General features: G+C 41.4%; 80 protein-coding genes, 1 tRNA gene and 1 pseudogene (1 of these 82 only partly in view). 47 read left to right on the forward strand and 35 right to left on the reverse strand.

Features of this window, described 5'->3' with window-relative positions; translation table 11 throughout:
• Nucleotides 1-10 precede the first annotated feature (10 nt).
• Nucleotides 11-1,474: a sulfatase gene (locus DZC72_RS03155; RefSeq protein ID WP_125221437.1), complete on the forward strand. Its 1,464-nt coding sequence runs from the start codon at nt 11-13 to the stop codon at nt 1,472-1,474.
• Between the two features lie 25 nt (nt 1,475-1,499).
• Nucleotides 1,500-1,823: an EthD family reductase gene (locus DZC72_RS03160; RefSeq protein ID WP_207891702.1), complete on the forward strand. Its 324-nt coding sequence runs from the start codon at nt 1,500-1,502 to the stop codon at nt 1,821-1,823.
• Here the strand turns inward: DZC72_RS03160 and DZC72_RS03165 are convergent.
• The 7 genes and pseudogenes from DZC72_RS03165 to DZC72_RS03195 all read right to left on the reverse strand — a co-directional run bounded on the left by DZC72_RS03165 (nt 1,813) and on the right by DZC72_RS03195 (nt 18,579).
• A pseudogene (locus tag DZC72_RS03165) lies at nt 1,813-3,333 on the reverse strand (sulfatase family protein). The gene DZC72_RS03160 and the pseudogene DZC72_RS03165 sit on opposite strands and share 11 nt — an antisense overlap.
• Before the next feature lie 38 nt (nt 3,334-3,371).
• Nucleotides 3,372-6,200, reverse strand: coding sequence for an alpha-L-rhamnosidase (locus DZC72_RS03170; RefSeq protein ID WP_125221438.1), 2,829 nt, complete (start codon nt 6,198-6,200; stop codon nt 3,372-3,374).
• Nucleotides 6,133-8,925 carry an alpha-L-rhamnosidase gene (locus DZC72_RS03175; protein ID WP_125221439.1) on the reverse strand — a complete coding sequence of 931 codons (2,793 nt, stop codon included), beginning with the start codon at nt 8,923-8,925 and terminating at the stop codon, nt 6,133-6,135. Before DZC72_RS03175 ends, DZC72_RS03170 begins: the two co-directional genes overlap by 68 nt.
• A gap of 134 nt (nt 8,926-9,059) precedes the next feature.
• Entirely contained in the window at nt 9,060-10,559 is a 1,500-nt protein-coding gene (locus tag DZC72_RS03180) for a RagB/SusD family nutrient uptake outer membrane protein (RefSeq protein ID WP_125221440.1), read from the reverse strand.
• A 19-nt stretch (nt 10,560-10,578) separates the two neighbouring features.
• Nucleotides 10,579-13,650 (reverse strand): SusC/RagA family TonB-linked outer membrane protein, encoded by a 3,072-nt coding sequence (locus tag DZC72_RS03185; RefSeq protein WP_125221441.1) that lies wholly within the window; start codon nt 13,648-13,650, stop codon nt 10,579-10,581.
• 291 nt (nt 13,651-13,941) lie between these two features.
• Nucleotides 13,942-15,429, reverse strand: a complete 1,488-nt coding sequence (locus DZC72_RS03190) for a RagB/SusD family nutrient uptake outer membrane protein (RefSeq protein ID WP_165869257.1) — start codon at nt 15,427-15,429, stop codon at nt 13,942-13,944.
• Nucleotides 15,430-15,486: 57 nt separating this feature from the next.
• A complete protein-coding gene (locus tag DZC72_RS03195; protein WP_125221443.1) occupies nt 15,487-18,579 on the reverse strand; it encodes a SusC/RagA family TonB-linked outer membrane protein in 3,093 nt (1,030 codons plus the stop codon).
• A 150-nt stretch (nt 18,580-18,729) separates the two neighbouring features.
• On the opposite strand from DZC72_RS03195, the gene DZC72_RS17690 reads away from it, so the two are divergent.
• The gene (locus DZC72_RS17690) at nt 18,730-18,900 is read left to right on the forward strand and encodes a hypothetical protein (RefSeq protein ID WP_165869258.1); all 171 of its coding nucleotides are present in this window, start codon (nt 18,730-18,732) and stop codon (nt 18,898-18,900) included.
• A gap of 470 nt (nt 18,901-19,370) precedes the next feature.
• On the opposite strand, the gene DZC72_RS03205 is transcribed toward DZC72_RS17690, so the two are convergent.
• From DZC72_RS03205 to DZC72_RS03270, 14 genes are all read right to left on the reverse strand, one after another.
• Nucleotides 19,371-23,552: a G8 domain-containing protein gene (locus tag DZC72_RS03205; protein ID WP_125221444.1), complete on the reverse strand. Its 4,182-nt coding sequence runs from the start codon at nt 23,550-23,552 to the stop codon at nt 19,371-19,373.
• Nucleotides 23,553-23,705: 153 nt separating this feature from the next.
• On the reverse strand, nt 23,706-24,482 hold the full coding sequence (locus DZC72_RS03210) for a hypothetical protein (protein WP_165869259.1): 777 nt from the start codon (nt 24,480-24,482) through the stop codon (nt 23,706-23,708).
• A gap of 46 nt (nt 24,483-24,528) precedes the next feature.
• On the reverse strand, nt 24,529-25,245 hold the full coding sequence (gene budA / locus DZC72_RS03215; protein WP_165869260.1) for an acetolactate decarboxylase: 717 nt from the start codon (nt 25,243-25,245) through the stop codon (nt 24,529-24,531).
• Between the two features lie 95 nt (nt 25,246-25,340).
• A complete protein-coding gene (locus tag DZC72_RS03220; RefSeq protein WP_125221446.1) occupies nt 25,341-25,688 on the reverse strand; it encodes a family 16 glycoside hydrolase in 348 nt (115 codons plus the stop codon).
• 316 nt (nt 25,689-26,004) lie between these two features.
• Nucleotides 26,005-28,338 (reverse strand): glycoside hydrolase family 3 N-terminal domain-containing protein, encoded by a 2,334-nt coding sequence (locus tag DZC72_RS03225; RefSeq protein WP_165869261.1) that lies wholly within the window; start codon nt 28,336-28,338, stop codon nt 26,005-26,007.
• A 46-nt stretch (nt 28,339-28,384) separates the two neighbouring features.
• On the reverse strand, nt 28,385-30,553 hold the full coding sequence (locus DZC72_RS03230) for a carbohydrate-binding family 6 protein (protein ID WP_125221448.1): 2,169 nt from the start codon (nt 30,551-30,553) through the stop codon (nt 28,385-28,387).
• A 52-nt stretch (nt 30,554-30,605) separates the two neighbouring features.
• Nucleotides 30,606-32,090, reverse strand: coding sequence for a nucleoside hydrolase-like domain-containing protein (locus DZC72_RS03235; protein WP_125221449.1), 1,485 nt, complete (start codon nt 32,088-32,090; stop codon nt 30,606-30,608).
• A gap of 109 nt (nt 32,091-32,199) precedes the next feature.
• The gene (locus DZC72_RS03240) at nt 32,200-33,048 is read right to left on the reverse strand and encodes a hypothetical protein (RefSeq protein ID WP_125221450.1); all 849 of its coding nucleotides are present in this window, start codon (nt 33,046-33,048) and stop codon (nt 32,200-32,202) included.
• Between the two features lie 246 nt (nt 33,049-33,294).
• Nucleotides 33,295-34,212 carry a 3-keto-disaccharide hydrolase gene (locus DZC72_RS03245; protein WP_165869262.1) on the reverse strand — a complete coding sequence of 306 codons (918 nt, stop codon included), beginning with the start codon at nt 34,210-34,212 and terminating at the stop codon, nt 33,295-33,297.
• A gap of 98 nt (nt 34,213-34,310) precedes the next feature.
• Nucleotides 34,311-35,105, reverse strand: a complete 795-nt coding sequence (locus DZC72_RS03250; protein WP_262707260.1) for an FAD:protein FMN transferase — start codon at nt 35,103-35,105, stop codon at nt 34,311-34,313.
• 36 nt (nt 35,106-35,141) lie between these two features.
• On the reverse strand, nt 35,142-36,473 hold the full coding sequence (locus DZC72_RS03255) for a Gfo/Idh/MocA family oxidoreductase (protein WP_125221453.1): 1,332 nt from the start codon (nt 36,471-36,473) through the stop codon (nt 35,142-35,144).
• A gap of 138 nt (nt 36,474-36,611) precedes the next feature.
• Nucleotides 36,612-37,544, reverse strand: coding sequence for a 3-keto-disaccharide hydrolase (locus tag DZC72_RS03260; protein WP_125221454.1), 933 nt, complete (start codon nt 37,542-37,544; stop codon nt 36,612-36,614).
• A gap of 191 nt (nt 37,545-37,735) precedes the next feature.
• A complete protein-coding gene (locus DZC72_RS03265) occupies nt 37,736-40,576 on the reverse strand; it encodes an alpha-L-rhamnosidase (protein WP_165869264.1) in 2,841 nt (946 codons plus the stop codon).
• Between the two features lie 246 nt (nt 40,577-40,822).
• Nucleotides 40,823-43,468 (reverse strand): hypothetical protein, encoded by a 2,646-nt coding sequence (locus DZC72_RS03270; RefSeq protein WP_165869265.1) that lies wholly within the window; start codon nt 43,466-43,468, stop codon nt 40,823-40,825.
• A 513-nt stretch (nt 43,469-43,981) separates the two neighbouring features.
• Between DZC72_RS03270 and DZC72_RS03275 the strand changes: the two genes are divergently transcribed.
• The 12 genes from DZC72_RS03275 (at nt 43,982) to DZC72_RS03330 (ending at nt 65,058) form a co-directional block, all read left to right on the forward strand.
• Nucleotides 43,982-45,589 (forward strand): arylsulfatase, encoded by a 1,608-nt coding sequence (locus DZC72_RS03275; protein WP_125221457.1) that lies wholly within the window; start codon nt 43,982-43,984, stop codon nt 45,587-45,589.
• Nucleotides 45,590-45,640: 51 nt separating this feature from the next.
• A complete protein-coding gene (locus DZC72_RS03280) occupies nt 45,641-47,074 on the forward strand; it encodes a sulfatase family protein (RefSeq protein WP_125221458.1) in 1,434 nt (477 codons plus the stop codon).
• Nucleotides 47,061-50,348: a glycosyl hydrolase gene (locus tag DZC72_RS03285; protein ID WP_125221459.1), complete on the forward strand. Its 3,288-nt coding sequence runs from the start codon at nt 47,061-47,063 to the stop codon at nt 50,346-50,348. Before DZC72_RS03280 ends, DZC72_RS03285 begins: the two co-directional genes overlap by 14 nt.
• 89 nt (nt 50,349-50,437) lie before the next feature.
• The gene (locus DZC72_RS03290; RefSeq protein ID WP_125221460.1) at nt 50,438-52,195 is read left to right on the forward strand and encodes an alpha-L-rhamnosidase-related protein; all 1,758 of its coding nucleotides are present in this window, start codon (nt 50,438-50,440) and stop codon (nt 52,193-52,195) included.
• Nucleotides 52,196-52,282: 87 nt separating this feature from the next.
• Nucleotides 52,283-55,105 carry a hypothetical protein gene (locus DZC72_RS03295; protein ID WP_207891705.1) on the forward strand — a complete coding sequence of 941 codons (2,823 nt, stop codon included), beginning with the start codon at nt 52,283-52,285 and terminating at the stop codon, nt 55,103-55,105.
• A 32-nt stretch (nt 55,106-55,137) separates the two neighbouring features.
• Nucleotides 55,138-56,688 (forward strand): sulfatase, encoded by a 1,551-nt coding sequence (locus DZC72_RS03300; RefSeq protein ID WP_125221462.1) that lies wholly within the window; start codon nt 55,138-55,140, stop codon nt 56,686-56,688.
• Between the two features lie 31 nt (nt 56,689-56,719).
• Nucleotides 56,720-58,819 (forward strand): glycoside hydrolase family 88 protein, encoded by a 2,100-nt coding sequence (locus tag DZC72_RS03305; protein WP_125221463.1) that lies wholly within the window; start codon nt 56,720-56,722, stop codon nt 58,817-58,819.
• Nucleotides 58,820-58,836: 17 nt separating this feature from the next.
• On the forward strand, nt 58,837-59,916 hold the full coding sequence (locus tag DZC72_RS03310; RefSeq protein WP_243641634.1) for a PKD domain-containing protein: 1,080 nt from the start codon (nt 58,837-58,839) through the stop codon (nt 59,914-59,916).
• Nucleotides 59,917-59,973: 57 nt separating this feature from the next.
• Nucleotides 59,974-61,749, forward strand: a complete 1,776-nt coding sequence (locus tag DZC72_RS03315; RefSeq protein ID WP_125221464.1) for a glycoside hydrolase family 71/99 protein — start codon at nt 59,974-59,976, stop codon at nt 61,747-61,749.
• Nucleotides 61,750-61,759: 10 nt separating this feature from the next.
• Entirely contained in the window at nt 61,760-62,074 is a 315-nt protein-coding gene (gene rhaM / locus DZC72_RS03320) for an L-rhamnose mutarotase (protein WP_125221465.1), read from the forward strand.
• A gap of 3 nt (nt 62,075-62,077) precedes the next feature.
• Nucleotides 62,078-63,550 (forward strand): sulfatase family protein, encoded by a 1,473-nt coding sequence (locus tag DZC72_RS03325; RefSeq protein WP_125221466.1) that lies wholly within the window; start codon nt 62,078-62,080, stop codon nt 63,548-63,550.
• A 5-nt stretch (nt 63,551-63,555) separates the two neighbouring features.
• Complete coding sequence (locus tag DZC72_RS03330) at nt 63,556-65,058, forward strand: sulfatase family protein (RefSeq protein WP_125221467.1); 1,503 nt, start codon at nt 63,556-63,558, stop codon at nt 65,056-65,058.
• A 43-nt stretch (nt 65,059-65,101) separates the two neighbouring features.
• Here the strand turns inward: DZC72_RS03330 and DZC72_RS03335 are convergent, their stop codons facing one another.
• The 4 genes from DZC72_RS03335 to DZC72_RS03350 form a co-directional block, all read right to left on the reverse strand.
• Nucleotides 65,102-65,335: a hypothetical protein gene (locus DZC72_RS03335; protein ID WP_125221468.1), complete on the reverse strand. Its 234-nt coding sequence runs from the start codon at nt 65,333-65,335 to the stop codon at nt 65,102-65,104.
• Nucleotides 65,336-65,842, reverse strand: coding sequence for a ParB N-terminal domain-containing protein (locus DZC72_RS03340; RefSeq protein ID WP_125221469.1), 507 nt, complete (start codon nt 65,840-65,842; stop codon nt 65,336-65,338).
• A gap of 98 nt (nt 65,843-65,940) precedes the next feature.
• The gene (locus DZC72_RS03345; protein WP_125221470.1) at nt 65,941-66,276 is read right to left on the reverse strand and encodes a HipA domain-containing protein; all 336 of its coding nucleotides are present in this window, start codon (nt 66,274-66,276) and stop codon (nt 65,941-65,943) included.
• A 734-nt stretch (nt 66,277-67,010) separates the two neighbouring features.
• A tRNA-Leu gene (locus tag DZC72_RS03350) sits at nt 67,011-67,092 on the reverse strand.
• Between the two features lie 188 nt (nt 67,093-67,280).
• Between DZC72_RS03350 and DZC72_RS03355 the strand changes: the two genes are divergently transcribed.
• The 3 genes from DZC72_RS03355 to pth all read left to right on the forward strand — a co-directional run bounded on the left by DZC72_RS03355 (nt 67,281) and on the right by pth (nt 69,638).
• Complete coding sequence (locus DZC72_RS03355; protein ID WP_125221471.1) at nt 67,281-68,222, forward strand: ribose-phosphate pyrophosphokinase; 942 nt, start codon at nt 67,281-67,283, stop codon at nt 68,220-68,222.
• A 49-nt stretch (nt 68,223-68,271) separates the two neighbouring features.
• The gene (locus DZC72_RS03360; RefSeq protein ID WP_125221472.1) at nt 68,272-68,925 is read left to right on the forward strand and encodes a 50S ribosomal protein L25/general stress protein Ctc; all 654 of its coding nucleotides are present in this window, start codon (nt 68,272-68,274) and stop codon (nt 68,923-68,925) included.
• An 83-nt stretch (nt 68,926-69,008) separates the two neighbouring features.
• Nucleotides 69,009-69,638: an aminoacyl-tRNA hydrolase gene (gene pth / locus DZC72_RS03365; protein WP_125221473.1), complete on the forward strand. Its 630-nt coding sequence runs from the start codon at nt 69,009-69,011 to the stop codon at nt 69,636-69,638.
• Here pth and DZC72_RS03370 read toward each other — a convergent pair.
• Both DZC72_RS03370 and DZC72_RS03375 read right to left on the reverse strand, forming a co-directional pair.
• On the reverse strand, nt 69,635-70,318 hold the full coding sequence (locus DZC72_RS03370) for a hypothetical protein (protein ID WP_165869266.1): 684 nt from the start codon (nt 70,316-70,318) through the stop codon (nt 69,635-69,637). The two genes, pth and DZC72_RS03370, sit on opposite strands and share 4 nt — an antisense overlap.
• Nucleotides 70,315-74,100, reverse strand: coding sequence for a reprolysin-like metallopeptidase (locus tag DZC72_RS03375; RefSeq protein ID WP_125221474.1), 3,786 nt, complete (start codon nt 74,098-74,100; stop codon nt 70,315-70,317). The genes DZC72_RS03370 and DZC72_RS03375 overlap by 4 nt, the downstream gene beginning before the upstream one ends.
• 53 nt (nt 74,101-74,153) lie before the next feature.
• On the opposite strand from DZC72_RS03375, the gene DZC72_RS03380 reads away from it, so the two are divergent.
• Nucleotides 74,154-75,083 carry a bifunctional riboflavin kinase/FAD synthetase gene (locus DZC72_RS03380; protein ID WP_125221475.1) on the forward strand — a complete coding sequence of 310 codons (930 nt, stop codon included), beginning with the start codon at nt 74,154-74,156 and terminating at the stop codon, nt 75,081-75,083.
• Nucleotides 75,083-76,405, forward strand: coding sequence for an HTTM domain-containing protein (locus DZC72_RS03385; protein ID WP_317127091.1), 1,323 nt, complete (start codon nt 75,083-75,085; stop codon nt 76,403-76,405). Before DZC72_RS03380 ends, DZC72_RS03385 begins: the two co-directional genes overlap by 1 nt.
• Here the strand turns inward: DZC72_RS03385 and DZC72_RS03390 are convergent.
• Nucleotides 76,402-76,782, reverse strand: a complete 381-nt coding sequence (locus tag DZC72_RS03390; protein ID WP_125221476.1) for a VOC family protein — start codon at nt 76,780-76,782, stop codon at nt 76,402-76,404. The genes DZC72_RS03385 and DZC72_RS03390 overlap by 4 nt on opposite strands.
• An 80-nt stretch (nt 76,783-76,862) precedes the next feature.
• Here DZC72_RS03390 and serS point away from each other — a divergent pair, with 80 nt between their 5' ends.
• Nucleotides 76,863-78,134, forward strand: coding sequence for a serine--tRNA ligase (gene serS / locus DZC72_RS03395; RefSeq protein ID WP_125221477.1), 1,272 nt, complete (start codon nt 76,863-76,865; stop codon nt 78,132-78,134).
• A 3-nt stretch (nt 78,135-78,137) separates the two neighbouring features.
• Here the strand turns inward: serS and DZC72_RS03400 are convergent, their stop codons facing one another.
• The gene (locus DZC72_RS03400; RefSeq protein WP_125221478.1) at nt 78,138-79,445 is read right to left on the reverse strand and encodes a ComEC/Rec2 family competence protein; all 1,308 of its coding nucleotides are present in this window, start codon (nt 79,443-79,445) and stop codon (nt 78,138-78,140) included.
• Between the two features lie 204 nt (nt 79,446-79,649).
• Between DZC72_RS03400 and DZC72_RS03405 the strand changes: the two genes are divergently transcribed.
• The 13 genes from DZC72_RS03405 (at nt 79,650) to DZC72_RS03470 (ending at nt 89,058) form a co-directional block, all read left to right on the forward strand.
• Nucleotides 79,650-81,434, forward strand: a complete 1,785-nt coding sequence (locus tag DZC72_RS03405) for a tetratricopeptide repeat protein (protein ID WP_125221479.1) — start codon at nt 79,650-79,652, stop codon at nt 81,432-81,434.
• Between the two features lie 167 nt (nt 81,435-81,601).
• Entirely contained in the window at nt 81,602-82,231 is a 630-nt protein-coding gene (locus DZC72_RS18055; protein ID WP_207891706.1) for a DUF4286 family protein, read from the forward strand.
• Nucleotides 82,232-82,285: 54 nt separating this feature from the next.
• A complete protein-coding gene (rsmA, locus tag DZC72_RS03420) occupies nt 82,286-83,155 on the forward strand; it encodes a 16S rRNA (adenine(1518)-N(6)/adenine(1519)-N(6))-dimethyltransferase RsmA (RefSeq protein ID WP_125221480.1) in 870 nt (289 codons plus the stop codon).
• Nucleotides 83,142-84,497, forward strand: a complete 1,356-nt coding sequence (gene mgtE, locus DZC72_RS03425) for a magnesium transporter (RefSeq protein ID WP_125221481.1) — start codon at nt 83,142-83,144, stop codon at nt 84,495-84,497. The genes rsmA and mgtE overlap by 14 nt, the downstream gene beginning before the upstream one ends.
• 19 nt (nt 84,498-84,516) lie before the next feature.
• Nucleotides 84,517-84,882, forward strand: a complete 366-nt coding sequence (locus tag DZC72_RS03430; RefSeq protein WP_125221482.1) for a cupin domain-containing protein — start codon at nt 84,517-84,519, stop codon at nt 84,880-84,882.
• A 7-nt stretch (nt 84,883-84,889) separates the two neighbouring features.
• Nucleotides 84,890-85,834, forward strand: coding sequence for a 2-hydroxyacid dehydrogenase (locus tag DZC72_RS03435; protein WP_125221483.1), 945 nt, complete (start codon nt 84,890-84,892; stop codon nt 85,832-85,834).
• 27 nt (nt 85,835-85,861) lie between these two features.
• Nucleotides 85,862-86,233 (forward strand): VOC family protein, encoded by a 372-nt coding sequence (locus tag DZC72_RS03440; RefSeq protein WP_125221484.1) that lies wholly within the window; start codon nt 85,862-85,864, stop codon nt 86,231-86,233.
• Between the two features lies 1 nt (nt 86,234).
• The gene (locus DZC72_RS03445; RefSeq protein ID WP_125221485.1) at nt 86,235-86,693 is read left to right on the forward strand and encodes a DUF1801 domain-containing protein; all 459 of its coding nucleotides are present in this window, start codon (nt 86,235-86,237) and stop codon (nt 86,691-86,693) included.
• Nucleotides 86,694-86,733: 40 nt separating this feature from the next.
• Nucleotides 86,734-87,120: a VOC family protein gene (locus tag DZC72_RS03450; RefSeq protein ID WP_125221486.1), complete on the forward strand. Its 387-nt coding sequence runs from the start codon at nt 86,734-86,736 to the stop codon at nt 87,118-87,120.
• Between the two features lie 53 nt (nt 87,121-87,173).
• On the forward strand, nt 87,174-87,560 hold the full coding sequence (locus DZC72_RS03455) for a YtxH domain-containing protein (RefSeq protein WP_125221487.1): 387 nt from the start codon (nt 87,174-87,176) through the stop codon (nt 87,558-87,560).
• Between the two features lie 79 nt (nt 87,561-87,639).
• Nucleotides 87,640-87,963, forward strand: a complete 324-nt coding sequence (locus DZC72_RS03460) for an ArsR/SmtB family transcription factor (protein ID WP_125221488.1) — start codon at nt 87,640-87,642, stop codon at nt 87,961-87,963.
• Nucleotides 87,964-88,061: 98 nt separating this feature from the next.
• Nucleotides 88,062-88,547, forward strand: coding sequence for a DUF6428 family protein (locus tag DZC72_RS03465; protein WP_125221489.1), 486 nt, complete (start codon nt 88,062-88,064; stop codon nt 88,545-88,547).
• 16 nt (nt 88,548-88,563) lie between these two features.
• Nucleotides 88,564-89,058, forward strand: a complete 495-nt coding sequence (locus DZC72_RS03470) for a GNAT family N-acetyltransferase (RefSeq protein WP_125221490.1) — start codon at nt 88,564-88,566, stop codon at nt 89,056-89,058.
• A gap of 4 nt (nt 89,059-89,062) precedes the next feature.
• Here DZC72_RS03470 and DZC72_RS03475 read toward each other — a convergent pair whose 3' ends face one another.
• From DZC72_RS03475 to DZC72_RS03485, 3 genes are all read right to left on the reverse strand, one after another.
• Nucleotides 89,063-90,877: a GNAT family N-acyltransferase gene (locus tag DZC72_RS03475; RefSeq protein ID WP_125222587.1), complete on the reverse strand. Its 1,815-nt coding sequence runs from the start codon at nt 90,875-90,877 to the stop codon at nt 89,063-89,065.
• Between the two features lie 87 nt (nt 90,878-90,964).
• Nucleotides 90,965-92,212, reverse strand: a complete 1,248-nt coding sequence (locus DZC72_RS03480) for an aspartate kinase (RefSeq protein ID WP_125221491.1) — start codon at nt 92,210-92,212, stop codon at nt 90,965-90,967.
• Between the two features lie 23 nt (nt 92,213-92,235).
• Nucleotides 92,236-92,715, reverse strand: coding sequence for a GNAT family N-acetyltransferase (locus tag DZC72_RS03485; RefSeq protein WP_125221492.1), 480 nt, complete (start codon nt 92,713-92,715; stop codon nt 92,236-92,238).
• A 108-nt stretch (nt 92,716-92,823) separates the two neighbouring features.
• Between DZC72_RS03485 and fbp the strand changes: the two genes are divergently transcribed.
• A complete protein-coding gene (gene fbp / locus DZC72_RS03490) occupies nt 92,824-93,834 on the forward strand; it encodes a class 1 fructose-bisphosphatase (RefSeq protein WP_125221493.1) in 1,011 nt (336 codons plus the stop codon).
• Nucleotides 93,835-93,881: 47 nt separating this feature from the next.
• Here fbp and DZC72_RS03495 read toward each other — a convergent pair whose 3' ends face one another.
• Entirely contained in the window at nt 93,882-94,304 is a 423-nt protein-coding gene (locus DZC72_RS03495) for a tellurite resistance TerB family protein (protein ID WP_125221494.1), read from the reverse strand.
• Nucleotides 94,305-94,405: 101 nt separating this feature from the next.
• Between DZC72_RS03495 and DZC72_RS03500 the strand changes: the two genes are divergently transcribed.
• The 10 genes from DZC72_RS03500 to DZC72_RS03545 all read left to right on the forward strand — a co-directional run bounded on the left by DZC72_RS03500 (nt 94,406) and on the right by DZC72_RS03545 (nt 111,804).
• Nucleotides 94,406-95,425, forward strand: coding sequence for a ligase-associated DNA damage response exonuclease (locus DZC72_RS03500; protein WP_125221495.1), 1,020 nt, complete (start codon nt 94,406-94,408; stop codon nt 95,423-95,425).
• Nucleotides 95,425-97,119 (forward strand): ATP-dependent DNA ligase, encoded by a 1,695-nt coding sequence (locus DZC72_RS03505; protein WP_125222588.1) that lies wholly within the window; start codon nt 95,425-95,427, stop codon nt 97,117-97,119. Before DZC72_RS03500 ends, DZC72_RS03505 begins: the two co-directional genes overlap by 1 nt.
• 1 nt (nt 97,120) lies before the next feature.
• A complete protein-coding gene (locus DZC72_RS03510; protein WP_125221496.1) occupies nt 97,121-99,586 on the forward strand; it encodes a ligase-associated DNA damage response DEXH box helicase in 2,466 nt (821 codons plus the stop codon).
• 100 nt (nt 99,587-99,686) lie between these two features.
• Nucleotides 99,687-100,349 carry a ligase-associated DNA damage response endonuclease PdeM gene (gene pdeM / locus DZC72_RS03515; RefSeq protein ID WP_125221497.1) on the forward strand — a complete coding sequence of 221 codons (663 nt, stop codon included), beginning with the start codon at nt 99,687-99,689 and terminating at the stop codon, nt 100,347-100,349.
• A gap of 181 nt (nt 100,350-100,530) precedes the next feature.
• Nucleotides 100,531-104,535 carry a hybrid sensor histidine kinase/response regulator transcription factor gene (locus DZC72_RS03520; protein ID WP_125221498.1) on the forward strand — a complete coding sequence of 1,335 codons (4,005 nt, stop codon included), beginning with the start codon at nt 100,531-100,533 and terminating at the stop codon, nt 104,533-104,535.
• A 154-nt stretch (nt 104,536-104,689) separates the two neighbouring features.
• The gene (locus DZC72_RS03525; protein WP_125221499.1) at nt 104,690-104,887 is read left to right on the forward strand and encodes a hypothetical protein; all 198 of its coding nucleotides are present in this window, start codon (nt 104,690-104,692) and stop codon (nt 104,885-104,887) included.
• Between the two features lie 208 nt (nt 104,888-105,095).
• Nucleotides 105,096-108,503 (forward strand): transcription-repair coupling factor, encoded by a 3,408-nt coding sequence (gene mfd / locus DZC72_RS03530; protein ID WP_125221500.1) that lies wholly within the window; start codon nt 105,096-105,098, stop codon nt 108,501-108,503.
• 107 nt (nt 108,504-108,610) lie between these two features.
• A complete protein-coding gene (locus DZC72_RS03535; RefSeq protein WP_125221501.1) occupies nt 108,611-108,943 on the forward strand; it encodes a TerB family tellurite resistance protein in 333 nt (110 codons plus the stop codon).
• Between the two features lie 214 nt (nt 108,944-109,157).
• Nucleotides 109,158-110,465, forward strand: a complete 1,308-nt coding sequence (locus DZC72_RS03540; protein WP_125221502.1) for a serine hydrolase domain-containing protein — start codon at nt 109,158-109,160, stop codon at nt 110,463-110,465.
• A 16-nt stretch (nt 110,466-110,481) separates the two neighbouring features.
• Nucleotides 110,482-111,804 carry a TlpA family protein disulfide reductase gene (locus tag DZC72_RS03545; RefSeq protein ID WP_125221503.1) on the forward strand — a complete coding sequence of 441 codons (1,323 nt, stop codon included), beginning with the start codon at nt 110,482-110,484 and terminating at the stop codon, nt 111,802-111,804.
• 188 nt (nt 111,805-111,992) lie between these two features.
• Here the strand turns inward: DZC72_RS03545 and DZC72_RS03550 are convergent, their stop codons facing one another.
• A complete protein-coding gene (locus DZC72_RS03550) occupies nt 111,993-112,652 on the reverse strand; it encodes an aspartate kinase (RefSeq protein ID WP_125221504.1) in 660 nt (219 codons plus the stop codon).
• 188 nt (nt 112,653-112,840) lie between these two features.
• Nucleotides 112,841-113,200, reverse strand: a complete 360-nt coding sequence (locus DZC72_RS03555; protein WP_125221505.1) for a YraN family protein — start codon at nt 113,198-113,200, stop codon at nt 112,841-112,843.
• A 189-nt stretch (nt 113,201-113,389) separates the two neighbouring features.
• On the opposite strand from DZC72_RS03555, the gene DZC72_RS03560 reads away from it, so the two are divergent.
• A complete protein-coding gene (locus tag DZC72_RS03560; protein ID WP_125221506.1) occupies nt 113,390-114,883 on the forward strand; it encodes a DUF1800 domain-containing protein in 1,494 nt (497 codons plus the stop codon).
• Nucleotides 114,884-114,897: 14 nt separating this feature from the next.
• Nucleotides 114,898-115,343, forward strand: the start of a protein-coding gene (locus tag DZC72_RS03565) for a DUF1501 domain-containing protein (RefSeq protein WP_125221507.1). 1,255 nt of this gene lie beyond the right edge of the window; 446 of the gene's 1,701 nt are visible here — the first part of the coding sequence; the start codon lies at nt 114,898-114,900; its stop codon lies beyond the right edge, outside the window.

Below are 115,343 nucleotides of genomic sequence, written 5' to 3' on the forward strand. Positions count from 1 at the left end.
GTACTATGCAATGACCGTGAAATCAGAACTTACATTCCTGCTAGTGCTTCTAGGCATATTCGGTGGGTGCAACCCTCACAAAAAGACGAAAGAACAACACAACCCCAGCAAACCGAATGTGCTTTTTATTGCAGTGGACGACCTTAACGATTGGATAGGTGCACTTGGGGGGCATCCACAAGCCAAAACCCCTAATATAGACAAGCTTGCACGTCGTGGTGTGCTATTTACCAATGCCCAGTGTCAAGCTCCGGTCTGTAATCCATCAAGGGTCAGTATAATGACATCACTCTATCCCAGCACTACAGGAATTTATTTTCTAAATCCTGATATTTCGGAATCACCCATGGCCGACAAGACAGTAGTGATGCCGAGACGATTTCAACAGGAAGGGTATCATGTTTCCGGAGCGGGTAAGCTTTTCCATAATGCCGAAGGAATAAATGAGAGACACATTCCAAATTATGCAGGCCAATTTGGGGGATTTGGCCCAATGCCTAAAGAAAAAATAAGCACATTTCCCGGACATCCGCTCTGGGATTGGGGCGTTTATCCGGAAAGCGATGACCAAATGCCCGATTATAAAATTGCAGATTGGGCCGAGGAAGAACTGACTGGGAAACGCGAACAACCGTTCTGGATGGGCATTGGTTTTTACCGCCCACACGTGCCGCAATTTGTCCCACAAAAATGGTTTGATATGTACCCCTTGGAATCCCTTGAGCTTCCAAAAACCATATCTGGAGATTTGAAGGATATATCGTCTTATGGTTCAGATATTACGCGGTTAGAGCATGTATCCCCCACCCACGAATGGGTTTTAAAAAACGATGAATGGAAGCCCCTGGTTCAATCTTATCTGGCTTGCATAAGCTTTGTGGATGAACAGGTAGGGCGCGTTCTTACTGCATTGGATGAAAGGGCTTATGGAGAAAATACGTATGTGGTTCTGCTCAGCGACCATGGGTTCCATATCGGTGAAAAAGAACGTCACGCCAAACGTAGCCTTTGGGAAGACGGCACACGGGTTCCCTTGATCATCATGGGGCCAGGCATTCCCGAAGGGAAAGTATGCAAGAAACCCGTTCAGTTATTGGATATTTATCCCACATTACTGGAGTTGTGCAACCTTGAACCAGATTCAAGCCATGAAGGAAATTCACTGATTCCCTTACTACAAAATACTGAAATTGATTGGCCGTATTACTCAAGAACCAGTTTTGGTCCCGGTAATTACGCCATTGTATCGGAAAACTATCGCTTTATTCAATATAATGATGGTTCCGAAGAATTTTATGACCACACCAAAGATGCCGAAGAGTGGTATAATGAAATCAACAATCAAGTCTACAGCGAAATAATTGAAAAGCATAGGGCACAAATCCCAAAAGCCTATCATGAAATCCTGGGAAAGGAATCAACTGGCCACCTATCCTATATGGCATCCGAAAAGAACAAAAAGACTAGAAATTAGAACAACACCCATTAAAACTTGATTTATGAAAAAAGGAATGATCAAACTGAGCGCCCTATACCCAAAAAAAGAAGGTAGCTATTTTAATATGGAATACTATTGCAATACCCATACGCCCATGGTGGCCAGGTTATTGGGGGAAGCTATGAAACACTCTGCCGTGGAAAAAGGGGTAAGTGCTTTTGAAAGAGACTCAGAGAGTCCTTTTATGGCCATGGGACACCTATATTTTGACTCCGTGGATGAGATGCACAAGGCATTTGAACCTTATTTAGACGAAATTATGGGCGATATACAGAATTACACCAACGTACAACCTTATTTTCAAATAAGTGAAGTTATGATCTAAGAAAGTCACCTTCTTTGCGATTTTCCCGAAACAATTCAAACGGGCTTTTAACCCGGTTTTGAGCCCAACCTTCCTTGGGTTCTACCCTTTTGAAATCGCTTGCTGTGTAAAAGGTGTATTCATACTCCTTCATCCATTTCTGGGTCAGCAATTTTAAGCTGTCCTTGACCTGAACGTAATTTGTATCCCAGAAAGGATTGTTGCTTTGGTACGGATCATTCTTTCTATCAAAAAGCACGTTGGACAACGAAGACACATCAGGCTCATCCGTACCACCATATGCAAAAGAGAAATCTTTGGTGACCACGCCTCGCCAATCCTCATTTGTGTTAACCTCAATACTATATACCCACGTGGGTATGATCTTTTGAGTATGCTCGTCCCCATTTAGAATAGCGGTTGCAAGGTTTATACCGTCATAGTCCTGTTGGGTCTCAATATCCAATAAACCTAGAATGGTAAGCATAAAATCCAATGTACCTATCAGCAAACTGGTCGTAGCCCCTTTTTTAAGTTTATGGGGATATCTCATCATCAATGGTATGCGGGCAGAATAATCATGAGGGTATTGTTTTTGGGAAGGCGTGCTCTCCATAGATTCCAACATATTACCAGGGTCTGCGGAAAATATGGCCAGTGTATTCTCTGTCTCCCCAATTTTATCAAGCTTGTCCATAAGTTGGCCAAACGCCCAATCAACACCTGAAATCATTGCCATATGACCATGGTACATGCGCCTTCTATCTGGTGAGGATTTCAAATCTGGCCGTACTTGAATCGAATCCCTTTGATAGAGTTCCATAAGTTCTTCTAGAGTATCATACTGATAATGCAATTTCCCATCAGATCCTTTGAAGTTTCCCCAATCATGGGGTGGATGCCAAGATACGACAAGAGTAAAGGGCTTTTCCTTATCAAAGTTATCCAACAATTGCATTGCCTGATCCGTTTGTCCATAAACCTCCCATTTGTCAAAATACTCCTTGTTTCCCTTTTCGTTCCAGAAAAAGGCTTTTCCCGGCCTAAAATCCACATGACAATTGTTGGTAAGGACAGTATCAAAACCGTAACGCATATCATTGGGTATGGGCCTAACGCGATTTCCACCCAGCAAGTGCCATTTTCCAACATAGGCAGTCTGGTATCCATTGGCTTTCAAAACTTTGGCAAGTAGTTCAGTCTTATTGGACAGCAAAGGTTTGTCGTTGACAAAAGCACCATTCTACAAGGGGTGCATGCCACTGAGCAACATCCCTCTAAAGGGTGTACAAACGGGTTGGTTGGAAAACGCCATGTCAAAACGGATACCTTCCGTGGCAAAATTGTCCAGATTTGTCGTAATCACTTGATTGTTCCCATACGCCCCAAGCATATCATTGCTATGCTGATCGGAAAGTACAATCAAAAGATTGGGTTTGTTCTCTTGTTGGGATATTTTACTTGATTGGTTTTTACATGAGATTTGAGCAATAATAGTTGCCAAAACAGACAAAAATAATCCTTTTTTCATGTCTATGTTTCTATTGTAACAAACGAGATGAGTTATCCTTAAACCCTATTCTTTACGACAATGGTATACGTGCCAGAACCAAAATCTCCGATATATGAAAAACCATTTTCATTTTTAATGTGATCAACTGGCTTTCCATTGTTGGTAATGGAAACGGCTTTATCATAATTTGGCACATAAATGCTCCCATTACAATTATTTGGGATTGTAACGTTCCATATGAAGGCATCTTTTTGATGAGTCCACCTACTTTTTATGGTTCCAGACGCAGATTTATAAGAAATATCGGAATTTTCAATGTATTGGGTCAAATACGGTTTGAATACAATGCTTTTGAAACCTGGATCTTCAATTGTTGGATTGATACCTCCGATTCCTGAGAAAAACCAAGCATCAAAACCTCCTTGCATGGGGTGACTATGACTTTTTTTAGCCATTGTTTCAAAAATATCAGAGCCTGCTTCACCAATGGTCGTTGGAAGCACCTCCCAAAGGGTCGTTGCGTTGTAGTGATTCCACATGGCTTCAAAGCTATTGTTCCCCTTTTTCACCAGTAGGTCATACGCCTCCTTCTCAAAACCATTTTCAGAAAGTACCTTAAAAATTCTTGCAATCCCAAAAATACCCGTATTAATAAAGTCATTAAAATTTTCATGACTATCCAAAACAATGCTAGCGGCGACATCTTTTCGGTATGATTTTGGTACTATACCAATGTCCAGCGCTAAACAATTAGCCGTCTGGCTACCATAGGAAAGCGTGCCTTTGTCTAGAAAAGCATTATTAAAAGCTTCGGAAAGTTCATTTTTCATTTGGGTGTACTTTATTTCATCCGAAGAGAATCCCAGAGTTTTGGCCGTTTTACTTAAAATATCAACATCCAAAATGTGAAACGCCGTGGAGCTTATTGGAACTGGGCAATCAATATTGACATTGCCTCCTGGCGGACACCAGTCTCCAAGTCCGTGAACAATGACTCCGTCCTCCTTTTTGGAATGAACAAAATCCACCCAAGTTTTCATATCATTGTAAAACTCTTTTAAAACACTATCATCGCCATAGTGCACATACAAATACCATGGAATTTGAACTACGGCGGTGCCCCAGTCCGGGCTTGCTGTTCCACTGGTCCTTCTTCCAGGGGCTATCATGGTTGTAATACCTTTTGGTTTAGTAACCATGCTCCTGTCGTGAAAGTTGGTTCCAAAGTAAAGTTCCTTTTTTTCTTCACGGCCAGAAGAACGCATATCAAACAAATATTTGGTCAAGAACTTCTTGGCGTTGTAATTATACATCAAGGTTTTTGCCATGGCATGTGCGTCCCCTGTCCAACCACATTTTTCGCGATGGGGACAGTCCGTAGGGATACCCTGTAGATTGCCCCTTAGTGTGTGTACCGTTAATTCATGTAATTTATTGACATTTGATTCTGAGGTATTGAGTTTGCCCGTATTCTCCATAGCTGAATAAATTACCATTCCAGTCAACAAGTCTTTTGTTGGAGTTTTATCCAATCCTCCAACTTCAGCATATCTGAAACCATGATATGTAAAACGGGGTTCCCAAATTTCCAAGGAATCGCCACCCTTACATATGTATTTTTCCGTCTGAATTACCTTGGTTGCACTTACCCCAGTAGATCTAAAATCCATTCGTCCATCTTCACTCAATTCTTCTGCCATCCGAATGGTTATCTCCTGTCCCTGCTCTCCGTCGATTTTTAATCGGTTCCATCCGGTAAAATTTTGACCAAAATCAAAAATATAGGTACCATCAGGCTGCGAGATTATTGCTTTTGGATAGATGGAATCCATAACTTTTATGGGTTCCGCAAATTGTTCAATTAGCTTGGTAGGATGCTCTTTACCAATAAGGGCATTTTCCCATGATGTATTGGCAGTGTATGCAAACCAATCGCCAGCTTCTTTGCGGGCATCGTAAAATTCTCCAGCGTAGATATTTGAAAAAGTAATAGGTCCTGGTTTCCATTTCCACGAATTATCCGAAATGATAATTTTTTTTGAACCATCTTTAAAATAAACTTCAATCTCTGCTGAAAACACAGGTTGCCCATAAATCATAGAGTCGTTCCAGACTACATTCTGATTGTACCAACCATTGCCCAACATAATCCCCAAAACGTTTAGTTCTCCAAGTCGTTCCTTGGCAATATTCAGACCCGTATAAAAGGTGTAATCTTCATAGTTTGTCTGTGCTGGGTCCAATACATGATCCCCAATTTTTTCTCCATTTAAATAAGCCTCAAAAAAACCGGGGGCAGCCACATAAAGTCTTGCAAAATCTATTTCTTTTTCAATATCCAATTGAAACTCCTTTCGAAAAAGAGGCAGAGCCGAATCTTTTGCATAATTATAGGTAATCCATTTCGCCTTCCAATCCTTGGAGTGGTTGAGCGGTGCTATTATCTCCATTTCCTTGCTCCAATCTGAAACTAAATTGTTTTTGTCCCATATCCGGACCTTGGAGTAATACTTTAGACCCCCGTTCAAAGAATCTCCGGAATAGGGTATGTGAAGCTGCTGCGCACTCTCGACCTTCCCAGAATCAAAAATCGCTTTTGACATATTTTCCGGTTCAGAATACACAACAATTTGATATGCCTTTTGTTCATTTTTTGTAGGCGATTGTATATCCCAACTAAATGAAAATGGAACATCACAAAGACTGCAAAGGTCAACAGTGTGCAAAACCGATACATCCGTTTGTTTTTCGCAACTTGAAGCACATAATTGTATTACAAATACAACCAACAAAAGCCTACCGAACATAGATATCAGATTAGGGTGCATACTTAAAGCTAAAAGAATACGTTCCAGATCCAATTTCCAAAATAGCTTCTTTTTCATTTGTTGCTACAACTTTAATTGAAGGTACTTTGGCTAATTTTTTATTTCCCTCTCTTAAATCAGAAATATTCTCAATAGGGATATGGACTTTTGCTTTCGTATTCACTGGAATGTCTACGGTCATGAGAACCTTGTTACCTTGCCATTTCCAAGATGAGGCTATAGTGCCATTGATGCTCTTGTAGCTTCCATTTATAAAATCGACTTCCTTGCTTATGACGGGTTTTATCCGAATGTTTCGATAGCCGCCATCTTCCGTACCGATACCCACGGCATGCAGGAACATCCACTCAGCTACGGAGCCAAAAGCGTAATGGCTGAAAGAATTCATCTTCGCATTTAGATCGGAATTTTCTGCGTCATTTTTGGTGTAGCTATTCCAGCGTTCCCAAATGGAAGTGCTACCATTTTCCACTGAATACCCCCAACTGGGATACTCCGTTTGTTTGAACAGCTTGTAGGCCAAATCGTGATACCCATATTTGGACAGGGCCAACATCACATGTTTTGTACCTAGGAACCCACTCGAAAATTTGAAGCTATTTTTCTCGATTTTTTCTGCCAATCTTGCCGCTCCTTTCTCCGCCAAATTTTCCGGGAATAGGTCAAAATACAGGGCAAGGGCATAGGTGGTCTGCGTATCTTCGGTAGTTCTGCCATCTGGCAAAATGTATTTCTCAGAAAATGCCTTTTTAATATTCTCAAACAGAACGCGGTATTTTTGGGCATCTTGCGTACGACCCAACACTTCTGCAATCTCAGCCATCAACTTGGCATCATAGCCATAGAAGGATGCACCAATGTACCCTTTACTTGTCTCTTCATCCACCGCAAGCCAATCGCCCCAGTTATTTCCTCCACCAGGTCGTATAAAGTCCGTACTTGCATCGGCTTGAAACTCCATGAACTTTTCCATGCCCTTGTACATAAATTCCAAAATACGCTTATCATTATAGACCTTGTACATGTTATAGGGTATGATGATACCTGCATCCATCCATGCAGGGGAGTACTGATTGGGCCTTGAGTAGGGAAAAGGCGCAAAATTTGGATAGGCTCCATACCAGCGCTGTGCATCGTCAAGGTCAACTAAGAATTTGGTCATAAAACTAGCAACATCAGCATTGTAGGTCGCGGAACGCATATAGGTCTGTGCGTCGCCCGTCCAACCCAAGCGTTCATCACGTTGGGGACAATCTGTAGGAATGTCAAAAAAATTAGCCTCCTGTGTTGTCTTTATGTTCTCATATAGCGTATTGTTCATTTCATTGGAGGTCTTGAACGTACTGGCATCCGTTTTAATAGAACTCAAAACTATACCTGTGATAGCGTCCAAGCTGGGCTTTCCAGGATATCCGGTAACCTCCACATATTGAAAACCGTGATAGGTAAACTTTGGCTGCCAAACCTCGACCCCTTCCCCTTTTAGAATATAGGTATCGGTAGCTCTGGCTAGCCGAAGGTTCTCGGTCTGTATGTTCCCGTCTTGTTTTAAAATTTCACCAAAACGCAAACGAACTTCGGTCCCAGCTGGGCCTTCCACTTTTAATTCTGCGATACCGGCAAAATTCTTTCCTAAATCAAAAATATAAGTTCCAGGTTCTGGTTCGGTTATTTTAACCGGTCTTAATCGCTCAATATTCTTTATTAAACTACTTGGGTGCGCCTCAAGTTTTCCATCTGGATAGGTGTATACCTTTGGGGTTTTCCAACCTTGGTCATCATAACCGGGAGTATCCCAGCCGGAATGCTCCAATCTGGCATCGTACTTTTCCCCCATCAAAATATCCGCCTCGCGAACGGGCCCTTCATTGGATTTCCATGTTGAATCTGTTGCCAACACTTCTTCAGTACCATCTTCGTATTGAATATGCAATTGCCCCATAAAAGAGGGGTTCACCCCGTAAAATTCCCGCACCTTATCCAACCGTACCAATAAGGCATAGCCTATATAACCGGCATACCATCCATCAGCGATTACGGCACCAATGGCATTATCCCCTTGCTTTATGGAATTTGTTATATCATGGGTTTGGTAGTATAGGCGTTCGTTATAATCCGTCCAGCCGGGTGCAAAGTAATCATCGCCTACTTTCTCGCCATTGAGCCTTAGCTCATAAAGTCCAAGTGCAGTGGAATATACCGTCGCCCTTTTTACTTTCTTTGTTATCTGAAATGACTTTCTGAGATATCTTGCCGGGGGAAGATAAAGGCTATCGTATTTATCCGTAGTGTCATAACCCACATCATGACTGATGAACTGTCCTTGCCAATCAGAAAAATTCAGAAGGCCCATAGACCAGTGACCAGGTTCGCTCCATTCAGATTCTTGGTTGGATTCGTCCCAAATCTTCACCTTCCAGTAGTAATCCGTATTTGAAATAAGATTATCTCCCGCATAGACTATTTGGTTTGTATCATGCGAACTTACTTTTCCACTATCCCAAGTATCGCCTTGGTCTTCTTCCAAATTTTTCTTTGAAGATGAAACAAGAATTTGATATGCCGATTGGGATCTATTTCTCCCATTTCCCTCAAGAAGCCAACTGAACCTAGGGCTTAAAACTGTAATACCCATTGGATTTTCCAAATATTCTACGCGAAGTTCTTTTGGATTAAGTAAATCTTTTTGTGGTGCAGTGTTCGCAGTTATGCGGTTGAACCCGAAGCAAAGTATCGCTATCTTAATGATTAAACATATAAATGTATTCTGTGTCAATTTCATACCAACTGATTTAAGGTATATTGACCACCGTAATTTTAAATAGATTACCGCGACAATATGAATTAGTGTAATTTTATTAAAAAAATGGGCGAAGTCAAAAGCACTTCGCCCATCACTAAACTAAACAAACAATATTAATAACCTGGATTTTGCACTAAATTCTCATTTGCGTCCAATTGTGATTGTGGAATGGGCAACAATTCCAATTTTGGGTCATAGACCGTGCCAAAAAACTGGGCATCCTCGTTATTCTGAAGCGATTGTTCAATATCGCCCCATCTCTGTAAATCTGGATACTCTGTAAACTCTCCTGCCAATTCCCATTTTCTTTCCTGTTTAATGATTTCCCTTAACTCTGCTTGACTTGTTGTAACAACATCATCCAAACCTGCTCGGTCCCTTATTTGGTTTAAAAAGGGCAAAGCCTCAGATGAACTTCCACTTTCGTTTAGAGCTTCTGCAAGCATTAATAAAACATCACCATAGCGCATGAATATAAAATCATTACCATGCTGAAACGGATTGGTATATGCACCACTTGTATCCAATAATTTACCAAATCCAATGCCTTTGGGATCATTATAACCCCCAAAACGAGCATTATCCGGATTATTTGGGTCGTTGTACACAATCGTGTTACCATTAGTGTTAACGTATGAATACAATAGCGTAACGTCTCTCCTCAAATCGTTATCCAGAAAAGAATTATAAAAAGCTTCTGTAAAACCAAATTGATATTGTCCGCCATTGAATGCAAAAGGTGATAAAGGAACACCAGCAAAAAAGTTCAAAACGCTACCGGCACCATTTTGAGCAATATTTGGCCGTGCGAAAATGATTTCAGAATTAAATTCATTTTCGACTGAAAAAATATCTGCAAAATTCATCTGCAATGAATATGGTCCATTATCTACAATTTCTTGAAACTTTGAGGCCGCCATTGCATACATTGCATCTTGCTCTAGGGGTTTGCCTGCCATATTAAGGTAGACTTTACCTAAATAGGCCTTAGCTGCCCATGAAGTAGCCCGGCCAAGATTAGGATTGTCCCAACTTTCAGGAAGTCTGGTTTCTGCATATTCTAAATCTTCTATGATGACATTATATACTTCTTCGATTGAGCTTCTAGACTTTTTTACAGTTTCATCTGAAAAATCTTTGGTCGCTTCAAGTTGTAGTGGTACTCCTCCGAACCATTTGACCAGATTAAAATAGTACCAAGCCCTTAAAAATCTAGCTTCTGCTATTTTTTGCTCTTCAACACTTGGATCCAATCCTACGCCTGACACCTCCGCAATCACTGTATTGGCCCTATTGATGCCCCTGTAAAAATGGCTCCACCAAACACCATGTGCTGTTGTCGGTTGAAAAGCCAACGCGGAAAGTTGACCTTGGTTTCCATCGCCCTTGAGACGGACTACAACACTTTCACCCGCACCAGAGGTAGCCAAAAAATACCAAAGTTCATCTATACCTTCGTTCATTGTACTATATACACCAAAAAGTGCTGCATCTACATCTTTTTCGTTCTGGTAAAGGTTTTCTACCGATAAAAACGAAAAAGGAACTTCTTCAAGCGGTTCACATCCAAAAAGGAATAAGGTTGTCGCTATGGATATTATAATTTTTTTCATGATTATATCTTTTTAAATTTTAAAATGATAGATTAACACCAAAAGTGAATGTTTTAGGTCTCGGATAGGCAGCCAGATCCACTCCAGGTGCTAAACCACCATTACTAGCTCTTAAGGTATCTGCGTCCAAAGAATTCACCTCTGGATCAAATCCGCTATAGTCTGTTATGGTGATCAGATTAGTTCCCGTCGCAAAGACCTGAAGATTGGTTATTCCTATTTTATCAGGTAAGGGAACATTGTATCTCAATGATATGTTCCTCAACCTAATGTAACTTCCATCTTCAACCATATAGTTAGCCACTGCAGGAATAATTGAATTTATTGATGGGAACCTAATGTCATTGGTTGGGTTTTCTGGTGTCCACCGGTTTTCGTACCACTCAACAGTTTGATTTCTGTAAGATTCGTTGCCAAATAAACCAGAACTTAATGTCGTTCGTACCGGATTGTACAAATCATTGCCGATAGATCCTTGAACAAAAACGTTCAAGGTCAAGTTTCTATAAGTAAAGTCGTTGTTCCATCCAAATAAGAAATCTGGATTTGGATTCCCTATAACTTTTCTATCTTCATTGGTAATAACCCCATCACCATCAACATCTTCAAATTTCCAATGCCCCAGTTGGGTGTCGTTTCTAAAAACAGCAAAGGTAGGGTTCCCATCTCCGTCAAAGTCACTTTCCTGAATTAGGCCAATGGCATTCAAGCCAAAGAATCGGCCGAATTCCTCCCCCGGTCTGTAAATGTGCCCGCTACCATAGACATTTACACCCATGCCAGGACCAAAAATTTCCTGGGCGCCGCCCAACTCCAATACTTTGGTCTTATATGACGTGTAATTAAAAGAGCTGTTCCATTGAAAATTTTTAGAGTTGACCAACAATGCATCGAGATTTAGTTCAATACCCTTGTTCTCTATACTTCCAAAATTCACCAATGCACCTCCAAAACCTGACTGTGAGGGAATTTGAATGTTCTGTAGCAGGTCTTTGGTCGTTTTTACGAAATAATCAGCGGTGAAATTGATTCTGTTTCTAAATAGACCCAAATCAAGTCCAACATTGGTTTGCTCCGTGGTTTCCCATTTTAGGTTCGGGTTGGCAACACTTTGTGGTATGTACGCCAAACCGGCGGAGTTTCCAATAGAGTACACCGATGTGCCATATCTGGAAAGCGACTGATAGGGGGCTATGGCCTGACTACCTGTTTCCCCCCAAGAAGCTCGTAATTTTAAATTGGAAAGGGTTTCATTATCCTTCAAAAAATTTTCTTCTGATATCCTCCATCCCACAGCTGCCGAGGGGAAATAGCCCCACTTTTCATTTTCTGCAAAACGTGAGGAACCATCAGCACGCACCGTTGCCGTAAGCAGATATTTATTTTTAAAGGAATAATTGAACCTTGCAAAACCGGATTGCAGAATGCTTTGAGAACGATTGGAGCCTACAACTGGTATTCCAGTGGCAACTCCAAAGTTATCATACCCCAATAATTGTATATCGAAATCATTTACATTTAAGGAGGTACCATAATTGTTGAACTCACTGTACTCCGCCCCTAAGGTAGCAGAGAATTCATGGTCTTCACCAAATTGGTCGGTGTAGGTCAAATAGTTGCTTACAATATAATCGTATGCCCTACTATTACCTGAGGAACCTACGGCATTTGACAATAAACCACCTGCTACAGTTGATGGCGTAAAAATATCTCTAGTTCTTAGCCTAAAGTTTAGGCCTCCATTAAATGTATAGGATAATTTGTCGGTTATTTTCAGGGTAGCCTCAACATTACCCAATACGTTTGTCAAAAAATCCCTATCATCCTGTTCGGTCACTTCTAAATAAGGGTTAACAAATTGTATGCCTTCACCAGTAAAACCAGAAAAATCTAAAGTGGGTACTATCGGTTCGGCAAAAAGCGCATTAAAAATAGGTCCTGCCCCATAAGGAAAAGCTCTGCTATCAGTAACTGACCTAAAGTTCTGGGTTTGGGTACCGTTCAAACTGAATTTCAAATTTAGCTTATCGTCCCAAGCATCCAAATCTAGATTTGCCCTTACACTTCCCCTCTTGAATTGTGAATTTATAATCACACCTTCATCGTTCAACATATTTCCTGAAATAAAAAAACGTGCATTTTCTCCGCCCCCTGAAATATTTAACCCATATTCTTGGCGTATTCCAGTTCTTACTATTTCTTCAACCCAATCGAATCCTTGATTCTCAAACTGCTCGGGATTGGGAAAAGGCAGGTCACTGCCAAGAGCAGCATTGGCCTCGTTTCTGTACTCTGCATAATCACGGCCGCTTAAAACCTCGTAAGGTGTGTCAATGGTAGAATAACTAATATTGGTGTAGAAATCAAAAGAAGTTTCCCCAATTTTACCTCTCTTTGTTGTAATCAATATAACTCCGTTTGCTCCCCTGGAACCATAAATGGCTGTTGCGGAAGCATCTTTCAATACTTCTAGGTTTTCTATTTCCTGAGGATTGAAATTTGGCGACCCACTAATCGGAATACCGTCAACTACATATAAGGGGGAATTGTCTCCGGATATTGAGTTGTTTCCCCTAATTCTAATACTGGCTGGTGCTCCTGGTTCTCCTGAGGCAGATGTAACCAATACTCCGCTACTTCTTCCCTGAAGTAATTGGTCGACACTGTTAAAAACGGCTTTTTCCAATTCTTCACTTCCAACCGAAGCAACTGCTCCGGTTATATCCGATTTCTTTTGGTTACCATAACCTATTACCACAACTTCATCAAGGTTTTGAGCATCTTCTTGTAGTACAACATCGATTGAGTTTCTTGCGCCAACCACTTCCTCTTTGGCGCTAAACCCAACATAGGAAAAAACCAAAACATTAGTCCCACTAACCAATTGAATTTGATAATTTCCGTCAAAATCAGATTGTACTCCGTTGGTTGTCCCTTTTTGAACTACACTTGCCCCAGGCAATGGTTCTCCGTCAGCACCGGTGATTGTTCCAGTCACTGTTTTTCCACTTTGTGAGAAAGTCAAAAAACAGGTCAGCATAAAAATGGGAATAACCAATTTTTTTAATTTTTGTTTAAAAATGGTTCTCATAAATTTCAGTTGTTAATTAATACTTTGTGTAAATTCTGTTTCAATATTAAAAGACTATTTAATTAAGGGTATCCTGCACCATGCTGTTTTTATTGATTTTTTTACAATTCTTTGCGGATTTATAAATTTGACAAAAGTTATTTTTTGATATAAACAATTTTGCCAGTACGTATAGAATATTTTTAGCTCCCTAACTAAATTCTCGGAATGTATATTAATTTCAATTTTATCAAATAAAAAGGACGGTATAGTATACCGCCCTCTTTAATTAACCAAACTCAAATAAAATATTTAATATCCTGGATTTTGGGTTAAATTAACATTTGCGCTTAATGTATTGGCATGAAGCGGCATTCGTATTAAGCCATCGTGCCAAACAGTACCCGCAGCGTTTACTGCTGGGCTTGCATCAAATGCCTCCTTGACATCACCCCAACGCTGGAGGTCATAATATCCTTGGTATTCCATTGCAAGTTCCCATCGTCTTTCCTGTTTGATATCGTCTAAAGTAACACTACCAAGATTGGCTATCCCTGCACGACTTCGTATTTCGTTAACATTTTGTAGGGCAGGGCCATCTTTTCCCAACTTGACCTGGGCCTCTGCCAACATGAGCAAAACATCCGCATAGCGAATAAAGACATAATCATTTTCATGAATAAGCGGTCCATTTCCCCCATCAGGATCAATATATTTTATCAAGGACATACCCGTTTCATCATCGGTGTAAGAACTCACAAACCCTAAATCAATACCCTCGTTTGGAGTATTATACGTAATCAAATCACCGTTTCTATCGATGTATTCAAATGCCAACCAATCCCTTCTCGCATCATTTTCATCAAATGAATCGTAGTAAGTTTGTAAGTAGCCAAATTGTACAAAGGAATTTAAACCACCATTAAACGGGCTGTTAGGAGGTCCATATCCCCATGGGACTAAAGTAGCAGTAGCAATATTATCTCGAATTACTGAATAGCCGTGTATAATCTCTGAATTCCATTCGTTATTTACATCAAAAACATCTTGTATATTAGGTTGTAAGGCGTAGTTACCAGAGTTGACCACTTCAAGTAACTTGGCCTCTGCTAAAGCGTAACCATCATCACCTGTAGATAACAAGCCTTGCTCGTTCAAACCTGCCATTTGCAGATATACTTTACCTAACAAAGCTTTGGCAGCTCCTGCAGTTGGTCTGCTATTTTCCTGTGCAGGCCTTGTTGCAGGTAAACGGCTCTCAGCAAAAATTAAGTCCTCAACAATAGCAGCATACACTTCTTCCTCTGAGCTCCTCGGTAGACTTGTTCCATCTAAAGGGATATCTGTTGTAGTCTCAAGGTGTAAAGGAACCCCACCATAAGTTCTTACCAATAAAAAGTACATATCTGCCCTATGGAATCTTGCTTCCGCCAATAGTTCCTCTTCTTTATCGCTATCCAGTTTTCCAGGGATAAGGTCCAGTAAAGAGTTACTTACACCAATCATAGTATAGCTACTGTTCCATATACTTTCCAAAAAGCCACTTGTAGCCGGGTTCCATGCATACTGCGTCCATCCGGCTCCAGAATCACCTTGTAGCCTAGATTTAGTATAAGGCAATGGTCCATCGGCAAGCATGTAGCGAACAAACATTCCCGCACCATTAGATTGCCATACATCATATAGACCGTTCACTGCGGATTCAATGGTTTCTTCAGAATTTACGCTCTCAGGTGTCAATAAAGATGGAGGATCTTCCTGTAAAGATTCACAACTATTCAACAACACTATCGTACTCACTAATAATAGTAATCCGTTTATGTAATATTTTAGATTGTATTTCATGATTCTTGTTAATTAAAAATTAAAATTCACACCTATACTATATTGCTTTGCCAATGGGTAAGGCGATAGGTCTATACCTTGTCGTAAGCCACCACCAACAACATTTTGGCTCACATCAGGATCGATTCCAGAATAGTTGGTAATGGTCAATAGGTTGGTACCTGTGACAAAGGTCTCTAGAGAAATATTCTTTAAGGGTATACGATATCTCAGCGTAATGTTCTTTAACCTCACGTAACTACCATCTTCAATCCAAACATCGCTTATAACACCTCGTAGTGCGTCAAAGGGCACACCATTGGTTCCACTCCTAGGATACCTAGGGTCATTATGCTCATTGACTCCCGGAATGAACCTATTGTTGAAATAGTCAACGGTTTGGTTGTTAAGTGCATCCAAGTCATAAGAGGCATTACCAGAGTGCAATAACCCCCCCGTTTGGTTCATAATATCGTTACCAACAGACCCTTGTATAAACACATTGAGCGTTAAATTCCTGTAGCTAAAATCGTTATTCCACCCAAAAATAAAATCGGGGTTTGGATTTCCTATAATAGTTTCATCAGCATCAAAGTTTGTTTCAGGATCAGGATTGCCAATAGTGCCATCGCCATCCAAATCTTGATATTTAATATGACCAAGTGAATTATCAGGCCCAATAGTAGGAAAGGTAGGGTTCCCCTCAGTATCAAAGTCTGATTGTTGTATTAAACCGGCATTTTTTCTTCCAAAAAATACACCAAACTCCTCTCCTGGCTGATATAGATGTGTGCCGCCGGCTATAATCCTTGGATTAGTACCTAGGTCTATAACCTCTGACTTGTTAAAGGTTCCGTTAAAAGCCGAGGTCCAAGAAAAATTATCCGTAATAACTGGTCTTACTGTAAGACTAATTTCAAGCCCCCTATTTTCAATATCCCCTACATTTACCAAGGCATTGGTAAAACCTGTTTGGGATGGTATAGCGATTGTTTGGAGTAAATCGGTTGATGTTTTAACATAAAAGTCAGCACTTAAATCAACCCTATTATTAAAAAAACCTGCGTCCACACCAAAATTGAGGGTTTCAGTAGTTTCCCATTTTAGGTTCGGATTGGGCAGTCTCACAGGGCGAATACCGGAAGTACGTACATTTCCCACAGCCGATAAAACAGGGCCTCCGACGCTTGAACCAAACGAGCTAAGCGAATTGTAAGGCGATATGGCCTGCACACCTACCTGCCCCCATGAGGCACGAAGCCTTAAGTCTGAAAATGTGTTTTGTTCATCGAAAAACGACTCGTTGATAGCCTTCCAAGCAACACCAAAAGACGGAAAATACCCCCATTTATTGTTTTCAGCAAACACCGATGAACCATCTGCCCTAATGGTACCATTGATCAAATATTTTTCATCAAAACTATATTCGGCACGTACGAACCCAGATTGCAATATGGATTGTGTCCTTGTTGAGCCTATATTTTGAGTATTGGCAAAAGACACATTATCAACCCCTAAATCAGTTAAGGAAAGGTCGGTTCCATCGGATTCTTGCAGAAAAAAGTTAAACTTGCTGTACTCCACTCCCCCTAAAACATTTAGCTGGTGTTTTTCCGAAAAAGTGTTCTCATATCTTAAGTAATTCGTGACCACAAGATCTTCCCATCTAGCACTAGTAAGATCAAGACGGCCATTTTCTAGTCTTGCACGTGCAACTTCACTTGGCGCAAATCGGTTGTCATTGTTATAACGAAGATTGGTCGAAATACTATTGATCAAGGTAAGGCTGTCAAAAATTTTATAAGATGTCTGGATTGAGGCCAACACATTGGTATTGATTCGATTCCTGAAATCTTTGGTTGCATCAATTAAAGGGTTGGCAAATATTAGGCCTGTTGAATTTGACCCTGAAAAATCAAGGGATGGAACCAGTGGTTCTGCTTTGAGTGCATTAAAGTATGCACCACCCTCACCACCTCTAAATCTACCATTTCCAACTATACCACCATTATTCTCAGATCTGGTAATGTTCGTACTTACGTTTACCTGCAGTTTATCGTTAAAGCCTTTAAAATCTAAATTGCCCCTAAAAGAGATACGCTCAAAATCGGTATTGAGTAAAACACCATCTTCACCTAAATAGTTGCCAGTAACAAAATAACTAACATTCTCAGCTCCACCTGTGGCCGATAGGTTGTATTCTTGTCTTAGACCAGATCTAAAAATTTGGTCCACCCAATTGACATTCAACAAATTATCAGGATCCGCCCCATTGGGAAACGGTAAGGTGACCTGCCTTAATGTTGCTATCTCATTACGGTAGGTGGCGTAATCATTACCTGAAAGTACATCATAGCCACCACCAAGGGAAGTCATCGTTGTCAATGCCGAACCTTGTATCTGCATTTTAGTGCCTTCCCTACCTCTTTTTGTTTTTACCAAGATAACTCCTGCAGCGCCACGCGCGCCATAAATGGCCGTAGATGCTGCATCTTTGAGCACTTCAAAGCTCTCTATTTCCTGTGGACTGAAATTTGGAGCTGTGCTCAACGGAACACCATCTACTACCCAAAGAGGATTACTATTGGCATTGAGTGAGGTATTACCCCGAATTCTAATACGGGGAGCCGCACCAGGTTCACCAGAAGCCGCTGTAATTTGAACACCTGCTGCCCGACCTTGAAGCATTTGGTCAACAGTATTAAATACCGCATCTTCCAGTTCTTCTGCGCCTACAACCTCAACGGCGCCGGTTATCTTGGATTCCTTTTGTGAACCATAGCCGACTACCACAACCTCATCAAGGCTTTGGGCATCTTCATCCAGTACTACATCGATTAAGGACCTAGTACCAACGATTTCTTCCTTGGCTGCAAATCCTACATATGAAAACACCAAAACACTAGGCCCTGATACCAATTGGATTTGATAATTGCCATCAAAATCTGATTGAACCCCATTGCTTGTACCTTTTTGAATTACATTTGCCCCAGGCAAAGGTTGACCGTCGGCACTTAAAATTGTTCCTGTTATTGTTTTATCACTTTGCGAAAAAGTTAAAAAACAGCTCAACATGAAGATGGGAACAACCAATCTCTTCAGTTTTTCTTTAAAAAAGTTTCTCATAAGTTTTTGTTGTTAGTTAATATTTATACCTTACTCTTTTTCAATGATATAGCACTTATACACAAAGGTCATCCTGTGCTTACCTGCTTGATTATTCCAAGTTTATCCGCTGTTTTGGACTTAATGCATTTGACTGGACTGTTGTTAGATATGAGCGTACTAACTGTCAAAATTGAATTTGACAAGATGACAAATCCAAAAAGAGAGCGTACAACGGCACCCAAGAAAAAAGCCGTTGAACCTAGCTATGCCAAGAGTGACGCCACAGAGCTGTATAAAGGACTAGAACTGAAACTTCAGCATATAGGAGCATTAGTGTAAACAGGTGAAAAATTGTGGGAGAACAGCTTCTCCTAAAAAAGTTGGGTTAAGTTTATCAATTTCTAAAGACATAATGGCCTAGTGGAACAATCAATAAACAAAAAGTAAAATGCTGGGACAATTTAATGGCAGAACCTTTCAGCAAGAGCTTGAAGGTCCAATGGGAGTAATATCAAAATGTAACTTTAGAACCCAAATGTAAATATCCATGTTTTGTTCTGTAGAGGCCAGATAAAATAGGAGTAGGAAATATTTAGAATTGCATTCCAAACCTCAAAGCGATTTGAAAGCAAAATGTATAACCAAAATTTGCTACACGACCTTGTTATTATTGTTTAATCATTTGATGCAAGTTCTTACCAATTAATATAAAAAAAGCAACCTGCATAGAATTGAATCCATGCAGGTTGCTTTAATTGCACCTTTCATTTACAATAAGATACCAGATTATTACAAATACGTTGACGTTTCTAGTTTTTCAAAAATTTAGAAACATGGACCTCATTCTGGCCAGATGAATTTGTTATACGAAGAATATAAAGTCCTGGAACCAATGAACTAACATCAATTTTACTTTCATTTATTTCTAATTGCTTTCTCATTTGCAATACACCGGAAAGATTAAAAACTTCAACAACCATATCTGAAGAAGTACCAGAAATAGACATAAGAGTACTTACAGGGTTAGGATAAATAGCTATTTGATCATTACTTCTGATAACTACACTGTCTTCATTGAAAAGAGCCGAATTAATTTTAAGACTGGTTGAGCATGCATTTTCAATAAAATCGGCACCTCGAACATATTCAATCCAAGTATGAAAAGAACCTGATGGGTCTGTCGGAAGGTCGATTCTTAATTTAGTAATGGTCTGATTCTGCCATTCTGGATTACTGGCAAGGTTAAACATAAAATCCTGATAGTTGCCTGTTACAATACTTGAAGTAGCAGATTTATTTGCTGAAAAATTAGGACTGCTTACCGTTGCCCAGAATAACTGAAATGCTCCATTCGTCACCTGAGACTTTCCCCTAATTACAATGGAAGATACTTCATTGGCATTAAAGTTTAATCCATCCTTTATGATGTAGGGGTCGTTAAGGTTATCTACTCTTAAAAGATATTCTTCTTGTTGAGTGATTACTTGGGCACTTATATGATTGGCAGGCAAGAAACCCTGATTTGAACTGATAAAGTCATAGCTAAAGTCCCCAGCATCATTATCTGACATACAAACATTGGACTCTTCTGCTTGCGTAAGTCCATCTCCATCGTTATCGGCTGTAGGATTTGTAGCCACAGTAGTTTCCACCCTATCTATGTTAAAGAGATAACCACTTCCTCCTACAAACACTAACTTTAGAGTCTGTGGGCCTGCATCTAAGCTAATTTGGGTGCTGTATGCCTGATAATTGTGCCAAGCCCCGCTTACAGGAACAGTAACTGATCCTTTCAAGACATTATCCGTATAGATTTCCACTGTCCCTCCCGACCCGGCACTTGAGGCCAATATATCTACATCATAGGTTTCAGCAGCTGCATTCACAAGGTATTCTGTGTAATCTCCGTTCAGGATGAAGCCAAGATTTTGACTCCCTCCGCCACCAGGTGTATTTTCGGTGTTTACGCTACCGGTTTTAGTGGCAAAAGCTTCAGCTTCAAAATTTCCTGGCAGACTTATTCCACTACCTACAAGGATCTGTTTAATAACTTCTGAGGTTGCTCCATCATTATCCGTAGCTACAGCTTTTAACTGATAGTTACCTGCTGCCATGTTAAGTAAGGAAGCATCCTGACCGCCAGCTGTACCCCACGTATAAGGAGCTGCATTTTCTTGACGCACTAATACATCATTAAGATACAATTTAACATTGGTCACAGTTCCATCCGAATCTGATGCATTTACTACAACTCCTAAACTTGCACCCTCTTCAAACTGACTGTCACTAGGACTTTGAAAACTTACTGATGGAGAATCATTGCTCGTTGAAGTTCCCGGAGTAAAATCATTGACTGTACAGGGCAGAACAGGGGGTTGATAGCTTCCATTATTGTCCCATCTCAAGAAAAACTCCCTTCTCCCCATAGCACCAATATCCCTTAACTTCATATAAACATCGCCATTGCTCTCTACATAATAAGCTAAATCTGTGGCCGACTCAACTGCAGCTACCGAAGTAACTTCAGGAAATGTAAAACCTGCACCATCTATTCTAAAGTTTGTAAACTTTCCAAAATTTTTAAGCTTTACAAGTGCTAAATCCCCATCATCACCATAATCCCATATCATATGAATGTTGCTACTTGGGGTATTATTGAAATGAAATGTATAGGTAAAACCTTCATTAACAATAAGTGGAAACTTATATGTTCCAGCATCTTGTTCGTTTCCCTTATCAACAAAACATGCATCTGCTGTTCCCGGCTTGGTACGAGATACCGAAATATCGGTATCATCGTTTATTTGCCGAATCCATAGTCCAGAAAAAGAATAGTCAGAACGGGCAGCCTTGTACCATGAGGGGTGTCTATATTCATGACCATCGGTCAAAAAAGGAATATCTCTAACGATAGTGCTAGGTTTTCCTGTAAGGGATCCATCTAAGTCTTTAAAAAAATGGCCTATTTTTCTAGCACGGTCCTTCGCAGGATTTTCATCATTATATCTAAATGAAAAAGGTTCGGTAAAACCTTTGGTAATGCCTTGGTAAGTAGGGTTAAAGTTCTCTGTGGCCCCTCCATCTCCTATTGGTGAAATCATGCGTGCATTAGACTGATTAAAGGTTTCAAAATGACAATTGATGTGCCTACCGGGGCCATCATAAAACCTGTAAAATGAACGGGTGCCCGTAAATACCCCAAAGCCAGAATCAGCATTGAACAAACAGTTGTCCAATGTGATATCCGAGGCTAACATGGTTATAATGCTATTGTCTGAAAAACTGCAGTTCTGAAATACTACATATTTTTCCTTTGATATGGCACCGCCCCCAATACCTGTATAAATAGCTTGATCATTTCCATAAAAAAGCCCATCTCTGAAATATTGATTGGTATTGACGTCCCACCCTACATTAGGAACAATAGCGTGGCCTTGAGTTAAACCATCAAAAATATCCCAGCCATTCATGCAAGTGTGCGCTACAAACCCATCGAATGACCCGAGTGGTTCTGACCTTGGGTTTACGTTATCAAAGTGACTTAGATTGGCACTTAGCCCCATGGGGCTGGCAGGCATTGCCATCCAAAAGCCCGTTCCTTCCGTTCCTGCTGCTACATTATTTTCAAAGTAGTTGTTCGGATTGGTGATCCAATACGAGGCAGGCGACCTGTTTTGCGCCTGATTAAACTGATCGTCTGAATCTGTAATTGCATCTGCGCTATTCGGTTTTCGTGTAACAAAAACAACGTTGTTTTTGATGGTATTGAAACGTTCTGAACCATCTTCCAAAAAGATGCCATGTCCGATGTGGTCATAGGCAAAAATGCCATCCACTGTGACATATTCTGTACCATGGATGGTTACTACCCTGTTGAACGATTTATGTACGCTACTATTCTTGAAGTAACTTCCGACAGCCATATCTTGATTTAAATGCCAGTGGAACGGATACCTGCCCAATTCCCCTTTTTGCCCCATTTTGTAGAGTTCTACATGCTCCACGTGTCCCATGGAGCCGGGCATCAACATGATATGGCCACCAAACCCATCTGCTTCATTGATGCCACTCATATCTCCCTGTATTTTTATATAGTGAGAAAGTAGTCCTACTTCCCCTTCAATATCTACTTCCCAGGTTTTATTATCTGTAGCCCTGGTATAGGTCATGGATTCTCCCAAGTGCTTATACTGCAGTGGGCTCTGTAGCGTAAGGGTTTTGCCATCTCCACTAATGTTGGAGATTGCCACCTCATCCACCCGCTCCCATTGCTTGCCTCCTTGTATGGCCAGGTCAGTAGAGGTCAGTGCAATGACATCCCCTACTTCCCAGTTTACCGCTTCCTTTAGGGTAATCTGTGTTGCTCCTGCATTAGCTGTAGCACCCAGGTTTGTCCAGCTTTTTTTGACCTTTCCATGTAGTTCCAAGGTACCACCATTTTTTACCATAATTCCCTTATAGCTTGGAGCTGGACTTGACACTTTACTTCCAAGTAATGTAATTTGGCATCTTACCAATTCAGGGCCTCCTTCGTTTGCATAATAAGGTTGGGCTTCCGTACCAATCTCCATCAATCCACCATCTTCAATGGTTATACCTTGAGTTTTCAAGTCAATCCATGCCCCACCAGATTGCCAGTTGACAGCATTTAATGTCCCATCGACCCTAATTGTTTTTGCGCGACATATTCCAACTAGTGTTACTGTTCTGCCAGCGGGAATGATGACATCATCATTTTGAGAAGGCAATTGGTTTCCGGGCCAAATACCAGGGTTCGACCATAACCCATCAGCCACAGGTTGTATGACAGCCAGATTGGTTGGTTGTAAGTTGTCAATTTTTGATTTAATCCCTGAATGTGACATTTCTGTTTCATTGGCAATAATCTTCTTACCAAACAATGAAGTAAAAACAAATATGGTCACTACCACAAAATTGTAATCCCTAACAAGGTTTCTTGGCAAAAAATTCAGAGTAAAATTTTTTTTCATGTTCCTAAGAATAAAAAGTTGGTATTAGTTTTTTTAGTCGACTTTAAATCTAGGATCTTGTAGGAAAAAGACTATCCTGTACTGTACTGATTGACTTTAATCAAAAAAATGCTTCTGTAATTTGAAAATCAACGGTTTAACAGCTTAATAAAGCTAATTTTCACCCATACGGTATTTGACCAAATCTACCTTCACTTTTGGAAATGGTCTTGGAAGCTTTCCTTTTGAAACAACACTTTTAGGCCCTATCCCCTCTGGAATGAATTCTTTGTCCGTTGTTAGTATAAACTTATCCATTTCAAAACCATCCTCCCGCATGCTGAACGTCACCTCATGGACCCCTGGGTTTTTAATATCTAAGTATATCGCCATGGGGATTCCACAATGAACCTCTTTGGTACGTTGCTTACTACTCCATTTCCATGAATTTTTGCCCTCGCACCATTGCATTCTCTGACCAGTTTCTGGCCATTCGCCATCCAAACCAACATGAATGCCATTGTCTTCAGAACCTGTACTGTAGGCCCTAACCCAAACGTAGTACCGACCAACATTTTCGAAATTCACCTTGTAATGGAGTATCGCCATCTTGCCCGCCACATTAGAAAAATTTTCTTGGTCTATCAACTTATCTCCATGTGTGGCCCTAGTGTCAGGGAGCAATTCCAGATATGCATTACCACTGGCTCCCATACAATGTGGGGCATCATCATCCCTTCCAAAGTTGGGCCAAGCTCCCTTACTGAAAATTACCCATTGCCGTTTCTCATGCAAAGATTGTTTGTAGAAATGCTCTGCTTCAATAGCTACTATTCCATTTTTTTCTGCAAAGATGACCTTATCACTAATAATCGCGTTGGTTTGTGATGATACATAATTGCTACCTATAATTAAAGTAAACATGAAGTGCACTAATTTTACGTATTTCATGGTGTTAATGTTGTATTTCATTTTCAATTTTGATACTGATTATGACCTATTTCTTTTGATACTGAAATTCCTTTTCTAAGGACACATTCAAAAAATCTTTGGAGTCTGGCAGGGTAAAATGATACTCCAAAAGTGGGTCGTACTCGACATCGAGTTCGTTTGTATTGAATTCCATGACATGGCCTCCAAAAGTTTTGTCATCAGAAATAAAATGAAAATGATAGCCCGCCACATTAATGTTGCCGATAAACTCAGGACAATAAAAACCCACCATAGTTCCTTTAACATTCACTCTTTCGAAAACCGGACGTTGGGGAATAAGCTCATCCAAACCTTTTTCAAAAGGTTTTTCTTGTCTGTAAAGTCCTCCACACTTCATATAACTAAAGTTCCCTTTCACCTTAAAGGAATAAAATTGGTTAAGACTAGGTAGTTGGGAGTTTATTTTAACAATAAGCGAATCGAAATTGGTCGATTGTAGCTTAAAAGAATCTTCAGGTTCAAAAAAAGCGGCATCAACATAGACAATCAATTCATCATCCAAGGGTACATCCACAACTCCATCTTCCCTGATACGATAAGGTACCCCATCCAACATGACAAGCTCACCGTCAAGTTTGGAATAAGATCCCAGTCCTATATCCCCTTTGGTCTTAAGTTCTTTAACAGTGAGGTCCCCTTCGAACACCTTATTCACAAAACCCCACCAGATATTGTATTGATAGAATGTGTTCTCTTTCTTGGGGTCTGAACTACCAACCATTTTGTTTGGTCTAACACAACATATGAGAAGTGTTACCACTCCAAAACATACCATAAAATTCCAAACGCAATTTTTATTTTTTTTATCGCCCATAATTATTCGTATTTTTTTGTTTCTTCCTTAAGAAACCGCTCCATCGGAACCGGTTCTTCATATTCCTTGATTTCTATATTTCTCCATAAAATTTCTCCAGTTTCCGCTTCCAAAGCAATTAGTCCTTCTGCACTTCCCAAGTCTGTCGCCAAGTTGACAATTTGACCATTGAATTTATGTATAGCATATTTACTATCCATGACAACGATTTCGCTGCTATTCCATTCGCCATCCAGAAAATGGTACCGGGCATCGGCCAATTCCCTGTGCTCTCCCATTTTAAAAGGCTGTTTTGCACCACCTTCTGACGGAAGTTTAAAGGTTTTGCCGACTTCGTAGTGCCATAGCATTTAGACTCCTGCTGCACAAAACTCACCTAAATGTTTCTATCTTCTAGGTGGTTATACCTAACCTGATATTGTAACCCGATTGGAAAACTTATAGAAGGAAAAAACAGTAACAGTAAAAAAAGGATGTACCTTAATATGGTATATCTTTCATTTCCGTTGATTTTAAATATGATTTATTATTCTTCGTTACCTAATTAAACTAATAAGTTGAATAGAAGCAGTACTGTTTATTAGGATTACAATGTGAGTAAAGTATTAACTTACCACACACGCATACATTCTATTTTACGGACAATGTACCGACCTTATCCATTCTCTACTTCAACCAAAAATTACCCTCCAACTGTATATCATTGGATGCTCCACCTATCATTAGCTTGAACTCACCAGGCTCACAAGTTTTTTCCATGTCAATACCTGTAAAGGACAAGTCTTTAGTAGGCTTTATCGTAAAAAGAACGGTTTTTTCTTCTCCCGGTTCAAGCCAAAGCTTCTTAAATCGAACAAGCAGCTTGTTCGGACGGGTTACCGACGCCACCATATCCCTAAAGTACACTTGAACAACCTCAGCCCCAGCTATTTCGCCTGTATTCTTAACCCTTAATCGAAATGTCACCTCTTCGTTTATTTCAAAGCTTTCTTTAGCAATATTCAAGTCGCTATATGTGAAATTAGTGTATGACAAACCGTGACCAAAGGCAAATACGGGTTGAGTATCTAAATCAACATAATCTTTGTAGAAGCCATTCGCTTTCTGAGAATAATGAATAGGTATTTGTCCCACTGATGCCGGAAAGCTTATCGCCAACTTACCACTTGGATTATCCTCACCGAATAGTACTCGAGATATGGCTGAACCATTGGTTTGCCCTAAATAAAAAGTGCTCAGCATGGCATCGGTTTTTTGAACAATTTCAGGTATAGCATAGGGTTTGCCTCCCATTAAAACTATAATAATAGGCTTACCTGTAGCGGCTATGCGCATGACCAATTCTTTCTGATTACCCAGTAAATCCAGTGTAGCGCGATCGCCTTTGATACCAACAGCATAAGCAGCTTCTTTACTTTCCTGTACGGTTCCTCCAATACATACAATAGCTACATCTGAAGCTTTGGCTGCATTCACAGCCTTTTCAATTGACTCATTTTCCTCCAATAACGAATATTCTGTACAAATATCTTCTTGACCATTATTAGAAAATCGTGCTATTTTGCATCCTTCTTCATAAATTATATTAACCCTATTACCAACCCGCTCCTTTAAACCTTCCAATATGGAGACAGTATTATCGTTAGGCACAGCATATACACCTAGTTCGTGTGATTTGGCATTAGGGCCTATAACGGCAATCGTTTTAAGCTTTTTTTCATTGAGCGGTAACAGATTATTCTTGTTCTTAAGAAGAGTGATCGACTCGGTTGCAAGTTGTTCGGCCACTTTCACATGCTCTTCACAACCAGACAGTTCTGCGGCCATTTTAGCATCAACATGTGTATTCTCAAAAAGTCCCAACATAAATTTCAACCTTAATATTCGGCCTACACTTCGGTCTAAATTGCTTAGCAAGGAAGGGTTTTTTTCAATGACCTTTTCTAAACTGCGATAGGCTACACCTGATGGCAAATCAACATCCAATCCAGCATGCAACGCTAATGCTGCCGCATCTTCTACCGTTGCCACTACGTGGTGAAACTCTTCAAGTCGCTTAATGTCATTATAATCGGAGACAACTATACCTTTGAAACCCCACTCATTTCTCAACAAATCAGTTAATAACCATTTATTTCCATGAGCTGGAACACCGCCAACTTCACAATGTGAAGCCATGATTCCCAGTGCTCCACTTTCCTGAATGGCCTCTTTGAAAGGAGGTAGTATTTCATCAATAAATACTTTTTCGTCTATTTCAGTATGGGCAAAATTTCGACCACCAGTCACTTGACCATATCCTGCAAAGTGCTTAGGCGAGGCAATTATATGTGTCTTCCCAGGATTCCCATTAGTTCCTCCCTGCATTCCAGCAATGGCCGCTTTCGCCATTCGAGTTGTTAAGTAAGTATCTTCACCATAGGTTTCTTCAATTCGTCCCCAACGAGGATCACGTCCAATATCCAGTACAGGACTGTGAGCTTCATTGGCACCACGTACTCTGGCCTCTCTACCAATAATGTTGAATGCCTGCTCCACTAACTCCATGTTCCATGAGCAGGCCATCGCCAATGGTGTTGGAAAGACCGTGGAGTTTTTACCCGCATGTCCGTGAAGGGCTTCACTTCCAACAATAGCAGGAATTCCAAGCCGGGTTTTTTCTTTCAAATACTTTTGAATCCTATTGACAGCAGCTACGCTCTCTGCAGGCAAATTGTGATCTAACGTATTTTCAACCATTCCAATACCATTAGCTAACTGTTCGTGAATAGTTTGAGATTCTGTAGAAAACCCTTCTTCAAGTTGAGCCGATATGCGTAAGGATACAGAATTTAGCTGTGCTACTTTCTCCTTAACAGTCATTCTTGACAGTAAATCCTCAACCCTGTCCTCAACAGGTAAATTGGAATTCATGTAATCTTGAGCAGCAACATGCGTAGGTACAAAAACGAGGAAAATAAATGTAATAATTGGGTAAAACAATAACTCTATTTCCTTCATTTTAATTTTCAATTTAATTTCGTTGATTCTGAACATCATTCAATAATTAATAATCCTTCATGGCTATATCTATATCTTTTTTTACCTGCTCTGTGGTTTTTTCCCAATCGACATAGCCCACTCGGGTAGTCCATATCGGATTAATATTTTGGCTCATTGCGATATTTACATATGATTTCCAAGCACTTAAAGCCTTTTCCAGCTGTACCACAGCTTCCTCTTGATAAGTTTTGTTCTTTGTCTCTCTATAGAGGGCAACATTGGTAGCACCAGCTATTTTATAACCATAATACTTGCCCAAAAGAGCCATTGTTTTTATATCGACAAGCGTCTGGCAAAGCTCTAAGTCATTATCTTGACAACTAAGTTGCCCAATCAATCCAAGGGCCTTATCAGCATGGTTGTGAAGTTTTTGAGAAACCTGAAATGGGGTCGTTAAATCAGTAGATTCATCCTTAATTATGGTTTGCACAAAATCCGGTATGCTGATATTTCCAGAGTATTTATGTACAGGATATGCAATAAAAGTGTTTACATCATGAAACCCGGTTTCATTTAGAGATGTTTTTTGTGCCCGACTTCTACAACCTTCTATATACCATTTAAAATCCACATCGCCCCAATGAAACCCCGTTGTAACAGGGTAAACCAGGGAAGCCTCTTGCCATGCACTAAAAAGTGTATCGGCATTCACTTTAGGAAATTTATCCTGAATCAAAGCCGTAAAGTATTGATTTTTAATATCAGGATTATAACATAAGCGGCCCCAAAGTAACCAATGATACCAATGTTTTTCAACCTCGAGCTGTCGAGGTTCTTTGGCATCCCTAGTTGTGAACTCCTTGCCCCAAATCCATCCATCGGATCCATAGTACATCCCTTGACTTACATGTTCAGGAATGTTCATTATAAAACTTCTCACAAAATCAGGTGATCCCCATCGGAAGTAGTAATTACTATCATTCCTTAAAGTCCAAATGGTTTTTAAATCTCCGATGTTCTCAACAAACCCTTCATGATAAGGTTGCCTAACCGCACTCATTACGTGTGCTTTGGCGTACTTGAAACTGTATATGAAGTCAATGTTTGGTTTCTCGATCAACGCTTCAAATTTCTTTTCAATCATTCTTGTATCCGCTTGGTGTTGTCGATGGATAAACTTGAACGAACGTTCTGGCATTTCATCAGCCACCTCCAATAGACCTTCACCATATGTTTCATAAATCCAAGTTTCCCGATCATTTAAGGGAATGTTTGGCATATTTTCACCTGCAGTAATTCCTATGCCACCAAGGTCAGGGTATGTTTGGAACATTGCCTTTATACTTTGCTTAAAGTAATCCTTGGTTATTTTGTTTCTATAATCGTTTGATATTCCATACTTCCCATCGGTACCATTCACGAAAATATTCCAAGTAACTACATAAAAGGTAATGTTACGGTTCTTTGCATAAGTCATCACATTCTGCCAGAATTCAATCTTTTTCTCGATGGTAATTTTCTTTACAATTTCATAATTGTTAACAATTTTCGGGTCATCGAAATCTACTCCGACAAGGTGGTAGTTTTCTTTCCAGTCAGTTGTGGATCGGTGTATATCATCCAAGGCAACTTCTTCATACTTTGGCACCTTGACCATAGAAGGAAACGGATGTAAGCTCCAGAGTGAAATGAAATTGTACCGATTTCTTGCCATGTGGTCGATGTATTTCTTCCAGAAATCAAAATCCCACATCACATCAATATTATTTTGTGCGGCATCACCTGCGTCAGAATAACTAGGAGTTCGAACATCCAAGGGAATATTGAATTTTGTTCCCCTCATCTCCATGTATGGATTCTGATTTGTACCATCAATATCATCCAATCCGAATAATTTGATTTTTTCGGTCAGCTCAAGAGTCCCATACATTAGTCCAGGCTCATCTGCTCCTATCACCCAAACCCTTCCATCATTGTCCAAAGTAATAACGAATCCTTCCGAAACTAACTTGAAGTCGAACTGAGGATATTCAATGTCTCGGAAGTTATCCCTAGCCAAGTCTGGTTCTGTTATAAATATGAAGTCTGCTCTTGAATGTTCGGCTTGTCTAATATTGTAATTTCTTAGATGAAGCACTTCTCTCAAATCGTTCAAGGCAAACTTGATCATCGGTGAATCCCTTGTACTGAATATGGACACCGTTTGATTGGCTAAAAGGCCAATCGATAGCATGAAGAAAAATGCAGTTAAAACTGACTTTAAGACTTTACTATTGACCATAATTTTATTGAACGTTTAAAATGACCCTCCTATAATCCACCAAAGGCACAATTTCACTCTTATCCCAGACCTCTAGAATCAAATGAATTTCCTTATTCGAAGCATCTCCAGGAACTTTTAGTTTTATCGTATCCGAATTGTTTTTCTCAATTGGTATATCTTGTCCATAAGGGTTCTTTCCAGCCTCTCCATAAATCCACCAATAATAGCGTAGCTCATCCTGATCCGGGTCAGATGATAATGAGGCATCAAACTTTAAAGTCTCACCTGGTTTTACAGTTCGGTATATTATGGCATTGGATTCATCATTGTTTATGACCGCATGCGGATGATGGTTTGCATTTTCATAATTTTTTACACACCAATCCATACGGGCCTGAAAATCGTTCCACATGGCCTGCCTCCATGGCCAAACGGGCGTATGTATGTCGTTATATTCTATTCCGCTTACCGGATCTGTCCATTTTCCCTTGGCATCGGTATATACTGCCCATGGAAGAAATTGTTCTTCTAATTTCTGAATGGCACCCCACCGTGCACGCACATTTTTGATTTTGTCAATCGAATACCTTCCACTCCAACTCCCCCAAGATGTTTCAGAAGGATCTGTGTGTCCTGCCCGTGTTAGCATTAGCCAAGGAATGGTGCCCCCTCCTTCAATAAAACTAGGTGATTCAGCAGTATGTTCATTAAATGCGCGAATGGGATATAATTTACCGAGAGGCCCATGCCCTTCCCTAATATGTTCTTTAGCCCAATCATCCTGCCCTTTTGGTGTATATGGATATGGTTTCCAATTATGTGGCCCCAATTCGTTCACTAACGGCCCACCATAACACTTAGTTTGATGTATGCCTCTAATCCAATGAATTTCAGGGAATTCGTGATTAATCCAACCACCTGCGTTGTCTTGCGCTGCATTTTCATACACACGCAGCTTTTTCACAAATTTCATAGTTTCTTCAGGTGTGTGGGTTCTTCTATAGTCAAACAAAGCCTGGGCAAGGGTATTGGAGCCGGCATTGACCACCACAAAGACTGGTCGGGGGTCATTTTTAGTGACTTCACTAATAATAAACTTTGACCCTTCCGAGGCTTTACCTATCCCCACTCCATCCATTCCATATGCAGGTTGCCCCCTAAAAACAATCGACCTCAAATATTCTGGGGAAAGCCATCCCTCGGCATGAATTTTCAAATTCTCAAATACCTTCTCATAACCATCGATCAAATGATGAAACAATTCCGGTTGGGTAACTCGCTTCGACACATCTGGATGATACGGATTAAGGGCAGCACCGGTTACTGCGATTAATCCTTCAATTTCAATTTCATTTGCATACATCAATAAATGTAGCATTTGCTGTTCCTCATCGGGTTCGTTGCCCATATCGGCCAAGACAATCAAACGGTGTTTGTCAGTCTGGGAAGTTAGACTCTGAGTTGTCAGTACCAAAAGAAGGATAGATAATATTGAGGTTAGTTTCATACCTGTCAACTTTCTGTTTTCTTGTTAGGTGTTGAGATAATTTTTAAATTATTCTAATTTGCTTGACCTATGTTTAGGTCAAATGAGGTATAAATCGCCTTTTAAACTATTATTTATTATTCTCCACGTAATTTAAAAGCACCGATTTCACATCTTCCACGGTTCCGGTCTTAAGGCCGCCATTAACATTGGCACCGGTAATCCAATAAAGCACCATGCCTGCATCTGAACAATCCCATTTTCCTTTTTGGAACTCTACCACATCGTCCACTTCCGCAATTTTACCAATTAACCAGAGCCATTGAATACGTGGATCTGTGTGATCCCTTGCCCAATGCCATTTATCAAGATCTACCTTTAAATCAACGTTTTGGTCGGGGATTCGAACTTCTTCAATTCCAAATGCAAGTATTTCTTCCCATTTGTAGAAATCACCGGCCTCGTCATTGGCCGGGTGATGGGTTACCAACTTCACATATTTATGCTTTTCTCTTTTTGAAGCTTCGAGAGCAAACCCAATGATATCGGGCTCCCCAGCCTCAATTATCCATAAGGGATTGTCTATCGTTGAAGCGTTTATGGCATCTCGCAAATCATTTATGGTTTCTTCGAGTTCCCATTTCGCATCCAAAAACTTAAATTTCTCATAACCGCCCCATCTCCTGGCGGTAACGTCACAACTGGTTTGCATAAGAGCATGCCGTTCCCGTTCTGCAGCTTCTGATATTCTATCAACCCTAATGAGGTCGCAACTATGGGAATAATGAACCAGACGATTCTCCAGTCCGGCGGCACGTAAAAGAGCAATTGAAATAGCCGTTCCCCCCAAGTCGTCCGGATCTGGTGAATTTCCATCCGCAATTATTGCAACACGACCATTAGGGGCATTAATCTTTACTTGTGCATTAACGGAATGAAATAGTGCAATTGCAATCAATATCAATAAGATTCTTTTCATCAAAAAATATTTTATATTATAATAAATAGCAGTCAATTGAGATAAGCCCCAATGAGCCGATTCTATAAACCGATTCTCATTTTAAATTTCTACAATTTCATTATCCATAAAATCTTTTGAATAATGTAGATGGGGTATTTACTTTATATCGACATTTTGAAACTATAATTTTAACCTTCTATTTTCATCCTGCACCTTCAGGGTTTTATTTCTCTGCGTGTTAACTTTCATCCTAAATTTTTTAAATTATAGTTGCTTGACCCATATATTCCTGAATTGAAGTCTATTGATATGGTCCTGTAACTTGATTTTTATTCCCTCATCAGGATTTTCGTTTGGCAGAAGAAGCTGGTTATGAATCAATTTCCCATTTAGCCTTACAGTTAATGAAAAAAAGATTTTGTCGTCTGAATTTTCGTCCGCATGTATTTCTACGTCATACGTCTGCCATTGAAGTGGTGGAGCGGCAGCATTTACCATCGGAGGAAATCTTTTGTATATTGCCCCACATTCGTTCCAATACCCATTACTTCCGAAACTATTTAAGATTTGCACTTCCCCTATAGGAAGAAAAAAAAGCCCGCTGTTCCCCAATCCTTGTCCTGATTTACCTGGTTCAACCGGGTATCTGAACTCCATATGGAACTGAAGTGGCACTGAATAAGAATCGACTGTTTCAATGTCGCCTCCATTTAAGTTTTTCTTTCCATCTTGTGATTGCCAAAATTTAGAACGTGTTTCAAGCTCCCCGTTCGTGGTAATACTCCAAGTGATAGGTTTACCATCTGCGTGCTGCCACTTTTGGGAGTTGCTCCCATCAAATAGCATAATGGCATCTGCAGGTGGTTTCAAATTAAGGGTGGGAGAGGTAAGTTGCGATTTATACAGTTTAAAGGTTGTTTTTTTATTGTACAAGAGCGCAGTCCCCGAACATATCCCTTCTGAAAAACTTATCTCCCATCCATTTTCATCAATAATGATTTTATCCTTGTTAAGGGTAATTGTTTCGAATTCAGCATAAGGCTCTGCACGGGTCATCAAATCGGGTAAAATTCTAATTTTATACTTAGTAGAGTCCAGTAGAATTACCTCAGCAGTTAATTTTGGTATTATTTTTTCATATCCCATAGAAGGGTTTTCCCAATGGCCAATCCAATGTCCCATCAAAGGATACTTTTGAGAAGTGTCGAACAAATCCTGACTACAAACCTTAAACTGGATTGTATTTAAAAGAAAAAGCAAGAGTATAACATGGACATATTTCATAATTCCTTTTTATTATATTTTAAAAGTTTGCCTTGACGTTCCTGAAATACAATAATATTGAAGGGTGCCAAGTCAATTGTTTTCTGAATTTGCTCTGTGTTCATGAGAGAACAGGCCGTTGAAAAAGCATCGGAAAATGCAGCCGACTCACATTGCACCCAAGTTGGCACGATTGATTCATTTGCCCTCATGGCGTTGTTCGGCCTCTTAATGTGCTGTGTATTTTTGCGATCTCCCGAGCCACTTATGGCAACATTGGTCAGTTCAAGTTGATGGTGATGGGAATGGGAAATTTTCAGGTCCCAACTCGGTAAGGATTTATTTCTCACTAGTATCGTACTATTTCCGGCACTTACATAATAGTCCGCTAGCTCCCAATACTCAAAAATATCAGTCAAACAATCCAAAGAATACCCTTTGCCAATCCCCCCCAGATCGAAAGAACGTCCTTTTTCAAGACAACTGATGGCCCCATCCTTTTCGTGCAATAAATAAGCTCCCAGCCCCAGTTGTAGCTCTTCATCGAATCTCCCCGCCTGAACACTGAAATAACCATAGGTTAACTGATGTGCTTGTGTAGCTTTATTCAAGCAATCAAAAGTATAAGGGTCTAAAATATGATGGTCTCCAGGCTCTAAATGATTGATGTTCGAAATATCGCTTGATGGGACGAATCGACTAAGCCTATCCTCTATGTACTCCACTCTTTCGATTACTTCTACTGAGAGGGTTTTAGCCTGATCAAATGGAAGGCAATCTTTAGGCACACGAATCTCGAATTCGGTATTCATGGCTTCAAAACAAAAAGAATGTACTTCTCTCACAAATTAAGAAACTACATATTCGCTTTCATTAACGCTTACGATTGCTTGGTTGTTTCTAAGAGCTTCTGCAATCTTAAAAACGGGTAGTTCACATCGATATGCTTCGGCCGCATCACAATTAAGGGATTCATTGCCCATGATTGCCTCAGTAAAGTTTAACATATGAGCCGTAAATGCGTTATACTTTTCTTTCACATTAATTTTATACGTAATCTGGGGTGCTGTCTCATCAACATAGGTACGGTTCAATTTTTCTTGGTCCGCCATATTTTTCAATGTGTTATTGGATACCAGACTATCCCATAATTGTTGGTCAGCAGAATCTTCTTTGTAAAGGGTTACTTTGTTGCTATTTAAACTTAACACAACTGCTCCTTTATCACCTATAATTCTTTCCGTTACACCTAAAGCACTTGAATTTGCAATTACCTCGTAAAATGCTCGGGCTGGTCCTTGCGGTGTTTCATAGTCAAATATTACAAATACATTATCTTCATGATCTGTATATGAAAGCGGATAATAGTCCCGCGAACCGGCAATCATAATGCGATGAGGGTTTGCTTTAAAAAACCAACTGTAAATATCAATTTGATGGGCCCCAAGATCAGCGATGATACCGTTACTTACACTTTTAAAACATCGCCAATTTGCATATTCATCATAAGAGCCATAACCATATTGAGCCAATTTGGCATCATCTATTTCTTGTTTCTTCCATGCCCTTCTACTATATCTTGAATTGTTCCATTGCCCAACGGCGTTGGTCAACCTTCCAAATAGTTTATTCTCATGGGCCATTTTAAGGGCTTCAAGATAATTTGTAGTGGACCTTCTTTGATGTCCAATTTGTAGTTTCATGCCCGTCTCATTCATTACCCTGACCATTTCCTTAGCTTCCTCCTGATTAAAGGCCATGGTCTTTTCACAATAGACATGAACTCCTTTTTTCATACAATGTATAGATTGACGGGCATGCCACATATCTGGTGTATTTATAATTACAGCATCCAGATTTTCTTTATCAATCATTTCCTCATAGTCCTCATAAACTCGAATGTCGTGTTTCTTACCCATGACTTCCTTGGCTTTTGCCCTGTTGACTGGGTTTATATCACATACCGCCTTGAACTTAATATGTGTTAGAGGGGCACATATACTATAAGCATGACCTCCCTTACCGCCGAAACCAATGATTCCAAAATTTAAATCATTTAAGGAAGAATTTACAAGCGGATTCTGGGAAAAAATACTGGGAGCGCCAAATGCCAAACCCATGCTGGCCACTCCGGTTTTTTGAATAAACTGTCTTCTTGAGTTGCTCTTATTTGATTCCATGTACTTAGTTTTATAATTACTTATGTCTATTGTTTAAATCTGAATACGCAAAAAACATATATGAGAATAGTTGTTTTTAAGACTATAGCATCAAACCAATCTATGTTTTCCTTTTTCCTATTTCAAATCACTTTTTTATCATTCGGGCTGATGCTCAACAGAAATCACTTCTTTTGGAAACTCGTGAATGTTTCGAATTTTAATGTTTCGATAATAAATTTCAGCGCCTTCTGATTGTATTTGAATGTGACCACTTTCAAGTGGTATTTGATTACGTTTAATTTGAGTGATATGCATAACTAAATGACCATTTACTAAATGAAACGCTTCATCGCCAACTGCATAAATCTCCATGGTATTCCACTCCCCGTTAGGTTTTTCAAAATTCCCTTTTTTAACAATCCTTCCACTGTGCATACCATCCACCCCCGTTGGATCCCATGTATTTCCACTATGGTCTTTATTGCTGATTGTTTTTGCATAGGCAGTTGGATTACCATCTGCACCGCCAAGCAGGTAAACATCACCGCAATCGCCTTCTTGAACCTGTGATTCTACGGATGCCTTCCAAGCATTTGCAAAGGCACCATGATTTCCGAAGCAATGATATAGAACACCACTGTCTCTTAATTTATCCAGACGAGGTGGCCATTTCTTTTCACCCCACTTGAACTCAAGGGAAAGATGGTAGTTGCCAAATTCCTCTTTGGTGGAAACACATCCGAAAATTTCTCCAGTAATAGCTAAAATGAGCTGACCATCTTGCTCAATCGTACTAATAACGTTTTTTGGGTCATTGTTCAATCCCAAGGGCGAACGTTTAAAATTATCCGATTGAAAGGTTCCCTCAGGAAGATTTTTTACGGAAGTATGTGGAATACCCATAAATTTCTCCCAGTGCGTTAGGTCTTTATCCAACAGAATTTTCCAATCATTTTTAACACTACTGTTCATTTCGCCTTGACAGAATGTGTTTGTGGACATTAGAATCATGCTCATTACCATTACAGACAAAATGTATTTTTTTGTAACCATCTGGTTATATTTCTTTTCAAGTCTACTTACTATCAATCCAATAAAATTTCAACCTATAGGTTTGTATTATATATATAGGACATTTTAAAAACCCCGTTTTCAGCCACAATTTTAAACAGACTCGAATTAACAGTATACCAATCCGTTTCAAACTTCTGACAGATTCATCCTATAAGGGCCAATGAACAACTATTTCCCTTGCAAGAGATTCCTGATTATTTCAAACACTATATTTTGGACTCAAAAAAGTAACTTCCAGACCCTATTTCGTATACCTTGTATCCATCTTTCTCTTCAATAAATTTTATAGTCTCCAAGTCAATGCCTTCTCCGTTTTCCATGACCGGTGTATCTCCTACTGAGGGCACATAAATGATTGCATTGGTGTTTACTGGCACTTCAACCTTCATTGAAAAAGATGTCCCCTCTATTGACCATGAAGAAATGATTTTACCGTTTATGGACCCATATTCACCTTTAACATGGGATAAGGAACGATTTCCCAAATCGGGCTTTATGATGATATTATTGAAACCCGCACCTTTGGTTTCAATACCGGCCATTTGAGCAAAAAGAAACTGGGAAAACGCTCCAAAGGCATAGTGGTTAAAAGAATTCATTTTAGCATTCATTTCTCCATTAAAACCAGCTTCCGGCGTGTAGCTATTCCAGCGTTCCCAAATGGTCGTGGCCCCATTCTTGACCTGAAAACCCCAACTTGGATAATCCTTTTTCAACAAAATCTGATACGCTAAATCTCCACGTCCCACAGCTGATAACGCGGGCAACAATTGACGAATGCCCAAAATACCGGATGAGGGGAGGTTGTCGTTTTCTGCAAGAAGATCTACTAAGTGTTTTTTAGCTTTAACTTTTAGCGTATCGGGCAGTATATCAAAATAAATTGCAGTTGCATAGGCCGATTGGGTATGGCCCGTAAACCCTTTTTCACCTTCGAAATAACCTTTCCCATCACCATAAGCATCTTCACTTATGGTAAACTTTCCTTCAACGTCCATATAATGATCAATAAAAGCCGATATGGATTTATCATACACTTCTTTGTAGTATGCCGCCTTCTCATTCTTGCCAATCGCAGTGCTCATCTCGGCCATTATTTTTAATGCATATTGATAATACATCGAGGCCATGATGTCATGCGCCAGATTTTTATCGGTCATGGATAACCAATCTCCAAATCCTCCTTTAGGATTTACTTCTGTCCAAGAATTCTCTGGATAGAAGTAATCCGTTTCACCACTTTTTTCGATATGGTAATCCATAAACCTGGTCATAGACGCATAATGATCTTCAACAATTTTAGTGTCGTTATAAAATTTAAAGGTATTGTACGGTACCATTACACCTGCTTCCATCCACCCAGGAGAATACCAGACCAATGCTGGATAAGGTCTAGGTGCAAATGTGGAATACGCTCCAAAATCGTACTGTGCATCGCGCACATCTGCAAACCACTTGGCATTGAATGCCCCAAGGGTTGCATTGTAAAGGGCCGATCTTGAAAATATCTGTACGTCACCCAACCAACCCAAACGTTCGTCGCGCTGTGGACTATCTGTAGGGACCTCCATAAAGTTGGAGCGCTGCGTCCATATCACATTCTCAAACATACGGTTCAATGTTTCGTCTGAAGAATTGAATTCACTGACCATGGGAATGGATGAACCAAAAGCGATTCCGGTAACTGTATTTTTATCAGGCTTACCCTTTAATCCAGTAACCTCTACATACTGAAATCCATGATAGGTAAATTTAGGTTCCCATTCTTCTGTACCCTCTCCTTTGAGAATATATGTATCCGTTGCCCTGGCAAAACGGAGATTTTCCGTCATCAAGTTTCCATCATCATGAAGCCGTTCACCATAACGGATTACAATGGTATCGTTTTTATTTCCAGATACCTTTAATTTGGCATGCCCAGCAAAATTCTGTCCCAAATTAAAAATATAGACACCTTCATTTGGCTCCGTAATTTCTATGGGCTCCAGTTGGTCATACACTTGGATGCTATTTCCTGGATAGGCTTCCAATGCAGCTTCGGTACCTTCATGTAAATATACATTGGCCCAACTTTGGTCATCATAATCGGCAGTATCCCATCCATCAAATTCCAAATTGGCATTGTACCCGGTCCCCATCAAAAGATCTGCATAACGCAGAGGGCCTTCATTTGCTTTCCAACTTTCGTCCGAAATGATTGTTTCTTTTTTCCCATCTTCATATTCGACTTCCAATTGACAGAATAATGCTGGATGCAGACCATATAGCTCACGGTTTCTAGGATTGGACAATTCTTTGGGGCCTACATACCCTGCATACCAGCCATCACCTAAAATGGCGCCCATTGCATTGGTACCTTGTACTAAATCTTCACTGATATCATAGGTCTTATAATAGATTCGTTTGTCATAGTCTGACCATCCGGGGGTCAGTAGGTCATTGCCGATTTTTTCACCATTCAAGGACATCTCAAAAACTCCTAAGGAGGTTACATAAAGCGTAGCCCTTTTGACCTCTCCTTCTACAGAAAATGATTTTCGCAAATAAGGTGGGGCAGGTAGGTGAAGTGGATCTTTTGGGTCGTTGTCCTTGGTTTTAAACCCAATCCATTTGGCCTTCCAATCTTCCTCGTTCAACAGCCCCATTGTCCAAAAACCTACCTCACTCCAATCGGATACGGAATCATCTTCATCCCAAACCCTAATTTTAAAATAACAACTTTGGCCCGATTGCAATGGGCTTCCGGCATATGTAATATGAGTATTTTGGCTGGAAATTGTTTTATCTGTATCCCACAAAAGACTGCTTTCTTCGTCCAAGCCTTCTTTTGAATCAGCCACCTTTATTTGATATGCCGATTGCTTTTTGTTTCGACCCTCGGAAGACATTACCCAACTTATTCTGGGCGCCAAATCATCGATTCCTAAAGGATTTTTAAAGTAGTTAATGGATACCTTTTCTATCTGTATCCCTGTCTTGTCTGTACCTTTATTTTTACAAGAAACAAGAAGTATAAGAGAAAAAATAAAAAAAAATGTGTTCTTCATAAAGCGGTGATTTGGCATTTTTGACAACTTTGATGCGGTTTTTTGACTAAAAATATCCTACCTCAAATACATCAAATCCAATAGAAATAAATAAGACTTGATTTAGTTGAACGTAGTTAAGTTCTACTTTAATTTCATTTCAAGTATAAGGCTGCAACTTTCTAAATGTATCCTGTACTTCCCTGCGCCCGTTAATTTGGACAAATATTTTGAGACATCAGCAATACACGGGATAAAGTGAAGGCTTCAATTATTGCTGATGATAAAATATGGGCTGGCAGTATGTTCACTAAAAATACCTGGGTATAGGTGTACGAGCCCATCGTTTTCAATTGTCGTGAAATAAACTAGAAGGTCATAATCTGCACTAAACTCCTTTTTTGGTATCTGGGCAACATAATTTTGTCCATCCCATTCCATTTTCAATTGCTTAAATGGTCCCAGAGTCATATCTGCCAATCTGTAATGGACTTTTGGATGTTGATCAGAGGGGTATTTCCTTGAGGATTTCAACGTCAGGTTTAGGTCTTCTTTTCCCAACCCTGTATTTTTAGGAACAACAGCTTCCAGATCTGCCTTAACTGGATCCTCCGAAAACTTGAATTTATCCCAATGACTCAACTTCTCTCCATAGGCTTGGTCACCAAGAATCCCTTCCAAATCAATAATATCCTTTTCAATTTCGACAAGTCTATCATGCCATGTGCCATTGTCATGCAAGAATTTCGGGTTTGGATGATACAGAGTTTCTGTCAAGGCCAAAATGGTTTTCCAATTCTTTAAGACTTTGTGCATTCGATCAAGACTTGAAACCAAATATCCTTTATTGTGTGTTTTTTCAAAGAAAACATAATCTGTTGCGGCCCTTGTTTTATTGGAGTGATACGCTGCCAAGGCAGCGGTAATTTTCAAATCCACTTCATTGGCCATATATTCCTTTTTAAAAGATTGTGGAATATCAGCTTTTTTTACCGCTTCCAAGTTATCTAAAATGTCATTTGCCAAGTATTCATAAAACGCTGCCAATTGCACCATTCCGATCTTGGGTTGAACATTTTTATCCAAAACGTCAATCACATAGGGCTCTATGCCATAAAAAAGTCCTGGGTCCCCTGGCTCTGCAGATTGGTAAGTTCTTTCTCGGTGAAAGGGGTTTGCATTGTTCTTACTAAAAAGTGCTCCGCCACTTTCCATTTCTGCCCAATTGTAGTTTGCAGGGTGTACGGTCAGATGTGACGAAGTAATTAATGGCAATACCTTTCCCGCAGAACTGTAGGCATTCAGGATGTTGTTGAAAGCGGCTCCATAATGCTCTCTGAATACCCTTTCCCACACTTGCCGATCTGTTTCGAAGGAATACCCTAATCTTCCAAACAATAGATAATAGGCCCAATAGCGCTGATCTTCCCATTGGTAATAAGTTAAAGCTTTATTTTTAATTATATCCCATGTATTCTGTTTTCTAGCCATAGGCGGGGTGACCTGAAAACCTCTACTATCCCCAAAATTGGTCGATTGTGAAAATCTTTTGACATAGTCAGGGTCTGCCCAAGTGAAAATTCTGGTAGTACCTATGCCCCAAAGTCTATAAATAAAATCATAATTACGAGAATGGTTAAGAAAATCCGCATAACCGTACCGCTGACGTTTGTCAATATTGTTCAGCATTGACAATTCTGCTTGGCGCATTTGTGTTGGATGGAAAGGTAGGCCGACACCTTCCCATGTGTATTTGCTGGTTACGTTCAAATCCATTCCTGTTTCGAAAACCCAATCCCGTATTTGTGGGGTAAGCCCTTTGGCCCTTAAATCCAAAGTGAGCTTCCCTTGTCGTTCTTTGTAAACATCTCCGATTCCCGTAATAATCTTTTTCCAAAAAAGTTCCGCCGTTTCCCCAAAACCGCCAACACCAGATTCATAGTTTACCCTTAATTGAATTCCATCTATCTCGGGAGCTTTTCTTAAAAGCTCTCGCATACCATCTGCACAGTATTGGGTATAGGCATCTGAATTCTCAGGTAGTCCAACAACTAATTCCGCACTCCTTCCATGTCCCCACATTCCAAAAATAAATTCAATACCATGCGAGTGGCATAGCTCCCCAATACGCCTCAGTTGATTAAGATAGTCCTCTGGGGAATTATCTAGTTTTTTTTGGGGTCGCACACCTTCAAAACCTTCCACATCAACAAGGTAGGGATAAACAGGTATCATAAAATCTTCATTCTTACCTTCATTATAACCTGTAATCAGAGTAAATCTATTGAAGCGATTAATCGCTAATTGATTTATATAATACTTCCAATAGGCTTCAGAGAAGAACCAAGAATCGTCATTTTCATCAGTCAAAAACTTGTCCACACCCCGAATGGAGTTTTTTGGGAATTCAATGTTGTCTTTAATCCTATTTAATACTTCAACCCCTTCATACTTTATTTGCTCGGCGACTTCGGTAAGGGCATACATTAAACCTTTTTCATCTGTTCCACCAATAATAAGCGCTTTACGATCATCTATCTCGCGCCAAAGGTAAAAGACCCCTTCCGGTTGACCTTCCCTCAAAAGAGGTTCATCTGATACAAGACTGTACAAAGCCCTATTTTGCAAAGTACCCAAAATAAGATAGACCGGCTCATTGGTTTGCGTCCAATGGTTTATTTGTTCAATGGTAGATCCAGAGTTCTGAACAGCATCAAAAAAAGCTCTTTTTCCTACTGCCATAGCATGTTCAGCATCATTTGAAATGCCCGTTCGGTCCACAATTGTAACTTTATTGGTTTTAAGTTTAGATTGTTCAACCAAGTTTTGGGCTGATAGTGAAAATGTCAAAGCAAGCAACAAATAAACTTTTAGGAATACATCAGTTCTAAGTTTTGAGATGAATTGTATCATTTCCTGATTAAATTCTGATTTTAATTTTATCATGGCTTATGGTGCTATATGTCAAAGATTCATTTAAGCGTTGTTCCTTCCCTTGGGACATAAAGCCCAATCAATAACATAGAAAGGATTTTAGAAATATTTGTGACTTAAAACTCATTGTTATATTATCAAAAGAAATAGGCAAAAAAGAATTAAAATATTATTCATGTATCCTTTAGTTGGGTGTTGAATTAAAATAAGATACCTATTGGGTAAATCTTTTGGAAAACTCGCTAAAGGACGATTTGACCCATTACGACGATATTGGTTCCAACCCTAACTTTAGAGTTTATTTACCCTAATTACGCTGGTTCAATTTAAGTTTCATGCTGTTTAAATGTATCCTGTACTTCCACGTATGCTCATTTTGGTCATAACTTTACAATACCAGTATTGTGCAGGATGAAGAAAATTGGATTAGTCCTTTTATTACCACCATAATAAGGCGCGACAGTGCTGTTGGCCACTAAATCTGACATAAAAATGTACAAGAAAAGTGAACCTCTTCTTTTATTGCTATTAATCCTATTTTGTTGGACCTCCCTAGGTCAAGAATCCACAAGGCCCAACATTATACTAATCCTAGCAGATGATCTGGGTTACAGTGACCTTGGCTGTTACGGCAGTGAAATAAAAACACCTCATCTTGACAATTTGGCGGCCAATGGAGTCAGGCTGGCCAACATGAATAATGCTGGTATGTGTGTTATTTCGAGAAGTTCAATCCTAACAGGAAAATGGTGGCCAGAAACGGGTTATGGCATTAAAAAAGGAGAAAATTTGGCCGAAATGCTTAAAAAAAGGAATTATCACACCGGAATCATTGGCAAATGGCATTTGGATGGAAATCCAATGGAAAAGGGTTTTGACTATTTTTTTGGTTTTCTTGGAGGTTATTCAAGCTATTTTGAGGGAAGCCCAGATTATAGATTGAATCATGAGCCTTTTAGCGATTTTGGGGAGAATTTTTACAGTACCGATGCATTTTCAGAGCATGCGGCCAGCTTTATAAAACAGAGTTCTCAACTAAAGGACAAACCTTTTTTCCTTTATCTGAGTTATCAGTCACCACACAATCCCCTTCAGGCTCCAAAAGAAGAAATCATGAAGTATAGGGGACAATATCTTAAGGGCTGGGAGAGCATCCGTGACGCTCGAATTAGAAAACAAAAGCATTTGGGCATTGTTGAAAAGCAAGTTCCTTTGCCTGGTTACCCAAAAAACCTACCGCTTTGGGAAACATTGTCCCCCGACCAAAAAGACTTGGAAGACCTAAGAATGTCGGTGTTTGCTGCCATGGTGGAACATATGGATTCAGGTATTGGGAAAGTCATCAGGGTCTTGGAAGAAACTGGCGTTCTCGACAATACATTGGTACTATTTTTAAGCGACAATGGGACCGATTCTTTCTCGGTCATGGATAATGAGATGCTCAAAAGAAACCTTTTGCCAGGCGATGTCGGTTCCAATTACCAGCCCGGCACTGGATGGGCATACGCAAGTGTGGCCCCAAACCGCCTCTATAAAATCAGCCAGCACAATGGAGGTATAAAAACCGGTGCCATTGCCTTTTGGCCTAAAGGCATTTTAAAGACCAACAGGACCAATCAACAACCGCTTCATGTGGTCGATATAGCCCCTACCCTCCTTGAATTGGCAACCCAAGAGGAACCAAAAAGAGATAAGGAGAACAAGGATTTTTCCGGTCAATCTTTTATTAATATCCTAGAAAACAAGTCTTGGCAAAGAAACGAACCTATGTTCTTTCAATTTATGGATAACCGCGCCATAAGGACCAACAACTGGGGGCTGGTAGAAGTTGATGGGAATGGATGGGAGTTATACGATTTAAAAAAAGACCCTTTGGAAACCCATGACCTTGCCAGTAAACATCCAGACATGGTCCAAAAATTGGAGAAAAAGTGGATGTCTTGGTGGAAACGAACAAGCAACAACGATGATTATAGGCCAGAGAGCACACATGAAAGTCTGCATTACAAACCACAAGGAGATCGAGGCTCTGGTGAACCTTATGTGCCATCTGCCATGCCCCGCTCTTTAAAGCAAAAATATCCAATCGATAAAAATTAACTGTTGGCTGTGCAGATTTAATCAAAAACCTTCCGAAAAAATAGAAAAAACATGCCCGAAAAACTCAACTTTAGAAACCTTTGTTACGCAGCAACTGCACTGTGCACATTCCTATTATCATTTTCGTGCAAGAAGGGTCCTAATCCCACAAAAGATCAAAAACCAAATATAATATTCCTTCTTACCGATGATCAACGTTGGGATGCTTTGGGAGCAAGTGGAAACCACATCATCCAAACCCCGAATATAGACGCTTTGGCCCAAGATGGAGTACATATGGAAAATGCTTATGTCACCACCTCTATTTGCGCTGTAAGCAGAGCAAGTATTTTGAGCGGCCAATACTCTTTGATGCATGGCATACAGGATTTTAACACCAGTTTTTCGCAAGAAGCCTTAAATCAGACTTATCCGTTGTTGTTGAAACAAAATGGATACAAGATTGGGTTTATTGGCAAGTACGGTGTAGGAAATCCTAAAGACCAGCCAAAAGAGTCCTTTGATTTTTGGGCAGTCGAAGAGAAACATCAACCCAACTATGAAAACAAAGACGAAAAAGGCAATTATCTGCACCACACCCAAATGGTCGCCAATCATATAAACAGTTTTTTAAATTCAACAAAGGGTGAAGAACCGTTTTGTTTGTCGGTAAGCTTTAAGGCGCCACATGCTGAGGATGGGGACCCAAGACAGTTTATTCCAGACCCGAAGTTTGATAGTCTATATAATGACATAACAATAAAAAAACCGGAAACGGCCCAAAGCAAGTATTGGGAATCTTTTCCAGATTTTTTTCGAACTGAAAAAAACATTGCCCGAATACGTTGGAAATTGAGATTTGAAACCGAAGAAAAGTATCAAGAAAGTGTAAAAAACTATTATCGCTTAATCAGTGGGGTTGACAAGGTAGTTGGAGATTTGAGGGCGAAACTTGAGCAAATGGGAATTGCAGATAATACCATTGTGATTTTCACAAGCGATAATGGTATGTATTTGGGCGAGCATGGACTTGCCGGAAAATGGTATGGTCATCAGGAATCAATCCGAATCCCCATGATTTTTTATGATCCAAGAAACAACATGGATATTCTTAGAAAGCACATTAAAGATATTGTGCTCAATATTGACATTGCACCAACTATTCTTGGTTTTGCTGGCGTTCAGGTCCCTAAGCAAATGCAAGGTCTAGACCTTACCAGTGATAATTTTGATTCGTCTGAAAGAAGTACTTTTTTTTATGAACACAGTGTGTTTCAGAGCCCTGAACTGCCCAATGTTGAAGGCGTTGTCAGCAAGGGTTTTTCGTATATGAATTTTACTGAACATAACTATGAGACCTTGTATGATTTAAAACTTGATCCGTTCGAGACAAAAAATCTGATCGAGGATCCAAACTACAAAACCATTTTAACAGAACAGCGTAGAATTTATACCAGATTAAAAGACGAGGCCAAACAAACAACCCTTGATTATGAAAGAAAATAGAAGCAAATATCAATTAGCATTACCCATACTTTGTGTACTGTTACTGTTATTCACTTCATGCGAAGTTACAAATGAACAACCGTCTTTAAATTTCACAAAGCTTCAAGAAGATTTTTCACAGCCAACGGATGACAATACCCTATGGTGCTATTGGTATTGGATAGGTGACGATATTTCAAAAGAAGGCATCACAAAAGACTTGGAAGCTATGAAAAAAGCGGGTATTGGGGCCGCATTGATTGGAAATATCAATCCAGATGAAGAGGACGGTAAAGTGCCCATGTTGAGTGAGGATTGGTGGGGACATATGGTCCATGCCGTAAACGAGGGCAAACGTCTTGGTGTCGACATAGGTGCATTTAACTGTCCAGGGTGGAGCCAATCAGGCGGGCCGTGGGTAAAACCGGAAATGGCCATGCGCTACATGACCTTTTCTGAAGCCAAAGTGAAAGGAGGTAAAGAAGTGAAGGTAAAGCTGGCCAAACCCACCTCAGAGTTCCAAGACACTTATGTACTTGCATTTCCTTCAATTGCATCCGAGGTGAAAACGCTTTCCAACAGTAATGCAAAAATCAATGTTACTCCAGCTATCAAAAATGTAGATAAACTCATAGACAGGGATACCACAACGGTGGCCGGATTTTTAAAATCGGTTGAAAACTATCAAGTCGATATTACTGCCAACGAAGCTTTTGTTGCAAGAAGTCTTCGACTTATACCCTCAACTGATGAGTTTAAGGCCAAGTGCGAGGTATATGCAAATACGGACGGGACTTATACCAAAATCAAGTCTTTTGATATAGACAGAAGTAAATTGACTCCCAATGTGGGGCCAGATAGATATGCTCCAATATTGGTTGCACTGCCCGAAACACAAGCCAAGGAATTTCGAATAAAATTTAAGGCCGAGGGCAACGTATTCCAATCCAATACCTACCCAAACGCCAAAATAGAAGCTTGGAACCTATCCGAAATAGTATTCTCGGAGGCTGTGGGACTTGAGGCCTATTCTGAGAAAAGTTTGGGCAAAATGCATCCAACACCATTTCCATCATGGGATAGTTATTTGTGGGAACAGCAAGAAGCCATTGATAAAAGCTCCCTAAAAATAGCCAAAGACCAAGTTATCAATGTCACTGATAAAATGGAGGCCGATGGAACACTTTCTTGGAATGCACCTGAAGGGGAATGGACCATTCAACGCTTTGGAATGACACCTACCGGAACCAAGAATGCTCCTTCTGCACCACAAGGGAAAGGTTATGAAATTGATAAAATGAGCGAAGAACTTGTGCGCTTTCATTTTGAACAATTCATAGGCAAGTTCATTGACAAGATTCCTGAAGAAAACAAAAGTGCCTTTAAATATGTCATAGCAGATAGTTATGAAATGGGCTCACAGAACTGGACCGATAATTTCGAGGAAACCTTTGAGAGTACCTATGGTTATGACCCACTTCCTTTTTTACCGGTTTACACAGGCAAAATCGTTCACAGTCTTGAGGACTCTGAACGTTTTCTTTGGGATGTAAGACGGCTGGTTGCTGATAAAGTAGCCTATGAATATGTTGGAGGGTTAAGAAAGGTAAGCCAAGAGAACAACTTGAAACTATGGCTTGAAAACTACGGTCATTGGGGCTTTCCTTCAGAATTTTTAATGTACGGTGGGCAATCCAGCTTGGTTTCTGGAGAGTTTTGGAATGAGGGGACATTAGGAAATATTGAGTGCAAGGCGGCGTCTTCAGCTGCCCATATTTACGGAAAGCCAATGGTATCGGCCGAAGCTTTTACAGCTGCACACAGAAGTTATGTAAGACATCCGGCGTTATTGAAGAAAAGGGGGGATTGGTCCTATACCGAAGGGATCAATCATTTTGTATTGCATCTTTACATACACCAACCCGATGATGCAAGGGTTCCGGGTGTCAATGCCTGGTTCAGCACAGAATTCAACAGGCACAATACTTGGTTCGAAAAATCCAAGGCCTATTTTGATTACCTGCGCCGATGCCAGCATTTGCTGCAACAAGGCAACTATGCCGCGGATATCTGTTACTTCATTGGAGAGAACACTCCTTTGATGACAGGCCCCACAAACCCGAAAATTCCTAAAGGATATTCCCATGATTTTATCAATGCCGAAGTCATTTTAAATGATATGAAAGTTGAAAATGGAGACTTGGTATTGTCCAACGGGATGCGATATAAAATGATGGTTTTGCCCTCACTTAATACCATGCGGCCCGAACTGCTCGAAAAAATAGAATCACTTATTCGTAAAGGAGGCAAAGTCTACGGCAGTCATCCGGAAAAATCACCAAGCCTACAGAATTATCCAGAATCGGATAATACGGTTGAAAATTTGGCGCAAAAAATGTGGCAAGATGCCTCAAGCAAAATACAAACGTATGGCGATGGCACCATTTTGCAGAACATGGCTTTGGATTCTGCCCTGACCCATCTAAAAATTCCAAAAGATGTGGATTTAAATGCGGATGTGCCCGTGCTATGGACCCATAGAAGCCTACCTGGAATGGATATTTACTTTTTGACCAATCAGGGTGATGAAAAACTGGAGTTTGCACCTTCTTTTAGGGTTAAAGGATTAAAACCACAGTTGTGGGATGCCATGACAGGTACAATAAGGCATCTAAGTGAATACACTCAAACAAAAAACCATACCAAAGTGCCATTGGTCCTGCAGCCTGGACAAAGTTGGTTTGTTGTTTTCACCAGTAAAGAAAATAACGCTGTAGCCGATGCTTACCAAACCAACTTTCCAAAAAACAAAGTTGTTCAGGAACTCAATACCAATTGGGAACTAAATTTTTCAGATAAAACCATTGGACCAGAAGAAACAATTCAATTGGATAATCTAATGGATTGGACCCAAAGCGAAAATCCTAAAGTAAAATACTACTCGGGCACCGCTACCTATTCTACTACGTTTGAGATAAACAAGGAAGAAAAAACCGAATACCTATTGGATTTAGGTCAGCTTGGTGTGATGGCTTCCATAAAACTCAATGGAACTGAAATAGGCACTTCTTGGATGCCTCCACATGTCTTAAAACTTGGCGATGTACTCCAAGAAGGAGAAAATCAACTAGAAGTTGAAGTTGTAAATGTCTGGCGCAATAGGTTAACCGGCGATGCCCAACTGCCCGACCAGGAAAAAAGCACATGGGTCACAGATGATTGGATTACTGAAGATGAAGCTCTGATACCTTCTGGCCTCATGGGACCAGTGACCATAAAAAGACTGGTAGAGTAGAAAAATTAACATCCAAAATTTTAATCACAGCATGGGACAGGATGGATCAATTCTGTCCCATCAGTATTTTTAAAGGAAAGTAAAATAATATGAAACAAAACACCCTATTCATAATCGCTGTTGTTGTATGTACCTTAGGTTTGAACGCTCAACTTCCACCATCATTCGCAAAAGATGTGTCTGAAAGAGCACGACCTTCAGAAATGACCAAAGTATATCTAACCCCTTCAAAAGTTATCTGGAAGTCTGACAACACCGGTCAATATCTCATCAATCCAGAGCAGCTTTTAAAAAAGGGAAATGGTCAACTTGCCGTCAACGAAACTAATCTCTTTCAACTCAAGAGTACTCAGGAGCATAGGCCTGGAATCCTTCTGGACTATGGAAAAGAGATACACGGCGGTGTTAAGATAGCCATGGGCATCAAAAATGATAAATCACCCGTAAAATTGCGTTTGCGTTTTGGTGAATCTGTTGGGGAAGCCATGTCAGAAATTGGTGGGGAAACCAACGCCACCAACGAACATTCCATGCGTGATTTTGTAGTTGAAGTACCGTGGTTGGGCACTATAGAGGTTGGTGAAACAGGGTTTCGCTTTCTGCGTATTGATGTGGTCGAGGCCAATCAGGAAGTTCCCCTTAAATCTGTGGAAGCCGCTTTTGTTTACCGTGATATTCCCTATTTGGGATCCTTCAACAGTAGCGATGAAAGACTCAATGAGATATGGCTCACCGGTGCTTACACTGTCCAATTGAACATGCAAGACTATCTGTGGGACGGCATCAAAAGGGACCGTCTGGTTTGGGTCGGTGATATGCATCCAGAGGTAATGACCATAAATACCGTTTTTGGCAATCATGATATCGTCCACAAAAGTTTGGACCTAGCCAGGGACCAACATCCGCTGCCTCAATGGATGAACGGTATCAGCTCATACTCCATGTGGTGGCTATTGATCCATAAAAACATGTATGACTATCACGGTGATATTGAATATCTAAAGGAGCAAGAAAGTTATATGATTGCACTTTTGGACCAACTTGCTTCCTTTATAGACAAGGACAATAAGGAAATCCTTGATGGAGTCCGGTTTATGGATTGGCCTACAAGTGAAATTCCAGAGGCAGTCCACGCAGGGCTTCAGGCTATGATGGTAATGACCTTTGAGGCTGGAAGCGAAATCATGGAGATTTATGGAAAACCAGAACTTAAGAAAAAGTATGGCAAAGTAGCCGAAAGACTCCGCAAGCACAAGCCTAAGGACAACACTACCAAACAAGCCGCCGCCTTAATGGCATTGGCCGATTTAGAAGATGCCCAAAAAATCAATACCACCATTTTAAAGAAAGATGGTGTAGAGCGAATGTCAACGTTTTACGGCTACTATATTTTAGAAGCCATGGCCAAAGCCGGGGATTATGATGGCGCTCTAAATGTAATTCGCGAGTATTGGGGCGGTATGCTCAATTTAGGGGCAACAACCTTTTGGGAAGACTTTGACATCCTCGATACCAAAAACACAGGACGCATTGATGAGTTGAGCCCTCCCAACAAATTCGACATTCATGGTGACTTTGGCGAGTATTGTTATGTGGGTTACAGGCACAGCCTATGTCATGGTTGGGCCAGCGGACCAACAGCGTGGCTCAGTCAATATGTACTAGGAATCAACGTAATGGACGCTGGTGAAAAGATTGAAATCAAACCCAATCTTGGAAATTTAAAATGGGCCAAAGGAAGTTTCCCAACAAAATATGGCGTGTTACAAGTAAGCCACACGAGAAATACCGATGGTTCTGTAAAAACTGAATATGACGCGCCTGAAGGATTAACCATTATCCAATAGAACAGAGAATTCACAATGAATAAATCACAGCTAAATTGTATTAAAACATTCTATTCACTAGTCGTTCTCATCTTAGTGAGCCACACTATGATCGCAAAGACCATTATTTTGACCAGCGATCAACAATTGACCGATTTAACCGATCCCGACAAAAAAATAGACATGTCCACGGGTTATGCAAAACGGTATGCCAGTCTTAGGGATGTCTGCGAAGAGGCGAAACGAAATGGCGACCACATCTTGACTATTGCTTTTGATGAATTCTTCAGGCAATATCGAAATCAAGAGGCAACGGAGCGTAAACTGACCCCAGATATGGATGCCTATGTGGATAAAATCAAAATTATCGCTGATTTTGCAGCTAAATACGGCCTGGGAATGGGGCTAAGTCTATTAAGCCCGCTAGAATTAGGGCCTGCCTTTAAAAACAAAACAGGGGAAAATGGCCTATGGCTCCATTACAAAGTGGGGCTACGCGACCCGCTTACCGGTAAGTTTAATGTACCGCTATGGCAACAAACAACTTGGTCCAATAACAAAGGTAATTTTGCCATTAAGCTCAAGGCGCATAAAGCCTACGCATTTAAAGAAACAATGTTACCAAACAGTCCGTATAAAATGGTTGATCGCGAGAATATATTGCCTTTGACCAATGTGAAATTGGATGTTTGGAAAGAGCAACCAGATGCTGATAATGATAGAGTTATGGACACCGATTTGTGGAGCAACCCCTCTACACCAAATCCAAATCGAAGTAAAAGAGTCAGTGTTTATGCCGATGAAACTGACGAATTGAAGGGCTATGACCGGGTCTTGGTACTATTGGAATATGAAGTCCCTGAAATGGAGTATTTCAGCCCTGAAGCATTGCCTTTTTTGAAGGATTTATTAAAAAAATATGACGATAAAGGCATCAAAATAGAGCATTTTTATTCTGACGAGATGCACATCCAGCAAGACTGGAAATATTTTCAACATCACGACAATGGCCAATTTGCATTGCGCTATTATGCACCAACCATGGGACAGCTTTTTGAAGAAAAATTTGGAACCGCCTTTGAAGAAAAGGACATACTGTTCTTTGCGTATGGACCAAACATTTATAGCAACAATGCCACAGCAACACAAAATGTGCAATATGTATTTGGGGAATCCGATGAGGATATTCAGCGTACGTTCCTATTTCGGGACCGCTATTATAAATTGATCAACACCCATGTTGTTGACCTGTTCAAAGAAGCAAAAGAATATGCCAGTGGGCTATTTGGAGTCGATGATTTTGGAACAAGCGGACATTCCTCATGGGCAGAAAGTCCCACGGTTGACCTATGGAATACTGAAGATTTGGAGCGCCACGCATATAAATATGAGTACACCTCAAATTTTATTTGGGGAAATACGGTGCAACAGGCAGCAGCAGCCTGTTACGATTATTTTAAATGGGGCGAATATCTTGAGCCAACAAGAAACGATTTTGCCGAATTAGGTTGGAACGATCGAAATTATTACGGAGCTGCCATGTCTGCCTCTCTAGGGGTTTTGAACCGTATTCCTGCCTCCTACCCTGCATTTTGGGGAATGCCCGAAGAGGTCAAGGAAAGAAAAGGTGCCATCAACGATGCCTACGGAGGGCGTACGCGCTCAAAGGCAATGGACCTGCTTACCGAAAAAGTGCATCGCGATGTGGATGTCCTCATTCTTTATCCCATGAACCTCGTTGCCGTAGAGGAACGTTTTGGCAGTTGGATGACCCAATACGGCTACGCAAATTTTATCACCGCAGAAAAATTATTGGAACTCGGTAAAATAAATTCCAATGGAAAACTACAAATAAAGGAAAAAGAGTACAGCACGCTTGTTACCTTGTTCGAACCCTTACCACAAGCTGGTCTTCTGGACATTATGGCTGATTTAAATCACAAAGGTGGAAAGGTCTTTTGGTTTGGTCCGCCACCCATCTTAAACGGGAATGGAGAAAATTGTCTAGAAAAATGGGAAAATCTCTTTGGCGTGGATTATGAATCAGAAAAAGTACAAGGCCAAATTGCAGTGGGCAAGAGAATAGATTTTCACAATCAATTGAAAGCAGTTTCACCACAGTATATCCTTACTGACTTTTTAGTTGACCGCATTTACCCTGTAAAACCCAAAAATGGCACTTCAAAACTGTCGTATTGCGATAATACTTTGCTGGTAGGAACTGGAAATGATAACGCCTACTATTTTGGATTCAGGCCCAGAGATGATCAATCTTCTAGTTTGGGCTACGAAACACGTACTCTTTTTGAACTATTGGATGGTTTAGGCGCATATCCCGCAACGGGCACTTTCCCTACGGTCAATGACAACACAGAACATATTTCAAGAACAACAGATTATTTGGCAACCCGTTTCCCGAACGGAGCAACGGTAATTGTTCGTCATTATAACAAACATAGGGAAACCTGGGCAGGTGGATTCTCAAGAGATATTGAAAAAGACCAAAAAGTTTTGGAACAAAACCCATTGCCACCAGCCGACCTCCAACTTTCAGATTTTAAGGTCAATGGTCATAATGTGGACTTTCAAGGAAGATTGACCATGGGTTTCCGACTCAATGAAGAAAAAGAACTTATCGCCTTTCAGGGGCAGGAATGTAACTCGGTGACCATTGATGGAAAAACCTTTACATTCTCTCAGAGTCCCTTGAAGAAAATTGCATTTGCCCCGTCTTTGAACAAAAGTGAAAACACCACAAAGATATGGGTTGAAGGCAGTGGTCAAGTATCCATTCCATTATCAAAAGCTCATGGCGGCCATCCCAAGTTAAAAAACGAAAAAGGAAGAAATATTAAACATAAGGTTGTCGATGACTCAATTCAGTTCGAAATAGATGGGAAATCCAATGGCAATTGGCTCAGCTTAAAATAAAGCAATATTCAACACCAAATAATGAATCCAATATGATATATTTTTTAAGAATATTCTTGACAGGTACTCTAGTATTCTCTATGACTCATGTTCTCACTGCCCAAAGCAGCGAACCGATGAACATAGTCTTTATTTTGGCCGATGATTTGGGTTGGAGCGACACCTCACTATATGGTACTACCGACTTTTATCAAACCCCCAACCTGGAACGACTGGCCGCCCGTGGAATGACCTTTACCAGAGCCTATTCTGCCAGTCCACTCTGCTCACCCACACGGGCCAGCATACTAACGGGGCAAACCGTGGCAAGACATGGTTTTACAGCACCGGAAGGGCATTTACCCGAAGTAAAACTTTCAGCAAGGCAATCAGATAAAGCATCTTCCAAGGAAAAGGCCATCATCACGGAATCGGCCACTAGATTGAATACGACCTACCCCACTTTGGGCAAGTTATTTAAAAAAGAAGGATACAGTACCGCACATTTTGGAAAGTGGCACTTGGGCCCTTCCCCCTACAGCCCATTGGAACATGGTTTTGATGTGGATATTCCCCACTGGCCAGGGCCAGGGCCTGCGGGAAGCTTTGTGGCCCCTTGGAAATATCCCGATTTTAAGGAGAAATACCCCCAAGAGCACATAGAGGACCGTATGGCCGATGAGGCTGTTGCTTGGTTGAGAAAACAAGATAAAAACGTTCCTTTTTATATGAACTATTGGCAATTCTCTGTCCATGCACCTTTTGATGCAAAAGAAAGTCTTATCCAACATTACCGAACCAAGGTTGATTTCAACAATCCGCAGCACTCCCCCACGTATGGAGCCATGGTGCACTCGCTGGACGATGCAGTGGGAACCTTGCTCGACGAAATAGATCGCATGGGTGCCGCAGACAATACCATCATTATCTTTTTCAGTGATAATGGAGGTAATATGTACGACGGCATCGTTGAGACACTTCCCGATGGGGAAAAATTCTTGACAGAACCAACTAGCAACAGGCCGCTCAGAGGAGGCAAGGCCACTATGTTTGAAGGCGGAATTAGAGTGCCCTGCGTTGTGGTTTGGCCGGGAGTGACGCAACCAGGGTCGGTCTCAAACGATATCATACAAGCCACAGATTTCTATCCCACCTTGCTTGAGCAATTGAACATGCAAAAACCGCAGAATCACAAAATTGATGGTGTCAACATACATAAAGCTTTGACAGGTGGTACTTTGGAGCGCAATCCCATCATTACGTATTTTCCGCATCAACCACCCGTTCCCGATTGGTTACCCGCCTCGGTGTCGGCCCATGAAGGGGATTGGAAATTGATTCGCCTGTTTCATCAGGGTGAAAACGGAAAGCACGATTATCGCCTGTACAACCTAAAATGGGATATTGGTGAAACACACGATATGTCTGCGGTTTATCCCGAAAAAGTTGCGGAATTGGATGCATATATCGAAGAGCATCTAAAAGATGCAAATGCAGTCATACCAAGAATCAATCCAGATTTTGACCCAAAAGAATACCACCCAGAACTAATTGGTATTCAGCCTAATGGTCCAAGAAACAAAACCAAAATAGAAATCGACTGACATAAGTGATTACTTCAAACAAATTATAAATATGAATCAGACCATTTTTCCAAAAATTGTTATAGCCTTTTTTATACTGGGTTCTGTGATGGAAACCGTAGGTCAAAACAAGCCAAATAATAAACGTACTAGTTACTCCGGGGAGACGTTCTCGATGGAAAATGAATATATTAAACTGAACTTTTATAAAAGGGTTCTAGGATGGGGATGGGGCGAAGTGATTTCACCTTCAGGCAAAATGATGGCCGTATTGGAACACTTTGGGGAAATAAAGCTACAAGACCAAGACATTCCCGTTCGTTTTGTTGCTGAAACCTATTCCAAAAAAAAGACCGAAAATGGTGAAGAGGTGGTTTTTGATGTTGCTTCGGTGGTTGTAAAGGAAGTGCTTGATAACACTTCTTTTGAAAATTGGATGGCCTACCCTTACACAGAACCTGCCATAAAGGGAACCGTGACCTTTACAATTGAAAATGATTCTCGGTTCGTAAAACTAAAATATCGATTAAAATCCACCGGCAATTATAACGCCCAATATATACGCGGACCATGGCTCAAAATAGGTGAAACTTCGTTTGAGACCCAAAAAACAGATGCCTTGCTGCCTGGTGTCGATTGGGCCATAGAAAAGGAATGGACCAGTGGCACGGATTTCTTCAAGGATCCTTGGGCCAAGCGATTTGTACCGCATCCCAACAAAGTATCCGTTCCGGTAATGGCGATAAGTCATAACGGCACAGGTGTGGGACTTTCATGGAACCCCAAACAAACCGCTTCAAGATGGTTCAATTATCGTGCCCATCGACCACAGCCTGTTTTTGCCTCCCCAAATTTCATAGACCGAAAGAACAATCATCTTATGGGGCTGATGGTGCCCGATGCCTCAATTGAAGGACATGAAAATGAGGTGGTCGCCGAGATACCTTTGGAGCTTAAAATTGACCAGACCATAAATTTTGACGCCGAATTATGGCTAAGCGATGGTAATAGCATAGCTGTCTTAACCGACTGGGTGAAACAACATGGCCTTCCAGAACCCTCTGAGCCGCGTTGGCCACATAAAGAAACCCTGGATCGAATTTCAGCTGCATACAACACTAATTTCTGGCATGAAGGAAAAGGTTTTGGGTTGACCCAGCGACCAGAAAAATCCATCAAACCCAATGTACCAGAATTCTTATTGCGTTATATCAAGGAGAACAAGAGGAGTAAAATCGCTAGGGAGCTACAGACCAAGGTAGATTGGAGCCTTTCACAAATGGGCGATGGTTCAAAAACTCAAAATGAACTTATTAAAGAAGGAAATAGGCTATTGGCCGAACAAAAGTCCGATGGTTCCTTTGTTTTCAATCCAGATGTTATCGACAAAGATGATTTTAAGGTGGCAACCACATTTATAGAACCTATGGGTCTTAGAGGTGAAACCGCCTTGGATATTACCATAAGACCAGCCACACGCTTGTTGAAAATAGGAATAAAAACAAAAGATCAACGCTTTTTAGACGCTGCCCAAAGGGCTTTCGACTTTTGCATGGAATATCAAAGACCCGAAGCAGGCGATTTCTGGGAAACTCCTTTACACGCAGCAAACCTTTTGGCTGCAGGCCATGCAGCCGTGGGAAATTACCTTGCCTACAAAGAATTCAAAGATGAAAAATACAAGGAAAAGGCCATCTATTGGATGCGCACATTGCTCGCCTTTACCCATCTTTGGGAACCAGAAGACTTACCCCTCTTGTATAACACTAAACCAGTACTCAGTTCAAGCGATTGGTATTTTGCCAACTGGGTACGTGATCATGTACAGTGGGAAGTACTAGCAGTATTCGCAGATGTGGCCCAAAACAATCTTAAATGGGATGAAATAGACCCCGAAATTGACTGGTTGCGGTACCAAGAAGGGATTACCAACGCGGCGATTCGATGGATGGCTGCAGTGACTATCGATAGAGATTGGTTACCCCATAATTTACCAGAAACACAAGATCGGTACTTCAGAGGAGAGTTCGATTATGCATTTCCAGATACACATAATAGTGTAAGTGGCAACTACGGCGGAATGATGATCATGCCCTCTTCTATTGCCGAAAACATTTACTACCTATTAGATAGAAAAGCGGGAAAAAAATGAGGACGGGGTTCAAAAAAATGAGATTCAAAATTTTATATGGGCTATTGCTGTTATTCTTGATGCCCATTTTTGCAGGTTCCCTTCCAGATCCCGGAAAGGAATATCACATTTTTCAGTTTCCGAAGAACCAAATTCCCCGAATTGATGGTGAGTTTTCAGACTGGGATATGGTACCGGAATCCTATAATATAGGTCTGGACCAGCTTATGGACACCCGCTTTGGCAATGGGACAAATCTAGACCCAAAGGATTTTGATATCTCCGTAAAGGTAGGTTGGGTAAAAGGACTTAATAGGTTGTATTTCTATTTGGAAATGTATGATGATTATTGGGATTTTAACGACGCGGCACTCGGCCAGGATATTTTTGAGTTGGTAGTAGATGGAAACCTATCCGCAGGCCCGTTCATCAAACAGCACAATGGCAACAAAGACAAAATTTCTGTAGAGGAATTACATTTTAAAGGTCATGGTGCCCATGCTCAAAACTACCATATTTTCACTCCAGTCCAAGATAAGGATGCTGTCATGATATGGGGAAATACACCTTGGATAAAGGAGTTTCCACATTTTAATGTGGCCTACGATTATGCTTTCGAGCATTCGGAAAGTGGAAAATTAAAAATGGAGTTTTGGATGACTCCGTTTGACCATGCATCTGTTGAAGGCTTCCAAGAATCCACTGTGACCCAGTTGAAAGAAAACAATCGTATTGGGGTTTCTTGGTGCTTCCTTGATTTTGATGGTGAGGCTTGTGAATCGTTTATGAACTTGGCACACGACACCAAAATGATTTATGATGCTTCGTACCTCAATATTTTTCGGTTGATGCCCCTAGAAAAAAAGTTTACAGAACCCATCGAAGCCAATTGGGACTTTGTTGAACTGGACCGTGACCAACGGTGGTTTCAATTTAAGGATGAATCCAAAGGAAACATTACAAGCTGGCATTGGGATTTTGGTGATGGAAATTCGTCAACCGATCAACATCCCTCGCACCGGTACAACGAGGCCGGCGAATGGACCATAATACTAACGGTAGAAGGTCCAGAAGGTAAATCGATACGTTCCAAAGTTTGGGATGTCGTAACAAAATAAACTATATACATGAAATTAGGATTATTGTGTAAAATTTGCCTTCAAACCATTAGTTTAATGGTTCTTGGCTTAGGCATTATAAACGCTCAAAAATCATCATCTCCACTTGTCTCCCAACAATTTGCAGATACCTGGAGCGCTACCGATGATCTTCAGCGCAGCTTGCCATTGAACAAAGAAACCGGGAATCTTGAAAAAGATAAGTTCGTGGGCATCTTTTACTTTACGTGGCTCGGTGCCCATGGACATGACGAACACACCCAGACCCTTCCGGACGAAGGGGTACATCCCAAAACGGTTGCTGATACTCTTAGTCCTTATGATATTACTGAAATTATAAAGGCAAACCCAAAAAACCCAAAATATGGTCCGGTCAAGGCTTTTCATCATTGGGGTGAACCTTATTTTGGTTATTATTTAACCAATGACGAATGGGTCATTATGAAACATGCCCAATTATTGTCCGATGCAGGTATTGATGTCATTGTTTTTGATGTAACCAATTCCTTGGCATATCTTCCCCAAGTCAAAAAAATTTGTAGGGTTTTCACAGAGCTTGAGAAAAAGGGTTGGGCAGTACCCAAAATTGCCTTCTTGACCAACACCAAGCATGTTGAGACCACGGAGAAAATATACAACGGCTTTTATAAGAAAGGGCTTTACAGAAATCTTTGGTTTTATTGGAAAGGCAAGCCACTTTTAATGGGTAATAACGAAGGCTTGAATGCCGAACTGACCGATTATTTCAACTTTAGAAGATCCTGGGCCTGGACGGATGGCCAAGAATGGTTTGGAGACGGAAAGGACAAATGGCCCTGGATCGATCATTATCCGCAGAACTTTGGTTGGCACGATTCTCCCGATATACCGGAACAAATTGTGGTTTCAACTGCGCAACACCCTATTTCCAATATTGGACGCAGTTTCCATAATGGAAAACAGCCGTCACCAGACAGTATTCAATCTGGGAAGGGGCTATTTTTTGATGAGCAATGGAGAAGGGCGCTAGAGGTAGACCCCGAATTTGTGTTCATTACCGGGTGGAACGAATGGGTGGCCATGCGGTTTGATGATGGCAAGGCCAAAAACATGATGGGCCAGCCTATTAAAAAAGGAGAAACCTATTTTGTTGACCAATATAATGCCGAATTCAGCAGGGATATTGAACCCATGAAAGGTGGCTTTAAAGACAATTATTATTATCAAATGGTGGCCAATATCAGGAAATTCAAGGGTACTAGACCGCTTTCTCAAGATCCAGGCCGCCACAAAATAAAAATTGACGGTAGATTTGGTGATTGGGAAAAAGTTTCCACCTCCTATTACGACCATGAAGGAGATATTCTTCATCGATCACATCCTGGTTGGGGCCGAATAACGGTATACCAAAACGCTTCGGGAAGAAATGATCTGGTAGAGGCAAAGGTTGCTGAAAATTCTCAGAACCTTTATTTTCTCCTCAAGATTTCAGAAAAATTTGAAACCAAGGAATGGCCTACGGGTCTAATCCTTTTTATCAAGGACACCGAATCCAATCAACCTGCCTGGGAAGGGTTTCATTACATGATTAAAATCGGGGTGAACGGTTTACAACTTCATGAATCTGAAGGGGGATGGATTTGGAAGGAAAAAGCTAAAATTGACTCAAAGTTATCGGGCAATGCATTAGAACTCGCCATTCCAAAATCGGTTTTGAACCTAAAAGGAAAAAATCTGGAATTCAAATGGGCCGATAACACTTCCACCGGTGGGGATATCATGAAATTCTATGATCAAGGCGATGTTGCCCCAAACGCCAGATTCACCTATCGGTATAAAATCATAAATCCGTAAAATAAAGAACATGATTAGAAAAGCCTTTAAAATGAAATTGTTTCCCAATAAGGTCCAGGAGTACACCCAAAGGCATAATCCCATTTGGCCAGAACTTGAGGATACACTCAAAAAGCATGGTGTAACTAACTACAGTATTTTTTTGGATTCAGATACAGATACACTCTTTGGCTATGCCGAAATTGAATCTGAAGAAAAATGGAATGCCATTGCAGAAACAACCATCTGTAAAAAATGGTGGGCCTACATGGCCGATTTAATGGAGACCCATGATGACAATAGTCCTGTATCAAAAGAATTGAACTCTGTATTTTATATGTCTTAGCCTATGAAAACATTGATATATTTTACTTTAATTTCATTTCTAGCAATAACGTTTGCTTGCAAAGAAAAAACTCAAGAGGAGCCCAAAACTAAACAACCACTCAATGTTGTACTGATCCTTACCGACGACCAGGGTGCACATCTGTCCGCTCTTGGAACCAAAGGAATTGAAACGCCGAACGTTGATGCATTGGCAAAAAATGGAATGATGTTTACCAACTCTTTTGCTGTTGTCCCTTCATGTTCACCCAGTAGAAGTTCCATAATGACGGGCATGTACCCTCATGCCAATGGACATTGGCGGAATACAATAACACCCAAACTATCTGACGGGGACAAAGAATTTACCAGGGCATCTTCCACCGTGGACAAAGTGGGCATCCATGAGTATATTGAAACACTTCCTGAGATACTTCAAGAAAATGGATACTTCACCGCTATCACGCAAAAGTTCCACATGAGTCCGCCATGGAAGTTTCCATATAGCGCAAGAAATGCCGTTCAAAATAGTCCAGAAGAATTCAAGAGGGTCATTTCTGATTTTATCACTGAGGCGGATGACAAACCTTTCTTTTTTCAGGCCAATATTGCCCCTCCCCATCGAAATCTGGATAAACACATGGAAGATTTTCCGGAATTCCTTCCCCATAGAGACAGCATTGAAGTTCCCGAATATTTGGCTGATACTCCTGCTATGCGAGAAGATTTGGCCAAATATTATGGCTCTGTACAGTTGGCAGATGCCTGTGCGGGGAGTATTATGAATGTTTTGAAGGAAAAAGGACTCCTGGAAAATACCTTGATCATCTATACCGGCGACCAAGGTGAGCCTTACCATCGGGCAAAAGCATCACCGTATTACGCCGGTCTCCAAGTACCCTTTGTAGCGAGTGGCCCAATGGTACAGAAAGACAAGGTTTCCGAGGCGTTGATATCGCATATCGATATTATGCCTACTATATTGGATTATTTGGAAATCGATATTCCCGAAACGGTTCAAGGTAATTCATTAAAGCCTGTTTTTTCTGGAGAATCCGAAAAAGTACAAGGACGTAATTATGTCTTCGGTGAACATAACTCTCACGGTCCCATAAGAGCAGAACACTATCCCAGCAGGGTAATCTTTGATGGAAGATTTTACTATATCCAAAATTTGATGCATCAAAAAACATACGAATTACCCGCAGATCTGATGGTAGAGAAAGGATGGGGCAATGGAAGCTACCAAGCGACCTTGAATGCAGAGCTAACACACCCTGTTCAATACAAACTATTAAGACAGTTGGAATCGGGTCGCCCATTCGAGGAATTGTACGACATGCAAAACGATCCCGGGCAATTAATAAATCTAGCAGGAAAAGAAGCTTATCTTGAAAAACAGGAAGAACTCAAAAATGCACTTTTAAAATGGCGGGATGAATCGAATGATTTGTCTGACGACCCACAAGACATTAAAACCAGACAATCACAACTTTAAACTATATGAAACGAGCAGTACAGTTAATAATGATGATATACATTGGTGGTATTCTTTATAGTTGCAAAAACAACAATGCAAAAGACCCTGACGTGTCATCCAACAAAAAAACCATTTCTAACCGGCCAAATATAATTTTCATCATGGACGACCAACACCGTTGGGATGCACTAGGGAAGATAAATAGTCAGGTAATCACCCCTACCTTGGACAGTCTTGCTACTCATGGTATTTATTTCAGCCAAGCGGTTTGCCAAGCACCTATGTGTGTTCCGAGCAGAAACTCGATTATGTTTGGTCTATATCCAAATCAAACAGGTGTTTTCCGTAATAACGGAGGTGTTCCCGATTCATTAATGCCGGGTAAGACAATGGCACAATATTTTATGGATGCTGGCTATGAGACTGCAGGCTTCGGCAAAACGCACTGGGGCAAATACAAAACGAACACTAGAGGATTTGAAACGCGCTATGTTTCTGAAATTCCTGAAGAAGGAGCTATTAGTATGGCAGAAATGAATCCGGACGCCAAGGCAAGATATGATGCCGAAATAGCGCCCATGGGTGCTGGAGAGGAAAACAATCTTGGCTACCTTGGATTTACCAGTAAACTGCCCGAAGAGGACCACAGGGATGGATGGATTACCAAGCAGGCCATTGACTACATCAAAAAGCGAAATGATGATAGGCCACTATTCCTTTATCTATCTTATATGAAACCACATGCAGGCCATAATGTTCCCGAAGGTTACGAAGACCTGTATGCTGCAGATACCATCCAATATGCGCAACAACCTCCGTGGAAAGCAGATTATTCACCACATAGCAAAGGAGTGAATAGGCGTGATATGTACGAGGGCTATTGGAAAAATGCTTCTGAAGAGGAATGGAAGCTGATGACAATGCGATACTATGCAAACGTTACTTGGATAGACAACATGATGGGCAAAACCTTAAAAGCACTAAAGGATAAGGGAATCTTGGACAATGCCATTGTCATTTATACTTCGGACCATGGGGAAATGTTGGGGGAACGTTACTATCGCTTCAACAAATACAATTTGTACGAATCTAGCGTACGAGTTCCTATGATTCTTTCAGGAAATGCATTGCCAAATACCATTCAAAAAAATACAGTTAACAATAAGCCCGTAGAAAATATTGATATTCTGCCCACTTTGCTCAACGCAGCAAATATTGATTTGAATAAAGAACTGCCTGGCAAAGACTTATTGGGCGCTATAGGTAGAACTGGCAGCTTCTCGGCCCTACATGAGCGTGACGGAGAGGCTGCATTTATGTGGCGTACTCAAGAATATAAGTTGATTTTGGTCTTTGAACGGCAAAAAATGGTCAAAGACTACAAAGAAGAGCATATTCTTACAGGTGAGTTCTATAACCTCACCCAAGACCCCAATGAATGGGATGATCTATATGGAAATGTGAGTGTCCAAGACGTTCAGGATAAGTTAACCAAAGCACTTGTTGCTCATTTACAGCAGCAGTAAAGCGCAATCGTTAAGCTTTAATCTGACATGTTAATTTTTTCAATCAGTCAATCCTTAGAAAAAAGAATGGCTCAAAAAGTGCCACTACCATCCCAGGGGAAATTGTCATTTGCCCATTACGGACAAATTCCTTGAAACCCTCGATTAATCCAGCCAATTTGATAAGCTGGCGGATATAGTTTTCTGATCGCTCTAAACGTTTTGCAATCTCAACGGGCTCGTAACGGTCCAACAAAAACTGGAAGTCCTCGACCTCCTCCGTGGGTTTCACGTTCATTCATTGTAGGTTTTCAATAATCTGTACTTCAAGAACTTCAGGGTCGACATAATCCCTCACCATAGTGCCGATATTGGTCAATACTGCCAATTTACTGTCATGAAACCGCCTTTCACCCATGACGATGATGTAGCCTTCAACATAATTGTGTAGGGTATTCGGTTGCAACACTTCATGTTCTGCAAAGCTCTGAGCCAAATGATTCGGACTTTGATCATCAAAAGTTTTTCGGGGTTGACGCGGTTTTGGGGAAACCGAACCGATTTCCAACATTTGGATTTGTGGAACATCTTCCACTTTTCCGGAACTATTCGTTGTCTTTTCTTGGCGGCTTGCCCATTGTTTCTCCTTTGGACCGCTCTTTGTTTTGTTGGTGCTTATATAATTTTTTGGATTTTCCTTAAACAATATTTGAGCATTGACCAAGCGGAAGTCAAAATATTGGTGTGGCAAGGAAACGGAATAAACAGTGACCAATGGAATGGCTTTAAGCCGTCCCTTGTCCAAGAAAATTATGCTAGCTTAACTTTTGGGAATATTGGATAGCTACATATCTCACTCCTTAAAGTTATTCTGAAGTTATGGAAAGTTTCCCCTTTTATGCATTATTTGAGTCGAAAAGCAACATCCATGACAATCTGTTCCGAGTTTGGAATCCCAATTTGTTTTGCAATAGTCTTCCAATCTTTTTCAGGGTTTTGGACCTCTCTCAAAATATGGTCCATTTCTATACTTTTCAATCGAAAGTATTCGCCTACGCTTTTGGCCAAATCAAAATCCAATGCATTGTTGTCCATGTCGATGTTCAAAGCCAAACCTGATTTGTCCATTGAGGGGTTAATATCATAGGCTGGGGACAAAATCCATCCTTTTGGTGTCAAAAGGAATCCATGGTTCCACCAATGGTCATCAGTATACGAAATGGCAATATTGAAAACGATTCGGCGCCATAGCTAGTGGAGATTCTTTTCGACATCCGCTCCATGGTTCTATATGAATATATGAGGCTTTCTGATCCGCAGCAATGGAACGAGTTATGTAACAATGGACAAATTATAACTCATTTTGCTTCGATTGACTGTAAATATTCCCTTTATGGACTACATAAGTTTATTGTTGAGGTTGAGCTCTGTATAACAACTGATAAAATAATTGGTAAAAAACCTTTTGTTGAAACGCATGCTATGGAAAAGTATCTTGGAAACTTCAACATAAATTAACAAATGGAAGAATTTCATTGGTAGCACATACCTATTTTTATAGTTGTTTGGTTATATGGGAATTGGTTGAATGAGAAAATAAGAGATAATCACAGAAAAGGTAAATAAAACAAAAGCCCCTGTGAGAAAACTTAGTACCATAATATTAGTTTTCGATTATTAGATTGAAAACTCAACCCCACTGTACAGATACCGTACAATTATAAAAACAAAAAAACTTAAAAAGCACTATTTCAGCTAATTAAGTCTTTACATTCGTACAAGCAGAGAAACTCGAACACTCACACCTTCCGGAACTATATCCTAAGTTTCACAAGGATCCAATTTAACTATATTTTATAACTATAAATAGTTTCTTAAACCTATATGAAGAAACCTTATAAAATATCAATTGTTGTACTTATGTTGTACCTGAAATAAAAAAGCCGAGAAATGAATCTCGGCTTTTCCCTTTGTACTCGAGGTGGGAATCGAACCCACACTCCCGAAAGAACTGGATTTTGAATCCAGCGCGTCTACCAATTCCGCCACTCGAGCTTGTAAAATAGGATTGCAAAACTATAAAATATTTTTATTTCCACACCAAAAAATTAAACAATTATCCTTTAGCAAGACAAATTAATTTCTAAATTTGCACCTCCTTAGAAAACACCTGTGCTTTGCGCAGACCAAGTAGGCACTTTATGGTCCCTTCTTCTTAAGGATCGAGAATCAATAAAAAAGACATGCCATACAGCGTTCCAGAACCTAAATTCTTTGCTTGTACCCAGAGTACCGTTTTAGGAGAAAAAATTGCCAAGGCCTATGGCGTGGAACTGGGCAACATCATATTTTCACGATATAGCGACGGAGAGTTTCAGCCCTCCTTTGAGGAGTCCATAAGGGGTACTAGAATTTTTATTATTGGTTCTACCCATCCAGGACCTGAAAATCTAATGGAAATGTTGTTGATGATCGATGGGGCAAAAAGGGCTTCCGCGCGTCATATAACCGCTGTAATGCCTTATTTTGGTTGGGCCAGACAGGATAGGAAGGACAAACCTAGGGTACCCATTGCTGCGAAACTCGTTGCTAAAATGTTGGAGACCGCCGGAGCCACTAGAATCATTACCATGGATTTGCATGCAGACCAGATTCAGGGGTTCTTTGAAAAACCGGTAGATCATTTGTTTGCCTCTACCTTGTTCCTACCTTATTTACAAGATTTAGGGTTGGAAAACCTCACGATAGCTTCCCCGGATATGGGTGGTTCCAAAAGGGCCTATGCTTATTCCAAGGCCTTGGACAGTGATGTTGTTGTATGTTATAAACAACGGGCAAAGGCAAATGTTATCTCTCACATGGAATTGATCGGGGATGTACAGGGAAAGAACGTAGTGTTAGTGGATGATATGGTGGATACCGCCGGTACATTGACAAAGGCGGCAGATTTGATGATAGAGAGAGGTGCCGTTAGCGTAAGGGCAATTGCGACACATGGTTTACTGTCCGGCAATGCCTATGAGAAAATCGAAAAGTCCAAACTAACGGAATTGATCATTACCGATTCTATTCCTTTGGAAATAAAAAGTGATAAAGTAAAAGTACTCAGTTGTGCCGATTTGTTTGCGGACGTCATGCATAAAGTACATAATAACAATTCCATTTCGTCCAAATTTTTGATGTAACGAATCGGCGAAATGGCGACAATTTGAATTATTAATTTTAATATATATAATGAAGTCAATTACAATTAAAGGATCAGAAAGAGAAAGCGTGGGCAAAAAGTCGACAAAGGCCCTACGTAATGCTGGAAAGGTTCCTTGCGTAGTATACGGAGGGGATAAACCATTGCACTTTTCAGCAGACGAACTAGCGTTCAGGGATTTGGTTTACACCGCCAATGCGCACACAGTTGCAATTGAATTGGACAATGGTGCCAAAGTGAATGCCGTAATGCAGGACATACAGTTCCACCCAGTAACCGATAGCATCATGCACATCGATTTCTATCAGTTGTTCGAGGACAAACCTGTAACCATGAACATTCCTGTTAGGTTGCAAGGTAACTCCCCAGGGGTTAGAAATGGTGGACGTCTATTGTTCAGGAAAAGAAAACTTGCCATTAAGGCATTACCGGATAAATTACCGGATTTCTTTGATGTGGATATTTCCAAACTTAGAATTGGACAAAACATTTCAGTTGCTTCTTTGTTGAGCGACGATTTTACAATTCTTCACCCAGAATCCACAACGGTAGTACAGGTTAAAACTGCACGTACGGCCGTTATGACCGATGACGATGATGAAGAATTGGACGATGAAGCAGAAGGTGCAGAAGCAAGTGCCGATGGAGCAGAGGCCCCAGCGGAAGAAGCTGCCCAAGAATAAATTTGATTTACAAAAACAAAAAGCGCCCCGGTTTAAGTATTGGGGTGCTTTTGTATTTTTAGGAAATCGTAAAAGGATATTCCATGCTTACGTATTTTAAAGCGCTTCTAGGCTTTAGAGACCAATTTTTAGAAGAGGTAGACACCATGAAAAAATACTTGATAGTAGGTCTAGGCAATATAGGTGATGAGTATGCCGAAACCCGACACAATATTGGTTTTAAAATTTTGGACGCCCTTGCAGATCAAAAGGAGCTGAGTTTCGAAACCCAAAAGCTTGGTGATGTGGCTATCTATAAATTGAAAGGCAGAAGCATACTCTGCCTAAAACCATCAACCTATATGAATTTAAGTGGCAAAGCGGTGCGCTATTGGATGGAAAAGGAAAAAATCCCCTTGGAAAACCTCCTTATAATAACGGATGACATTAATCTTGCCTTTGGAACGCTTAGACTAAAGACCAAGGGAAGCGATGGCGGGCACAACGGTTTAAAAGATATTCAACAGATACTGCAAACCACGAATTACAATCGATTCCGATTTGGTGTAGGGTCTGAATTTGGAAAGGGCAGGCAGGTTGAATATGTCCTGGGCCAATGGAACGAAGATGAAAACGCCAAAATGAAAGAGCGCTTGGAAAAATCCGTAGCGCTTATCGAATCCTTTGTACTGTCTGGTGTATCAAGGACCATGAATCAATTTAACGGGGCTTAAAGGACAGTAAAACTATAAATCCCTGAATTCGTTGCGTTGCCTTCAGCATCCCTTGTGACCACACTCCAATAATACGTAGTTCCTGAAAGGACCGAAACTTTCAAAGTGGTGGCAACATCAGACAATGCAGCTTCAAGATTTAAAGGCGGATTCTGCTCTGAAAAATACACCTCGATATTCTCTATATCATCATCTAAATCCGATGCGGACCAAGACAGGGTCACCTCATTGTTAATATCCTTAAAGACCCTTTCAGACATACTAGGCGCCAATATTTCAGCGGGGAAGGGGGCAAAGGTGGTTCTCGATCCCGCATTATAAAAATTCCACTGTTCACTAGAAATCGTATTATCTACCTGATTGTTCCTAGATCGTACCAGCCATGAATATGGTTGCCCTTTTAACAAGGGAAGACTGGCCGTTGTGCTTTGGGTGGAGATGGTCTGGACCGTATTGGAACTTATATTTGTGACCCGTAATTCATAACTATCCGTATTGTCCGATCTTTGCCAACTAAAGGTAACCCTGCTTGTGGTAGCATCCTGATCTACCCCGGTGGTGCATTCAGAATTTTTTTCCGGGAACAACAATAGAACCCGCTCCGGAGGTTTGGGGTCGTCTTTCTTTTTACAACCAAACACCGCAAAAAGGCACACAAGAAGTAGTATCTTTCTCATCATCTTTTTAAAATCTTAGTTGTTTTCTTCGTTCCTCTACTATCATATTGCAAATAATACATACCAACGGGCAAAATACTCAGATCGTATTCCTTGGAGGAAATGCCATCCTGAATTTTATCCGTTCGCAATAACCTACCATCCGAACTGAACAACATAATTGTAGCCCGTTGCGTGGGTACGTCAAAATAGATTTCAATAAAATCGTGGAAAGGGTTAGGGAAAACTAAGGGACCTTCGGAAAGAACTATTTCCTCTTCATATATTCCTTGGCAAGGAATATCGGTATACACCTTTAAAAAGTTGATTCCCTTGGACAGATCCACCGTAAACTGGTCGTCCGCTGTATAGGAAGTATACCCATTAAGTTCCACATAATATCCTTTTGCTCCTTGCAAATCCAAAACTATTTGGGAAGCCTGTAAGGAAACTTTGGACGTAACATTCAGTGGCGCGGGTTCCGTGATGACCACTTCCAAACAGAAAGGTTCATAGCTAATGGTGCCATCGGTTCCGGTAATACAGATATCGTAGGTTCCCGCACCTAAATCCGTTAGGTTGAAACTATTGGTAAAATTATCGATAATATTGACCCCATTCCCGTTTATGGTTATTTCATAGTCCAAGAATACCTTGGGCACTATCCGTATGGCGCCGTCATTATTGGGCCTACAGGTTTCGCTCTCCAAGCTTACATTAAAGTTTTCCTGGGTAAACCTGTAAATGGCACAACCGGATGCATCCACCTCCTGTCCCAGTGGGGTATCGAGACAGAGGTCCTCGCCATCATCGAAAACTCCGTCTTGATCCGCATCGGGCCTAAAGTCACCCTCCACACAGACCTCCAAGGAGAAATTGTTTAGCCTTCCTCCATCTGATGCTGCGTTGTCCTGTATTTCCAGGACCCATTCCCCTAGAATGGACTCCCCATAAAAGGAACTCAAGGTACCAATGGGCCTCACGGTACCGCTAATGGCAGGAGAACCTAAGCAAATAAAGGCATTAGCTGCCTCATCGTCAAAAATGGCATTGATGTCTGAATTGTTCCCACAGGCACTGGAAACCAACACCACCGTAGTTCCTGAAGGGGAAGTTAGGCTGATGACCAAATCCGACAGATACGTATGTTCAATATCCAGGTTTACGTTGATATCCGCCAAATTCAAATCCTGATAGAAAAGAATTCTTGAAGTTATCGTTGGCGTGCCCACAGGTGAAATAGTGATAGGGACATTATTGCTAGCCTTGGTAATACAATTAAACTGAATGGTCGTAAAGCTGAACGTTGTCCCAAAAACGCCTTCCCCACAAGTGTTCTTGGGTTTTACCCGCCAAAAATATTGGGTTTCGTTCAACAATAAGCTAGGCTGGTACGAATTGGTAGCTACCGTTTTGGATTCAATAATAGTTGCAAAACCCACATCAGTGGCTATTTCCACATCATATGAGGTACTTACCAAGTCCGGTTCCCATTCCAAAAGCACATCTTTTGAAACATCCAAGCTTCCATCCGATGGAGCGGTAAGTACGATTTCCGAGAAATTAGTGTCGTACACGTTCAATTGCACAGTTGTGCTTTTTGTTATAGAAGCCGCAGTGGCCACTATATCCACGGAATAACTACCTATTGCCAGATTCGACGTTCCCGAAAAAGTTAGATCTATGGGCGTATTTGAAACGGACACGGTATCCTGTGAAAAAGTTGCGGTCACGCCAGGCGGTAACGACCCAACACTTAGGGTGCTTTCCTCAGTGAAACCTAAATATGTTTCATAATTGAAACTGACGATTAAATCGTCCGGTTTGCAGACCTCATAATTGAGGTTGTCAAAATTAAGTACCACTTCAGATTCAGTAATGGAAAAATCGGCCTGGTTCACGGAAAAGAAAATATTGTTGGCCGCCTTTACCATAAACCTGCCGGAGGTGGTACTATATCCCCCCGGAATAACAATGGCATGACTTCCATCATTGGTTACATTTTGGGCAATCAAATTTGGAAATGAGAAGCCCCCATCCGTGGAGAGAAAAATATCCACGTTCTGCGCGCCAATGGGAAGTACATTGGTATTTGCAACGTCCCAGGTAATGGTCTCCGTCTCGCCGGCCACAAAAGAAACGGACGATTCTTGGGAGGTAACCACAAAGGGACCTGCCTCCCTGAATACCGATACCGTAACCTCATCAGAAGCGGATTGTCCACCGTTCAAAACATTATCCCGGACGGTAAGCGAAAAGTTCAGGTCGCGCTGCACATTGGAAACCGTTTCCCATGCACCCCCCTCGACCGGAGTGGTTTGGGTAAGGTCACCCGATACTACCCTGCTCAACCTTGGAAAATAACGCTCAGGTGAAATGGACGGTGGCAACGAACGAAACATGGCACCTGTGGGATTGTTAGGTCCAAAGGTAGCCTGCGTGACGATGCCATTGTCTATTTGCTCCCAATCGTAGGTCAAAACATCCGTGGTATCAGGATCACTGGCACTTCCGGTCAAAACAAAAGCCGTTCCAATGGGAATGGTATAATTGCTCACCGGATTTAGGATAGGGGCGTTATTGGCCAAAGGTATGGTTTCGCCACAGCTAATGGTCTGCAAATATTCCCTCACCTGCACAATGCTTACGTAGTGAAAATAATCATCGGAATTGGTTGCTACGTCATTATTACCAGTAATTCCGGCGTATCCCATGATGGTGGTACCGCTTCCAGGTTCGACTTGGACCAGGGTACCTTCGGACAAATGTGAAAACGTATGGTTCGCCCCAAATTGATGCCCCATTTCATGGGCCACCAAATCGATATCAAATTGATCTCCTTGCGGTAAAAACAGCGTGGTATAGGCACTTCCTTTTCTGTTATCCTGACATACGGAACCAATAAAACCGGAATTTCCATCCAATGTCCCATCTTGTTGATTGAACAAGTGGCCAATATCATAATTCGCCTCACCAATGACACTGGTCAGGGTATTCTGTGTCTGTGAACTAAGCCCACCCGAAAATGGGTCCGTATCCGGGTTGGTATAAATTACCTGATCCGTGTTGGCAATCAACTCCAAGGTAACGCCAAGGTCCCTTTCAAAAACGCCGTTCACCCGTGTTAAAGTGGCATTGATTGCCGCAAGGGCATCGGCAATGGTACCCCCATGGAACTGGGTATATTCCCCGGATGCCGCTATTGCGACCCTAAACTTTCTTAAACTCTGGTCATCCACCAACTTGGCGGTGGACGAGCCTAACATGGAAGTAAAGGAATCAGGACTTGTTTTACAGACAAAATCCAATTTCTGGGTCAAATGATCTTTTGCGTTGTAAATGATATAATCTCCGCTGGCTCCCTTTTCCATATAAACGGTGCCCTCCTTTTTTGGATCCATGATCATCGTCTGCAGCCCCTTGGAAGAAAGACTGAAAAATATTTTTTTCCCATCTGCCTCTACGCTCTTTCCTCTGTAGGATTTTATAGTGGGGTATTTTTGCGCCAATCCCGGGGCGAACAATTGGGATTCCGCTACTTGAAAGGGAATCAAATTACCTTCATCATCAGGAAAATACAGGGTCTTGGTCATACTTTTAGCCCTGGACACCCCTAAAAGTTCCGATTTTAAAGCCGCTTCATCCAAGGTGAACGCCTTGGCCTTATGGATATCCAATCGCTTTAATGTTACCTGCCTATCCTGATTTTTGAGATCCACCTTGCCCCAATATTTGGTCTGTGCAAGCCCAGAAAAGGAAAGAAATGCTATGGTAATTGAGAAAACAAGACGTAATTTAGCGGTCATTGTGGGGCTTTTATCTCCAAATCAAATATAGTTCTTTTTATTTTCTAGCACAGTTGATTACAGTTCAAAGCATTTCCAAATACGATGAGGAACATCCTGTCGCCATAACTATTGGCACCTTTGACGGGGTACATATAGGTCACCGAAAAATACTCGAAAAAGTCATAAATCGTGCCAAGAACTCCAACTTAAAATCGGCTGTACTTACTTTTTTTCCGCATCCGCGCATGGTATTGCAAAAGGATGCCGATATAAAACTTCTGAATACCATAGACGAAAAAAAATACATTCTGGAAAAAATGGGTCTTGACATTTTGGTCATCCACCCATTTACGAAGGAATTTTCCCGTCTATCGGCAACGGAATTTGTACGGGACCTTCTCGTAAACAAACTAAAATCGAAGAATGTCATCATTGGTTACGACCATCGCTTTGGAAGAAACAGGACCGCGAACATAACTGATTTGATTGCTTTTGGAAATGCGCTCGACTTTTCCGTAGAGGAAATTCCTGCACAAGAGATCGATGAGGTATCCGTAAGTTCCACTAAGATAAGGAAGGCATTGGAAAATGGGGAAATAGAAACGGCCAATGCCTATCTGGGTTATGAATACATGCTTACCGGTACCGTTAAAAAAGGAAAAGGGCTAGGTAGAATAATCCATTTTCCAACGGCAAACCTTCATGTAGAAGAATCCTATAAACTCATTCCAAAAAACGGATCTTACATTGTAAAAAGCCACATTCAGGGAACGGAGGTGTATGGTATGATGAATATTGGCTATAACCCAACGGTGAACGGCACATCCAAAACCATAGAGATTCATTTTTTTGATTTTGACGATGACCTCTATGACCAAAAGCTCCAAATAGATTTGTTATCCAGACTCCGGGATGAGCAAAAGTTCGATTCCCTGGATGAACTGAAATTACAATTGGCCAAGGACAAGGAGAAATCGCTGCAATTTATATCCAATAGATAATGATGCTCAACAGGTTGTTATTTCATAGAATTGACAACAGCCCGCTTATCATTTTCCGAATATTTTTTGGCGTTCTCGTTTCACTGGAATGTTTTGGTGCCATAGCCACGGGCTGGCTCAAAAGGAATATCGTAGCGCCCCAATACACCTTTCCCTTTATTGATTTTGAATGGCTGGAAGCCCTTGCCGGGCCGGGTATGTATTTTTATTTTTCCCTGATGGGTATCTTGGGAATATGTATAGCGTTGGGGCTAAAATACAGATTCTCCATACTGGCTTTTACCTTGCTCTGGACCGGAAGTTACCTAATGCAAAAAACGGCCTACAACAACCATTATTACCTACTTGTACTGGTATCTTCCCTGATGTGTCTGTTCCCGGCCAATAAATCATATTCCTTGGATGTTCGCATGGGAAATGTACAAAGGGAAAATTCCATGTACGGCTATGTGAAGTGGATCATAGTCCTGCAATTGTTCATCGTGTACACCTACGCCTCCATTGCAAAACTGTACGGAGATTGGCTGGATTTTGGCATTATCGATATACTGATGAAGTCAAAGTCCGGCTACCCGCTCGTTGGTGATGTATTGCAACAGCCTTGGATGCACAAAATCATCGGGAGCTTTGGGATTATTTTTGATTTGTTGGTGATTCCGGCCTTGCTTTGGAAAACCACCCGAAAAGCGGCCTTTATCGCCTCCATTTTCTTTCACCTATTCAACTCCATCATATTCCAGATAGGAATATTCCCGTATTTATCTTTGGCTTTTACCGTGTTCTTTTTTGAACCGGAAACCATCCGCAAGCTATTTTTCAAACGTAAAATCCCATTCAGCCTCCAGAAAACGGTAGTCCCAAACTATAAAAAACCATTTCTGATAGTGTTCGGCATCTATTTTTTACTTCAGTTTATCCTTCCTATCAGGCACTATTTTATAAAGGACGATGTGTTATGGACGGAAGAAGGTCATAGAATGAGCTGGAGAATGATGTTAAGGGAAAGAAGTGGTACGGGTATGTTTAAGATGGTGCGAAGCAATGGCAACGAGATTTTCATTGATGTAAATAAATTTCTCACTGCTGGACAACAACGTAAAGTGCTGTCCTATCCCGATTTTGCATGGCAATTTGCCCAGTACTTAAAACGGGACTTAAAGCAGGAAGATGAGAAAGTTTCTGTATATCTTGTCAATTCAAAAGTGAGTATCAATGGTAGGCCTGCTGTCCCTTTTATAGACCCAACCGTTGACCTTGCAAATATTCCTTGGACGCCATTCAAGCACAGTGATTGGATTCTCCCCTCTCCATTCAAGGACTAAAATTTTATCGCCCTTTGGCAAAGTTGTAAGGGCATCCCCCAGGGATCTCGGAGCATCACGAGGTGACTACCATCCGGCTTATGAACTTCCTCAAAAAAAGTGGCCCCTTTTGCCACCAGGCGTTCTTTGTCCTTCTGGGCATCGGCAGAAACAAATGCCACATGAAACGTCAACGGATGTTCGGCTTCAAAATTCCTTTTTGCGGAATCGTCCCTACTGTAAAGTTCCAAAACTACCCTTCCCGTGCTATCCGCCAAAAAGGTCATAAAGGGGGCGACCTTTTGCTCGCTTACGATGGTTAGACCCAAATTCTGGCAATACCAATCAACCACCTGCCCAATATCGGTAACGTTCAACGCAAAATGCTCAAAAACCATAAACCTTTCTTTTAGGATCTAAAAGTATACCTTTTAAATGATAAGTTTAACTTAAATTTGCTGCCAAAATATACGGAGCAATGCTACAGTTACAGGTCATACGAGAGGAAAAGGATAACATCATCAAAGCCCTTAAGAAAAGAAATATTGATGCCGAATCCATGCTGAACGGCGTACTTCATTTGGATGAAAAAAGACGTGCTACCCAAACCCGATTGGATTCGATCCTTGCGGAATCCAACAAGTTATCCAAAGAAATCGGTATGCTTTATAAATCAGGTAAGGCCCAAGAAGCGAATGCCTTAAAAGAAAAGACGTCGGACCTTAAGGATGAGTCCAAACAATTAGGGGAGGAACTGACAAATACGGCAGAGGAACTTCAATCGCTTTTATATCAAATTCCCAATATCCCCAACAAATTGGTACCGGCAGGAAGTTCTGAGGAGGACAATGAGGAAGTTTTTAGGGAAGGAGACATTCCCAAGCTGGAGGATGGCGCACTGCCCCATTGGGAATTGGCCAAGAAATACGATATTATCGATTTTGAGCTCGGAGTAAAAATTGCAGGGGCCGGTTTTCCCGTTTACAAAGGAAAAGGAGCACGTTTACAGCGCGCCTTGATCTCCTATTTCCTGGACAAGAATACCGATGCTGGCTATACGGAAATGCAGGTGCCCCACGTGGTAAACGAGGCTTCTGGGTATGGAACCGGTCAATTGCCGGACAAAGAAGGACAGATGTATCATATAACTGCAGACGACCTGTATCTGATACCTACAGCGGAAGTTCCAGTAACGAATATTTTTAGGGACACCATCCTACAGGAAAGCGACTTTCCCATAAAATACACTGGTTACACGCCTTGTTTTAGAAGAGAGGCGGGAAGCTATGGTGCCCACGTTCGGGGACTGAACAGGTTGCACCAGTTTGACAAAGTGGAAATTGTACATGTTGAGCACCCCAAGAAGTCCTATGAGGCCTTGGATGCCATGGTGGAACATGTAAAGACCATATTGAGGGAATTGAAATTACCTTATCGGATTTTACGGTTGTGCGGCGGGGATTTAGGGTTTACTTCTGCCCTCACCTATGATTTTGAGGTCTTTTCCACGGCACAGGACAGATGGCTCGAAATTAGTTCCGTATCCAATTTTGAAACGTATCAAGCAAATCGTTTAAAATTAAGGTACAAGGACGAAAACGGAAAAAGTCAACTCGCACATACCCTGAACGGAAGCTCTTTGGCCCTACCCCGAGTCTTGGCAGGGATCCTGGAAAATTATCAAACCGAAAAAGGAATAAAAATTCCCGAAGTATTGGTGCCCTATTGTGGGTTTGATAAAATAGACTAACCCTTAAACATCATTATATTTGAATTCGTAGGATTCCCACTGATAACCCATTTGGACCCTGCGAAAGGCGAATATTTTTTCCCCGTCCGTACGCACGTTAATGATTCCCGGCAATACCTTCTTAAATCGTTGACGGGCTTCTGTGTTTGCCAAGGAATCGGAAAAATCAAGGTCTCCCAAGGTGGTTACCGCGGAAGCGGAATGCACTTGTGCCTCAACGTCTCCCGCATCCACAAATAGAGCTGAAAGTTCCGTAGAAAAAATAAGGGGCATTTTTCCCCTGCCGGCCAACCCCAAACCTCCTAAAAAAACCGCTCTTGGGTGACCATGATCGGGTGTTTCCCCGGAAGAAACCACAGTGACCATGGGGTTCACATGGTTGAGCAAATTTTGGGAAAACTCATGGCTGCCGTGATGGGGCGCCTTAAAAATATGGGCATTTACTTTAAGGGTATTCCCCGGTGTAGACAAGAGATGTTCACTTCCCTCTATGTTCAAATCGCCCGAAAAAAAAGCTCGGACATGATTATAATCTATTCTAAAAATCAATGAATGCCCATTAATGGTATGGGATTTTCCGCCAAACCATTTAAAGGAATTGTCGGGTTCCAGAGTAGGTCCCAATATTTCCAATTGCACACTTGCGTCCCCAATGGGTAAATAACCTTTGGAGGCGTCCACCCTTTGATAGGTAGCTCCGGAGCTTTTAACGGCATCGATCCAATCCCCAAAATCACTTTTCAGACTTTCGTTTTCCAAATCCTGTACCGAGTCATGAATGGTTTTCAAACTATCATTTTCCATGGTACCTATTTCCGTGTTATGTCCATCGGCATACAGACCTATTCCATTATGGTAAATATGTTTGACCGTAATTTTGGGGTGATCTAGTAGCGGTGCAAGCCCATCAATATGGTCTTTATCGGCATGGCTTAAAAACAAATGGTCTATAATTACGCTGGTATCGGGTTGGTCCAATCGGTATTTCCAAATAAGAAAACCCAAGGCCCTGTCCTTTAATCCGCCATCAACCAAAATTTTTACGTTATCAGGGGTTACCGTGAAAGAAGCATCCCCTTGCCCAATGTCCAAAAAATAAAACTCCAAACTCCGTTTTGACAATAACGTGGTGTTGGAAGCAATTTTTCCTTCGCGACCCCTATAAATGGCCGTTCTATAACTATCCGCAATGCTGTCCTCCCAGGGTTCAGCCATAAGCTCATCGCCATAGATTACCACATAACTAACGTCTTCAACGCCGTTGTTAAAGTAGAACCGTTTCGTTTTTGAACCTAAAAACCGTGTTTCCATTAAAAATTTACTTGATAGGAGATTTTCTCTCCTCTTTTAAAGCTACGTTTAAATCCAATTCCTACATTTAAAATATTATAATTTGTAAGTAAAATTGTATGATTTGCAATAGAACCAACTAAGTAGATTCGTTGTATTGACCTAATTATGGTTCAGTTAACAGATTCTTTCAGAGTACTTGTTTAAATTTGATAAATTTCAAGTATGAAGCTTCTTGGATTTTTTACTTTTTTACTCTTCTCCCTAACCATTTACGCCCAGGAGGACTTTTTGGCCAAGCAGTATTTTGAGGATGGCGATTTTGAAAAAGCGGTCGTTTTTTACGAAAAATTGGCCAAACAAAATCCGAGAAGAACGGACTATCTACAAGGTCTTATTGCCTGTTATCAACAGCTGGAACGCTACACCGATGCCGAAGCCTATCTTTTGGAACAGTTGAACCAGAGAAACCCGCATCCTACCCTATTGATAGAAATGGGTTATAATTATTCCCTCCAGGACATGCCGGAAAAGTCCGAAGATTATTATGACCGCGCCCTGGCATTTATCGAAGAAAACCCAAACTATGGATATGCTTTGGGCTACCAATTCCAAAAATATACCTTATTGGATAGGGCCGTTGCCGCCTACAAGAAGGCCATGGAACTGAATCCTACTTTGGACTACAATTATCAGTTGGCCCGAATTTACGGGGAACAAGGCGATATAGAAAAAATGTATACATCCTACCTAGAGCTTTTAGTGAACAATAAAACATCTAAATCCAATATCCTTAGAAGTATTGATGACTTCATAACCTCAGACCCGGAAGATGTCAATAACCAGACCCTTAGAGCTATCCTACTCCAAAAGGCACAAAAAAATCCTGACATCATCTGGAACGAATTGCTGAGTTGGTTGTTTATAAAACAACGGCAGTTTGAAAGTGCACTGCGTCAGGAAAAAGCCATTTTCAAACGTATGGAAGGCGGTAATACCGGTAGATTGGAAAATTTGGGGGCCACGGCTCTTGAGGAGAACGAACATGAAGTTGCAAAGGATGTTTTTGAATATATAAAAGAAGAAAGCGCGGACCCTATTGTACAATTGAACGCAGAGCTGCACTTGATCGACATCGCCTTGGTAGAGATCGAAAAAAATCAGTGGGATGGTATCCAAAAACGCTATGAAGCGCTCATAGAACAGTTCGGGTACCAGACCCAAACGCTCCAGCTCCAAGTCGCTTACGCCAATTTCCTCACCTTTAAAAAGGACGAGCCAAGCCCTGCTATAGAACTGCTTAAAAACAGTTTGGAGCTACCTATGAACGAACGGAGCAAGGCCTACATCAAGCTTGCTCTTGGCGATATTTTGGTTTATGACAAGCGATTCAACGAAGCCCTCATATATTTTTCGCAAGTTCAGGACAAGTTAAAAAACGATGTTATGGGACAGGATGCCCGTTACAAAGTTGCCGAAACGAGTTTCTACAAAGGGGATTTTGACTGGGCACTGACACAGCTTAAGGTACTCCGGGGTTCTACCTCCCAACTCATTGCAAACGATGCCATGCAGTTAAGTCTATTGATATCCGATAATTCCTTGGAGGATTCCACCCAGACGGCTTTAAAGAAATATGCCAGGGCGGATTTTCTAGCGTATCAGAACAAAACGGACGAGGCCATCGAAGGGCTCAACGATATCTTGGAAAATCACAAAGGGGAGAAAATCGAGGACGAGGCCCTACTGAAACAGGCCCAATTACTGGAATCCCAAAAAAAATATGAAGCGGCGGAATTCAACTATCAAAAAATCATTGAATTCTACGGTAACGGTATCTTGGCAGACGATGCCCTTTTTGCCCTTGGGGAGTTATACCGAAATGTTTTGGACCAGCCCGATAAAGCAAAGGCCTACTACGAACGCATCATTTATGAATTTCAGGACAGTTACTACTTTCCCCAAGCGCGCAAGAATTTTAGAATGTTGCGAGGGGATGTGGTCAATTAGCGTTTAATAGTTGAAAGTACAGATTGCAGAGTTAAGAGTTAGGAGTTAGGAGTTAGTCGTGAGTCGTGAGTCGTGAGTCGTATACAATAAACAGTTTGCAATGAATCATCCCAGTTTAGATTTGGGCAACCATCAACCATCAACAAACAACCAATAACCATCACCCCATGTACATTTATAACGTAACCAGCAACATAGAAGACAAGGCCCATGATACATGGCTTCACTGGATGAAAACGGTACATATTCCTGAAGTGCTCGCAACAGGAAAGTTTTTAAGCGCAAAAATGACCAAGGTCTTGACCGAAGAAGGCACGGGGCACACCTACTCAGTGCAATATACAGTGGCCAGCAAGGAAATGCTAAATGCCTATTATAGAGAGGATGCCCCAAAATTAAGGCAGGAAGGACAAAAGTTATTTGCGGACCAATTGATTTCCTTTCGGACAGAACTTGAGGTGGTCGATGAGTTTTTTGTGCACCGGAATACCGCAACGCACCATCTATTTACCTACGGAACCTTGCAGGAAAACGAGGTGCAGCTAGGTGTTTTTTCAAGGCTATTGGGCGGTTATGACGATACCTTACACGGACATCGGGTTTCCAATACTAAGGTTGCCGGATTATACCCCACCTTGGAACCCACCAATGATCCGCAGGACAAAATTCATGGTAAAGTCTATGTACTGACGGATGATGAATTGAAAAAGGCCGACGTTTATGAGGGGGACGCCTACGAAAGAATCGAGGTTGGTTTGCTTTCAGGTAAAAAAGCTTGGGTATATTTGGCAAGGTAAGCACCTAGCTGTAGGTGAACCTGACATTTGAGCGAGTGCTTTAAAAAATCGGAAATGGGAAAAAGAAAGGGAAAGAATAAAAAGCCTCGTAACGACCAAGGAAATTATGCCGACCAAAACAGTCCGGTCAAAGCAAAAAAGCACCTGGGGCAGCACTTTTTAAAGGACGAGAACATCGCGCAAAAAATTTCGGAAACACTTTCGTTTAAAGGCTACACCCATGTCCTGGAAATCGGTCCCGGAACCGGAGTGCTTACAAAATACTTATTGCGCAAGGAAATAGACCTAGTGGCCATGGACCTGGACTCCGACTCGGTCATCTACCTCAACCACAGCTTTCCCTTGGAACACCCCAAAGTAATGATGGGAAAGGGTTCGTTTAAGGTAGTGGAGGCCGATTTTCTTAACTACGACCTACACACCCTCTTTGGAGATGAGCCATTTGCCATTACCGGAAATTTCCCGTACAATATTTCCACACAAATCGTTTTTAAAATGCTGGAGATGCGGCACCAAGTACCGGAGTTTTCGGGCATGTTCCAAAAAGAGGTGGCCCAGCGGATTTGCGCGAAGGAAGGCAGTAAGACCTATGGGATACTATCGGTCTTGACGCAGGCTTTTTATGATGCGGAATACCTTTTTACGGTGCATCCACAGGTTTTTGACCCGCCACCAAAAGTGCAATCCGGAGTATTGAACCTTACCCGAAAAAAGAAGTTCGTTTTGGACTGCGATGAAAAATTATTGTTTACCGTTGTTAAAACCGCCTTTAACCAGCGTAGGAAAACCATCCGTAACAGTTTAAAAACACTCGGACTCTCCGAAAATCTTAAAGAAGATGCTATATTTGATCAACGTCCGGAACAGCTTTCCGTTTCGGAATTCATTGCGTTGACAAAGAAGATAGCACATGACGCCATTTAAACTCACAGAGGAACTTATTGCCCAGATAGAGGAGCTCATCGAACACCAAAGGGATGCGGAACTGAACTCACTTTTGGAAGATGTGCATTATGCGGATGTTGCTGAAATTATCAATGAACTCAACGAAGACGAGGCCACCTACCTAATAAAGCTTCTAGATAGCTACAAAACATCGGATGTCCTAACGGAATTGGACGAAGACGTTCGAGAAGCTATTCTCAGCAATCTCTCCTCCAAGGAAATTGCCGAGGAACTTGCGGAACTGGATACGGATGATGCTGCGGATATCATTGGGGAGCTTCCGCAGGAAATGGTTCAAAAGGTCATCTCGGAAATCGAGGACCGTGAACATGCAAAGGACATTGTAGATCTGCTTCGTTATGATGAATATTCCGCAGGCGGTCTTATGGCCAAGGAGTTGGTTAAAGTTAGGGAAAACTGGAACGTATTGACTTGTGTAAAGGAAATGCGGGCACAGGCAGAAAATGTGACCCGGGTACATTCGATTTATGTGGTGGACGAAGAAGATAAGCTCATTGGCAGGTTATCCCTCAAAGACCTGTTGACCACTTCCACAAAAACACATATCAAGGACGTATACATTCCAAAAGTAGACTCGGTCAATGTCAATGAAAAGCCGGAAGAGGTTGCCAAGATCATGTCCAAGTACGACTTGGAAGCCATTCCTGTGGTAGATGAAATTGGCAGGTTGGTAGGCCGTATTACCATTGATGACATTGTGGACGTAATTAGGGAGGAAGCGGACAAGGATTATCAAATGGCCGCGGGTATCTCACAGGATGTGGAAGCAGATGATAGCATCCTGGACTTGACAAGGGCACGGTTGCCATGGTTGATTTTAGGCCTTATTGGGGGTATTGGAGCCTTTCTTATTATGGGAGGATTCGAGGAAGATTTCAAGCAGGAGCAGTTCATCATTTTCTTTTTTACCCCATTGATCGCCGCCATGGCCGGGAACGTAGGGGTGCAATCCAGCGCCATCATCGTACAAGGGCTTGCCAATGACGATTTAAAAGGAAGTATCAGCAACCGATTGATAAAGGAAATGTTGTTGGCCACCCTAAACGGCATTATACTGGCCATTTTACTATTTGTATTTGTTTGGTCCTATGAAGGCAAGGTCAATATCTCATTTGCGATCTCCATCTCCTTGATCGCGGTCATAATCGTAGCCGGTCTGATCGGTACTTTTGTGCCATTGTTCCTTCATAAAAGAGGCATAGACCCCGCTATCGCCACGGGTCCCTTTATTACTACCAGCAATGATATTTTTGGCATCCTCATTTACTTTATGATCGCCAAGCTCATTTTGGGGATTTGAACTTAATATCCGTTCAAAAATGAAAACTATCAATCTTCAGGAAAAACATGCCCAGTTCAACAAACATTGGCACCCACATCAAATTGCGGTCGTGAACGATATGCAGGTACTGCTTGCCAAATTAAAAGGTGAATTCGTATGGCATTCCCATAAACATGAAGATGAATTGTTCCAGGTCATAAAGGGTACGCTCTATATGCAGTTTAGGAATCGTACAGAGGTGGTCAAGGAAGGTGAAATCATTGTCGTACCAAAAGGAGTGGAGCATTGTCCAATGACCAAAAACGAGGAGGAAGTCCATATCCTGTTATTTGAAAAAAGTACTACCGCACATACTGGCGACGTAACCCATGACCTAACCCAAACTACTTATCCAAAAATTTAAAAACCCTATGAAAGTACTCCATGTAGATAGTAATCATCCCTTGATAATAGAACAATTCAATAATTTTGGTTTTGTAAATGATGAGGACTATGTTTCTACCAAGGAAGAAATAGAAGAAAAAATTGGAGCCTATGAAGGACTCATCATCCGAAGCAGATTTACCATTGACGGCTCGTTTCTGGACAAGGCGAAGAATTTAAAATTCATTGGACGCCTGGGCGCCGGGTTGGAGAATATCGATACCAGATATGCCAAGTCGTTGGGCATATTTTTGGCCGCTGCCCCGGAAGGCAACCGCAATGCCGTAGGGGAACATGCGTTAGGCATGCTTTTGTCCCTTTTCAACAAATTGAACAAGGCCGATGCGGAAGTTAGGGACGGGAAATGGGACCGGGAAGGCAACCGTGGGGTTGAATTAGAGGGCAAAGTCGTTGGTATTATCGGGTATGGGAATATGGGCAAGGCTTTTGCAAAAAAGTTAAAAGGATTTGATGTGGACGAGGTCATTTGTTATGATATCGAAGGTGGCGTGGAAGACGAAAACGCCAGACAAGTGGGCATCATGGAATTACACCAACGCACCGATGTGTTGAGCTTGCATGTTCCACAGACGGCATCGACCATAGGTATAATCAATACGGAGTTTTTAAATAAGTTCCATAAAAATATCTGGATCATCAATACGGCCCGGGGAAAATGCATAAATACGGCCGATTTGGTCAGCGCACTGAAATCGGGCAAAGTATTGGGTGCTGGATTGGATGTTCTGGAATATGAAAAGGCCTCTTTTGAAAATATGTTCACAGATAATAGGCTCCCCGAAGCCTTTGAATACTTGACCAAAGCGGATAATGTATTGCTATCTCCCCATGTTGCGGGCTGGACGGTGGAGAGCAAAATTAAGTTGGCACAGACCGTTGTGGACAAAATCAAAAATAAATTTGTAGTTTAAGGGATAATCAATCTTAAATCTACAAAAATGAATTTAGGCAACTTTTCCGTAAGCCTTAGTGTCAAGGACATTAAGGCCTCCAAAGCGTTTTATGAAGCCTTGGGTTTTACCGTCTTTCATGGTGATATTGAACAGCATTGGCTCATTCTGAAGAACGACACATCGACCATTGGGCTCTTTCAAGGTATGTTCGAAAAGAATATCCTCACCTATAATCCCGGTTGGGATTCCAATGCCAATACCTTGGACAGTTTTACAGATGTCCGTGAAATTCAAAATAGACTAGAAGCCAAAGGCCTCAACTTGGTTAGAAAAGTGGAAGAAGGTACTAAGGGGCCGGCCAACATTACCCTAATAGATCCTGACGGGAATCCCATTTTAATCGATCAACACGTCTGATATGCAGAACAAAGCGGATTCACCCGAAGACTATGTTTCCCAATTGCCCGAAGAAAGAAAGGCGGTGATTTCGGAGATTAGGAAAGTTATTCTGGAAAATCTACCTGAAGGTTTTGAGGAACAGATTAGCTATGGAATGTTGGGCTATGTAGTGCCTCATAGCCTGTATCCGGCCGGTTACCATGTAGATCCTAAACTTCCCTTACCCTTTATAAATTTGGCCTCCCAAAAAAACTTTGTGGCCCTCTATCATACCGGTATCTACGCGGACACAAAACTTCTGGATTGGTTCGTTACGGAATACCCAAAACACAGCAAACGTAAGTTGGATATGGGCAAAAGCTGTATCCGCTTTAAAAATATGGACGACATTCCGTATGAGCTAATTGCTGAGCTTTCAAGCAAAATGACCGTCAAGGAATGGATAGATCTTTATCGGAAAAATACCCTACAACCATGATGACAAAAACCAAATTAAATAACAACCAAAAAGCATATATATGAAAAAACGGGTTACAGGATTGGGCGGATTCTTTTTTAAGACGTCTAATCCAGAAAAAGTAAAAGAGTGGTATAAAACACATCTTGGCTTAAATACAGATAAGTACGGATGTACATTTTGGTGGAAGGATGAGCAAGGAAATGACTGCTCCACCCAATGGAGCCCTATGAACGAAGATACCCAATACTTTAAGCCAAGTACCTCCTCCTTCATGATGAATTTTAGAGTGGACAATCTAGTAGAATTGCTGGATGTCCTTCAAAAGGAAGGTGTTACGGTGATAGGGGAAATAGAAACATACGATTACGGAAAATTTGGTTGGATTCTCGATCCAGATGGTAATAAACTTGAGCTTTGGGAACCAAACGATAAAGTTTTTTTGTGATATCGTTTTATTCTTTACTTTTAAACGACAATTAACCACCTAAAAACAAAACCATGTCAGAAGAAAACAAAGATTTTGGCGATAAGGCGGAAGATGCCGCCAAAGAATTTCAAGAAGAGGTAAAAAAAACATTCGACCCTCAGAATCCGGATAACGGTAAAACAGTGGCCATTATAGCACATATCACCTTTATTGGCTGGATCGTGGCAATCGTTATGAACAGCCAAAACAAAACCGAATTTGGTAGTTATTACATTAGACAGACTTTGGGTATATGGATTTTGATGATAGTTTTGAGCTTCATTCCAATAGTGGGATGTTTTGCGAGCCTTTTGGGCCTTGTTTTGATAATTATGAGTCTGATTAACGCCGCAAATGGGAAAATGGTTCCAATAGCGGTTGTTGGCACCTATTTTCAAGATTGGTTCAAGAGTTTATAGTATTTCAAGAAAGGCCAAAGTAATTTTGGCCTTTTACATTTAAAATATTATCGTAATATTGCAATATATAAATATTACGATGGGAGTTACCAAAACACAGATATTCAACCAAAAACAGAACGAACTGGCCATTATCTTTAAAGTGCTTGCAAACCCTGCACGAATCGCCATTCTGGAATATATAAGCAGGCAAGAGGCCTGTATCTGTAACGATATCGTGGACGAAATAGGGCTGGCACAACCTACCATTTCCCAACATTTAAAGGAATTGAAGAGTATCGATTTAATTTCCGGGGAAATAGAAGGAAAGCGGGTTTGCTATTGCATCAATCTTAAAAAATGGTCGGCCATTCAAGACATGCTAAATTCGTTTTTCAACACTACCAAAACGAATTGCTGCTAAACCGCATAATAAATTCATCACAGATCAATACTTGACGATAAGCATTTAAAATAATTAAAAACTAAAATCAATTTTTAACCGATATAAAATAATTCAAAATGAAAACACATGAATTTTTGTCCTTTTTACAGGAAAACCCCAATAAAAACCTTTTGTTCGAATACAAACCTGGAGAATTGGTAGGGGCCAATTATCACATCACCGAAGTGAAAAACGTAACTATCGATTCCATTGATTGCGGTGCAAATCCAGATTTTTGGAAGGAAACCATCATCCAACTCTATGAGAGCCCTTTGGAAAAGGACAAACGGGAATATATGTCGGCCTACAAGGCGCTCTCCATACTAAATAAAGTAGATAAAATAAAACCCATGGAGCGGGATGTAGAGGTCAAGTTCGAATATAGTAATCCTAACTTTCACACTGCACAATTGTTCGTGAACGATCTTGAAATTTCAGGTGAAAATCTAATCGTCAAATTAGGTGTAGAAAAAACGGATTGTAAGGCCAAAGAAACCTGTGGTATTCCAGAGACAATGACCGAGACCTCCTCTGCCTGTGCGCCGGGAAGTGGCTGTTGCTAAATAAAAAATACTTTCAATGATTTCCATTAGACCGATGGCCGCCACCGATTGGGAAAAGGTTGCCAAAATTTATGGAGAAGGCATAGCTACGGGCATGGCTACTTTTGAGACCCAAATTCCCAGTTACCAAAAATGGGACGGTTCGCACTTGAAAAATTGTCGATTTGTGGGACTTTATAATGATAACCTGGCTGGATGGGCCACCTTAGCGCCTGTCTCTAGCCGACATGTTTACAGGGGGGTAGCCGAGGTCAGCATTTACATCGGTCAAAATTACAGGGGGTTGGGCCTTGGAAAAGCGCTTTTGCAACACCTGATTTTGGAGAGTGAAGCACAAGGATTTTGGACTTTACAATCGGGGATTTTCCCATCGAACCAAACAAGTATAAAACTACACGAAGCGGTGGGTTTCAGAAAAATAGGTGTCCGCGAGCGGGTTGGAAAGTTAAACGGGGTTTGGATCGATAATGTACTCTACGAAAGACGAAGTACGGTTATAGGTATAGATTAAAACCTTACTCTTGATTTTGTTGGGATTCGGCCAACTTGCGTTCCAATTCCGCCTGAAATTCCTCCATTACGGGCTTTACGGTACTTTCGGGCAAATCCGCAATTTTTATGTACATCAATCCATCCACAGAATTATTGAACAAAGGGTCCACATTAAATGCGACCACCTTGGCGTTCTGCTTGATGTATTTTTTAATGAGCACCGGCAACCGAAGATTGCCCGGCTCCACTTCATCGATCAATCTATCGAACTTGTTCAAATCGGCTTGGGTCTCGTCAAAGACAAATTCCTTATCGGCATCCTTAAGCTTCACCTTAAATTCCTTTTTGGGGCGTATATATTGGGCCACATAGGGATCCCAATAGTGGGACTTCATAAACTCGATCATCAAGGATTTTGAAAAATTGGAAAATTGGTTGCTGATACTTACCCCGCCAATAAGATATTTATGCTCCGGATGGCGTAAGGTCGTATGTACGATGCCCTTCCAAAGCAAGAACAGGGGCATGGGTTTCTGTTGGTATTCCTTGGTGATGTAGGCCCTACCCATTTCAATGGAATTCTTCATCATCCCATACAGTTCAGGCTCCACACGAAACAGGTCCTGTAAGTAAAAACCATCTATTCCGTATTCCGGAAATATCTCAGATCCCAGACCCATTCTGTAGGCCCCTACAATACATTTTTCTGAATCGTCCCAAAGAAAAAGATGGTAATAATAGGAATCGAATTTATCAAGGTCGATGGCATTGTTGGTGCCCTCACCTATTTCCCTAAAGGTAACTTCGCGCTGTCTACCAATTTCCTTCAGGATAAAGGGAATATCCTTTTCCTTGGCCAAGAAAACCTCATAATTCTTGCTTTGTAACAATCTACAGTCCTTTTCCCGTAACTTTTCAATTTCGCCTTGCATCACTTCCTTTCGCATGGCGGATGCAATTTTTTTAGGTGGCTTGGGGATTTTTAAGGAGGTAGGTATCTGATCAATCAAGCGCTCCTTCTCGTAGGCGTTGGAAAGAATATAGGTCTTTCTTCGCAACAGATCTGAAAATTCCACCATATCTTCCTGTTCCTTTTGGGTCTGTACGGATATAGGTTGGCCAATCCTGATTTTAATGGGTCTATTATGTTGTGAAAATACCTGCGAAGGAATCATGGCCGTTCTAAAAATATCGTTCAGTTTGGAAAGCCTGTAAAAAAGCTTGCTATTTCGTGCATGAAAATAAATAGGGACTACCGGTACCTCTGCCTTTCTAATAAGCTTTAGGACAGCATCTTCCCAAGGCTTGTCAACGATTAATTTTCCATCACGGTACGTAGACACTTCACCTGCCGGAAAAATGCCCAAAGGATGGCCGTTTTTTAAATGTTCCAGGGTTTTTTTAAACCCCATGACACTACTTTTTACATCCTTATGTCCTTCAAAAGGATTAACCGGAAGAATATAGGGATCCAAAGGAACCATTCGCTGCAAAAGAAAATTGGCCATGATTTTAAAATCCGGTCGTTTGGGTAGCATCAGGTTCATTAACAAGACACCGTCTATGGCACCTAACGGATGGTTGCTAATGGTAATGAAGGGTCCTTCCTTTGGCAACCTTTTAAAATCTTCTTCCGGAATCTCAAAGTCAATTTCAAAGTGGTCCAGAATAGCCTTTGTAAAATCGGTTCCCTCCAAATGGGCAATGCTATCATAAAACCGATTAACCCCAGAAATGCGCGTGACCTTCATTAAAGCCCAACCCATAAAAGTTCCAATAAAGCCCAACTTGGATAAGTTAACGGCCTTTGCCACTTCCTTTGCGGTCACTAAACCCATACACCTGATATCTATTTCAAAGTATAAATATAGGAAAATGGAGGTGGAGGCCGCCATTTTAACAAAGGTAAAAAGTACGCCGTTTAGTTACTTTACCACCAATTGGACTGTTTCCTTACCTCTTTGTTCCAATAATACTTCATGCCCATTGGTCAGTGACTCAAGTGCTTGGGCATTAAAATGTCTGATGGTGTACAGGGAAACACCCTCCTGGTGTACCACCTTAAATTTACTTTTTAATTGCTGGAGAAGATCTTGTAAACCGCCAAACTTGTTATCCACGCATACGGAAAAACTGATTGCGGAATTTTGGATAAGGTCCACCTTGATTTTAAAGTCGTGAAATAGTTTGAAGATTTCGCTGATATTGTTCTCTACCATAAAAGAAAAATCCAAGGAGGACAATTTCATAAGTACTTGGTTCTTCTTCACAATAAAACATGGGACCTTGGGTTCGATACCCATTCCCTTGCCTACCGTTGTTCCCGGGTCCTTAGGGTTTACAAAGGATTTTACGTGCAGGGGTATTTCCTTGCGTTGCAAAGGCTGTAATGTCTTAGGGTGTATCACCGAAGCTCCATAAAATGCAAGCTCTATGGCTTCCCTATACGAAATGTTGTTCAATAATTGTGTTTCCTTGAAATATCTAGGATCCGCGTTCAAAACACCTGGAACGTCCTTCCAAATGGTCACGGAGTCCGCATTGAGACAGTAGGCCAAAATGGCAGCGGTATAATCCGATCCTTCCCTTCCCAAGGTGGTCGTAAAGTTGTTATCGTCGCTTCCCAAAAAACCTTGCGTTATGTTCAGTACCTTCTTATCGATATCCGCTACGTTGGCCTGGGTCCTTTCCCAGTTTACCGTGGTATCCCTGTAACTGGTATCGGTCTTGATATAATGTCGTACATCAAGCCAATTATTGGAGATTCCTACTTTTTCCAAATAGGCACTTATAATGGTCGATGAAATCAACTCGCCATATCCCACAATTTGGTCGTAGACAAAATTGTAATTGGGAGATTTGTTCCATACCAAAAAGCCGTTGATCTCATCGATGAGTACCTTAATGTCCTTATATATTTTATGCTGCTTGTTTTCAAAAAGATCGTTAAGAATACCGCTATGGTACTCTACTATATCTGAGATTTTTGATGGGATATCCTTTTTGTCCTTAAAATAGGCATTTACCACCTCTTCCATGGCATTGGTCGTCTTTCCCATGGCGGAAACCACCAAAATGGTGTTGTCATAACCAACTGTTTGCAAAACGTTTACAACATTCTTTACGGCATCGGCATCCTTTACGGAGGCACCTCCAAATTTAAATACTCTCATACACGAAATACGATTCTAAATTTTTAAATATTAGCCAAATAATTGGCGATTCCTTTTTCATCCAGATGTACCACATCCCAATCGCGCTTTACATCGGCCCCCTTACTTTTATAAAAATCAATGGCAGGTTCGTTCCAGTCCAGCACCTCCCAACTTATCCTTTTTACACCCAATTTGTGGCCATAATTCACTACTTCGTTCAACAAAGCGGTACCCAAACCACTTCCCCGCATTTTTTCGGTCACGATCAAATCTTCCAGATGGATAATCGGTCCCTTCCATGTGGAGTATCTTGGGTAGACCAAGGCCATTCCCACGATTTTATCTTCCTGTTCGGCTACAAAACAGTGGAAGTGTTTTTCTTTCCCAAAGCCACTTTGTTCCAAATCGGCCACGGTAACATCAACGGCATTTTCCTCTTTTTCAAATACGGCAAGCTCCCGGATCAACTCCAGCACCTGGACCATATCTTCCCTTCGGGAATCCCTAATTATATAATTCATTGTTATAAATAAAACACAAAGTTATAATTTTAAATAAACAAGCAAAAACCAAACACAAGAGTTTCACAAAATAAGCGTTATTTGTAGTGAGACCAACCCAAACTTCTTATGTCTACAAACAGAAAACAAACGTTAGGTGAATTTATCATTGAAAACCAGAAATCCTTCCAATATTCCTCTGGGGAGCTTTCCAAATTGATCAACGCCATTCGTTTGGCCGCCAAGGTGGTAAACCACGAAGTAAACAAAGCGGGACTTGTGGATATAATCGGCACCGCCGGTGAAACCAATATACAAGGCGAAAACCAACAGAAATTGGATGTTTTTGCCAATGAAAAGTTCATACAGACCTTAACCAATAGGGAAATTGTTTGCGGTATTGCATCTGAGGAAGAGGATAGTTTTATTTCGATAAACAGTAGTGATGAAAACCACCAAAATAAATATGTGGTACTCATTGACCCTTTGGACGGTTCATCAAATATAGATGTCAATGTATCCGTAGGTACCATCTTTTCCATATACAGAAGGGTGACACCGGTAGGCACCCCAGCAACTCTTGAGGACTTTTTGCAACCTGGAAACCAACAGGTCGCCGCTGGCTATGTTGTGTATGGAACCTCAACCATGATCGTCTACACAACAGGCGATGGTGTCAATGGTTTTACCTTGAATCCCGCATTGGGAACCTTTTATCTTTCGCACCCTAACATGACATTTCCAGAAACGGGAAAAATCTATTCCGTGAACGAAGGGAACTATGTCCACTTTAGTCAAGGTGTGAAGGATTTTATTAAGTATTGTCAAATGGAGGAAGGTGACAGGCCTTACACTTCAAGATATATAGGATCTTTGGTATCGGATTTTCACCGAAATATGATAAAAGGGGGTATCTATATGTATCCTAAGAGTAGTGTTACCGGGAACGGCAAATTGAGATTGCTCTATGAATGCAATCCTATGGCTTTTATAGCCGAGCAAGCAAACGGAATGGCCATTGGCGGTAAAACCAGGATTTTGGACATTCAACCAACAGAATTGCACCAACGGGTCCCTTTTTTCTGCGGCAGCCGAAAAATGGTGGAAAAATTACAGGAATTCTTGGAAAAATATCATTAAAAAAGGGAGCGAATTGCTCCCTTTTTTGGATTCGATCTTTCGAAAAATTATTTTTTAATCAAATAAAGATAATCCTCAAAGTCAAGCTTCCCACCAAAAATTTCAACAGAACGTTCAATAACCTTATCTGCCTTATCCCCACTAAATCCTAATCCGATAGCGTATTTCTTTACCAAGGTCTTCTCTTCAGGATCCATTTCATGGTCAGAGTAAACAATACGGAACAGGTCATAAAGTCGCTCCAAACGTTTCTCGGAATCAAGCGGCGCCTCAATAGGGTATTTATTTTCCTTTTTGAGTACCTCATCATATTCGGCACGGGTAATATCCAATTTTGTGGCAAAACGGTCCAACAACTCTTTCTCCTCAGTACTTACTTCACCATCTACCGAGGCCAGGGTTGCCAAAGCTGCAAAATGCGCCAAGTTCCTCCTATGCTCTCCACTGGTGTATAAATCTGCAATGGCCATATTCAAATTTTTAATTATAGAGCAAATATAAATTTTTTAGAGGTCATAGTTTACATCTGGCCAAACTTTGTTTCAAGGCAAATTTGTAACTTTCCAAGGCTATGAAATCACCCCTCCTACAATTTACCGATAAAGGAATCTATTGTGACAAAGCAGACGTTTATTTAGACCCTTGGAGACCCGTAAATAAGGCCATCATAACCCATGGCCATGCAGATCACAGTCGATGGGGAAATAAGGAGTATATCACCCATCACAAAAACATTCCCATTATTACACATAGATTGGGTACTATTAAGACTACCGGATTTGAATGGGGCGAGACCTTTTTCATAAACAATGTAAAATTCAGCCTTCATCCTGCGGGACATATCATTGGCGCTTCGCAAGTACGGGTGGAACACAATGGCGAGGTTTGGGTATTTACAGGTGACTACAAGACCGAGGACGACGGAATATCCACGCCCTACGAGCCTATTAGATGCCATACGTTCATAACCGAATGTACCTTTGGTCTCCCCGCCTTTAAATGGCTGCCCCAACAGGAAGTCTTGAAGGATATAAACGATTGGTGGCTGGAGAATAAAAAGGAGGGCAAGACCTCCATACTTTTTGGCTATAGCCTAGGCAAGGCTCAAAGATTGCTAAAGTACTTGGAAACGGATATTGGCACCATTTTTACCCATGGGGCCATTGAAAATATGACGGAAGTCCTAAGGCCGATGGTCTCATTCCCTCCCACCAAATTGGTCACCAAAGAAACCACCAAAAAGGAACTTTTGGGAAACATCGTTTTGGCCCCTCCCAGTGCCCACGGTAGTACTTGGATACGGAAAATGGTTCCCTATGTAACCGCATCGGCCAGTGGATGGATGACCTTTCGTGGTGCCCGACGCAGACGTGCCATCGACAAGGGTTTTGTCCTTAGCGATCATTGTGATTGGCAAGGATTACTTTCCAGTATTGAAGCTACTGGTGCAGAAAAGGTCATTTGTACGCATGGTTATAGCGATATTTTTTCCCGATACCTAAGGGAACATGGTTATGACGCCCGCACCGAAGCAACCCAATACGAAGGCGAACAGGGCGAGATGGAAACCTCAAAATCGGCAGTCGAATGATGAAACGATTTGCGCAACTCATCAAAACGCTGGATAGTACCAACAAGACCACAGTAAAGGTTGATGCCCTCACCCAATACTTTTTGGAGGCAAACGATGCAGATAAAGTTTGGACCATCGCCATCCTATCACACCGCAGGCCTCCCAGACCCGTTAATACGACACTTTTAAGGGAATGGGCATCAGAACTTGCGAACATACCTTTGTGGCTTTTTGAGGAGAGCTATCATATTGTTGGCGACTTGGCCGAAACCATCGCTCTGGTGGTTCCTTCATCAAAATCGTCCACGGAGAAGACCCTTACCCAATTTTTGGAGGAGATGATCGCGCTCAAAAAGAAATCGGACCTTGAAAAAAAGCAATATCTTTTTGACAATTGGAAGGTTTTGGATTACTACGAGCGGTTCGTTTTCACCAAATTGATAACAGGCGGCTTCCGTATTGGGGTAAGTCAAAAATTGATGACTCGGGCACTCTCCAAGGCTACTGAAATTGACGAGGACATTCTGGCTTATAAGTTAATGGGAAATTGGGACCCAAATAAAATCTCCTTTCAACAACTTATTTTGGAAGAGAATAAAACCGACTACCTATCCAAACCCTATCCCTTTTATTTGGCCTATGCACTGGAAGATGACCCTGGAAGTTTGGGTGATGTGAACGAATGGTCCATTGAACACAAATGGGACGGCATACGTTCACAGGTCGTCTTGAGAAACGATGAAATCTTTGTCTGGAGCCGCGGCGAGGAACTGGTTACGGACAAGTACCCGGAGTTTGAACGTTTTATTGGCAAAATACCAAATGGAACAGTCATCGACGGGGAAATCCTGCCGTATCCAAAGGGGCAAATCGGGACATTTAACGACCTTCAAAAACGAATCGGAAGGAAGTCGGTTTCCAAATCCCTTCTCGCAAAAATTCCTGTCATTCTTAAGGCATACGATGTATTGGAATGGAAGGGAATGGATGTACGCCAGAAACCATTTTCCAAACGTAGACAGTATTTAGAGGCCTTGTTTGATGAAGTAGATCCGACAACGCTCAGCCACCAAAAAACTAAAATTGTCGATGAAAACAAAAGTGGGGCCACTGAGCGGATTCGAAGTGAGTTCACTGAGCGGAGTCGAAGTGACTTGCCCCTACAACTCTCGGAAACCATGGATTTTGGTTCTTGGCAAGAGGTTGCCCAAGAAAGGGACCGCTCACGGGAAAAGCACAGTGAGGGTTTGATGCTGAAAAGAAAGGATTCTCCGTATTTGGTTGGACGAAAAAAAGGGGATTGGTGGAAATGGAAGGTGGACCCCTTGACCATTGATGCAGTGCTAACCTATGCCATGCGGGGGCACGGGCGTAGAAGCAATTTGTTTACAGATTATACTTTCGCGCTGTGGGACGAAAATGAGAACGGGGAAAGGGAACTGGTCACCTTTGCCAAGGCTTACTCGGGACTTACGGATGCCGAATTTAGAAAATTGGATGCATGGATCAAGAAAAATACCTTGGAACGTTTTGGTCCGGTACGAAGTGTTACCCCACATCATGTATTTGAAATCGCCTTTGAAGGGATTGCCCTTTCCAACAGGCACAAAAGTGGTGTCGCTACCCGTTTTCCCAGGATGTTACGGTGGCGACAGGATAAAAGTATCCATGAGGCGAATAGCTTGGACGATTTAAAAAAAATGATACCATAATATGAATCGGGAGGAACTATTTAGCATCGCAGAGAATTGGTTCGAGCAGCAAAACTGGTCGCCCTTCCCCTTTCAAAAGGACACCTGGCAAGCATTTTTACAAGGAAAAAATGGCTTACTCAACGCTCCCACAGGAAGTGGGAAGACCTATGCCCTCTGGTTTCCTATCGTTCTAAATTATATCAAGAAAAATCCTGATTATAAGACAAAACATAAAAAAGGGCTCAAAGCCGTTTGGATTACCCCCTTACGGGCACTTTCCCAAGAAATAAAACAATCCGCAGAGCGGGTAGTTACCGATTTGGGCACCCAAATGACCGTGGGAATTCGCTCTGGGGATACCAATACCAAAACTAGGGCAGAGCAAAAAAAACAAATGCCCGATTTACTGATCACCACCCCTGAAAGCTTGCAGCTCCTTCTGGCCACAAAAGGCTATGATAAAATCTTTAAGGACTGCCAAGCCATTGTAGTGGATGAGTGGCATGAAATTTTAGGTACCAAACGGGGAGTACAAATGGAGCTGGCCTTGTCCCGACTCAAAACGATTTCAAAAAAACTTCGTATTTGGGGCATATCGGCCACCATAGGGAATATGGAACAGGCCCGCGAAGTTTTGTTGGGCCCTGCCTCCAAAGCCTTGGAAAATTCGGTCTTGATAAAGGCAAACCTCAACAAAAAAATAACGGTAAAAAGTATCATTCCCAATAAAATGGAGACCTTCCCATGGCGGGGACACCTTGGGCTTCATTTATTGGAATATGTGGTCCCAATAATCAAGAACAGTAAGACTACCCTACTCTTCACCAATACCCGAAGCCAGTGCGAAATTTGGTTTCAAAAGATTCTGGAAAAACATCCGGAGTTTGCCGGCGAAATTGCCATGCACCATGGGAGCATTAACAAGGAAACACGTATTTGGGTAGAGAACGCCATCCGAAACGAAAGCCTTAAAGCGGTGGTATGCACCTCCAGCTTGGACCTTGGGGTAGATTTCGCCCCCGTGGAAACCGTGGTCCAGATTGGCGGGCCCAAAGGGGTAGCACGCTTTCTCCAACGTGCGGGAAGAAGTGGCCACAGACCGGGTAAGGAAAGTGTTATCTATTTTTTGCCCACCCATGCGATTGAACTCATAGAGGCTTCGGCCCTGCAAAAGGCCGTGAAACACAATACGGTCGAGGACCGTATCCCCTATTTGAACAGCTATGACGTCCTATTGCAATATTTAACCACGTTGGCCATTTCCGATGGATTTTATCCGAAGGAGATTTTCAAGGAAGTATCGGAAACCTTTTGTTATCAGGCATTGAGCGAGGATTATTGGCAATGGCTGTTGAATTTTTTGGTCATGGGAAGTCAAAGCTTGCAGTCCTATGATGAATACAAAAAAGTGGAAATTGAGGAGGACGGCAGATTCAAGGTGAACAACAGGGGTGTGGCCATGCGTCACCGTTTTCAAATTGGGACCATTGTAGGGGACGTAAACCTTACCGTAAAATATCAAAAGGGTGGCTACATAGGTACTATTGAGGAATACTTCGTTTCCAAGCTCAACAAGGGCGATATCTTCACTTTTGCTGGCAGGAACCTGGAATTTATCCGAATTAAGGATATGCAGGTGCATGTAAAAAACTCCAAGAAAAAAACCAGTAAGGTCTCCAGTTGGATGGGCAGTAGGTTGACGCGCTCCGCCCAGATGTCGGAATTACTTCGGAACGAATTGTACAGTTCTAGTGAAGCGATGGAAAACCAATCGGTGGAAATCCGATGCTTGGCCCACATTTTTGAAAGACAGCGCAGGGAAAGCATCGTACCCCAACCCAATGAATTCCTCATTGAAACCTTTAAAAGCAGGGATGGTTACCATGCGGTTTTCTATCCTTTTGAAGGACGTTTCGTTCACGAAGCCATGGGAAGTCTTCTGGGATATCGCATCAGTCTGCTCTCCCCCATTACCTTTTCCCTAGCCTTTAACGATTATGGTTTTGAACTACTCTCGGACAAGCCGATAGATATGCAACAGGTTTTGGACAACAACCTTTTTACGACCGATTTTCTTTTGGACGACCTGCAGAAAAGTTTGAATGCCACCGAAATGGCAAGACGAAAGTTCAGGGACATCGCGATTATTAGTGGAATGGTCTTTACCGGCTACCCCAACAAGGGCATTAAAATGAAACACTTGCAAAGTAACTCGCAACTCTTGTTCGAGGTGTTTCGGGATTATGAACCGGACAATCTGCTCTTTCAACAGGCCTTTACCGAAACCTTTGAACACCAGCTGGAAGAAGGTCGTTTGCGACTTTCCATGGAACGCATAGCGACACAAAAAATCGTTTGGAAACAATGCGAAAAGGCCACACCCTTTGCCTTCCCCTTAATCACCGACCGATTGAGCCGTGAGCGACTTTCCAGTGAGAAGTTGGAAGACCGTATTCGTAGAATGGCGGCCTTATTGATGAAATAAGGCCCCGAGCCCCCAAAGGTCAATCCTTATATACACTTCTTTCCTTTGCAGATACATTTAAGCCTCAATAAATCAAACCTAGATTTGTATTTTTACACGAATGACCTATGCCATTCAAATTCGAGAGGAATCCTTCCAATTACATTATTCCGGTGCCTTGTTCTGGGAAAACGAGTCGCTGCTGATGATGAGCGATGTACATTTAGGGAAAATCTCCCATTTTAGAAAATATGGTGCAGCAGTTCCACAACATGCCCTTTTAAGGAATTTTGAAACCATGGACACGGCCATTGCCCAATTTGACCCAAAACACGTGGTATTTATGGGAGACCTATTCCATTCTTCACTGAACAAGGAATGGGGATTATTCGAAGAATGGGTGGGCCAAAAAAAAATGCAACTCACTTTGGTAGAGGGGAATCATGATATTATATCGCCCGTAAAATACGAAGCCCTTGGTATCAAGGTCACGCCCGAGTTTTCATTGGGCAACTTTTTCATGACCCACCACCCGGAGGAGCGGGAAGGCCAATTCAATTTTTCAGGGCATCTACACCCTGCCGTCCGTCTTACCGGGCTTGGTAGGCAATCGGTTTGTTTGCGCTGCTTTTACAAATCCTCCGTACAAATGATATTGCCGGCCATGGGAGAGTTCACGGGTTCCCATACCATGGCAGTTACAAAGGACAGCGAGGTGTTCGCCATTTTGGGGGATACCGTACTGCCCGTACAGATACACAAACAAAAGTCCAAATTTCAATAAAGCTGAAACTTCCTTTTAATGCTTTACATACCTGTCAAGTGGGTGTTTTTATACATTTAGGACCTTTAAACGTGCAAATTATCCATAATTCCTTTCAAGAAATACAATTTCATTTTTAAAACATGGTATTTTTTACAATATTAAATCGCTTTAATTTTAAGGTGGGCAAAACGGGAAACCAGTGAAAAGATTTGGCTTTTATTTTTTATTGCTGATTGGCTTTCAGCTGGGCATGGCACAGGACCTATTTTTTCAACATTATGGCCTTGATGAGGGTTTGTCGCAACAGACCATAAGGTGCATTTCCAAAACCAGTGATGGATTTCTATGGCTAGGTACGCAGGATGGCCTTAACAGGTTTGATGGTAAAAACTTTAAAGTCTACCAACACAATGAAAATGATCCGCGCTCCCTTTCGGGGAATTTCATCAATCGGCTTGTAGAAAGCGAAGATGGAACCTTGTGGATCGCTACCGGCGGCAAAGGCGTCTGTTATTATCATCCGGATACGGATACCTTCCAAAAAGCTCCTCTGGAAGATGGGAACTACATCACATTGGCATTGGACAATGACGGAAATGTTTATACAAATTCCGCACAAACAGGATTAACGGTACTCAAAAGAGAGCATAATTTTGCTCCCGAGTATTTTTCGGCCCTTGAAAAAATCATCACCGCCATAGCGATCAAAGGGAACACGATTTTGCTGGGAACAAAATCGGGACACCTTTTAATGGGTATGGTGGACAAGCTGGACCAATTAACGATTGCCAAGACCACGTATCCCGGAAGTATTGAAGAAATTGTCCCTTATGAAAACGAATGGCTGCTGGGAACCTCTCGTGGACTTTATCTGTTCAACGAGGCACTGGACACCACGACCTATCTGAACATTGCCGAGCATGACCCAACTTCCAAGGAGGTCTTTTTTATCGAATCCATTTACAACACACAAAACCAACTCTATCTAGGGACGGACAACGGATTTTTTATTCTGGAAGGTTTGGATAGGGAATCGGGCAGATTTGCTTCGGGCAAGGTTTACAAGGGCGACCTAGAAGATACGAATACAATCACCAGCAACCGGGTTTATGATGTATTGGTACAGAATGACCTCATTTATATCGGAACCAATAATCTGGACATCGCCTCTGAAGGTCTAAACGTCTTTAAGACCGTCAATCCCGATACCAAGCCGGCATTGACCAACAACTACGTCTTTTCCATTTTAAAGGATACCGATTATTTATTTGTTGGTACTCGGAAAGGAATTAATTGTATTGACCAAAGCGGCGTTGTACATGTAATTTCCAAAGAGAGTACCCAACAACAACTTGCATATGATGTCATTAGGGGAATGGCCAAGGATGACCATAACAACCTTTGGGTAGCGACTACCAAGGGTGTTTCGGTAATTTCCCTAAACGATTTCAACCCCCAAAAACCAAAGGTCATTTCATTCTTTTTTGATGAAACAGATCCAAAATCCCTGAGCAATGACAATACAAGGAGCATTTATAAAGACCCACAAGGAACGATGTGGGTATGCACCTATGGCGGCGGACTAAACCGTTTTACGGGCGACCTGAGCCAAAACATAATCACTTTTGAAAGGTATGGTATGCTGAACGGGGAAAGGTCCATAAGTTCAGATTTTGTCTACAACATAGTTCAGGACCAAAAAAACCGCTATTGGATAAGCTCCGAAAATGGCCTTAACCAAATGATCTTTAAAGAGAAGGATTATCAAGTACCCCTTTTCAAGACATACTTCGCCAATGGAAAGGAAGGGGAATTGAAAAACAATAGCGTTCTGAACACTTTTTTGGATTCTGATGGAACACTATGGGTAACCACCCAAAGCGGAATCGACAAATACGATGAACAGACAGATTCATTTATCCATTACGGAAAAGAGGAAGGATTGGGCAACGATTATGTGTATAACATTTTGGAGGATGCTGATGGCAAATTATGGATGAGCACAAACAACGGATTGTTCCGTTTTGACAAGAAAAATGAAAAGTTCATCCATTTTACCGTCAAGGACGGGCTGCAAAGTTCTGAATTCAACCTAGGAGCCCATTTTAATGACCAAACGAACAACGTTCTTTATTTTGGGGGAATCAATGGGTTCAATTCCTTTTATCCGCGCAACGTACATCTACTGGACTGGCAGGGAAATCTTTCCTTGACCTCCCTTAAAATAAAGGATAGGGAAGTGAACCCAATTACTCATCCACAGGTTTTGGACCTTGGTTTTAGCAAGGCGAAAAGAATAACCTTGGACCATGACTCCTTCCCCTGCTACATCCAGTTCACTGATTTTGATTACCGCCCCAACAAAAACACCCAATACCATTATTCCTTGGATGATAGGGAATGGAACGCCCTGGCATACAGCAATGAACTTCAATTGCTTCAATTGCCCAAAGGAAAGCACACCTTGAAAATACAGGGCAGTTCCAGGGACGGTTTTTGGCAGAAGGACCCATTGGAACTGGAAATCGCAGTTATCCCTCCTTGGTACAACAGCAACCTTGCCTATTGCCTTTATGCCTTGCTACTATTGGGAACCGGCTATACGATGTATCGTTTTCGTTTGCGCCAAAAAATGGCGTTCCAAGAGGCAAAACGACTTAAGGAACTTGACGATATCAAATCCAGACTCATCACGAACATCACCCACGAATTTAGAACGCCACTAACCGTAATCCTTGGTTATTTGAATACCTTGAACTATGAATTTGCAGGGCGTCCAAAAATGAAACTTCCGCTCAATGCCATTGAACAAAACAGTAAAAATCTTTTAAAATTGGTGAACGAAATGCTTGATTTGGCCAAATTGGAAACTGGCAACCTAACGCTGAACATGACCCCCTTAAACTTGGCGGCGTTTACCCATTATATAGTTCAAAGTTTTTCCAGTCTCGCCCAAAAAAACAATATCCAACTTAAATTTTTTAAGGCCGATGATTCCATTGTAGCAAAAGTGGACTCCGAAAAAATGCGACAAATATTGTACAACCTGATAAGCAACGCCCTTAAGTTTTCTGAGCAGGGAAGTACGGTAAAAATATTGGTGGCCACAGAAGGCGATTGGGCGACCGTTACGATACAAGATCAGGGCATGGGCATTCCTAAAGACGAACTGCCCCATATTTTTGACCGGTTCTATCGATCGCCCAAAACCTCCACAACTACCTCCGGAACGGGGATAGGACTTTCCCTGACCAAAGAGTTGATACACCTCATGGACGGTACAATTGAAGTGGATTCCATTGAGAATATCGGCACGACCTTCAAAGTAAAACTGCCCCTTTCAAACCTTTCCCCAATAACGAAGGGTTATAATTCTGAAGAAAACCAAAACACGGTTTCCGGACAAATGGGTCAAGATGCCCAAAGGGAAAAAGAAATCGGCAAAGTAAAAAACGCCCATACGGTTTTGGTTGTTGAGGACAATACCGATATATCCGCCTACATAGCATCTACCCTGGATTCCCATTACCAACTTCTTTTCGCCTACAATGGACAAGAGGGACTTGAAATGGCAAAAAGGGAAATCCCCGATATCATTCTTACCGATGTGATGATGCCGCTTATGGACGGGTATGAAATGACAAAAAGGCTTCAGGAAGATGCAGTAACCGATCATATTCCAATCATCATGCTGACCGCGAAGTCCATGGGGGAGGACGTACTCGATGGTTTAAAAAGCGGTGCCGATGCCTATCTGGCAAAACCCTTTAACGAAGCGGAACTAAAGCTTAGAATTTCAAACCTGATAGATAAAAGAAATCGGTTACAGACCAAATACCAAAAGACCGTCCTGAATCCGTCAAAAAAGTCCTCTGCAAAATCCGACAGGAACCAACGGTTTTTGAACAAGGCCATTGAACTGATCCAGAACAATCTGGACAATGCCCAATATGATAGCGAGCAGTTGGCCAAAGATATGGCCATGAGCGACTCCCAACTTTACCGAAAGCTTAAGGCGATTACGGATAGAAGTACCGCTATATTCATACGCCATGTACGTTTGGAAAAGGCCAAGGAACTGCTCCAAAATTCTGACAAAACGGTTGCCGAGGTTGCTTTTGAAACAGGGTTCAACGACCCCAATTGGTTCAGTAAAGCCTTCCGGGAAGAGTTTGGGCAAAGTCCTAGTCAATTTCGCAACTAACTACATATAAGGTGTTTACGATATTTTTTTGCAAAAATACTACCCATGATATTTTGGTGATCGCACAAATAATCGTTCCATTTGCCAAAATAGCCAAGAAGGAATGCACGACTGTTCCTGATATTTGACCTGAACCAAATAAATAAAAGAAAAAATGAAAACTTCAAGTGTATTGATCGTGCTACTTCTTATGAATTCCGGTTTCTTGGCAGGGGTGCTAGGAACGCAACTTCTGGGCTTTCTAAACCCCTATATAGTAGGAGGGGCGGAACTCTTTTTGGGTATAGCCTATTATGCGCATACGGTCATTAGGGATGTACGTAACTGCTTTGACGTGGATTTCAAATTATAAGTTACCTTGGTAAGGTAATGATTTGATTGAATCATCTGGGAGCTACTGGATCAAGGCTCAAAAGAGCTTTGGAATCCTAAAATTCGCTTTCCAAATTTTTGGTGAAAACAAAGTGTGCACTTTAAATCATGAAATGGGTTAAAAAATGTCATTGGAAAAAATTGTATGATAAGCCTTTCGGGGTTACTTTTGCCGCAAATTTCTTGGATTGACCAAATCATCCATAGCAGGCTATTTTCAACAGTCTCCCCAACTCGGGAAACTGCAGGAGGCTATTTCCCAAGTTCAAGATTCCGGTGCAATTGAAAACCCAAGAATTGGCCTAAAAGGATTGGCAGGTTCTGCACTGTCTTTTGTTTTAGCTGAAATTTTCCAAAAGCAGGACAAACCATTTTTGGCCATCTTCAACGACAAGGAGGAGGCCGCCTATTTTTTAAATGACCTGGAACGGATCATTGGTGAGGATCATGTCCTGTTTTATCCGGGAAGTTACAGAAGACCCTATCAAATTGAGGAAACGGACAATGCTAATGTGCTCTTAAGGGCCGAAGTCCTGAACCGCATCAACTCCCGAAAAAAACCGGCCTTTATTGTTAGCTACCCCGATGCACTTTTCGAAAAGGTAGTGACGCGCAAGGAACTGGACAAGAATACCCTTAAAATGAAGTTGGGCGATTCCTTGTCCCTCGATTTTTTGAACGAGATTCTGTTCGAATATCAATTCAAGCGGGTAGATTTTGTGACCGAGCCAGGAGAGTTCTCAGTCCGAGGGGGTATCGTGGATGTCTATTCCTTCTCCAATGATGAACCGTACCGCATTGAATTTTTTGGAGACGAGATCGATAGCATAAGGACCTTTGATGTGGAAACACAACTATCCAATGCCAAGATCAAGAGCATTACCATAATACCCAACATGGCCAACAAGTTCCTCACGGAACAACGACAATCCTTTCTAACCTATATTGCGGCGAGTACACTGGTGTACAGCAAGAACACCGATTTACTTTTTGGTCGCCTCAACGACCTTTTCGAAAAAGCCAAGGAAGCCTTCTCAAAACTTTCGGAAGACATAAAACACGCCACTCCGGCAGAGCTTTTTTTGAGCGGCACAGCTTTCAAGGAGCAATTACAAAATTTTCTGGTTCTGAATGCCGATGGCGCCCAAAAGGACCAAAACCATTTTGAGTTCAGCACAAAACCGCAACCCTCTTTCAATAAAAAATTCGACCTATTGATTGAAAACCTCAACGATTACAGGGAAAAAGGCTATACCAATTATATTTTTTGTGCTAGCGAACAGCAATCCAAAAGGTTTCAGGACATATTTGAGGAAATAAACGAAAAGGTACATTACCAGACCTTGGTTTTTCCTTTATACCAAGGATTTGTGGACGATGACCTAAAACTGGTCTGTTATACGGACCACCAAATCTTTGAGCGGTACCATAAATTCCATATCAAGAACGGCTATTCCAAAAAACAGTCCATCACCCTAAAGGAACTCAACAAATTGGAGATTGGGGATTATGTGACCCATATTGACCACGGTATCGGAAAATTTGGGGGACTGCAAAAAATAGATGTGGAGGGCAAAAAACAGGAGGCCATAAAGCTGATGTACGGTGAACGTGATATCCTTTATGTAAGCATCCACTCCCTACACAAAATTTCCAAATTCAACGGTAAGGACGGGGCCGTTCCCAAAATATACAAATTAGGTTCCGGAGCCTGGAAAAAAATCAAGGACAAAACCAAAAACCGGGTCAAGAAAATTGCCTTTGACTTGATCAAGGTATATGCGAAGAGACGCTTGGAAAAAGGATTCCAATACGCGCCGGACAGTTATTTGCAGAACGAATTGGAGGCTTCCTTTATTTATGAGGACACTCCAGACCAAAGCACGGCTACGGAGGACGTTAAAAAGGACATGGAAAGCGAACGCCCCATGGACCGTTTGATCTGCGGCGATGTAGGTTTTGGAAAAACCGAAGTGGCCATACGGGCCGCTTTCAAGGCAGTTGACAATGGCAAACAGGTAGCCGTCTTGGTCCCTACCACCATTTTGGCCTTCCAACACCACCGTACGTTTTCAGAACGATTGAAGGATATGCCCGTTTCGGTCGATTATCTAAACCGATTCAGAACCGCCAAGGAAAAAAAAGAGACACTAGAGAATTTAGCCTCCGGAAAGGTGGACATTATAATCGGCACACATCAACTCGTGAACAAAAATGTACAATTCAAGGACCTGGGACTGTTGATCGTGGACGAGGAACAGAAATTTGGCGTATCTGTAAAGGACAAGTTAAAATCCATCAAGGAAAATGTGGATGTGCTCACCTTAACGGCCACCCCTATTCCTAGGACCTTGCAATTCAGTTTGATGGCGGCACGCGATCTATCGGTCATCAATACAGCGCCGCCCAACCGCTATCCCATTGAAAGTCAGGTAATCCGTTTTAACGAAGAGACCGTTAGGGATGCCATTAGCTATGAAATAGAGCGTGGCGGTCAGGTATTCTTCATCCATAACAGGATTGAAAACATAAAAGAGGTAGCCGGAATGATCCAACGTTTGGTTCCCGATGCCAAAGTGGGCATAGGCCATGGCCAAATGGATGGCAAAAAGCTGGAAACCCTCATGCTGGGCTTTATGAACGGTGAGTTTGACGTGCTCGTTTCAACGACCATTGTTGAGAGCGGTCTGGACGTTACCAATGCCAATACCATCTTTATCAACAATGCGAACAATTTTGGACTGAGCGACCTTCACCAGATGCGCGGTCGTGTGGGGCGAGGCAATAAAAAAGCCTTTTGCTATTTCATTACCCCACCATACGAGGTAATGACCACGGATGCCCGAAAACGCATCGAAGCCTTGGAACAATTCACGGATTTGGGCAGTGGTTTCAATATTGCCATGAAGGATTTGGAAATACGTGGAGCCGGTGACTTATTAGGTGGTGAGCAAAGTGGCTTTATCAACGAAATCGGTTTTGAAACCTATCAAAAAATATTGGCGGAAGCCATTGAGGAATTGAAGGAGAACGAGTTCAAGGAGCTGTATGACGAAGTGGACGGTCCGCACGAAAAAATCTATGTGAAGGAAACGCAAATAGATTCGGATTTTGAACTTTTGTTCCCAGATGATTATATCAATAACATTACGGAACGGCTAACGCTGTATACCGACCTGAACCAGATAGAGGACGAGGAAGGACTGAAAAACTTTGAAAAGCAATTGATAGACCGCTTTGGGGAACTTCCCCCACAGGCAGAGGATCTATTGAATTCCGTGCGGATTAAATGGATTGCCAACAGCATCGGGCTTGAAAAAATAGTTATGAAACATGGGAAGATGATCGGTTATTTTATCAGTGATCAACAATCAGATTTCTACCAATCCCAGAATTTTACAAGGGTATTACAATACGTACAATCCAACCACCAAAAATGTAGGATAAAGGAAAAGCAGACCCGTAACGGGCTTCGTTTGCTCTTGACTTTTGACGGAATTACCAGCGTGGATAAGGCCTTACAAGCGATTTTACCTTTTGATAGAAGCCCTAAAAATGAAAATACCCCAGAAATTGATAGGCAAAAAAGGGGTTAATCCAAAAATTATTACTTTCAACAGATTTGAAGTGTTAGAAGCAAAAGATTGAAATATCTTCGCAAAGTTTCATAAAATCATAAATTACCACGGACAAGTTCTTGCCTATGAATTTTGAAATATCGGAAAAACTGGCCATAGTAAAGGTGATTGACGCCTTAATCCATGCTGATGGTATTGTGCATAATGGAGAAATCCACGCCTTTGGAAAGTTGATGAAGATTTTGGATTTTGACGCCAACTTTTTGATTCAAGCGCGTTTCCTGGAAACGGAACAGAGTATCTCCATGGTCAGGAATTTTTCACAAGAGAAAAAAGATATGTTGGAAAACCTCATGGCAGAAATGGCAAAGGCCGATGGTTTTGTACATCAAAAGGAAATCGATATGATGGAAAACGTCTTATCAGCTATCAAATTGCAGATGCATTCCAGTGTTTAAATGGACCATTAAATAGTGCATTCCCATTGCCTACACATATAATTGGAAGGGAATTTTTAATCGACCGTTCCATATATGCTTTCACTTAGATTTTACCCCAAAAATCCTTAGCGCTACAAATTTGAATCGTAATTAACCTAGTATTAGATTCAATTTCAATTATCTTTAGCTGCTTCCTTATGTAATTCATTTATAAACAACTCAAAAAGTAGTTATGAAGAAGCTATTCAAGTCTTTTCCAAAACGAATGGTAATTAGTCTATGTCTACTGCTATTTGTATCAATATCCTGTAAAAAAGAGGTAAAACAATTGGAGAAAGAGACCCCTAAAACAAAGGTGGTCACTGAGTCGACAAAAAACAGGATAGATTCTACGCTGCGGTCCTTTGTGGAATCTGAAAATATCGCTGGTATATCGGCCTTAATTTTTGAGAATGGCCAAGAAGTGTATTACAATGATTTTGGTTATGCCGATAAGGAAGCCCAAAAACCTATGGAACGAAACACGATCGTCCAAATATATTCCATGACCAAACCCATTACCGGAACGGCCCTCATGACACTATATGAAGATGGCAAATTTGAATTGGACGACCCCATATCAAAATATGCCCCGGAATTTTCCAATATGGAAGTCTATACCGGAGTGGATTCAAAGGGAAATATCATCACGGAACCCCTGGATCGGCCGGTAACCATAAGGGACGTAACCAGGCACACTGCTGGGTTTCCCAACAGACCAGATATTCCAGGCTTGAGCGAATTATTGGAACAAAAAAACATTTACGATCGTGAGACTACGCTAAGTGATTTAGCGGAAAAATTAGGCGACATCCCACTTTGGTTCCAACCGGGCACCCAATGGGAGTATGGGCCAAGTGTGGATGTACAGGCCCTTTTGGTGGAACGGATTTCTGGGGTTCCATATGGGGAATATGTACGGAACAATGTACTGGACCCGCTTGGAATGCAGGAAACACGCTATTTTATTCCCGAAGGAGATCGGGAAAGGTTTGCAAAACTCTATATTAGAACTGGCGAAGGTGCCTTGGTGCAAGATTCCGTCACCTACAGTAATTACACCCAGCGATGGCCGCTAACAAGAGGGGGTTCCGGTCTTACCTCAACCTTGGACGATTATATGAAGTTTGCCCAGATGTTGGTAAATTATGGTAGTCTTGATTCTGTTGAAATATTAAAACCGGAAACGGTAAAACTAATGGCCACCAACCAGTTGGCCGATAGCATCACCGAAAGATCCTGGTTGCCTTCCAAAGGACAGGTAGGGTTTGGAATCGATTTTGCCGTTAGGGTAGCCCCACCGATAGACGCTGCCGAAAATCATGGTATGGTAGGCGAGTTTTATTGGGATGGTGCGGCCAGCACACTTTTTTGGGTGGATCCTGTAAATAAATTGACGGCCGTCATGTTTGTCCAATTGTTCCCCTATGACCAAATAGGGTTACACAAAAAATTCAGGGATGCCGTATATGGCCCCTATAAAAGTGAAGATGCCAAATAAATAAAGAAATTTAAAGATGAGGTTTTTACAGGTTTTAATAGTAGTGTTTTTTTCAATGGGTGTACAATCCCAGCATACGGTTTCAGGGAATTTCTCCCCCGCCAATTCCTTTAGGTATATTTTGGTCTACCATCTGGCCAACAATGGTGTAGAATACGTAACGGATACAGGTGTAGAGGACGGCCAATTTTCATTTACGTTACCTCACTCCGTTTCTCCCGGATTGTATAGATTGGTCTATGCCGTTCCCCAAGATGAATATTTTATAGACATAATTTACAACTGTGAGGAGAATATTGTTCTCAACTTTGATTTGGAAGCAGGTATAGACATAGTGAGTTCGAAAGAAAACTCTATTTATTATGACTATTTCTCCGAAATCGAAAACGCCAAGGACGCGTTCATGGCATTTTATAGCGATGGAAAATCCGACAAAAAAGAGTACATGCAATTGGTAGATAAGATGGCACGGATTCAAAACAGCTACGAGTCAAAATCAAAAGGTTTGATTGCCGATACCTTTATCCAGGCGAATAGGCATTATCTACCTAAAAAGTATATGTCGCTGAGTGATTTCCTCGTAGAGAAGAAGAAGCATTATTTTGACCATATAGATTTTACGAATGGTATGCTACAGGCTTCCGAATTCTTTTCGGATAAAGTACTGAACTATATGTTCTGGGCCATTCCACCTGGAACACCAGAAAGTGGTTTGGTACTAGAAATAAATAAAAACGTCGATTTTATGGCATCCAAATTAGAGGTCGTACCAAAAATTTTACAAACGAACGTTTTGGCAAAGGCTTGGAAGAAAGCTAATGAAAGTGAGGCCTATGAAGTATCGGACCATATTTTCGAAACTTATTTGAAAAAGCTTGCCCAGGAAACCGAAAACGATAACCTGATTACAATTATCGAGACCCAGACACGACTTCGCAAAGGGGCCGTTTCACCAGAGATAACCTGGGAGGAAAACGGTGAGAAAAAATCATTGTCCAGCCTATCAGGAGCATCAAGATACCTCCTCATATTCTGGAGCAGCACTTGCTCCCATTGTTTAAATGAAGTACCGGTACTCCATGAACAACTAAAGAGCATTCAAGATGTGGAGGTGGTGGCCGTTGGTTTGGAGGACGGTACGGAAAGCTGGAAACAGACCATTCCCAAATTGCCCGATTTTCATCACGCCATTGCGCTTGAGAAATGGGAAAGTCCCTATGTACAAACTTTTTCCGTTCAAAAAACGCCCACCTACTTCATTTTGGACAAGGACAAGCGTTTTTTGGATAGACCTGAGAGCGTAGAGGCCGTTATTGAAAATTTAAAGCGCCCAAATTAAAATTGAACCCAACTACTAACAACTAATAAAGGAAACCCTTTTCCATTCTTTATTAGAGACTTGTTCTAAATAAAAGCCTGTGGTAATTCTAGCCACCATTTTAGAATTTGAAATTTGCAGCTTAAAATTTTTGAATACCCATAAAACACAAAGTATTTCTCTGACTTACAAAAATCCCTAATGAAGCACTATAGCGTCTTTAAATCCTTAATGGTCTTAAAGGCAATGTCTACCTGTTCGTCATTCACCAAAATAGTAAACTCATTGGTAGTGGAAATAACTTCGTAGAGAACGATTCCCTCCCAAGCCAAACGCTGAAAAATGAAATAATAAATACCCGGTACGGAAACGTTTTCTGCGGGTAACTTTACTGTTATGGAGGAAAGATTATCCGCCTTTTGGGTACATTTTTCGTCCTTGAACAATTTCTGGACGGTCTCGTCCATGATACTGCTGATGACGATATTAATTTCGTTTACGCCCCTACTGGAAGTATAAAAGACATCTTGATTTTCATTTATTTCTTCCAATAACTTGGCCTGATGCACCAAGATGTTGTCCGATGCCAAAAAGGTATAATCGGTAAGAGAAGACCTAACCGTAATTTCACCAATATTCTTCAAAACCTTTAAAATCTTATGCGTAGCCCTAAATTCAAGGTCATCAGACAACCTTTTTAAGGCCATAACTATGGCCCCATTGCGAATATCCTTTCCTAGTTCCGCCTCAATTTCCGGTTTCACGATTCTTGAGAGTGACGTTAGGTTGATGATACCTTGTGCCAAGGCGCTTTGTAAAAATGGCTTTTTCTTGATATAGTGCTCTACAACGGAAGAAATGGTCTTCATCTGTTAGAATTTATTGATTTAATAGGCTGTATGCAATGTACCGTCCCGATAACTTTCGGAGCACCTCGTAGGTTAACGAGAATGCTATTGGTTCATTTCAGACATTTGGTTGTTTAAGCAAATATAACAAGTTGTTATAAATAAAACAAAATGTTTTTAAATATTATTCTATAAAATTAATAGGATAATCAAAAGTAATAATAGGCACTTTCTAAATGTTCAATCTCCAAATTTCCACCTTCCTTGAAGATGGTAATTATATCAAAACGGGTATCCACATCCAATTCCCGTGAAGTCACGTAATGGTCGGCCGTTGCAACCAATAACTTAATCTTCTTTTGGGTAACCGTTTCAGCTATGTTTTCAATAAATTTTGAGCTTCGGGAACGTACTTCTACAATGGCGAGAATATCATCCTTTCTGGCTACGATATCGATTTCGCCTTTTAAATATCTATAGTTTTGGTAGCAGATTTTGTATCCTTTTTTAATGAGATAATTTTTGGCCATCTCCTCGCCTTCCTTCCCAAATTCATTATGTTTTCCCATAATATTCTGTAAAAGAGTGTATTTCGTCGAAAAACTAGGTTTTTTAACGCATTTAAAAAATGAACATATTAAATTCGGATGTCAGACAACGAAAATATACGGATTCTTATACTATCCCAAATTTCGTTGCGTTAAATAGAAGCCCCAACTCTATAGAACGTAACATTATTAACGCCCTACTTTAGGACTATGGAATATTTCATTAATTGTAATACTTCTACCCTTGCTCCGTATACGGCACCTTTAGACCAAACCAGAGCTTTACACCTTTACAGAAGATTAGGTTTTAGTGCATCGGTAGATACCGTCAATCAAGCCACCGGACAAAATGCCGGTACCCTTGTGGATACACTGGTGGACCAGGCCATTAACATGGCACCCACTGCCGCCCCTGTTTGGGCCGATTGGAACAATGCAAATTACCCGGCTGACGATGATGCCCGCAGACAACTGGTAAACCAACAACGGTCAGAATTCGCCCTAGGATACGCAAATGCCTTATTATCCAACAATCTTAGAGATCGATTGAGTTTCTTTTGGAGCAATCATTTTGTAACCGAATTGGATGTTTACGAGTGTAATTCCTTTTTGTACCACTACATCAACTGCCTTCAAAGAAACGCCATTGGAAATTTCAGGACGTTCGTAAGTGAAATTGGCCTAACTAGCGCCATGCTCTATTATTTGGACGGTGTCTACAATAATGGCAACAATCCTAACGAGAATTATGCTCGAGAGTTATACGAACTATTCACCCTTGGTGAAGGTAATGGGTACACGGAACAGGACATTATAGAAACTGCAAGGGCTCTTAGTGGTTATGTAGAGCGCGGCGAGGAAGGATGTACCCAGGTGACCTTTAGGGCGGATAGACATGATACTGGCACTAAAACTATTTTGGGACAGACGGGCGCGTGGGGCTATGATGATGTCATCACCATCCTTTTCCAACAACGGCCCAACGAAATTGCGGAATTCATCTGTAGAAAACTCTATGAATTTTTTGTGCACCCAGATTCCCAGGACGATGCGAACAACGCACAAACGATAATTGACGGAATGGCATCGACCTTCATTTCCAATAATTTTGAATTGGCTCCAGTACTAAGACAGCTTTTTAAAAGTGAGCACTTTTTTGACGATGAGGCCATTGGCGTAATCATCAAAAGTCCTTTCGATTTCTATTTGAACACCTTAAAGGAAACTAGCTTTGCCTATGATGATACCGTATTGGGCTCTATGCTCAATTATAGTGGAATGTTAGGTCAAGAGCTGTTCGACCCCTTTGATGTGGCCGGATGGCAGCGGGACAGAACGTGGATCAACACCAATTTTATTATAGGTAGATGGCTTACCATAGAAAGCATTTTGGAATCTTTCTACCAACAGAATAACGAACAATTCAGGTCGTTGGGTTTATCAATTACAGGGACTACTGGCTTGACAAGTACCAACCCTGATGTGGTAGCCCGACTTATCATCGACTTTATCCTCCCCAAAGGTTTATTGGACGAAGGAGAATACGCAAAAGCATTCGCCATTTTTAGAAGCGATGTGGAAGACGTCTACTACGAAGGTGGCAACCAGGAATCCTGGACCTTGGCCACATGGCCACAAGCCCCATATCAAGTGTATCTCTTGATGCAATACCTAGCTAGACAACCTGAATATCAATTAAAATAACAATACCTACCGCTATGTGCCATACACACCACTCACCCCACAAAGGACTAGAACACGATGGTCATGATAAAGAACATCAAATATGGAGCCGACGTTCCTTCTTACAGGCATTAGGAATTGCCGGTTCCGGTTCTATGTTGCTGGGAGCCAATATGCTAACGGCATCCTCCCCGTCCCCATTGACTGCAGGAATTGCAGCGGCCGAAACGGATAATATCCTAATTCTCATAAGGTTATCTGGTGGCAACGATGGTCTAAGTACCGTTATACCCATTGAACAATATGACAGTTATGCCAATGCACGGCCCAACATTTATATCCCGGAAAGTAAAGTGTTAAAACTTACGGACGAGTTTGGGGTTCCATCCTACATGGGCGCCTTGGAGCCCCTATGGGGCAACGGCCAGTTTAAAGCCGTTCATGGAGTAGGTTATGAAAATCAAAGTTTGTCCCATTTTAC

This window comes from Maribacter algicola (assembly GCF_003933245.1).
GTDB lineage: Bacteria > Bacteroidota > Bacteroidia > Flavobacteriales > Flavobacteriaceae > Maribacter > Maribacter algicola.

What these genes read in the sequence shown, in the direction of transcription:
- DZC72_RS03155 (WP_125221437.1), top strand. Translation starts at nt 11, where the DNA reads ATGACCGTGAAATCAGAACTTACATTCCTGCTAGTGCTTCTAGGCATA.
- DZC72_RS03160 (WP_207891702.1), top strand. Translation starts at nt 1,500, where the DNA reads ATGAAAAAAGGAATGATCAAACTGAGCGCCCTATACCCAAAAAAAGAA.
- DZC72_RS03170 (WP_125221438.1), bottom strand. Translation starts at nt 6,200, where the DNA reads ATGAAAAAGAAGCTATTTTGGAAATTGGATCTGGAACGTATTCTTTTA.
- DZC72_RS03175 (WP_125221439.1), bottom strand. Translation starts at nt 8,925, where the DNA reads ATGAAATTGACACAGAATACATTTATATGTTTAATCATTAAGATAGCG.
- DZC72_RS03180 (WP_125221440.1), bottom strand. Translation starts at nt 10,559, where the DNA reads ATGAAAAAAATTATAATATCCATAGCGACAACCTTATTCCTTTTTGGA.
- DZC72_RS03185 (WP_125221441.1), bottom strand. Translation starts at nt 13,650, where the DNA reads ATGAGAACCATTTTTAAACAAAAATTAAAAAAATTGGTTATTCCCATT.
- DZC72_RS03195 (WP_125221443.1), bottom strand. Translation starts at nt 18,579, where the DNA reads ATGAGAAACTTTTTTAAAGAAAAACTGAAGAGATTGGTTGTTCCCATC.
- DZC72_RS17690 (WP_165869258.1), top strand. Translation starts at nt 18,730, where the DNA reads ATGAGCGTACTAACTGTCAAAATTGAATTTGACAAGATGACAAATCCA.
- DZC72_RS03205 (WP_125221444.1), bottom strand. Translation starts at nt 23,552, where the DNA reads ATGAAAAAAAATTTTACTCTGAATTTTTTGCCAAGAAACCTTGTTAGG.
- DZC72_RS03210 (WP_165869259.1), bottom strand. Translation starts at nt 24,482, where the DNA reads ATGAAATACGTAAAATTAGTGCACTTCATGTTTACTTTAATTATAGGT.
- budA (WP_165869260.1), bottom strand. Translation starts at nt 25,245, where the DNA reads ATGGTTGGTAGTTCAGACCCCAAGAAAGAGAACACATTCTATCAATAC.
- DZC72_RS03220 (WP_125221446.1), bottom strand. Translation starts at nt 25,688, where the DNA reads ATGCTATGGCACTACGAAGTCGGCAAAACCTTTAAACTTCCGTCAGAA.
- DZC72_RS03225 (WP_165869261.1), bottom strand. Translation starts at nt 28,338, where the DNA reads ATGAAGGAAATAGAGTTATTGTTTTACCCAATTATTACATTTATTTTC.
- DZC72_RS03230 (WP_125221448.1), bottom strand. Translation starts at nt 30,553, where the DNA reads ATGCTATCGATTGGCCTTTTAGCCAATCAAACGGTGTCCATATTCAGT.
- DZC72_RS03235 (WP_125221449.1), bottom strand. Translation starts at nt 32,090, where the DNA reads ATGAAACTAACCTCAATATTATCTATCCTTCTTTTGGTACTGACAACT.
- DZC72_RS03240 (WP_125221450.1), bottom strand. Translation starts at nt 33,048, where the DNA reads ATGAAAAGAATCTTATTGATATTGATTGCAATTGCACTATTTCATTCC.
- DZC72_RS03245 (WP_165869262.1), bottom strand. Translation starts at nt 34,212, where the DNA reads ATGGGACATTGGATTGGCCATTGGGAAAACCCTTCTATGGGATATGAA.
- DZC72_RS03250 (WP_262707260.1), bottom strand. Translation starts at nt 35,105, where the DNA reads ATGAATACCGAATTCGAGATTCGTGTGCCTAAAGATTGCCTTCCATTT.
- DZC72_RS03255 (WP_125221453.1), bottom strand. Translation starts at nt 36,473, where the DNA reads ATGGAATCAAATAAGAGCAACTCAAGAAGACAGTTTATTCAAAAAACC.
- DZC72_RS03265 (WP_165869264.1), bottom strand. Translation starts at nt 40,576, where the DNA reads ATGAAGAACACATTTTTTTTTATTTTTTCTCTTATACTTCTTGTTTCT.
- DZC72_RS03270 (WP_165869265.1), bottom strand. Translation starts at nt 43,468, where the DNA reads ATGATACAATTCATCTCAAAACTTAGAACTGATGTATTCCTAAAAGTT.
- DZC72_RS03275 (WP_125221457.1), top strand. Translation starts at nt 43,982, where the DNA reads ATGTACAAGAAAAGTGAACCTCTTCTTTTATTGCTATTAATCCTATTT.
- DZC72_RS03280 (WP_125221458.1), top strand. Translation starts at nt 45,641, where the DNA reads ATGCCCGAAAAACTCAACTTTAGAAACCTTTGTTACGCAGCAACTGCA.
- DZC72_RS03285 (WP_125221459.1), top strand. Translation starts at nt 47,061, where the DNA reads ATGAAAGAAAATAGAAGCAAATATCAATTAGCATTACCCATACTTTGT.
- DZC72_RS03290 (WP_125221460.1), top strand. Translation starts at nt 50,438, where the DNA reads ATGAAACAAAACACCCTATTCATAATCGCTGTTGTTGTATGTACCTTA.
- DZC72_RS03295 (WP_207891705.1), top strand. Translation starts at nt 52,283, where the DNA reads ATGATCGCAAAGACCATTATTTTGACCAGCGATCAACAATTGACCGAT.
- DZC72_RS03300 (WP_125221462.1), top strand. Translation starts at nt 55,138, where the DNA reads ATGATATATTTTTTAAGAATATTCTTGACAGGTACTCTAGTATTCTCT.
- DZC72_RS03305 (WP_125221463.1), top strand. Translation starts at nt 56,720, where the DNA reads ATGAATCAGACCATTTTTCCAAAAATTGTTATAGCCTTTTTTATACTG.
- DZC72_RS03310 (WP_243641634.1), top strand. Translation starts at nt 58,837, where the DNA reads ATGAGATTCAAAATTTTATATGGGCTATTGCTGTTATTCTTGATGCCC.
- DZC72_RS03315 (WP_125221464.1), top strand. Translation starts at nt 59,974, where the DNA reads ATGGTTCTTGGCTTAGGCATTATAAACGCTCAAAAATCATCATCTCCA.
- rhaM (WP_125221465.1), top strand. Translation starts at nt 61,760, where the DNA reads ATGATTAGAAAAGCCTTTAAAATGAAATTGTTTCCCAATAAGGTCCAG.
- DZC72_RS03325 (WP_125221466.1), top strand. Translation starts at nt 62,078, where the DNA reads ATGAAAACATTGATATATTTTACTTTAATTTCATTTCTAGCAATAACG.
- DZC72_RS03330 (WP_125221467.1), top strand. Translation starts at nt 63,556, where the DNA reads ATGAAACGAGCAGTACAGTTAATAATGATGATATACATTGGTGGTATT.
- DZC72_RS03335 (WP_125221468.1), bottom strand. Translation starts at nt 65,335, where the DNA reads ATGAACGTGAAACCCACGGAGGAGGTCGAGGACTTCCAGTTTTTGTTG.
- DZC72_RS03355 (WP_125221471.1), top strand. Translation starts at nt 67,281, where the DNA reads ATGCCATACAGCGTTCCAGAACCTAAATTCTTTGCTTGTACCCAGAGT.
- DZC72_RS03360 (WP_125221472.1), top strand. Translation starts at nt 68,272, where the DNA reads ATGAAGTCAATTACAATTAAAGGATCAGAAAGAGAAAGCGTGGGCAAA.
- pth (WP_125221473.1), top strand. Translation starts at nt 69,009, where the DNA reads ATGCTTACGTATTTTAAAGCGCTTCTAGGCTTTAGAGACCAATTTTTA.
- DZC72_RS03370 (WP_165869266.1), bottom strand. Translation starts at nt 70,318, where the DNA reads ATGATGAGAAAGATACTACTTCTTGTGTGCCTTTTTGCGGTGTTTGGT.
- DZC72_RS03375 (WP_125221474.1), bottom strand. Translation starts at nt 74,100, where the DNA reads ATGACCGCTAAATTACGTCTTGTTTTCTCAATTACCATAGCATTTCTT.
- DZC72_RS03385 (WP_317127091.1), top strand. Translation starts at nt 75,083, where the DNA reads ATGATGCTCAACAGGTTGTTATTTCATAGAATTGACAACAGCCCGCTT.
- DZC72_RS03390 (WP_125221476.1), bottom strand. Translation starts at nt 76,782, where the DNA reads ATGGTTTTTGAGCATTTTGCGTTGAACGTTACCGATATTGGGCAGGTG.
- serS (WP_125221477.1), top strand. Translation starts at nt 76,863, where the DNA reads ATGCTACAGTTACAGGTCATACGAGAGGAAAAGGATAACATCATCAAA.
- DZC72_RS03400 (WP_125221478.1), bottom strand. Translation starts at nt 79,445, where the DNA reads ATGGAAACACGGTTTTTAGGTTCAAAAACGAAACGGTTCTACTTTAAC.
- DZC72_RS03405 (WP_125221479.1), top strand. Translation starts at nt 79,650, where the DNA reads ATGAAGCTTCTTGGATTTTTTACTTTTTTACTCTTCTCCCTAACCATT.
- DZC72_RS18055 (WP_207891706.1), top strand. Translation starts at nt 81,602, where the DNA reads ATGTACATTTATAACGTAACCAGCAACATAGAAGACAAGGCCCATGAT.
- rsmA (WP_125221480.1), top strand. Translation starts at nt 82,286, where the DNA reads ATGGGAAAAAGAAAGGGAAAGAATAAAAAGCCTCGTAACGACCAAGGA.
- mgtE (WP_125221481.1), top strand. Translation starts at nt 83,142, where the DNA reads ATGACGCCATTTAAACTCACAGAGGAACTTATTGCCCAGATAGAGGAG.
- DZC72_RS03430 (WP_125221482.1), top strand. Translation starts at nt 84,517, where the DNA reads ATGAAAACTATCAATCTTCAGGAAAAACATGCCCAGTTCAACAAACAT.
- DZC72_RS03435 (WP_125221483.1), top strand. Translation starts at nt 84,890, where the DNA reads ATGAAAGTACTCCATGTAGATAGTAATCATCCCTTGATAATAGAACAA.
- DZC72_RS03440 (WP_125221484.1), top strand. Translation starts at nt 85,862, where the DNA reads ATGAATTTAGGCAACTTTTCCGTAAGCCTTAGTGTCAAGGACATTAAG.
- DZC72_RS03445 (WP_125221485.1), top strand. Translation starts at nt 86,235, where the DNA reads ATGCAGAACAAAGCGGATTCACCCGAAGACTATGTTTCCCAATTGCCC.
- DZC72_RS03450 (WP_125221486.1), top strand. Translation starts at nt 86,734, where the DNA reads ATGAAAAAACGGGTTACAGGATTGGGCGGATTCTTTTTTAAGACGTCT.
- DZC72_RS03455 (WP_125221487.1), top strand. Translation starts at nt 87,174, where the DNA reads ATGTCAGAAGAAAACAAAGATTTTGGCGATAAGGCGGAAGATGCCGCC.
- DZC72_RS03460 (WP_125221488.1), top strand. Translation starts at nt 87,640, where the DNA reads ATGGGAGTTACCAAAACACAGATATTCAACCAAAAACAGAACGAACTG.
- DZC72_RS03465 (WP_125221489.1), top strand. Translation starts at nt 88,062, where the DNA reads ATGAAAACACATGAATTTTTGTCCTTTTTACAGGAAAACCCCAATAAA.
- DZC72_RS03470 (WP_125221490.1), top strand. Translation starts at nt 88,564, where the DNA reads ATGATTTCCATTAGACCGATGGCCGCCACCGATTGGGAAAAGGTTGCC.
- DZC72_RS03475 (WP_125222587.1), bottom strand. Translation starts at nt 90,877, where the DNA reads ATGGGTTTAGTGACCGCAAAGGAAGTGGCAAAGGCCGTTAACTTATCC.
- DZC72_RS03480 (WP_125221491.1), bottom strand. Translation starts at nt 92,212, where the DNA reads ATGAGAGTATTTAAATTTGGAGGTGCCTCCGTAAAGGATGCCGATGCC.
- DZC72_RS03485 (WP_125221492.1), bottom strand. Translation starts at nt 92,715, where the DNA reads ATGAATTATATAATTAGGGATTCCCGAAGGGAAGATATGGTCCAGGTG.
- fbp (WP_125221493.1), top strand. Translation starts at nt 92,824, where the DNA reads ATGTCTACAAACAGAAAACAAACGTTAGGTGAATTTATCATTGAAAAC.
- DZC72_RS03495 (WP_125221494.1), bottom strand. Translation starts at nt 94,304, where the DNA reads ATGGCCATTGCAGATTTATACACCAGTGGAGAGCATAGGAGGAACTTG.
- DZC72_RS03500 (WP_125221495.1), top strand. Translation starts at nt 94,406, where the DNA reads ATGAAATCACCCCTCCTACAATTTACCGATAAAGGAATCTATTGTGAC.
- DZC72_RS03505 (WP_125222588.1), top strand. Translation starts at nt 95,425, where the DNA reads ATGAAACGATTTGCGCAACTCATCAAAACGCTGGATAGTACCAACAAG.
- DZC72_RS03510 (WP_125221496.1), top strand. Translation starts at nt 97,121, where the DNA reads ATGAATCGGGAGGAACTATTTAGCATCGCAGAGAATTGGTTCGAGCAG.
- pdeM (WP_125221497.1), top strand. Translation starts at nt 99,687, where the DNA reads ATGACCTATGCCATTCAAATTCGAGAGGAATCCTTCCAATTACATTAT.
- DZC72_RS03525 (WP_125221499.1), top strand. Translation starts at nt 104,690, where the DNA reads ATGAAAACTTCAAGTGTATTGATCGTGCTACTTCTTATGAATTCCGGT.
- DZC72_RS03535 (WP_125221501.1), top strand. Translation starts at nt 108,611, where the DNA reads ATGAATTTTGAAATATCGGAAAAACTGGCCATAGTAAAGGTGATTGAC.
- DZC72_RS03540 (WP_125221502.1), top strand. Translation starts at nt 109,158, where the DNA reads ATGAAGAAGCTATTCAAGTCTTTTCCAAAACGAATGGTAATTAGTCTA.
- DZC72_RS03545 (WP_125221503.1), top strand. Translation starts at nt 110,482, where the DNA reads ATGAGGTTTTTACAGGTTTTAATAGTAGTGTTTTTTTCAATGGGTGTA.
- DZC72_RS03550 (WP_125221504.1), bottom strand. Translation starts at nt 112,652, where the DNA reads ATGAAGACCATTTCTTCCGTTGTAGAGCACTATATCAAGAAAAAGCCA.
- DZC72_RS03555 (WP_125221505.1), bottom strand. Translation starts at nt 113,200, where the DNA reads ATGGGAAAACATAATGAATTTGGGAAGGAAGGCGAGGAGATGGCCAAA.
- DZC72_RS03560 (WP_125221506.1), top strand. Translation starts at nt 113,390, where the DNA reads ATGGAATATTTCATTAATTGTAATACTTCTACCCTTGCTCCGTATACG.